Below are 115,343 nucleotides of genomic sequence, written 5' to 3'. Positions count from 1 at the left end.
GTTCAAGCAGGACTATTTTTTAAAGGCATGGGCGAAGGGTTTTCTCAAGTCGTTGTCCTGATTGTTGCTGCGGGTACTCTGGTTGCGGGTCTGAATGCCATTGGCATCATCGACATGATTTCCGGTGTTGTGAAGGACGTCAATAACGCAGGGGCTGGGTTAATGTTTATTTTCTCTGGCTTAACGGCATTGATCACCTTCATTAGCGGTAGTGGTAACGCAGTGTTCTATTCTTTCATTGAATTGATCCCATCTATTGCTAATCAGGCTAATGTTGACCCAATTATGGTTGCTCTACCAATGCAATTTACCTCTAACCTAGTTCGAGCAATTTCTCCAGTTTCTGCTGTCGTCATTATTGTCGCATCGGTTATCAAAGTGAGTCCTGTTGAAGTAGTGAAAAGAACCTCTGTACCTTTAGCGGTAGGCACGATAGCAACGTTAATTTATGCATATTTTCTGTATGCGTAGAATGGGTTATTAAAAGGAAAATCAAAATGACTACAATAGATAATGCATCATTAGTTGCGTGGCGGCGTCAGTTCCACTGTTACCCAGAAACGGGTTGGGGAGAGTTTTATACCACGGCGATCTTAATTAAAACACTTGAAGAAATGGGGCACCATGTATTAACAGGGGAGCAGATTATCAACCCTGATTTCATTCGTGGTCGAAATCCATCCATTGTTGAAAAAGCCAAGCGCGCAGCCAAGGAACGCGGAGTCGATGATGCGCTACTCGAAAGGATCGGTGACTACACTGGATGTGCGGCAATCTTTGATACAGGACGACCAGGGCCCACTGTCGCATTTCGTTTTGATATTGATTGCGTCAATGTACAAGAAACCGATACGGCAGAGCACATCCCAAATCAAGAAGGGTTTAGCTCAACGAATCAAGGCTATATGCATGCTTGCGGCCATGATGGACACATGGCTATCGGCCTCGGTGTGGCAAAATGGCTAATCGAGAATAAAGACCGTCCACTTAAGGGGGTTATTAAACTCATTTTCCAACCCGCAGAAGAAGGTGTACGGGGAGCAAAGCCTATTGCTGAAAGTGGCATTTTAGATGATGTTGATTACTTTGCCTGTGGCCACCTTGGCTGTGATATCCCGAGTGGAGTGGTCGTTGCTGCACCTGAACGTTACCTTTCCACCTTAAAAATGGATCTCCGTTTTAAAGGTAAAGCCGCTCACGCAGGAATGGAGCCCCATGCAGGGAAAAATGCCTTACTGGCTGCCTGTAATGCCACTATCCAGATCTTAAGCTTGCCAACCCACGGTGAGGGAATGACACGAGCCAACGTCGGGGTCTTAAATGCAGGTGAAGGCCGTAACGTGATCCCTTCATACGCACAGATGCAAATTGAAGTGCGTGGCGAAAACGAAAAAATTAATAATTACATGACCGAAGAAGCTTTAAGACGTGCACGCGGTGTAGCACTCAGTTTTGATGTTGAACTCGAAACTGAAGTGATGGGTGAAGCTGTCGATTTTATTTCTGATGATGAAATGACTGACTATATCATTGATGTTGCACAAACGATCCCTGCGGTACAAAAAGTTCAGCGAACTATGAATTTTAATGGCAGTGATGATGCCACGCTGTTGATTAAACGTGTACAAGCCCATGGCGGAAAGGCCGCTTATTTTGTGATTGGCTCTGACATCAAAGCGGGCCACCATCAAGCCAAATTTGATATCGATGAAGAACAGCTATTCACTGGTTTTTCAATCTTTACAGGGTTACTACAACGTTTATCCGTATAAAAACAGCAAATCAATATAAGCCAATTATGAAACCTTATAACGGATAATGTTATAAGGTTTTTTAAGGAAATATGATGAAAAAGACATTATTAAATACGCTACTTTCTAGCATAATCTTATATACCTCTGTTTCACTCGCAGCCGACGCCATTAAACCCAACGTAACCATTTTAGCCACTGGGGGCACCATCGCAGGAAGCTCCAAGTCCAACCTTGATACCACCGATTATAAAGCGGGCTCACTGGGTATTGATGTATTAATCAATGCCGTGCCAGAAATCAACGATGTTGCTATCGTCAAAGGCGAACAAGTTTCTAACACCATTAGCGGCAATATTAGCAGCGAGATCCTCTTAAACCTCAGTAAACGTGTTAATCATTTACTGAATGAAGGAAAACAACAAGGTATCGTTATCACCCATGGGACTGATACAATTGAAGAAACAGCCTTCTTCTTAGAGCTAACCACCCAAAATGAACAGCCTGTCGTTATTGTCGGAGCCATGAGACCAGCAACCGCTATCAGTGCAGATGGCCCAATGAATCTGCTCGAAGGCGTCGTACTTGCTGCGGATAAGAAAGCTGAAAATCGCGGGGTCATGGTGGTATTAAACGACCGCATTGGTTCTGCATTTTATACCACCAAATCAAACTCAACCACTCCTGATGCATTTAAATCCTATGAACCAGGCTATCTTGGCGTCTTTGTCAGTGGAAAACCCAAATTCTACTATACCCCTGCACAACCTGTTGACCGTACTTTTTTCGATGTTAGTAAGATAGATAAACTCCCTAGTGTCGAAATTATTTATGCTTACCAAGACCAGACCCCAGCGATGCTTCATGCCGCTATCAACAACGGTGCCAAAGGAATTATTGTCGCGGGAAGTGGTAATGGAAATGTCTCGAGTAACATGGAGGAGGCAATTAAGCAGCTCAGTGACAAAGGTATTCCTGTTGTGATGGCAACTCGAACAGGCTCTGGCTATGTGAGTAGTAAGTCATTTGCGATAGGATCTGGCTTTTTAAACCCACAAAAATCTCGCATTCTCTTACAACTCGCCCTTGCAACTGATGCTGACCTCAAGCAAATATCGAATTACTTTGATAGCCAACGTTAATTAAATACTTTCATTATTAAAGGCGTCTAGAATATAGACGCCTTTTTAATATTAATCATGCTTATTTTTAGTATAATAAATAAATTATAAAAATCAGTTTAATATTTATTATATAGATACTCGAAATTCAGATAACGTTAGTACCCCATTTAGTTAAATGGTTAATATTTAAATTATTAAAACCTAGATTTCTTTTATTGCTATTCTTAAATATTGGATTTCTTTGCTAGTAGATAATAAATAATAGCTGTAATCGGAAATGCAATAAAGAATGCAAAATTATAGCCTATCATACCCGAGATCAATCCAATCACTAGCGCAGTAATCCCTGGTTTTCGCCAGTTTGGAATATCATCACTGTACAGATTTTCTAAATTAAGATGACATTTACGGATAAGATAATAATGTACTAACATAATCGCCAATATGGGTGCGAGTATTGCAGAGAAAATCATTTGTACATAATCAAGGTAGCTTAATAATAACCATGGCATCATTAAAATACTAATCAACCCAACTAGCCATGTCGCTTTTGCAAAAGTTAATTTAGGGAAGAAATTAAGCATAATTAATGTTGCGGGGAAAATATTTGCACAAGTATTGACTGTCCATTGTGCAAATACAATGATGATACAGCTAATAATTAATATGGTTGCGTTATCAGCAAAAGCAATTTGTAGCATTCCAATAGGGTTATCGCTTTTCGTCAGGTAAGCACTAATCAATCCTGCAAGAGTGAGCAATAAGCCAGTACCAACAAACCCAAGCCCAAAACAAAAGATAGTGCGTTTATTACGAGCAAAGAAGCTACTTGATGCACTGTTTTCAGGTAATTTTAGCTTTCTGGTTAAGTCACTGCCATTTAGTGCTTCAGATAACCACCCCCCACTAAATATAGCGATAACAGTAATAAAGCTGAATCCAGTTCCTTCTAGTGGAGAAGCTGTCACAATATCAGGTAAAGAAATTTGGTGTTCTTGTAATAACCAAGCAACTAATGACACCAATCCGCATGCCAAAATAGGGACTGCCAATGTGCCAAACTTACTCATACTATCTACGTTACGGCTTGCATTGAATAACTGTAAAGATGCATAAGTGATGAATATCACCCAGAACATGGAAACCCCTGTGACTATTTCGATAATCGCATTAATCGCCTGTGTCCCTAAAAATAAAATCACACCACACCATGTTAAGCAGACGATAGCTCGACATATCGCCCCAATTTTCGCCCCTTGTTTTCCTAAGCAATCGCGAATAAAAATGGTGAAAGGAACACCGTAACGTGTACCAATATCGCCAGTTAAAGTAATTAACACGGTGACTAATAAGAAACCGAAAAAACAAGCAGCTAACACTTCAATCGGTGAATATCCACCTCTTAAAAGCACTTGAGCGGGTATCACCAACCCCACAACGTTGATCACCATCGATGAACAAAGCACCAGCAAGTCGCGCGTCTTTAACGTTCTGTCTTTTTCCTGTGTAGGTAGCAATTCCTGATTGGCTTTAGCAAGCAATTCCTGTGAAATATTTTGTCCATTATTCATGAGTCTAGCCTCATCTTTATTGTCGTTTTAGTTTAATTTCAAAGTACGTTTAATAAATTTTCCTTGCCCTTTACTTCCCATAAAGGTGTTGTTATCCATGATAATTTCGCCACGTAAAAAGGTTGTTTTTACCTTTCCTTTCGTTTTATATCCTTCATGTAGGCTATAACCAGCACCACTGTGTAAGTTATTAGCTGAAATAACCCATTCCTCATTCGGATCGAAAATGACAATGTCAGCATCCGCTCCAGGTAATAGCGTCCCTTTTTGTGGATAACATCCCATGGTTTTCGCGATGTTAGTGCTACATAGCGCAACCACTTGGTTCATGGTGATTTTTCCGCTTTCCACACCTTCGGTTACCATCAAATTAAAACGAATCTCTAAACCCGATAATCCATTCACCACCTTAGTAAAATCGGGAATAATTTTGCCACAGGCATCACGCTGTAAAGCCTTTTCTTTCTCCTCACGAGTGAAAGTGCAATCATCAGAACCAATCAAGGTGATTGTACCGTTCTTAATACCATCCCAAAGTTCATCTCGTTCTTTACGAGTGCGCAGTGGAGGCGAACAAATCGCTAGATGCCCATTTTCAATGTCATCATAGAGTTCATCAAAAAGCGTCAGATAATGAGGACCGGTTTCGATATACAGTCTTTGACCCCGCTCTTGCGCTTGCTGTGCAATATCTAGACAAGGACCATTCGTGGTATGAACAATAAGGAGAGGAACACCAACTGATTCAGCGAGTTTAGTCACTCGGCCAAAAGCTTCTGTTTCACAAATAACGGGTTTACTCTTGGCAAAATCACGCCAAGTCAGTGTGTTATTTTTGATGCACTCATCCACCGCCGTTTCTGCTATCGCATTGCTTTCCGCATGGATCAACGGCATACAATTATTTTCTTTAGCCCGTTTAAAAACTTGCATCAGCGTCATATCATCTGCCATCACCCCTTCCTTGCGGTAAGTCATAAACAATTTAAATGTTGGGCATCCTTTTTCTGCAAGAAGCGGAATTTCATCTAGTAACTGCTCATTGGCCTCAACAAACTTGCCATGAACACTAAAATCAATAGCAGACTCAGCCATTTCTTCGATACGATCTTCTAATGCTTGGAGAACGCTGGAACCTTTCCAAGTATTGGTAAAATCCATATAAGTGGTGACCCCACCAAACGCCGCACAAATGCTTTGTTGGTAAAAGGTAAGTTGAGGGGAAATACCTTGGAATGGGGCCTGTGTATGCATGTGAGCATCAATTAAACCTGGTAAAACCAATCGACCTTGCGCATCAATTTCTTTTTGGCATTCAACAGGTTCATCAGGGTCAAGTAAAGCCGCAATTTTGCCATTTTTAATTGCCAGATCGGCACGAACGGTGCCCTCTTCAAGGACCAAATACCCATTTCTAATAATTGTGTCAAACATAACTATCTCCAACGATTTTTATGTCACAACACAGCGGAAAGTAGGCTGTGTTGTTATTATTGATTAATCAACCCAGCATTCCTTTACGTAAAACGTGTCCACTACAGGCATAACTTTCAATATTGTTAAGAAGTGCAATTCGCCCATTTACCATCACCAGTTCAATACCAATAGGGTATTGATTTGGTTCAACAAACGTTCCTTTATCTGTCACTGTCAGTGGGTCTAACATCACAATGTCAGCTTGATAACCCTCTTTAAGTAACCCTCTATTCGTAAGCCCTAAAACCTCTGCGGGTTTGCCCGTCATTTTGCGAATCGCAGCTTCCCAAGTTAAACAAGATTCTTCGCGTACATACTTCCCGAGTACTCGAGGAAATGCCCCAAAAACACGTGGATGGGGCTTACCTGCCCCCATTAATCCGTCCGTACAAACATTTTGCTCTGGCCGACACAGGAATTTAATCACGTGCTCTTCAGTTCCATAAAAATCCACCATTCCAACTGCGTTATCTTCCTCATATAACAGGTCGAAAGTGGCGTTATAAGGGTCCTTACCACGTAATTCTCCAAGTTGAACTAAATTTAAACCCACTGCATCTTGGTTTTTCTGTTGCTTAACACTGGTGATGAATATTTGATCTAACCCTGCAAAATCAATGAAGTTATCCCACCCAGGAATTCCTGTTTCAATATCGTCAATCATGCGTTGGCGTAATTCAGGGGATTGCAAACGTTCGAGTAATTTTTCGGTTCCACCTGCATGTACCCATGGAGGTAATATCACCCCTAGCATGGTGCTACCAGCAACATAAGGGTATTGGTCGAAAGAAATACGAATCCCCTCTTGCTGAGCTTTTTCGAGCATCGATAGCATTTCATCGATCAGCGGCCAGTTTTTCTTACCACAGACCTTCATATGGGAAATATGTAGCCAAACTCCAGATGCATGGGCTATATCAATAAGTTCTTGAGTAGACTGAATGATGTCATCCGCTTCACTGCGCTGATGAACAACAAAAATGCCATTATATTTGGCTGCCACTTTGCAAAGTTCAGTGATTTCAGCGGTATCACCAAAAGCACAAGGCATATAGATAAGGCCTGTTGATAGTCCATAAGCCCCCACTTGTAACTCCCGCTCAAGAATCTGGCACATTTTGACGATATCTTCCTGCGTCGATGCCTTACCATCTAATCCCATGGCTTCCATACGAATATTACCGTGGGGAACAAGATAAGCGAGGTTCGTAGCACTTCCTCGCGTCTCTAACATGTTGAGATACCCCGCGGTATTCTTGAAGTGCCAGTCTATCTCATCAGAGTCACCGTCAAGACCGGCAATATTTTTACGCCATGCTGAAATATACTGTTCAGGCAAAGGTGCCAATGCGACGCCGTCTTGTCCCAATAGCTCAGTCGTGATCCCTTGACGAATTTTTGCTGAAACCGCTGGGTTAAGTAATACAGATAGGTCTGAGTGCGTGTGAGTATCAATAAAACCGGGGCAAATAATTTTCCCAGTAGCATCAATAAGTTGGTCCTGAGTGTTGGCGCTAATATCGCCGATTTGAATAATTTTACCTTCATTGACAAGCAAGTCTGCTTGATACTGACATTCCCCTGTACCGTCAATGATGGTGGCATTTTTAAATAGTGTTTTCATTATTCGCTTCCTTTATTAATGCCCCAGTTATCACTGAGGCACAAAAAGATAACTAATTGTTATTATTGTAAATACTAGAAATTATGCTGTAGTAGCCTTTGGCTGAGCCTGTTAATTGATCTATCTCGATATATTCATCAATGGTATGCGCCAAGTTCTCTCTCGAAGGCCCAAAACCAATCGTTGGAATATTCGCTTCCCCCGCATAATGGCTACCATTAGTGCAAAATGAATATTGAGTAATTGTTGGGTCGAGGCCGACTTTTTTGAGGCCGGATAATGCATGTTGAACAAAACTATCCGACTCGTCTAAAACCCAGCCTGGGAAGAAACGCTCTCCTTCAATCGTGCTGCCGGTATAACAAGATTCTGTTCCATAGGCATAAGATACTCGCGCCTTAAACTCAGGATCAGACTGTGCTATTTCATCTAACGCTTTTTGGATAGGTTGTAGCACACTCTCTTTGCTCTCACCGACTAATAACCTGCGGTCATATGTTGCACGGCAATATTCAGGAACAACTGATGCTCCAGGATATGGAGACGATTTAATATCTGTTAATTCAAGTATTCCTAACCCAAGAACTGGGTGAACTGTCGGGGGAAGCACTCTAATTTTTTCAATCAATGTAGCCATTTTATAGACCGCATTAATACCCGCTTGCGGGTTTGCAGAATGAGCAGGTTTCCCAAATGTTTCTACCACGACTTCCGCTCGCCCACGTTGGCCTATTTTTAAATTAAGCTCAGAAGCTTCACCGATAACCACATAATCAGGGTGGTACTTTTCAGTAACTAACCGTGCAGCAACACCTTCGAAGCACTCCTCATGTACGATACAAGAAACGTAAATTTTCCCTGCAAATTCACGTAAATGGTCTTGACCAAAAAAACCTACGGCGGAAATCATGGCAGCAACCGCACCCTTCATATCGGTCGTACCACGGCCATAAATTTTTCCGTCTTTAATTTCTCCACCAAATGGATTTTGCGTCCATTGGCTTTCATCGACTGGAACCGTATCAATATGTCCATCAAAAACCAGCGTTTTTCCAGGGTATTTCCCGACAATCCCACCAATAATATTGCCGTATCTATCAATATGAATGTCATCAAATTCAAAATCTTCCATCATGGATTTAATCACGTTGACGACATTGCCCTCTTCACCGGAGTAACTTTTTTCACGAACTAAAGCTTGGCAATTTATGATGACTTCGTTAAAACGATTTTCTGAAAACATATTTTTCACCCCAATTAAAATTGGCCAAAACTTGGAAACTCACCGTCCCAAACAATATCCCGATAACGTTGAATATCCGTATCGCCCTCTGTACTGATCACTAAAATGCGTGATTTCTCATTCAGCTCCAGCTCATTACGAACATCTTCATAATCTGGAGATTGCATTAGAATAGAAAGTAACCCCGTCGTAACGGCGCCTGATTCACCAGAAATAATCGCTGGATCATTCGGTAAAGGGTTACCTAATATCCGCATGCCTCGTGTTGCGACGAAATCAGGACAAGAGAAGAAGGCATCTGCGTAGTCTCGTAATAATTGCCAACCGGTAATATTGGCTTCACCACATGCCAACCCTGCCATCACCGTTTGTAAATCACCACCAACTGGAATAGCCTCTTCATTTTCAGCAACCGCTGAGCGGTAAAGGCAATCCGCAATTTGCGCTTCAGCAATAATCACTTTTGGTCTATCTTCACCATAAAACGCCGTTAGCATGCCTTGCACCATACCTGCAAATGAGCCAACACCAGCTTGGACAAAAACGTGGGTCGGTTTCACTTCATGCAACTGAGACAAAGCTTCAAACATTAACGTGCTGTAACCTTGCATAATCCACTGCGGGATCTTTTCATAACCCGCCCAAGCGGTATCCTGCACCACCACCCAGCCATATTTTTCTGCCATTTCGGCCGTCATACGTACCGCATCGTCATAGTTCATATCTACAATTTCTGCGCTCGCACCTTCATTCAAAATGGCATCTAAGCGTTCCTGGGAAGAACCTTTAGGCATATAAACGACTGATTTTTGTTTAAGTTGACGTGCCATCCACGCCACACCTCGCCCATGGTTGCCATCCGTCGTAGTGGCGAAAGTAATGCCATTTAATTGTTCTCTAACCTCATCGCTGACCATTACGTTATAAGGAAGCTCAGAGATATCTCTCCCCAGCTCTTCGGCAATATGACAGGCCATTGCATAGGCGCCACCTAATGCCTTAAATGCTTTTAAGCCAAAGCGTTGTGACTCATCTTTTAAGTAAATCTGCCCGACATTTAATGACCTAGCGAGCACAGGTAAATGATAGAGCGGTGTTGGTGCATATTCAGGAATTGAGCGGTGAAATTGCCACGCTTTATGTAATTCAACTTCCGAAAAAGAGTCAAGGTTCGCCGTAGGCTTTTGCTTAAAACGGCTGTGATTAATGTAGTACTTTAATTGCTCCTGCATGGAAAACCTCATGAACTTATTATTAATAAACAAGACAATTAAGTCTTAATAAAAAATAGGTTTACAGCTTAGGTAGCAATACACATGCCAAGATCGGCATTTACGTATAATTATAATGAAAAAATAATGTAGCCAATTGATAAAAAACAAAATTTAAAATAAAGCATGTAGAATTATTTTTAATAAATTCGATATATTGATTTACCTCATTGATAAATTATCAAATATGATAAATAGTGTGATGGCGATATATAAATAATTTAATACATTGATTTATAAATAAAATGATAATTATCGTTTCAATTAAATTTATTATTATTTATCAATCATGATAATAGGGGGAAAAATGACATCCATTCTGAGTACTATCCAAAATGAAATTTGCCATTACGCAGAAGCCATTTCTGGCATGACCGGAACCGATGTCGAAATTATTGATGAATATCTGATACGTATAGCAGGAACGGGTTATTACAAACACATGCTCAATCAAAATGTTTCACGTAACGGCTATATTTATCGTCATGTTTTACGAGTGCAAGAAACCGTATTAATTAAAGATCCTGGGGAAAATAACCTCTGTCACCTCTGTGAAAATAGAGAAACCTGTACGGAAGAATTAGACCTTAACGCACCCATTTTTTTAAATGGCAAAGTCATTGGTGTCATTGGCATTATTTGCTCGACTAAACAACAGCGAGCCGTATTACTTCAGCAACTCAATAAATTCATCACATTCATCGAGCAAATAGCCGAAATGATATCGAGTAAAGTATTTGAGTGTCTTGAACGCTTGAGAGCACAAGAATCTTTACATGCATTTCGGAGATTGATTGATGCCATGGATAGAGGCGTGATAGCCATTGATAGCCAACAAAAAATTTGGCATACCAACCGTTCGGCATTCCGCTTTTTTAATAAAGATATTATAGGCCTATCACTATCCTTTGAACTAACAGGGGATATTTTATATGGCGATGAAGAAGCATGGTTAGAATTAGAAGGCCAGCGCTATCATGTACTCTGCCGTAATGTCACTTTTACTTCACTGGAAAATGATACGTTAACCATGATCATTTTTCAGGATGCCCGTGATTATATTACTCATGTCAATCAATCATCCGTTGAAATCAGCGAAGCCCCTTCGCAGCTAATCGGTAATTCATCGACCATGATGAACCTAAAACAAACCATCAAGAAGATCGCTGTCAGTCATGCCAATGTACTGATCACGGGGGAAAGCGGCTCAGGAAAAGAGGTTGTCGCTTATGCTCTACATGCACAAAGTACTCGACATAATCAGCCCTTTGTCACCATAAACTGTGCAGCAATACCAGAGCAACTCCTTGAAAGTGAGCTATTTGGCTATATCAGAGGCGCATTTACTGGCGCGGATCCCAAAGGCCGTATAGGTAAATTTGAATTAGCCCATGGAGGAAGCCTATTCCTCGATGAAATTGGTGATATGCCTTTGTTATTACAGGCTAAGCTACTGCGTGTTTTACAAGATAAAACTATCACTCGAGTTGGATCAAATAACCAAATACCTACCGATGTCCGCATTATTGCAGCCACAAACAAAAATTTATTAGAGATGGTCGGACAAAAAACGTTTCGAGAAGACCTATATTACCGATTAAATGTTGTACCGATCCCAGTCCCCGCATTACGAGAGCATCGTGAGGATATTACTGATTTAGCGAAATACTTTTCTGACCAATTTGCAATGCAATATGATAGAGAAAAGCAAAAGATCCCTGATACAGTGATGAATTATTTATATGGCTATCATTGGCCAGGTAACATACGTGAATTGCGTAATGTCATTGAATATATTTATGTCATGCAAGGTGATCTACCTGAAATGAACCATAGCCATTTACCTGAATATATTACAAAAACAAATTCATTAGCAGAATCGATATATTCCATTACAAAAACCGCCGCACTACCTGCACACCATTATGAAAAAGAAACTATACAACGCGTACTTGAAAAAACGGGTTACTCCATGAACGGAAAGAAAGAAGCTGCACAAATACTAGGCTTAAGTATTGCAACACTGTATCGCCGATTAAAAAAATACGATATCGCTAGTTGATATTTATTTTGGGTACGTATGTTGTCTTCTTCACCTTTAAGCCAATCTTTGCCACTTATCTAAAAATAATCACAAAATGAATAGTCGTTTTGTGACATCCCTCTTACCCACTTTGGTTTTTACGCCATTTTTCAAAAATATCTGGCTAAAAAATACAATTAATCCTAATTCATTTTACTTAGATTGGGGGCGCCAGTTTCTTTTTAATCAATTGGTAGACAGGTTAATTATGCCACTAAGAATGGCATTATAAATAAATTATAGGTGCAAACATGAAAAGAATTAAAACCAAGTTTCTTTTGTTATTTTATATACTTATTTCAATAACCGCCACCAGTGCTTTTGCTATATCAGATAGCGACGCCCTTTATTTTTACCTTGTTAGACATGGGCAAACTTATTCTAACATTAAAGAAATGACTATTGGTGGAGGCGGTAATGCTCAACTCACAACCAAAGGACGCTATGATGCACGCAGCCTTGGTTTAGGTTTAGAAGATGTCGATTTTATCGCTGGATACAGCAGTACATTAGGTCGAGCTCATGAAACTGCCAGTAATATTTTAACTGGCCGTAATATGGATGTTATTGAGATTGAGAACCTCAAAGATATTTCTTGGGGTAACGCTGAAGGCGGTAGAATTGATGACTTAACGAGCCAATACGGCCATTCTGGTAATGAATTTGAATACTATTTTGGTAACTATAAAGATAAAAACTTCAAATCTGTCGTCAACACTGAAAACATGTATGACTTTTCTCAACGCTTCGAGTCTGCATTATTGGATATTGCTAACCGTCATAAAAATGAAAGTGGTAATATTTTAGCCGTTGGCCACTCATCAATGGCATTTTACTTACAAAAATATCGTCAAGATAAGCCATTATCAGGGTTAAGTAATACTGCCGTTTCGGTATTAAAATATAAAGATGGGCAATTTACTCTTATCGACTTTAATAATACGGATTATTTAAAATCAGGTTATGCAAAACAAGAGAAACTTCCACCTCTTGAAATCTCGATTGTTATCAACCCAATGACTATTTTAAATGATGCCAATATAATGGAAGGTACCTCAGACTCCGATCTCAGCAAGTCAGGTATTGCGGCAGTTAACCAATTGAAACAACACATTAATCCTACTGACTATTTTGCAGTTTATAGCAGCACATTGAATAGAGCTAAATATACAGCAAACCACTTATTTGAAAACAGCACCACGCCAATCCAAATTAACCGTAATTTAGATGAAATTTTTCTTGGTCTTTGGGAAGCGGAGAAAATCAGTACATTAGAAAAAGACCCTAAAGGCCAGTTTGACAAATTACATTCAGGGAAAAATGTATTGAGTTTTGTTTCCCCTGTCGATGGTGAAACAGGTGCTATTGCAGCCTACCGATTAGAAAGCTTACTTAGTGATATTGGTATCCAAAATGAATTTCATACTGGAAAAATCATGGTGATTACTCACCCTATTATTTTCAGTGCGTTTTTAAATAAAGTTCAGCCAGAGTACCAATTCACCCCTAAAAAAGACTTACAACTAATTACCCTGCAATATAAAAATGAAAAATTCAGTGTCAAAAATATTCAGTCTTTTAATGGTAAATAAGATAAATTAACACATTATCATCGCCAATAAAAACCTCGCCATCGCGAGGTTTTTATCTCTATTAAGAAGAATGCAAAACAAATTATATATTTTTCCTTTCGATAGTTTCTTCTCCCCAATATAGCCTATCCGCGGTAGTCTTCGAAAAGGCCAGAGGCAAAACTTCATCAGAGCCTTCTTCCCAAATTTGTTCGGCTAATACTTCGTCATTGTTCGCTAATTCAAAAATAGCTTGAGCAATTTCAATTGAGGTTTCTCTAACTTTAGCCCACTCAGCTATATGGTGAGGATCTTTCATTATTCGCTCCTGATTAAATGATTCGGATAAAAATACTCAGATATTTCAACTCTGTGAATAAGATCACTGCGACTTTAAATATATTGCCATTTTTCACTTTTAGTGGCGCTCCATTAAACGCGCTCACTGTTCACTCTCTCTAGTATATGACTATAAGTTAAGTAATAGAGATAAAAAAGTCATGAATATTCGCCATGTTGTTGCTATTGATTTAGGCGCATCTAGCGGTCGAGTCATGTTGGCTTGCTATGATGTGCATAATAAAAAATTATCATTAGATGAAATTCATCGTTTTACAAACCATTTGATCACTGAAGGTGAACACTGTTATTGGGATCTGGATGATCTTGAGGCTCAGATACTGATTGGATTACACCGTGTAGAGCAGTCTGGCATCAATATTGACAGCATTGGTATCGACACTTGGGGGGTTGATTATGTCCTCCTTGACAATGTTGGGAATACCGTTGGTCGTAATTTTTCCTACCGTGATAACCGTACCAAAGGTGTCATGGAACAAGTTCAAGCCGATCTCGGTGTGCAGAATATCTACCAAAAAACGGGGATCCAATTCCTTCCTTTCAATACGCTATATCAATTGAAGGCCTTGCAACAATCACACCCTCAATGGCTGGAACAAGCACATCATTTATTGTTGATCCCTGATTATTTGTCATACCGTTTGACTGGGGAAATAAACCATGAATATACCAATACCTCCACCAGCCAAATGATTAATCTGCAAACGGGCGATTGGGATGATGAATTAGTCGAATATTTACAGTTACCACGTCGTTTATTAGGTGAAATCAAGCAACCAGGTAATACCATTGGCTATTGGCACACGCCCAAAGGCCAAAAAATCCCCGTGATTGCTGTGGCAAGCCATGACACTGCCAGCGCTGTTATTGCAGCTCCGATAACCGATAGCCATGGTGCCTATTTAAGTTCAGGAACGTGGTCATTAATGGGCCTCGAACGAACATCCCCTTGTACTTGTGAAAACGCATTTGCTGCCAACATTACCAACGAAGGAGGTGTTAATGGCCACTACCGTGTTCTAAAAAATATTATGGGATTATGGTTATTCCAACGTATTTGCCTTGAGCACGATGTCCAAGACATTTGCAGCCTTATTGCCTCAGTAGAAGCTATCCCAGCATTCACGTATCTGATCAACCCGAACGATAACCGGTTCTTGAATCCGGAGTCGATGAGCCAAGCCATTAAAGAGGCTTGTCAGGAACACCAGCAACCCGTCCCAAATACTGTTAATGAGCTAACTCGCTGTATTTTCGATAGTTTAGCGCTGCTTTATCGCCAAGTATTTCTTGAATTGCAGCAGATTAATCATTCCCCATTACAGCAGCTGCATATCGTCGGCGGTGGCAGCCAAAATGCCCTACTTAACCAACTATGCGCCAACACTTGCGGGGTCCCTGTGAGCACAGGCCCGATTGAAGCCTCCACCTTAGGAAACATTGGGTATCAGTTAATCACTCTCAACACCATTCCAGATGTCCCCACTCTGCGCACCATTATTGCGCAAAATACTGAACTTTGTTGGTTTCAACCACAAAGTATTGCGCTGGATAACCCTTGGAAACGATTTAAAACCATTACGGGCTAACTCAGGTTATTAACCGTATATCGATAAATTATAAGGAAAATTTCATGTCTAATTACAAAGAAAGTTATCTTATTGCCAAACAACGTTTTGCTGACCTTGGTATCGATACTGAACTGGCGATGCAAGCCATGGCAGACTTGCCTGTATCGATGCATTGCTGGCAGGGAGATGACGTAGCTGGCTTTGAAAAATCCGCAACCGCTTTAAGCGGCGGTATTCAAGCTACTGGTAATTACCCTGGCAAAGCAACCAATGCGATTGAATTACGTGCAGACATGGATAAAGCGATGAGCTTAATTCCAGGTCCTAAACGCGTTAACCTGCATGCTCTTTATCTTGAAGCAGATACCGCCGTCGAACGTAATGAAATTGAACCACGCCATTTTGCTAATTGGGTGGATTGGGCGAAAAAAAATCATATCGCACTCGATTTTAACCCTTCTTATTTTTCCCATCCGCTCAGTGGCGAAGCAACACTCACCCATAGTAATAAAGAAATTAGAGACTATTGGATTGGCCACGGGCAAGCTTGCCGCCGTATTTCTGCTTATTTTGGTGAGTCATTAAATAGCGCTTCCGTGATGAATATTTGGATTCCCGACGGGATGAAAGATCTCCCCATTGACCGCTATGCTCCACGCCAACGCTTAGTCGAGTCATTGGATGAAATTATCAGTGAAAAAATTGATATTAAATATCATATCGATGCCGTCGAAAGTAAATTATTCGGTATTGGCGCAGAGTCTTACACCGCAGGCTCCAGTGAGTTTTATTTGGGCTATGCCATCACACGTAAAACCGCTTTATGTTTAGATGCCGGGCACTTCCATCCAACCGAAGTCATTTCGGATAAAATTTCAGCGGTCATTCCCTATGTTGAACGTCTACTACTACACGTCAGTCGCCCTGTACGTTGGGACAGTGACCACGTCATTTTGTTAGATGATGAAACTCAAGCCATTGCCAATGAAATCATTCGCCATAACTTAAAAAACCGTGTGCATATTGGTCTCGATTTCTTTGATGCATCAATTAACCGTATTGCCGCTTGGGTCATTGGGACTCGCAATATGAAAAAAGCATTGCTACGCGCTTTGCTTGAGCCAACAGCAAGACTACGCCAACTCGAAATTGAAGGGGACTTCACTGCTCGCCTTGCGCTATTAGAAGAACAAAAATGCCTGCCGTGGCAAGCCATTTGGGATGAATATTGCGAACGCAACAATGTTCCTGTCGGCGAAAAATGGTTAGATGAAGTTAAACAATACGAAAAATCAACATTATTAACACGTTAAGGTGAATTGTATGCAAGATATTCTGACATCTTGGTTTGTTCAAGGGATGATCAAAGCCACCAGCGATATGTGGCTCAAAGGCTGGGATGAACGCAATGGCGGTAATGTGAGCTTACGACTAACCGAAGACGATGTTGCACCGTTTAAGCATGCCTTTCACGCTGAACCGCGTTACATCGAAGCGACAGAGCCAGTTAAAGCGCTTGCAAACCAATATTTTATTGTTACAGGCTCTGGTAAGTTCTTCCGTAACGTTGCCTTAGACCCTGCAGATAACTTGGGTCTGGTTCGTATCGATAACGAAGGTCAGGGTTACCATATTATTTGGGGCTTTGTGAATGGTGCAATACCAACCTCTGAATTTGCTGCACACTTTCAATCGCATATCACACGTATGCAGGTCACTAATGGTACCAACCGTGTCATCATGCACTGTCATGCAACTAACATCATTGCATTAAGCTATGTTTTACCACTCGATAGTGCATCCATCACACGTCATTTATGGGAAATGAGTACCGAATGTTTGGTCGTTTTCCCTGATGGTATTGGTGTGCTGCCATGGATGGTACCTGGCACAGATGGTATCGGTTTAGAAACGGCGGAACAAATGAAACAACATGGCCTAGTACTTTGGCCCTTCCACGGTATTTTTGGCTCCGGCCCAACCTTAGATGATGCTTTTGGTTTAATTGATACCGCAGAAAAATCCGCGGAGATATTGGTAAAAGTTCTCTCCATGGGAGGGAAAAAACAAACTATTTCAACAGAAAATCTGATTGCGCTTGCCAAGCGATTTAATGTCACACCAATGCCTGATGCATTGAAATAAAACCTGTTTCTCTGTGGATAGGGCTCTTCTTCCACAGAGAAATTAAAACGATAATAAACAGTGAGGGATAGTTCATGGGCAGTGGAATTTTACTCGGTATTTTTTGGCATTTTGTCGGCGCAGCTTCAGCCGCATGCTTTTACGCACCATTAAAGAAAGTTAAAAACTGGTCATGGGAAACGATGTGGTCCATTGCCGGTATTTTTTCGTGGATTATTTTACCTTGGACCATCAGTTATATTTTACTTCCTGACTTTTGGGCCTATTACAGCTCTTTTAGTGCAAATATTCTGATCCCCGTATTTTTATTTGGCGCCATGTGGGGGGTGGGTAATATTGGCTATGGCTTGACCATGCGCTATTTAGGTATGTCAATGGGGATTGGGATTGCCATTGGTATTACACTCATCGTCGGTACCTTGATGACTCCTATTATTCAAGGCACATTTGGCGAGTTAATTGCTTCTACGGGTGGAAAATTAACGATTCTCGGTGTCTTAGTGGCTGTTCTAGGGGTCGCCATCGTCTCCTATGCAGGGTTACTGAAAGAAAAAGCGACTGGAGTACAAGCCGAAGAATTCAACCTGAAAAAAGGCTTATTACTGGCCGTGATGTGCGGTATTTTCTCTGCGGGTATGTCATTTGCTATGAGCGCTGCTGTTCCTATGCACGAAGCTTCCGCAGCACAAGGTGTCTCACCTCTCTATGTCGCACTACCAAGCTACGTCATCATCATGGGTGGCGGCGCATTAATCAACTTAGGCTATTGTTTTATTAGACTTATTTATCGCCAAGATATCTCTTTCAAATCAGATATCTCTGTCCCCAAAGCCCTGCTGATCAGCAATATTTTATTTGCCATTTTGGGTGGCGGTATGTGGTACTTCCAATTCTTCTTCTACGCATGGGGACACGCCAATATTCCATCACAATACGGCTTTATGAGCTGGATGCTACATATGAGTTTTTATGTACTGTGTGGCGGTATTGTGGGATTAGCCCTAAAAGAATGGAAAGGCACTGGCAGAAAACCTGTCCGAGTTTTATGTTTAGGCTGCTTAGTGATTATCTTAGCTGCAAATATTGTTGGCTTGGGAATGGCGGCATAACGTAACGACTTTTTATTTTAATCGATCGGGAGGTCAGCGATGACCCATAGAATGATACTCAATGAAACCTCATACTTTGGCGAGGGAGCCATTAACCACCTTGTAGAGGAAATTCAAAAACGCCAATTTAACAAAGCACTGATTGTTACGGATGCAGATCTGGTTAAATTTAATGTTGTCAGTAAAGTCACCCAATTATTAGATAATGCTAAATTGGACTACGCCATTTATGATGACGTTATTCCTAACCCAACCATTGATACCGTCCAACAAGGGCTAGAATACTTCAAACAATCTAATGCAGATTATCTTATCGCTATCGGTGGTGGTTCTCCGCAAGACACCGCCAAAGCAATTGGGATTATTATCAATAACCCACAGTACGAAGATGTGGTGAGTTTAGAAGGTGTCGTTCCGACTCAAAGCCCAGCGGTTCCGATTATCGCAATACCCACTACCGCGGGAACCGCAGCAGAAGTCACAATTAACTACGTCATCACAGACAACAAACTGTGCCGTAAATTTGTCTGCGTTGACCCCCACAGTATCCCTGTGGTTGCGATTATTGACCCGTCAATGATGGCATCCATGCCCGCTAGCCTGAAAGCCGCAACTGGGGTCGATGCCCTAACTCATGCGATTGAGGGCTATATCACGAAAGGGGCTTGGGCTCTAACTGATGCTCTGCATCTTAAATCTATTGAATTGATCAGCAACTCGTTACGGCAATCCGTAAAAGGTGCCCCGCAAGGCGTTGAAACAATGGCTCTTGCACAATATATGGCTGGAATGGGCTTCTCTAACGTTGGTTTAGGGTTGGTGCATGGTATGGCTCACCCACTTGGGGCGTTTTACAATACACCTCATGGCGTCGCCAATGCCATTTTATTGCCCCATATCATGGCGTATAACGCAAATTATACAGGGGAAAAATACCGCGATATCGCCCGTGCAATGGGAGTCAAAAATATAGACTCCCTATCACTTCAAGAAGCCAGAGGCAAAGCTATTGCCGCAGTCTTTGCACTGAATAAAGATGTTGGCATTCCTGAAAAACTTCGTGAAATCAGCATGAAACTGGAAGACATTCCCTCCCTTGCCCAGGCAGCCTTTGATGATGTGTGCACTGGGGGCAATCCACGCAATGCAACATTAGACGACATCATTGAATTATATCAAGCAATTTATTAGGGGATAATAGAATGATAAAAAAAGCATTTGTGATGCAAGTTGCTCCTGATGCACACCAAGAGTATCAGCGCCGACACGATGAAATTTGGCCTGAATTAGTGCTTACACTCAAGGAACATGGAGCACATCATTATTCTATCTTCCTAGATAACAAACGAGATTTATTGTTTGGCTATGTGGAAATTGAATCTCAGGAACGTTGGGATAGCGTTGCACAAACAGAAGTGTGCCAAAGGTGGTGGAAATATATGTCTGATATCATGCCATCAAACCCCGATAATAGCCCAACTAGCGATGAGCTAAATACCGTATTTTATTTAGAGTAATATTCTTCCCGAGACAGTGCTAGCCTATTGGCTAGCACTTATCTCAATTTATTTTTTTGTAAAAAGCAACGGCGATATGCACTTGCGGTCATATTCATTTTTTTATGGAAAACGCTCGAAAAATAATTACTGTCCTCATAACCACATTGCCCAGCGATTTCACTGATCGACAATGAAGTACTACGTAATAATAATGCCGCTTGGCACAGACGTAATTGTTGTAGATATTCCATTACCGTCATTCCTGTTTTCGACTTGAATAAACGCTGTAATGAACGAGCGGACAACTGGTGTTTTTGAGCAAACTTATCTAGTGAAAATGGCGTATTGATACTTAAATTTAAACAGTTTATTAGCTGATCCATTTGATGTAATAAGCTTATTGGCGCTTGATCAGGCTGATATCGTAAACGGTAAATATAAATTGCCAATTGTAAGAATAACCCTTCACAAAGATGAATCGAAGGAATATCAGGTTTTTGGCATTCTGATGCCATTTTGTCAATAATTGGCATTAATGTTGGTAAACTCGAAGGCGGTAACTTCCAATGCCTAGATATTTCTGGCTGATGGCTCAATGGCACATACTTTTCAATAGACTGTTGAATCAAAAATTCATTAGGCTTATATAAGACATTCACCAGTTTTAAATCATTTACAGAGTGATAGCCATGACTATCCTCTGCATTAATATAAAACAGATCACCACACGTAATCGGGTAATCATCACCATTCCAATGGTGTAAGCCATTCCCTGAAAAAACAATCACAAACTCATTAAAATCATGACGATGAATAATAAAATCTTCCTGAGAATTCCGTTTTTCTACCGTCACGGTGTTTTCAGTCCGAATAAAATAATCACTGCTGTTGAGAGATAGAATTTTTTGTATCATGACCACCTCAAAAAAGTGTAAGAATGATCATGTCGATCTTTGTTAATTGCTGCAATGACGCAAGTCACGAGGTGTGAAATTATATTCACTTTTAAAACGCGTTGAAAAATACGCACTATCATTAAAACCACTTTCCAGCGCAATATCCGTAATCGTTTTCTCTGAAAAACGGATTTGATAATATGCTTCAGATAGCCTCAGTTTTATTAAATAGTTTTGTGGTGATATACCTAAATTATTTTTCATATATCGATGAAAAGTACGCAGCGAAACCGAAAACTGAGAGGTTAAACTTTCCCAATCAATTTCCTCCATAAAGTTTGCATTCAACCACCGTAACATCTGAATAATACGCTGTTCATTATTCCCCTCACCTACGTGATTATAACGTCCCTCTTGCAGGTTCATAATTAACTGTAAGAACAAACTTTCAGTATAAGCAGGGTCAGAACCATCACTTTCATTAAGTTTATCAATGATCTGTTGCGATTTATTGCAATGCTCTTTATTTAATAACCAATGGGAAATGTTTTTTTCAGTATTGGCGGGGAAAAAATGACTGATATTGTTTAAATAAGTAAAGCCAGAGTCTGAACGATATAACACGTTAGTTAAATTGAGATTAGAGACATTATCAAATAAGTGATAATCGCTGGATTTAATGTAACACACCATACCTGAGCATAATGTATAAGGCCGCCCATTAAGTACATGCAGGCCAACGCCTTGAGTCACCAAAAAAATCTCGCTAAAATCATGTGTATGCTCAGGAAAAATAGGCTGAGGCACCCTTGGTTCAACCGCAATATGCTGCTGTGGTGTGATAAAAAAATCTTCGCTATAGAGTTTCATGAAAGATCTCCCAATAAGTACTCCTAACCTGTAATACTCACCGTTGGGTTTATGTCCCGATAATCCATTTACCGTAAATACCCTTATCTCCTCATTCTAGTGATCTTATCCAAAATCACCTTGAAATTACCGCCAAGCAATCACTTGTTATTGGCAATATTTTCAAGAGTTGATCGAATAAATGTGTGAAATGTGACGTTGAATACACCAAGGCTACTTCATCTAAGATAGCTGTTTTGCAAGAGAAGGTAATCTTCAGCTTTTTAACTCTCTGCCTTATTAAAATAGAATTGGTTATCAAAAGAAAGGTTAAAATCAGCTAATTCACTGAATTTCAGGCATAAAAAAAGACATCGGTTGATGTCCATTGACTTCGAAATGGTACGCCCTACAGGATTCGAACCTGTGACCTACGGCTTAGAAGGCCGTTGCTCTATCCAACTGAGCTAAGGGCGCATTGTTAATGCAGGCAGCCTATCTGGCTGATGGCGTTGAATTATACGGTTGCTGAGCGCTGAGTCAATGGCTTTTCGCTACTAAAATAGCTATATGCTCATTTTATGTAACAGTTTGAACTGACAATGGCGTTAACTTCTGACAAAATAGAGCCATCACCGTGTCTCATATATGGATTAAGTTACAGATGTTAGCAAAAATTATTGATGGGAAAACGATTGCGCAGACAATTCGGCAGGAAGTTGCTCAAAAAGTACAGTTACGTTTAGAACAAGGAAAACGGGCTCCGGGTCTCGCGGTCATTTTAGTGGGTGCGAACCCTGCATCTCAAATTTATGTCGGTAGCAAACGCCGTGCTTGCGAAGAAGTCGGTTTTATTTCTCGCTCTTATGATTTACCCGACACCACAACAGAAGCTGAACTTCTGAAACTGATTGACGATTTAAACCAAGATGCTGAAATTGACGGTATTTTAGTTCAGCTGCCATTACCTGCTGGTATTGATAACGTCAAAGTCATTGAACGAATTCACCCAGATAAAGACGTTGATGGTTTCCACCCCTATAACGTCGGTCGCCTGTGCCAACGTGCGCCTCGTTTGCGCCCTTGTACGCCTCGTGGAATTGTCACGTTGCTTGAACGCTACAACATCAATACTTATGGCCTCAATGCCGTTATTATTGGAGCGTCAAATATTGTCGGTCGTCCTATGAGCCTTGAGCTATTATTAGCAGGCTGTACAACAACTGTGACACATCGCTTTACCAAAGACTTAGAACAGCATGTCCGCAATGCTGATTTACTGGTTGTGGCTGTTGGCAAACCGAATTTCATCCCGGGAGAATGGATTAAACCTGATGCTATTGTGGTTGATGTGGGCATTAACCGCTTAGAAAATGGCAAGGTGACAGGTGATGTAGACTTTGATGAAGCATCAAAACGCGCAGCGTGGATCACCCCTGTTCCGGGTGGTGTAGGTCCAATGACTGTCGCAACACTGATTCAAAACACGCTGCAAGCGTGCGAAGAGTATCACGATATTTAATGTATTTTGGAGTTATTCATGGAAATTTTCAATCTTGAAGGGCACCCACATGTTGAACTGTGTGATTTGCTAAAAATTCAAGGATGGGCAGAAAGCGGTGCAATGGCAAAAGCCATGATCGCTGAAGGTTTAGTACAGGTTGACGGCGAAGTAGAAACCCGTAAACGCTGTAAAATTTTGGCAGGCAAAGTTGTCTCTATGGGCGACGAACAAGTCAAAATTGCAGAGTAAGATGTTGGGTAAATAGGTTAGCCTATTTACCCATCTTTCCATCAGGTTTACGTCCTTAATTGACCTAATTTATTCTCAACTCGAATACTCTCAAATACATTCATTGGAATTCTTTCCCCAAAAGCAAACTGAGCGATCCCACCAACTGCTTTGTCTGCCTGATTTTGGTCATTGTTTCTATTTGGATATGAACTCAATACAACCCGCTGATCCATTAATTCAAACATACGGTTAGTCAGACCTGTTTTTTCGTTTGGCTGCAATTTCATATCTTCAGACCAATTAGTTACATGCATGACAGGCACTGGGTATTGTTGATTATTATGGGTAATCGTTAAGTTATAACAATCCAGATTCAAATTCCCAATGCATTTCGTGACTGCAGTTTTAAATGAACGCATTTTCAAATCACCAAACTGCTGCTCTTTAACACCTTCTGAAAACAACATTTTCCCTTGCTTTTCTTGGTGCTCCGCTGATGACCAGACAATTATCACTTTGGGTTTATTTTGCATAATATGTGAGAGAAATTGTTCAACAGGTGGTGCTTTGGCCTTGATTGGTTCAATACCTGCCATTACCACCTTTTGTTCGCTTTTTATCAGTACTTGTTTTGTATCAATCGGCGCTTTTGTACTTTTGGATGGTATCGCACTTGGAATATACCAAGTTGCAGTGGGCATATTCGCTGGCTGCCTTTTAACCCCCTTAAGATTTTTTAAAAAGGTGATAAGACTTTTTTTAACGGATGTTGCAGGCCATAAACTTCTGATTGATGTGCTAATTGGTGATGCCATAATTATTACCCTTATTTCAAATAATAGCGCCATCATATTGTTCGCACTCTTGATGGCTACATTTTGTTCATTAATTGAGCTTATTATTTGATGGAAAAATAATTATTTCTTGCAAATTTAGCCACTAAATAGAAAACGGCCAGATATTGAATCAATACCTAGCCGTTTAATTTTATTAAATTCTGCACCCAATACGCTAAATAGTTCAAATTGCAGCTAGGCGTCAAGGGAAGTTATCCTTAGGAGCATACATAAGTATGTGACTAAGGTAACTGAGCGCAGACAACAACGCTGCGGTTTGAAATATGACGCGTAGGCGCTTACTTACGACGCCACGTCGTCCCCGCCGATGAATCCTCCAGCACAATGCCCATCGCCGTTAATGCATCACGTGCAGCGTCGGCTTGTGCCCAATCTTTATTTTGACGTGCATCTAACCTCTGTTGAATTAACGCTTCGATTTTTGCAACTTCCGCGTCATCTTCACCTTGAGCGCCGCCTTTTAAGAAGCTTTCTGGGTCTTGTTCCAGTAAGCCAAGCACACCTGCTAACTCACGTAGTTCTGCTGCCATACCGTTAGCCGCTGCCATATCTTCCGCTTTCAAACGGTTGATTTCACGCACCATGTCAAATAACACGGAATAGGCTTCTGGCGTATTGAAGTCGTCATTCATGGCTTCAACAAAGCGAGCTTTAAAGGCTTCACCACCCGCTGCTTTTGCTGATTTATCTGTGCCACGTAATGCTGTGTACATACGCTCTAACGCAGTACGTGCTTGTTTCAAGTTTTCTTCTGTGTAATTCAGTTGGCTACGATAATGGCCTGAAAGCAGGAAATAACGCACTGTTTCAGCATCGTAATACTCGAGCACGTCACGAATCGTGAAGAAGTTATTGAGAGATTTCGACATTTTCTCTCTATCAACCATCACCATCCCAGAGTGCATCCAATAATTCACGTATGGGCCATCATGAGCACAGGTCGATTGAGCAATTTCATTTTCATGATGCGGGAACATTAAGTCTGAACCGCCACCGTGAATATCAAAATGGTTACCCAGTGTTTTGCTGTTCATCGCAGAACACTCAATGTGCCAGCCTGGACGGCCTAAGCCCCATGGAGATTCCCAGCTTGGTTCACCTTCTTTGGACATTTTCCAAAGCACAAAATCCATTGGATTACGTTTAACATCAGCCACTTCAACGCGAGCACCTGCTTGAAGCTGTTCTAAATCTTGGCGAGATAACAGGCCATAATTTGGATCAGTTTTCACTTCAAACATCACATCGCCGTTATCCGCTACATAAGCATGACCGCGTTCAATTAAGCTTTCAGTTAACGTAATAATTTCGCCGATATGGCGCGTTGCACGCGGCTCGCTATCAGGGCGTAGAATATTCAACGCATCAAAATCTTTGTGCATTTCCGCTAACATGCGAGTGGTGAGTTCTTCAACACTTTCGTTATTTTCCGCGGCGCGTTTAATGATTTTATCGTCGATATCCGTAACGTTACGAACATAATTCAAATCATAGCCCAAATAGCGCAAATAGCGGCTAATTGCATCAAATGCCACAAATGTACGGCCATGGCCGATATGACACAAGTCGTAGATAGTGATGCCACACACATACATCCCAATCTTTCCTACGTGGATGGGCTTAAACTCTTCTTTTTGACGACTTAGTGTATTAAAAATTTGTAGCATCTGGACTTTTCCATGTAAGTGAAAAATGATTATCGATTTCTATCGGTAAAATACCATGTTATTGAACCCCGATCACCTTAAGAATGCAAGGGTTTGCCCCGCCTTTTCTTGTTGAATTCAACAGGCATTTAATACACACCTATTATGCTATAAAGCATCGGCAAAACGCACTGTCACTTCAAGTCGGGTTTTATCTGTGATATAAACGTGCAGATCTCAACGCTTTCGCAAGATAGCGCACAAAAAACAATTATTCAGGATAGCTATTATGGTTACATTTCATACCAATCACGGCGACATTGTTATCAAAACATTTGACGATAAAGCGCCAGTCACAGTCGAAAACTTTTTAACTTACTGCCGTGAAGGTTTCTACAATAATACCATTTTTCACCGTGTTATTAACGGCTTCATGATCCAAGGCGGTGGTTTTGAGCCGGGCATGGAACAAAAAAACACGAAAGCGCCTATTAAAAACGAAGCAAACAACGGTTTAAAAAATACCCGTGGCACGCTGGCAATGGCTCGTACTAACGACCCACACTCTGCCACTGCACAATTCTTTATCAACGTTGCCGATAATGACTTCTTAAACTTCCGTTCAGAGCGCCCAGACGGTTGGGGTTACTGCGTATTTGCTGAAGTCGTTGAAGGTATGGACGTGGTTGATAAAATCAAAGGCGTTTCTACTGGCCGCAGCGGTTTCCACCAAGACGTTCCTCGTGAAGATGTTGTGATCGAAAAAGTGACTGTCAGCGAGTAATCCTGCCTCTATGTCCACTTACATCATTGCAGATCTGCATTTGAGTGAAGATGAACCGGCGATCACCGCCGGTTTTATCAATTTTATTCAACAGCAAGCCATCCACGCCGATAGCCTGTATATTCTCGGTGATTTTTTCAATTATTGGGTGGGCGATGATGATAACACCCCGCTTCATCAACGCGTCGCAAACGAGCTAAAACAGCTCACAGCAAAAGGCATTCCTTGTTATTTCATTCATGGTAACCGTGACTTCTTAATCGGTAAACGCTATGCCGAGCAGTGTGGAATGACAATTTTACCCCAAGAAACCCTTCTCGATATTTATGATAAGCGCATTTTGATTTTACACGGTGATACCTTGTGCACCGATGATATGGCTTATCAAAACTACCGTAAAAAAGTTCACACGCCTTGGATCCAACGTATTTTTCTCACACTTCCGCTGTTTATTCGCCGTCGGATTGCGCAAAAAATGCGTCAAAACAGCCAATATGCCAGTAGCATGAAAGCGGAATCCATTATGGATGTTAATCCGCAAGCCGTTGTTGACGCACTACAAAGACACCAAGCCAAATGGATGATCCACGGCCATACCCACCGCCCTGCCATTCATGAAATCAATATTGGCGGAAAGCTACATTTTCGTGGAGTATTAGGCGCATGGCACCATGAAGGTTCTGCCTTTGTGATTAATGAACAAGGCATCGAGCTGATTTTCTTTCCCTTCGAATAACCACAGACAATTTCTTGGTCGTAAACGCGACCGTTTGCTTATTTATTAATCACGCAAACGTTTTCCTTGCTGCGTTGTCGTGATATGATCGGCTCAATTCAATTCTCCACCTTCGGGTGACGTTTTTTTCAATACAGGAAAGCACCAAATGACTGCCCAAGCTTCTGCTCAATCTGCGGCAAAAATCGCCATTGTTATGGGTTCGAAAAGTGATTGGACGACCATGCAGCACGCTGCTGATGTATTAACCGAACTCCAAATTCCTTTTCACGTCGAAATTGTCTCCGCACACCGCACACCCGATAAACTGTTTTCATTTGCCGAAACAGCCAAAGCAAACGGCTTTGATGTAATTATTGCAGGTGCTGGTGGTGCAGCACATCTACCGGGTATGTTAGCGGCCAAAACCTTAGTGCCTGTTTTTGGTGTTCCTGTACAAAGTGCCGCACTCAGTGGGGTTGATAGCTTATATTCCATCGTCCAAATGCCAAAAGGCATTCCTGTGGGCACTCTGGCGATTGGTAAAGCAGGTGCCGCAAATGCCGCATTGCTAGCGGCTCAAGTCTTAGCTATCGCTGATGAAGTTGTTTTCAAGCGCTTATCCACATGGCGTGAAACACAAACCAACGACGTACTCAATAATCCAGACCCGAGGGAAGCGTAATGAAACCCGTTTGCGTACTGGGTAACGGCCAACTGGGTCGTATGCTACGACAAGCTGGTGAGCCTCTAGGCATCGCTGTTTTCCCTGTTGGATTGGATGCTGAGCCTGAAGCGGTTCCTTATCAGCAAAGCGTGATCACCGCTGAAATCGAGCGTTGGCCTGAAACACCATTGACCAAAGAATTAGCTCGCCACAATGCCTTTATTAACCGTGATATTTTCCCGCGTTTAGCCGACCGATTTCCGCAAAAGAGCCTGTTTGATAGCTTAAATTTGTCAACCGCCCCTTGGGCACTGCTCGAATCCCCTGCACAGTGGCCTGAATTATTCGCCTCTCTGGGTGATTTTCTGATAGTCAAGCGCAGAACAGGTGGCTATGACGGGCGCGGCCAATGGCGTGTACGTCCTGGTGATGAAATCAATTTACCCGCTGAAATTTACGGTGAATGCATTGTCGAACAAGGCATCCCGTTTGACGCTGAAGTGTCTGTCATTGGTGCTCGCAATGCTGCGGGTGAATCCGTTTTTTACCCTATTACCCACAATTTGCACCAAGAAGGCATCTTACGCACCAGCGTTGCGTTTCCAAAATCCACAAATCCCCAGCAAGAAACCGCACAAGCTATGCTAAGTGCGGTGATGGATGAGCTTGATTATATTGGTGTGATGGCGATGGAATGCTTTGTTGTCGGCGATACACTGCTTATCAATGAAATTGCCCCTCGCGTTCATAATAGCGGGCACTGGACCCAAAACGGTGCCTCAATCAGCCAATTTGAGTTACATTTACGTGCCATATTGGGTCTGCCAATGCCATCTCCTGAAGTATTCAGCCCCGCGGTAATGGTGAACTTAATTGGCACTGATGTGAATATTGATTGGCTTAATTTGCCACTCGTCCACTTGCATTGGTATGAAAAAGAGGTGCGCCCAGCACGCAAGGTCGGCCACTTAAACCTCTCCCACAATGATTGCCAATTGTTAGCCGAAACACTTAGCGCATTGGTACCACTTTTACCAAATGAGTACAAAAGTGGCATTGAGTGGGCAAATGAAAAATTAGACTGGTACTCTCGTCAATAAATAGGGAAAATAGCCCTTAATCGATGCCCGAACTTGTTTTCGGGCATTCTGCTATTTTCGCCGTCATCCAGATGATAACTCTCCTGACTAAAGGTGTGCGGCATGACTGGAGTTACTATGTCCTCGCAGCATTTTAGTCCGTTTTACCAGTGGTGTATTTTAGTTCTGTTAGGACTAGTGTATTTTTTAGCCACTGCGATCACTTTCACCTCATTAGGCGTTGTTTTACCCGAAATGATCAGCGAATTAAAGTGGAGCTGGAGTGAAGCAGGTTTCGGCTTTACCTTATTAGGTCTAACTTGCGGGTTAGCAAGCTTCCTACCGTCCCTATTAATCCGTAAAGTCGGTGTGCGAGCCACATTATTGCTCGGCACCTTGGTGTTTGTTGCGGGGTTTTATAGTCTTTACTCCACCAACACCATCAGCACCTATTTCTTAGGTACGGCGTTGATTGGTATTGGTTTTACCTTATTAGCCACAGTGCCCGGCACTTACGTGCTTTCCCGTTTATTTGAAAAACAATCCCTCGCCTTTGGCTTGTATTTCACCATTGGTGGACTCGGGGGTGTTGCAGGGCCATGGATTTATTTCTACGCATCGAACCAATTGGGCTCGTGGCGTATGCACTGGGTTTTGTGCGCGCTCTACCTCAGCATTATCACATTAATCACTATCTTTATGCTGCGAGAAGGTAAACAAGAGCAAGAACACGCCAAAAAAGTAATGCAAAAACAGGTCAGTAATGCAAGCAAGCCTATTTACCGTACTGCCGAGGTGTGGACAGTTGGACGAGCACTGCGCACATGGCAATTTTATTTAATCGCTGCAACTTATACGTCATTTTTGTGGTGCGGGATTACCGTGAATAGCTTTGCGGTTGCCCATATTGAAGAACGGGGCTTCGGTATGACGGTAGCGGTTTCATTACTGAGCACAATGGCTTTTGTAAATGCATTCTCACGTTTTATTGGTGGTGCTGCTGGAGAATGGCTGGAGCCGAAAAAACTGCTCATTGGCAGCTTAATTATTATGGTGTTAGGCGTTATCTTCCTCAGTATCGCAAGCTCTTGGTTCTGGTTAATTTTATTTGTGCTGTTCGTCGGGATTGGTTACGGTATGACGTTCTTGGCATCAAGTGTGTTGTTATCAAATTACTTTGGCCGTGGCCCCTATTTAGAGCTGTTTTCTGTGGTTAACTTGATTTCAACTATTGCCTGTTTAGCGCCATTTATCGCCGGTGGGATCAAGGACTACACGGGTAGCTTCACCCCAGCATTTTTAGTAATTGCCGCCCCTGTTGTAGTGATCCTCGGTTTGACCTTAATGATGAAACCACCCTCCCTTAACGCCAAATAAAAAATCCCGAGCACAAGCTCGGGAAAATAATAACCAAGGGAAAATGATCAGAAAACCAGATATTGGATCAAAACATTCGTTTCATATTGTGCCACCATAAACCACAATGAGGTGGCACAAAGTCAATCAAGGCTTTAACAATTCAGGCACTTTCAACAAAATAAATTCATTGTCATCGGCTTTATTAGGCTCACGGCTCGATGAAAATGGGTAGTTATTGTCATTTCCAACAATAATATGTTCGCCGTCAACCACGTCCACGTTCTCAATCGTGAAGAATGGGAAAGTAAATACGCCATCATTCAGTGGCTTTCTTGCTTGACTATTTGGGTCTTTAATATTCATTAAATCAATGTACGCCTGCTTATCAACCGCGCCGCCAACGTTTTCGTCTGAAAAAGCAATGCGGTATACGCGTTTAAATTTCGCTAGGTTACTAAAGCAATTTTCCGTGCTTGTACTGCCCGCGGCGCAGGCTTTATCCGATGTCCCCTCACCATTATCACGTTCGATAATTAAGCCGTGGGTCTCATCGATTAAATTAAAATCTCCGATAGCATTTTGATTGTCTTCAAATACGTATAACCAACTTCTACCTGTCCAATCTTGTTTTTTCACATCAAACTCAAGAATACGTGCAGCTCGTTTGCCATCCACATTTTCATAATCTTGTTTTTCATCAACCCAAATTGCGCCTTCAAGCATTGGGTACAGTTTTGAACCGTCTGGCGAGGAAGCCATCCCTTCAAACCCTTTTGAGCGATTAACTTGAAAAGTCACTTTATCCGTTGGTTTACCCGGTGTGGTAACTTGGTAATGATCAGGGGAAACCACTTTTTTGCCATCGACTTGCGTTTCAAACAGGGCTAGCACTTTCCCATCCAAATCCATTTTTATCAGGTATGGGCCAAACTCATCCCCTACCCATAACGCACCATCAGCAAATTGAAAACTTTCTGGGTCGAAATCACTGCCCGTTAAATAACGTTCCTGTGTACTCTCATTAATAATATGAAAAGGAATGATTTTATCGGGATCATGGAAGAAAACCGTTTTGAGTGGTGTGGTTTTGCCTGATTTAAAATCGATATCGTATTGCGTTACATACAGCATCGAGTCTGGTGAATTCACTTTATTACCGAAGCCATTATCTGTTAACACCCAATAGGTGCCATCTGCCATGCGTTTAATCCCCGAATGGCCTTGTAATGGCTGCCCTTTAATTGGAATGTGTTTTCCTGTTGGGCGATCAGCGGATTTCCCTTCCACTTTGCCGAGGGTATCAACGCGTGTCCCCGTGGTGAATTTACCGCTAACTTGTAAGTCTGAAGGCGCATTTTGTGGCGCAGGAACAGTAGAATCAACGGGAAGAATAGAGTGCCCTGCTAATGTGGCAGGCACCTCTTGTTGAGCAAACCCTGAGAGGCTAAATGAAATCAAACTTGCCAATAAAGAAAATGAACCTACTTTCTGTTTAACTGAACGTTTAATTGAATTTTTATGCTGCATGGTTATGTTTCCACTTTAAGGCTATCAATAATCGACGGCAGAATCATAACTTGAGTGAATGAAGGTTTTGTGAAGGATTGAAGACAGTTATTTTAATTGGGCGTAAATAATTTCACGCCCAATTATTCATTATAAACTAATCACCCATTGGGTAATCTGCGGTGCTGGCTGCCTGTGCCTAATAAACGCAAGCCTAACCAGCCGCCACAAATAGACAGCAAAATAGCCGCACACAGAGGCAATAACACCCACATACGCCATTCAGGTTGCCATGGGAAATCAAACACTTTGCTCTGCAATAACCACAGGGCAATTTCAGCACCAAAGGCTGCTGCAAGGCCTGCCATTAAGCCAAGCAATGCAAACTCGCTCCATAGCGTTCTGCGCATCAGTTTTTTGCTTGCCCCTAAGGTTCGATAAACCACCAGCTCCCGTTCCCGTTGGCTCATTCCCACTTGAATTTGCGCCAGCAATAACAGTAATCCACAGAAAATAACCAAAACCACCATCACTTCAAGGGCTTGGCTGACTTGCTGAAGAATTTGCTGAATCTGTGTAATGATCGCCCCTGTATCCAACACATTAATTGTTGGGTAATGGCGGCTAAGTTGCGTCAATAACTGGCCATCACCTTCATAATGGAAGCTACTCAGCCATGTTGCTGGCATTTTCGATAAGCTTTCTTCCGAGAAAATAAAGTAGAAATTTGGTCGTAAACTTTCCCAATCCACCGTCCTAATACTGCTTACTGTCGCCGAAAAAACTTGTGCTCCCGCATTAAATGTCAGCTTATCACCCAGCTTTAACCCTAGCTCTTTGACCACGGTTTGTTCGATGGATACTTCACCCGCTTTCGGTGGCCATGTGCCTTCATCCACAATATTTGCTGGCGCCAATTGGGATTGCCACGTCAAACTGAGTTCACGCCTCACCGTGTTATTGTTCGGGTCGCGCTTATCAGCCCACTCAATTGCAGATTGGTCGTTAATATCCGTTAAACGTGCCAATACCACGGGGTTAAACTCGGTTGGTTTGACTTGGTACTGAGCTAATAGCTGTGTCACAGACTTAAGCTGTGACTCGTTCATATTAATGAGAAAATAGTTTGGGCTATCCGCGGGGAGTTGTTGCTGCCAACGATCGAGCAAATCCCCCCGCACTAAAATTAATAATGCCAACAACATAAACGAGAGCGAAAATGCACTCATTTGGGTGATAGTTTGTAACGGTTGGCGCAATAAACGGCTAACAGAAAGGCGCAAACTCAGTTGGCGAAACTTAATATGTCTCAGCCCCCAAAGCCCGAGCCAGCCAATCAACGCCAATAAAATCGCAACAACAACAATCCCCGCCAAAATCGACCATAACAGGGGGTTTACTCCCGCAAAAATAAATAACCCGCCCACGACAATTAATATAACCACAGGGAGATAATAATGCAGCGGCCATACTGGGGATTTTGCATCTTCACGTAATACCCGAGAAGGTTGGGTCGCCATCAATTGGTAATAAGGTCGGCTGCCTACAATAACGGCTATGATAAACAATGTTCCAACCGCCCAGACCCACGGCATTAGGCTAGCAGGAGGCAATTCTTTTGGCAGCATTGCCCCTAAAATTTGCATTAGAATGCCTTCAAAGGCTAACCCTAACAATGAACCTAATAACGCCGCTGCCACTAAAATGACTAGCCACTGGCCAATGATCCATTTACGTAGCGCACTACGCCCAGCGCCAAGGGTTTTCAGAACCGCAATCAGCTGGTGACGGCTGCGGCAGTAGTGAGTCATTGAAACCATAACGGCAGCAATCGCCAGCAACAGGGTTAACAAGACGGACAACAACAAAAATTGCTGAGCACGTTGGAAGGTTTTCCCCACCGCACCATTGTCTTCATTTAAGGTATACCAGCGCTGGTCATTGCGCAGGTCTTTATCAAATTTTTGCTTAAATGCATCGATAACCTGACTATCTCCCGCAAACATGTCGCGATAGGTTAAACGGCTACCGAGTTGAATTGCCCCTGTTAACGGCGCGTCTTCAATCGCAATTAATACCCTTGGTGCAATCTGGAACGGGTTAAAACCACTATCAGGTTCTTGGATTAACTTGCCAGAAACCTTTAATGTCGCATCACCGATATCAATATTATCTCCAATGTTCAGGTTCAATAACTCTAATAAGCGAGGCGCAACTAACACCTCCCCTTGGGTTGGTACTAACCCCTCAGGTTCTGTAACTAACCCACCATATAGCGGATAAGCCTTGTCGGCGGCTTTGACCAACACCAGTTGTGGGCGAGCATCTTCATCTTCCGTTGCATAGGCCATCGTCGAAAATGAAATCTGTTGGCTCAATTTTAACCCGTCTTTTTGTGCTTCTTGCAACCAAGCGGGCTCACTCGGGTGTGAGGAGCGCAGAACCAGATCCCCTGCGAGTAGCTCGCGGCTTTGGTAGCTCATGCTGTTTTCGATACGGTCACTAATGCGCCCTAACGCTAATACACACGCAACAGCGAGCGTGAGCGCTAACCAAACAATCAGTAATGAGGGCGTTTTCCATTCACGCCAGAACCAACGCCAAATCATGCTTCTTCCCTCAATTGCCCGTCAACTAAGCGCAAGCGGCGCTGGCAACGTGCAGCGAGTTCGTTATCGTGTGTGACTAAAATCAGCGTCGTGCCATGTTCTTTGTTCATGGCGAACAGCAAGTCAGCAATTTTATCCCCTGTTTGCCTATCAAGGTTCCCTGTCGGCTCATCGGCGAATAAAATTTGTGGTCGACCATTAAATGCACGAGCCAGCGCCACACGCTGTTGTTCGCCACCAGAAAGCTGCGGAGGCATGTGCTTCATGCGATCTTTCAAGCCTAAATCAGTCAGTAGCTCTGCTGCATGTTGGTAGCTCGATGACTCTGACTCTCCACGTAATAGCGAAGGTAACTGCACGTTTTCAATAGCATTTAATGTGGGGATCAACATAAATGATTGAAACACAAACCCTACACTTTGTGCACGCAAACGGGCGCGCTCTTCTTCATCCATACGTGTTAGGTCTTGGCCCAATAAATTCACTGTGCCGCTCGTGCCATCATCTAAACCCGCAATGATCCCAAGCAGGGTTGATTTTCCCGATCCCGACTCGCCAATTAAAGCAATTGTTTGACCAGACTCGACAATTAGCTCAACACCTTGCAATATAGTCAGTTCATGTTCACCTTGACCAACACGTTTAATGAGATGATGAACTTCAAGAATATTATTCGCCGACATATATTGGTTTTTCTCCTGTTACTGACTGCAAGTGGACACGCCCTTGCGTCAACTAAGCTATTAATCTTAGGTGATAGCCTAAGTGCAGGCTACCGTTTACCGGCTGAGCAGGCATGGGCCTCTTTGCTTGCCGACCGCTGGCAGAAACTGTCTCCGCCTATTGAGGTGGTCAATGGCAGCATTAGTGGCAATACATCAGCACAAGGGCTGGAACGCCTTTCTACCTTATTGGAACAAAATAAACCGAGCTGGGTGCTGATCGAATTAGGCGCTAACGATGGTCTGCAAGGCTTACCTGTCGAACAACTGGAAACTAATTTACAGCAAATTATCGACCAAATCGTGCAATCGGGTGCAAAACCGCTCTTAATGCAAATTCGTATTCCACCAAATTATGGAAAACGTTATACAACAAGCTTTGAAAAAGTGTACCCGAAACTGGCGGATAGCAATCAAATTCCGTTACTGCCTTTTTACATGGAGACTGTTATCACTAAGCCTGAATGGATACAACAAGATGGGATACACCCGACTGTTGAGGCTCAGCCATCCATTGCTGACTTTATGGAAAAACAACTTTCCGCACATATTTTACCCTCAAACAAGTAAAATAGACGGTAAACAAACGCGATAAAGGGCTCTTTATACGCGAAATAAATTCAGTTGCATGAAATGAAGGTAAAGTTATGCAAACATCAGCACGAAACGGAAAATCGGTTCTGATCACCGGTGCATCAAGCGGTATAGGCTTTTGTGCTGCTCAAACTCTGCGCCAACGTGGTTACCATGTGATTGTCGCCTGTCGCAAAGAAAGCGATATCTTACGCTTAAGAAATCTTGGCTTTGATGCTGTTGCTCTTGACCTCGATGATAAGAATAGCATAGAGACCGCAGCACAAGAGGTGCTAACACTCTGTAATCATCGACTTTTCGGATTATTCAACAATGCGGGGTTTGGGGTTTATGGGCCATTAAACAGTGTGAGTCGGGAACAGCTTGAAGCCCAGTTTTCCACCAACTTTTTCGGAGTACACCAATTGACCTTCCAACTGCTGCCCGCCATGCTAGCACACAACGAAGGGCGCATTGTGCAGACCAGTTCGGTGATGGGAATTATCTCTACGCCGGGTCGTGGGGCTTATGCCGCGAGCAAATATGCCTTGGAAGGTTGGTCGGATGCCTTGCGGTTAGAATTAAAAGGCAGCGGTGTTTTTGTGAGTTTAATTGAGCCGGGGCCAATTCACACGGCATTCACGCAAAATGTTGAACAAACTCAGAAAGATAAACCGGTTAAAAACCCGGGGATTGCCTCACGCTTTACCTTAACCCCAGAGCATGTGGTAGAAAAGCTTATCCATGCGTTAGAAAGCCCACGCCCACGTGTGCGTTATTCCGTCACGCTTTTAACGGTGGCTGTTCGAGTACTTAAACGTATTTTACCTGACAAACTGATGGATAAAATACTGGCAAATCAGGGAAAAAAGGCTTGAAAAAAGCAAAATAAGCCCCACTCTACTATTAATGCTAACTCATTCAAAAGAGATACCCTATGTTTGCAAATAACGCCCAAATTATTGATATTAACGAAACCAATCTTCATCAAGTCATTGAACAATCAATGAACTTACCCGTCATGTTCTACTTTTGGTCACCGCGTAGTCCTCATTGCCAAGAATTTGGCCCAATGTTGGAAAAAATTGCCAACGACTACGCAGGTTTATATATCTTAGCTAAAGTTAATTGTGACGAAGAGCAAATGATTGCTAGCCAGTTTGGTTTAAAAGCAATCCCAACCGTATATGTACTGCAAAATGGTCGCCCTGTTGATGGTTTTGAAGGGCCACAGCCAGAAGAGGTGGTGTTAGAAATTTTATCCCGTGTTCTGCCAAGCCCAGAAGAGCTGAAAGCAGCGCAAGCAGCGGAATTAATAGCTGAAGGTAAAACACAAGAAGCGTTGCCTCTGCTGAAAGAAGCTCATCAACTAAACCCGAAAAATAGTGATATCACGCTGTTATTGGCGGAAACGCAAATTAACCTAAAACTCGTCGATGATGCACAAACCACATTAGACGTAGTGCCATTACAGGATAAAGACAGCCGTTATCAAGGGCTGGTTGCGCAAATTGAGTTGTTAAAACAAGCGGCAGATACCCCTGAAATTCAGCAATTGCAGGATGAATTTAATCAAGATCCGCAAAATACCACATTAGCCGTTCAATTAGCGCTAAAATTACATGAAGTGAACCGTAACGAAGAAGCTCTTGAGATGTTATTTAGCTTCTTACGTAAAGACTTAGGCGCAGGTGACGGTGCAGTGAAAAAAACCATGATGGATATTATGTCTGCCATGGGAACGGGCGATGCGATTGCGAGTAAATATCGCCGCCAAATGTATTCATTACTTTATTAATTAAGGGTTAGATATGGACTTGTTCGCCTTTGGTGCCATCCCGATTATTATTTTTGTGGCCATCGTTATTGTTTTCACCTGCGTTAAAACAGTACCGCAGGGTTTCCAGTGGACAGTTGAACGTTTTGGGCGTTACACCCGCACATTGCAACCTGGGCTGCATATTATTGTGCCATTTATGGACAAAATCGGCCGTCGCATCAATATGATGGAACAAGTCCTCGATATCCCATCCCAAGAGGTTATCTCGCGGGATAATGCCAACGTCACTATTGATGCCGTGTGCTTTATTCAAGTGGTCGACCCGGTTCGCGCCGCTTACGAAGTCAGCAATTTAGAGCTCTCTGTGCTTAACCTAACGATGACCAATATTCGTACCGTGTTAGGGTCAATGGAGCTTGATGAAATGCTGTCTCAGCGTGATTCAATCAACTCCCGCTTATTACACGTCGTGGATGAAGCCACTAACCCGTGGGGCGTAAAAATCACCCGTATTGAAATTCGTGATGTGAAGCCGCCAAAAGAACTTATCAGCGCGATGAATGCGCAGATGAAAGCGGAACGAACAAAACGTGCCGATATTTTAGAAGCGGAAGGTATTCGCCAAGCGGCAATCTTGAAAGCTGAAGGTGAAAAACAATCACAAATTTTAAAAGCCGAAGGGGAAAGGCAGTCCGCTTTCTTACAAGCTGAAGCGCGCGAAAGAGCCGCAGAAGCGGAAGCAAGAGCCACGCAAATGGTGTCTGAGGCTATCGCCGCTGGTGATATGCAAGCCATTAACTACTTCGTGGCCCAAAAATACACGGACGCTTTAACCAGTATCGGCTCAGCGCAAAACAGCAAAGTGATTATGATGCCATTAGAAGCGAGCAATTTAATGGGTGCTATCGGCGGTATTACTGAACTCATTAGCGAAAGCAAGAAAACCACACAAAAGGCAAAAGAATGATAGAGCTTATCAGTGCTCAACCGGCATGGTTTTGGCTGTGCCTTGGTGGGTTGTTACTGATTGCTGAGTTACTTGGCACAGGCGGCTATTTGCTTTGGACAGGGATTGCCGCTGTTGTCGTCGGTTTATTGACTTGGGCTTTGCCCTTCCTAAGTTGGGAGTGGCAAGGGATTTTATTTGCCGTCTTTACCCTTGTTTCTGCCGTGTTATGGCGCAAATGGTTAAGCGGCCGTAAAAAAAGTAAAGCCGATGATGTTAACCAAATCAGCCACCAGCTTGTGGGCTTTAAAGCACGTTTATTAACGGATACCGAAGAAGGTTTTAGCCGTGTACGCCTTGCAGATGGAAGCTGGCGAGTTTACAGCGATGTCCCGCTGCTCGCCAATACAGAAGTGGTAGTCATCGCCGTTGATGGTATTACACTGCAAGTTAAGCCTTCTGGTGGTGGCAACAGCCACGCGCTAGATGGTCAATAATTGGGCAGTCCGCACCATCGTCCCCTGGGCACACATCCACCAACTCTTGTAATGTATCGCGAATAGCAGACAGTTTTAAAATTGTCTGCTCTATTTCATTTATCTTAGCAATGGTTGTGCTTTTTACATCGGCGCTATGTCTGGTTGGATTACGAAACAACCCCAATAACTCACCACATTCATCCAAGGTAAAACCGACATCTTTGGCTTGTTTAAGCAATACCAGCTCATTTAAGTGCCGTTCTTGATAATAGCGGTAACTATTCTCGCCTCTTTCCGGTGGTGTGATCAGCCCTTTGTCTTCATAAAAACGGATGGCTTTTGCAGTTAGGCCTGTTTTTTTAGCAATTTGACTAATATTCATAATAACCCCTTGACCTTAACCTTGCTGGAAGGTGTAACCTTTGCTCATTGTCGAATTATAGACCTAATTGTAGATAAAGTTACAGACCCAAATTCATCGAACGGGTTCGGAGGCTGCAAAATGAGTAACAAAATTATCCTAAAATTACAGGGACTAAGCTGCATGCACTGTGTCGGCTCTGTCACGAAAGCATTAGAAGCACGTGGGGATGTGACGAATTTAAACGTCACTATCGATTATGCGACATTAGAAAGTGATGCCAATGTTGCTGATATCATCAACACAATTACTGAAGCAGGTTATGAAGCCGAAGTCGCATCAGTACCAGATATCGAGTTGCAGCTTTCGGGTTTGAATTGCATGAAATGTGCGGGCAAAACCCAAAAAGCCCTTGAAGAGGTTGAAGGGGTTGCCGCTGCGGTTGTGAGCACAACTCAGGCAAAAGTGTATGGCTCAGCTGATGCACAAACCTTAATTGCGGCAGTTGAGCAAGCAGGCTTTAAAGCCCAGCTGCCACAATCCGATGTAGTGACCTTATCCCTTTCAGGTTTAAGTTGTATGAAATGTGCGGCAAAAACCCAGCAAGCACTTGAAGCCGTTGATGGCGTCACAAGTGCAAAAGTGGATACAACCTCTGCAGTCGTGCAAGGTTCTGCGCCAGTTTCGGCGTTGATTGCTGCGGTTGAAGCCGCAGGTTACCAAGCCACAGAAGGTGAATCTCACCCAAAAACTGAGCCGCTGACTACCCAAACTGAACAGCCGGATGCTGATTCAGCGGCAATTTGTGACATTCCGGCACAAGAGTCTGATTTAGGTGAGCAACCTGAAATCGACCCAACCGATGACAGCGTACAGCTATTGCTTGATGGCATGACCTGTGCGAGCTGTGTAAATAAAGTGCAAAAAGCACTCAGCAGTGTCCCCGGCGTGGAAAACGCGCGAGTGAATTTAGCCGAGCGCAGCGCATTGGTCACAGGAACGGCTAAGCCAGATGACCTGATCAATGCCGTGGTAAAAGCAGGTTATGGCGCTGAAATTATTCAAGATGAAGCCAAACGCCGCGAACGCCAACAAGAAGTGGCTCAAGCCAATATGCGCCGTTTTCGTTGGCAATCCGCCTTAGCCTTAGCCCTTGGTATCCCCGTGATGGTATGGGGGATGATGGGCGATAACATGGTGCTGACGGAGCAAAACCACACCACGTGGCTCACCATTGGGGTATTAACCTTCCTCGTGATGGTATTCGCAGGTGGGCATTTTTATCGCAGCGCATGGCAAAGTTTGAAAAACGGCAGTGCCACCATGGACACCTTGGTCGCACTCGGTACGGGGGCTGCATGGCTCTACTCTATCGTCGTCAATATTTGGCCTGAATGGTTCCCTGACCAAGCTCGTCACCTTTATTACGAAGCCAGTGCGATGATTATCGGTTTGATTAACCTTGGTCATGCGCTAGAGCAGCGAGCGCGACAACGTTCATCCAAAGCCCTTGAAAGATTGCTCGATTTAACCCCACCAACTGCACGTGTCGTCACGGAACAAGGCGAAGTTGATATGCCGTTGGAACAAGTGAAAAAAGGCATGATCCTTCGCTTAGCAACGGGTGACCGCGTCCCTGTCGATGGGGAAATCATTGAAGGGGAAGTTTGGTTAGACGAAGCGATGCTGACGGGCGAGCCTATCCCGCAGCAAAAAAGTAAAGGTGACCCTGTGCATGCTGGTACTGTTGTACAGGATGGTACGGTACTATTTCGTGCGGCAGCAGTTGGTAGCCAAACCACATTAGCACGGATTATCCACCTAGTTCGCCAAGCGCAAAGCAGTAAGCCGCAAATTGGCCAAATGGCGGATAAAATTTCAGCGGTATTTGTTCCTGTCGTTGTTGCTATTGCCTTGATTTCAGGCGCTATCTGGTACTTTGTTGGGCCTGCACCACAAATTACCTATGCGTTGGTTATCACCACGACGGTCTTAATTATCGCCTGTCCATGTGCTTTAGGATTGGCAACACCGATGTCGATAATTTCAGGCGTAGGTCGTGCGGCAGAGTTTGGGGTGTTAGTACGTGATGCGGATGCTCTTCAACAAGCCAGTGAATTGGACACTATCGTCTTTGATAAAACAGGTACATTGACTGAAGGTATGCCTCAGGTGACTGACATCCACGTGTTCAATGGGTTTGACCAAGACAATGCATTGCAGCTCGCAGCATCTTTGGAAAATGGTTCAAATCACCCATTAGCACGTGCAGTCTTAGCAAAAGCGAAAGGGTTAACCTTACCCGCTAATGAGCAATTTCGGACATTGGCAGGCCTAGGGGTAAGTGCCATTATTGATGGCAAAACCATTTTGTTAGGCAACCAAAAGCTGTTAGCGCAAAGCAATGTGGATACCGCAGATGTCGACGATATTCTGCATCAACAAGCCACTCAAGGGGTGACCCCTGTGCTGTTGGCGGTTGAGGGTAAAGTGGCGGCGTTATTATCCATCCGTGACCCGCTGCGTGAAGACAGCATCAGCGCCCTTGCTCGCTTACATAAACAAGGCTTCCGCTTAGTGATGTTAACGGGGGATAACCCTGTTACCGCCAATGCGATTGCCAAAGAAGCGGGCATTGATGAAGTGATTGCAGGCGTAATGCCAGATGGCAAATCTGCGGCAATTGAAGCCTTACAAGCAAAAGGCCACAAAGTGGCAATGGTCGGTGATGGGATCAATGACGCCCCTGCACTTGCCCGTGCTGATGTAGGTATTGCGATGGGAGGCGGTAGTGATATCGCCATTGAAACAGCGTCTATCACCTTGATGCGTCAAAGCTTACACGGTGTTGCCGATGCGGTTTCTATCTCAAAAGGGACATTACGTAATATGAAGCAAAATCTGTTCGGGGCCTTTGTGTACAACACACTGGGGATCCCAATTGCAGCGGGTATTTTATACCCACTAACAGGCACTTTGCTTAACCCTGTGGTTGCAGGAGCAGCAATGGCGCTCTCCTCTATCACTGTAGTCAGTAACGCAAACCGTCTATTACGTTTTAAGCCTGAAAAATAACCTTTAAAAAAGGGTGGGAGCCTATCTCACCCTTCCCCGTCTTATTTCAATCATCAAAATACGCTAAGTATTTGCCTTCCAAGATTTTATTGTTTAAATCGCACGATCTTTGATGCTATTTATCATCAGCTAGGTCTATACTATTAAATAATTAGCTACTTAATATTTGGAGCGCAAAATGCTTAATATTGATCGTGAAAAACTTGCCAAACTCGCTGGTGAAGAATTTAAAAAACAGCGAACATTTTTGTTAATTTTGTCTTTTTTACTGTTGGCTGGTGGTATTTTTTGTATCGTTAACCCGATGATTTCAGGCATTGCGGTCAGTACGGTGTTAGGTGTGTTGCTGATTATTGGTGGTGTTGGTGCCATTGTTAGCATACTGAGCACCGTGATTTATACTGGGTGGTCGCGCTTATTCGGCTTTGTGATTGGCTTAATCTATATTATTGTCGGCTATTCCTTTATTAAAGACCCACTGCAAAGCCTAATCGCCCTTGCCATTTTAGTCGCAGCATTATTTATTGTCGGCGGTGTCATTCGCTTATATGTCGGTTTTCAACAAATTAAATCCCCAAGTGGTTGGCTGCAAATTCTTATCGGTTTATTAGATTTCTTTATTGCCTTCCTGCTTGTCGGCAATGGGCCATTAACGTCCATTACGTTATTAACCACACTCATTGGTATCGAAATGGTGTTTAGCTCATTCAGCTTATTTACATTGCTCAGTGTGTTTAAAAACATCACTAAAAACAGCTAATTCAATTAGCCCCCTATTTGGGGGCAATTGTTTCATCGATAACGACGACTGGTGCTGGGTTGGTTTCTATCAAAATCGCGCCCACTATTTCCTGATCTTCTTGGAGGTTCAGGGGAAAATGGCCTTTTGATTCCCCTTCCTCTAGGTAGGTTTCCAAACACGCGTTCAAACTCACTCACATAAATTCCATAGAGCACTTTATCCGTACTACCCCAGAACCCACCCATTCCAACTTGAAACTCTATGCCTTTATAATCATACAGTTCTTTTCCATGTTCCCGCCTAGCAGAGCTAGAGAGATTTTTATAGTGGACTCTTTTTTGCCCATATTGTGTTACGGCTGGAGGTAGATCACCATCTCTGAGAGCAATTGTGGTGAATCGGTTTTTAGGCATTGATTGTCGAAAATCATACATGGCATGTTCGCAACTTGGACACAATTTTGCCTTTTGGGATAGATTTAAATTGCTTAGGTTAAAACTATCATGAGCCGTTAATGTTCTTATTAATACCTTCTCAGCATGATTAACGGCTTCCCAGCCGGACCGACGCGAGGAAGAAGTCTCTTGATAGCTTAATGTATTTGTAGCCCATGTTTTAAACTCTGCACTTTGCGGATCCATCTCCAAACTTTCATATAAATTAATAGCGTATGTAAATTTAGATGTTTTATTTCTATAATGTACCTGTGCCATGCTAATAACTCGATTACGAATTAATGATGGGTCGCGAGCAATTTGTTCAATTTTAGAGGACGCAGCAAGGAGTTTTGATATTGTTTGCCGGAAATCATCATACATATCTTCACGAGTATTAAAAAGTTTAGGCGCCAGTCCTTGTTCGTCCCGATAAACCAGTGGGTTGTTGCGTACCATTCGATACAGATTTAAACCGTCAATGGTTCCTGCAGGATCTGCGCTTAGCCAGCGCCCCACCCAAGGTTGATAATAACGACGACCATAATAATAAAGCCCTGTCATATCGCGCTCTTGTCCTGAATAACGCCGCGTTTTGTAGTGAGTTTCTACTGCGCTGCGCGCTGCCCAAACGGCCGTTCCACCAAATGGATAAAACTCTTCTTGGCTAATTAGGTTTCCATCTACATCCAACTCTAAACTGCTGTTGCTAGCAAGGCCACTAATCCTATAACGAACTGTATTATTTACCATTTTATCTGGTAGACCGAGTTCCCAATGCAATACTTGAGCTTGTAATTCATTGGCTTCACCGACGCAAATCACTTGGCATTTTTCTTTATTTTCAATTTGCCTAATTTCTAGGTTTGGTAAATAAATGACTTGGCTTTGCTTTTGATTTTCTTGGGTTACTTTTATTACTCTTTGGCTATTTGCATCGTAGCGATAAAATTCACTCACGCTCCCCCTTGTTGCACTTCGTAATTCCTGCCTAGGTGTCCATCTAAGTGCTTGACCTTGCATAAGCTGTTTTTGTTGGCCACTTGGCGTAAATAATGGCTCCACTTGATGGGGAAACTCGGCTAAATCTGCGAGCACTACACGGTTACTTCGATTGCTCACGGTCATTTTGATTGTATAAGCTTGCTGCATCGCAGGGGTACGGTGGTGAATTTGAATTAAATTTCCACCTTTATCATAAGAATATGCACGGAAATAACGTGTATATGTTGAGTTATCAATAGATGAAGTGTGAGTTAAACAATGGCTTTGTTGGCCTCTGTTAGCGATTTCTCGCCCAGTGGCATGGGTCAGTTGATACAGTGTGTCATATTGATATTGATGCTTAGGCTCTATCTTTTGATTACGCCAAAAAATACTTTTTACGGCACCATTATGAATTGCAACTACATTGCCAACGGGATCGTAGTCGTAATATAAGTCTTGAAATAATTTATAACCCAATAAATGGTTAGCAGGTCTATAGGTTCGTATATGGGATAAACGTTGTGTTTGTGCTTCATGTTCATACTCAGTCACGACACCATTGCCGTGGAGCTCTCGCACTTTTTGCCCAATAGCTGAATATTCAATGAGTTGAGCTATTGGTTGCGTATTGCTTCCTTTAATCGTTAATTTCGATTTGATTAATTGCCCCGCAATATCATATTTTCGGTGCTGTTTGTGGCCTTTTGCATCGAGAGTAGAAAGGCAAGCACCAGTGGCGTCGAAGGATGTTTGATGAGGAAATTCTTCGGGTGATAATGCCGTTAAATAGCTATCGCCTTGCCAATCAACATTATATTCTGCGTTATCAAACTGTTGAATAAACTGCCGTGTCAATAAGATAGGCTCCCCTCGCAATGATACCTCTTGAGTTTGCAATAACCCAACCGTATCAAAATGACGGATACATTGCCCCGCTAAATTTACCAACTGTTCTATAAGCGAATCACCTGCATATTCTAGGTACTCACTCACCCTCCAGTGCCCAGACTCAACTTTTTCGTTGATTGATTTGAGTCGGCCTAACGTATCACACCTCTCATAAATACATAATTTATATGTTTTATTTGCATCAATACAGATCACTAAACGCTCTTCAATATCATAGAGTTGGTAAACATCACCACAGTCAACTCCTTGGCTAGAAACAGGAAACCCCATTAAATCTGTTGCGTAATAAAAATTACATTGCCCACTTTCAGACAAACGAGCATCTGCATTTTTATCTAAAAAACCATAGATATTAAAGTGTTGAAACTCAATTCGCTCTTGCGCATTCTGTTGAATATTTGACTGCCGATGATATTGAATCATGCGAATATTTAAACCACGGTTATCCAAAACTGTGATTGTTGGTGTGCCTGCATGAATGTTTGAAGTTAGGGGAGCTATCATGTTATCTCCAATTAAGGCTAACAAAATGATAACGCCACCTTGTTAACATATTGCTTCACATCGTCAAACCATAGTTGAAACATTCCTAAATTGTCATTTCCAATTTTTATCAATAACGACGAAAAATGCGTAATTGACGAGCAATGTTCGCAAATTGGCGAAAGATTGTTTAACCTATTCAACCAAGAAAAATGCTGGGTAAAGAATGATGGGAAAACTGTTCGAAAACTTAAAAAATTGGCTCCATATGGAAACAGCGCCTGTATACCCTTATCCTGCAATTGATATCCGCTTATCAAAAGGCCTTAAATTGCATATTGTGGGCAGTATTCATATGGGAACGGAAAATATGTTTCCGTTGTCTGCCATATTACTCGATAAACTAAATAAGGCGGATGCATTAATTGTTGAAGCGGATATCACCCAAACGCAGTCCCCCTTTCCTCATGATATTGAAGAACAGCTTCCTGTTCAGCAGCGATTAGATGAAGAGCAATACGCGCTATTTTTGCAATGTTGCCAAGAAATTCACCAATCACCTGAAAAGTTTGATGTGCTACCTTCATGGCAGGTTGCCCTGATCCTGCAAGCCACTCAAGCACAAGGACTTGGCTTACGCGGACACTATGGCATCGATTATCAACTTATTCGCAACGCACAAACCCAACTTAAACCCATCATCGAACTCGAAGGCACTGCATCCCAAGTTGAATTACTGCTTTCCTTGCCTAATCATGGGTTAGCACTTTTACAAGACTCGCTAGTCCATTGGCGAGCAAACGCACGTTCACTGCAAACCATGATTGGTTGGTGGCTCGATTATCAGCCCAATAGCAGCATGACCTTGCCTAACACCTTCAGTAAAGATGTTTATCAAGTATTAATGGATAAACGAAATGCCGATTGGAGTGAACAACTAAAAGCGCTCCCAGACGGTAATTATGTGGTTGCTGTCGGTGCATTGCACCTTTTTGGTGAAGGTAGTCTTGTTGAGTATTTGCGCCATTGTGTCAAAGATAAATAAAAGGTAAAAAAATGACTCCTGCTGTTAAACTACTGGAAAAACAAAAAATTAGCTTCACACTGCACCCTTATGACCATGACCCAAATGAAAACAATTTTGGTGATGAGGCAGTGCGTAAATTAGGCTTAGATGCTAAACAAGTGTTCAAAACGTTATTAGTGGCATTAAATGGCGATCAAAAAACGCTCGCGGTTGCCGTCACCCCTGTTTCTGGTCAGCTCGATTTAAAACTGGTCGCAAAAGTGTTTAAAGTGAAAAAGGTGGAAATGGCGGACCCGCAAATCGCGCAAAAAACAACGGGCTACTTGTTGGGCGGCATCAGCCCGCTAGGGCAGAAAAAACGTTTACCGACGGTAATTGATGACCAAGCACAGCAATATGCAACGATGTTTATTTCAGGGGGAAAACGCGGATTGGATATTGAATTGGCGCCTGCTGATTTAGCGAGTGTGCTGAATGCCACTTTTGCTGAAATCCGCAAGTAAAAACACTGATAAAAAAGCCTCATTTTCATGAGGCTTTGAGGTTGTTGACAAAGCAGGATAAAAGCGTGGTTTTTCCTGCTTTGTGTTATCAGCCGAAAATCAAGGAATTGATTTTCCTAATCTATTTTAAAAACCTATCCAACCTGCAGCCAAACCTAATCGGTTTGTCAGCAGTCTGAAAGACTCATCTTCATTAGGCTTTCCATATACGGAATCAATTATTTATTGTTATAAATAATTTCACCTTTTGGTTCGTAGTCTGCGGCTTTCAACGGAGAATGTTTCTCGATGTAGCCTTTGAGTACTTCCGCATCAACAAAACCTGTATTTACATAGTTAGGATGATTATCAATTTTCGGATAACCATCACCACCAATTGCATTAAAGTTCAATGTCGCCATACGGTAAGTTTTTGATGTATCAACAGGTTTACCATCGATTTTTACATCGCTAATCGTGCCATCTTTATTCAACGTTAAATTCACATTGTAGAATTGGCCATACGCCCCCGCATCAGGTTTCATATTCGCAACCGCGGTCAGGTAAGGAATGACTTCATCCCCCTTAAAATCAACGTAAACTAATTCGTTCGCAAATGGTTGAACCTTGAGTACATCTTTATAGGTAATATCACCGCTTTCGATAGAATCACGGACACCACCACCGCTCATAATGGCAAAATCAGCACCCGCACGCTCTTTTTGAGCAGCTAACAGAAGATGACCCATATTTGTTTGTACGAAACGTACTTTGCTGCGGTCGCCTTCCAGTTTGCCTTCAACAGAGCCTACTTTGACGCTTAATTGTTTATCACCTTTCTCTTGGTATGGTGTCAGCAATTTCATCATATCTGGGTTGTGAGCAATTTCCTGCGTGTAATAAACGCGCTCACTGCTGCCATCTTCTTTAGTGACTTTTTTCTTCAAGTTAATTGGGATTAACTGGTAATGTTTTAAGGTAAATTTGCCGTTTTTGAATTCGAAATCAGCACGTCCAACATATTTACCCCACTCATGGGCCTGAACAATCCATGTACCATTTTGATTATCTGGCGCACACGGTGTACCTGGTACATAGTCTGCTTGTTTGTAGTCTTTATTTTCTTGGGACATACAAACAGGGTCTTGTGAGTGGCCACCCACTATCATATCTAAATAACCAGCTGGTAAACTGCGTGCCATTTCGACGTCACCCGGTGCGTTAGAACCGTGGTTGCCGTTATCATAGTGCCCCATATGGGTTGCTGCGATAATAATGTCAGGCTTTTCAGTCTGGCGCAGTTCTTCAACCACTTTTTTCGCTTCGTCTGCAGGAACACGGAATTCCACATCAGGGAAATTCGCTGGGTTACCAATACGCACGGTATCGTCCGTGGTCAGCCCCATCACTGCAATTTTTACACCTTGCTTATCAAATACTTGGTAAGGTTTAAATAAGCGTTTGCCCGTGCTGGTTTGGTAAATATTGGCAGATAAGAATGGGAAAGTAGCCCATTTTTCTTGCTGACGCAGCGTTTCAAGCGGGTTATCGAACTCATGGTTGCCCAATGCCATTGCATCGTAGCCCACTAAATTCATCCCTTTAAAATCAGGCTCTGCGTCTTGTAAATCAGATTCAGGCACACCTGTATTGATATCACCACCAGAGAGTAGCAATACACTGCCACCTTGCTTCGCCACTTCGTTGCGAATTTCATCAACAACGGTTTTTTGTGCTGCTAAACCGTATTCACCGTGGTCGTTATGCCAAAAATGGCCATGATGGTCATTTGTGTGCAAAATAGTGATATTGTAGGTTTTGTCTTTTTCCCACGCGTTTGCCATCGTTGCGGATATTAACGCTAACGATACAGTTAATGCACACGCGGATGCTTTAAATGCAAACTTCATACACTTCTCCCTGCTGGTATAGGAATTTTTATTCACTAATATTAGATTATAGTTTGTCACTGCCCGCAGATTTATAGCATAAAAATATGAGCAAGATTTGATACCTCTTGCAGAATAAGAAATTCGTTTCATAAAAATGAGATCGCCGTCAAATAATTCACTGCTGTTATTTTTTCACGTGACTTATTTATTCATTTCAATAAATTGTATTTCAGTTATATTGATAACAATTATGTAACACAGAAAGCTGATAATTATGAGTGAGCAAACCACAACCCCAAATAATGCAAGTCCATCAAAACCCGTGAATAAAACAGGAAAAACCGTTTTCAGTATTCTGACGGCGATCAGTGTCTCCCATTTATTAAACGATATGATTCAATCGCTAATCTTGGCGATTTATCCTTTATTGCAATCTGATTTCTCCCTGAGTTTCGCGCAAATCGGGATGATCACCTTAACGTATCAGATTACCGCGTCACTACTTCAGCCTGTTATTGGCTATTATACGGATAAACACCCGCAGCCATATTCCTTACCAATTGGTATGAGCTTTACCTTGACAGGGTTAATTTTATTGGCGATGGCAGAAACCTTCCCAATGATTTTATTTGCAGCCGCTTTAGTTGGGACAGGTTCTTCGGTCTTCCACCCAGAATCATCCCGTGTGGCACGTATGGCTTCAGGTGGTCGCCATGGTCTTGCTCAATCATTTTTCCAAGTTGGCGGTAATTTAGGGGCATCATTAGGGCCATTGCTTGCAGCGTTAATTATTGAACCTTATGGGAAAGGAAATTTAGGTTGGTTCTCCCTTGCCGCTTTATTAGCGATCGTGATTTTACTGCAAGTCAGTAATTGGTATAAGCAGCAACATCGCGCTGCCAGTAAAAAACCGATTTCTACTGGCGATATTAAAATCCTGCCTCGCAAGGCAGTTATTGGCTCATTAGCCGTGTTACTGGTTCTGATTTTTTCTAAATATTTCTATTTGGCGAGTATTAGCAGCTATTACACCTTTTATCTTATAGAGAAGTTTGGTGTTTCTGTGCAAAATGCCCAGATCCATCTATTTGTTTTCTTATTCGCAGTTGCCGCAGGGACAATGATTGGCGGCCCTATTGGGGACAAAATAGGCCGTAAGTACGTTATTTGGTTCTCAATCCTCGGTGTCGCACCTTTTACCCTTATTTTACCGTATGCCTCACTGTACTGGACAGGCGTGCTTACGGTGATCATTGGGATGATATTAGCTTCAGCGTTCTCCGCTATTCTAGTGTATGCACAGGAGCTGATCCCCGGCAAAACAGGCATGGTATCAGGGTTGTTCTTCGGTCTAGCATTCGGAATGGGTGGTGTTGGCGCGGCGGTTTTAGGCCATATTGCTGACCAAACGAGTATTGAGCAAGTTTATCATTATTGTGCTTTCTTGCCATTACTTGGAATTTTTACAGTATTGTTACCAAATATCGGCCATAAATAGATTTATTTTCTTATTTTACCCATACTTACTTAAAAATAAGTGTGGGTCTTTCCCGCCATATTTTAGAGAAATTTCAGCTAAAAATCCCCTAATCCTAAAGCTTGTAACGATTTAGCACCTTTAGCCTGTCTTTTTTTTAAAAACATTTCATTTTTTTAAGGAAATATTTCTCAAAAAAAGTTAAAATAGAAAAACATGCAAATTGGCATTTTAAAATGAAGGCCTCATTTTAAAAGTCAACGGCATGTACCCACCTTATATTTTCATACTAACCAGAGGAGACTAAATGGAGCATTCAACGCCCTTAATCACAACCATTGTTGGTGGTCTCGCCCTTGCATATTTGTTAGGTATGATCGCGCAGCGATTAAAAATCTCCCCACTTGTGGGCTACCTTGCAGCAGGTGTCCTTGCAGGTCCATTTACCCCCGGGTTTGTGGCAGATGCAGCACTTGCACCTGAATTAGCTGAAATCGGTGTTATCTTGCTGATGTTCGGCGTGGGTTTACACTTTTCACTCAAAGATTTATTGGCTGTTAAAGCCATCGCTATCCCCGGCGCAATTGCGCAAATTGCAGTAGCCACCCTATTAGGCCTTGGCCTGTCGATGTTATTCGGCTGGGGCATTTTTACTGGTATTGTCTTTGGCTTGTGTCTTTCAACTGCCAGTACCGTTGTTTTATTACGTGCATTAGAAGAACGACAACTGATTGAAAGCCAACGCGGCCAAATTGCCATCGGCTGGCTGATTGTGGAAGACTTAGCCATGGTTCTTACCTTGGTACTGCTTCCTGCTGCTGCCGCGATTATGAATACGGATGATGCAAGCTTCAGTGAACTCGCACTTGGCCTTGTATGGACAATTGGTAAAGTTGTTCTATTCATATTCATTATGATTGTGGTCGGTCGTAAGGTCATTCCATGGATTTTGTCACGTACCGCCTCAACGGGTTCTCGTGAACTATTCACCTTGGCTGTCCTTGCCCTTGCGTTAGGTATCGCGTATGCAGCAGTGGCTATCTTTGATGCTTCATTTGCACTGGGCGCGTTCTTCGCGGGTATGGTATTGAATGAGTCTGAGCTAAGCCACCGTGCAGCACAAGACACCTTACCACTACGCGATGCGTTTGCGGTTCTGTTCTTTGTTTCCGTCGGTATGCTTTTCGACCCGATGGTTCTAATCCAGCAACCTCTCGGTATCTTGGCTGTTCTGGCTATTATTATTATTGGTAAGTCTGCCGCCGCCTTAGTGCTTGTCAGGATGTTCGGGCACTCACGGCGAACTGCACTCACTATTTCCGTCAGCCTTGCACAAATCGGTGAGTTCGCATTTATCTTAGCCGGTATGGGTCTAACCCTCGGTGTAATGGATAAAGATGCACAGAACTTGGTGTTAGCCGGTGCCATCGTTTCGATTATGCTTAACCCAGTATTATTTAGTCTGTTAGATAAATACCTTGAAAGAACTGAAACGATTGAAGAGCAGCTTCTGGAAGAAACGCTGGAAGAAGAAACGCAAGTGCCTGTGGATATCTGCGGCCACGCCATTATCGTCGGTTACGGCCGTGTGGGTGGCATGTTAGCGGACAAACTGCGTAGACGTGAAATCCCTGTCGTCGTTGTGGAGGACACGCGTGCTCGCTTTGAAGAACTCGCGGAAAATGGCTTCAGTGCTATCCTCGGTAATGGTGCGAATAAAGAAACCATCAGCCTTGCCCGCATTGAGTGCGCCAAAACGTTATTATTAACGATTCCAAATGGTTATGAAGCAGGCGAAATAGTCGCGACCGCGAAAGAGATGAACCCGGACGTGACCGTTATTGTTCGTGCCCACTATGATGACGAAGTCAGCTTTATTAAAGAGCGCGGCGCCGATCACATCATCATTGGTGAACATGAAATTGCCAAATCCATGGCAACACTCATGTGTAATGATGTGGAGGAGTTCGGTTGTTCTATCGATGATATGCTTGATGGTGACAACGATAAAAAAGGTGAAGGCAAAAGTTTAGATGATTATCTAAAACCCGCTCACTAACCTAGTATCCCAAAATACAAAAAGGAAGCCATTGGCTTCCTTTTTTATCTTTGATCTTACCTCATCAAAGTGAATTATGATTAGTAAACTCATCATAAGTCCACACAGGTAAACCACGCTCTTTGAAGAATTGGATCTCTGCTGCCACTCCACCACTTTTCTCCCAGCCCGGTAACGTCAACACTATCAACCCATCGCAGCGCTTTAAGAATTCCATGTCGATAGATGACCATGCGACTTTTTTCCCTTCAGCGGCCAAATATTGATTAATGGGGTGTGTCATAGTGATTTGGCTATAAGTGGCTATTCCTTTAAGTGCAAGTTCTGCAGCGACTTTTGTACTTTCTTGGAAGCGCATTTCAACCACGTTGCTGTCTGGGTCTGAATAAGGGCAAGCAATAAAATAAAGGCTCATAATAATTCCTGATGTTGGTATATTCAAATTTTGGGTACAGTTATCCCATGAAAAATAAGTAATTATTTTCCAAGGGATAGGTTTAAATTGGTACTACACTAAAAGCTTATTCAATATCAGCGACAATAATTTTGGTTTTTGGCCGCTTGTTATTTTCGGGTAATTTAAATTCTTTACTGGTTGTCACCAGATAATCGATATTGTCCCAATTCGTGACAAAATTAATTGCGTGCTTATTGGCCTTCGTACCATCCGCCAGCACAATCAGTTTGTCACTGTTTTCCATCATTTTTTGTGCGATGGCCGCTTCATCCACATGCTGATCCATCACGCCATGTAGTGCATGAATAGCCCCTGCACCAATCACCGCATAATCGGCAAAAAACTCAGCAATATTTTTTAGCGCAATAGCCCCTAAACAGGCATTTTGTGCCGCATTAAACTGCCCACCAATTAAAATAGTTTCAATGGATGGGTTTTCTTGTAGCGTCGTTGCTAAGAGCGGTGAATTGGTGATAACGGTTAAATTATCAATTAGCTTAATACGTTGGCTAAATTCAAACGTGGTCGTACCAAAATCAATAAATAAGGTATCGCCAGGTTTAATTAATTCAGCCGCTTTGGTGGCAATTGCTTTTTTCTCGTCCACAGCGGCTTGAGCGCGTTCAGTAAAATTCCGTTCAAATTTTGACTGAATATTCACGGCTCCACCGTGGACTTTCTTTAATAACTTTTGTGATTCTAATTTACTGAGATCTCGACGGATTGTTTCCTGCGCGACATTAAAATGCTTTGCGAGCTCCTGCACGTACACCTGACCTTGAGTCGACAATAACTCAATGATGGTTTGATGCCGTACTTTTGAAGAGCGCCCTTCACACATAGTTTAATCCTTCTTGACCATTTAACATTTCCAGCACTATACAACAGTGATACGAATTTCAGTAGCGTCCGGTTGTATTTTTGTTAAATCGATATTTTTCAATAAAATGCGTCTTGTTGGTAAACAGCGATGTTTTTTCTCATACAACACCGTATTTCCCGCCATCACTTTGATTGTTCCTTGTACTGCTTGCTCGACTTTAATATTAAAATCCATACGGCCTTGAGCAACTGAATCCATATCAATACACGCTGGAACGCTAAAGCTGACGTTTGGGTCTCTGTTCACTGGGATGCGCTGCACAGGCTGAATTTGGGATTGATGATGATTCGCTAATAAATCATTCGCAATATATTCACCTGTTAATAGGCCTTTTTGGTAGCACTGATCGCCCATATCCGCAGGGTGCAACATATTACCTGCTGCGTAATACGCCCCATCTGAGCAACGACTAAATTGGTCTGTCACAGGCTTCCCTGTGCTCGCGTCAAATTCAAGGTGGCTTTTGCGAATTAATGTATTTTCCCCCACAAATTGCCCCGTAAAAATGACCGAATCACACTCAATTTTGTGGTTTTTACCGTTGGTTTCCACCATCACATACTCAACACGGTCAAGACCACCAATTTCGGTAATTTTACTGTTTAAATAAACGGGCGTCCCCATCGCTTTAGCGAATAAGGTCGCTGGTTTGAATGCCAGAATGCGCTCCCCACTTTCCACCATTGCTTTCGCTTTTACGCCTGCGTTTTTTAACGTCCACAGGGCGGAAAAACTGACTAACTCACTGCCCACAATGACAGGGTTGCGGCACGGTTTTTTACCATTAAGGTAAACAAACTGCTGCAATGCCCCTGCGGTTAAAATACCTTGAGGACGAAGACCCGATACCAAACGTGGGTGGCGTGGTGTTTCACGAACACCTGTCGCTATGAGGATGCGCTTAGCATGCATCTCAACTAACCCATCTGCGGTAGAAACGGTCAGTTTTCCATTTGGATGAAGCTGTGTCACAGTGCTACGGGTAAAAATTGGGGTATCGCCGAGGCTTTCCACAATTTTTGCGGCAAATTGGTTGCCTTTCATTGGCCGTTTAAATACCAACAAGCCAAATGTTGGGTGCTGGCAATGGCGAGGAACACCGCCTGCATGAGCTTCACGCTCAAGAATAGCGATATTTTTAATACCATGACGGCGTAGGGTGTAAGCCGCGGCAACACCGGTTGGCCCTGAGCCAATGATAATCACATCATAATGTAAACTCATTTCACGGCCTCCACTGCCAGTGTATGGTCAAAACGGCCATTAATAATTTCTGCCACTTGGCTACTACAATAAAACCCATTACAACGCCCCATCATAACTCGTGTTCTGCGGCGCAAGGCCCCCAAACACTCAGGGGGAATATCGGAGTCAAATGTCGCTTCGATTTCACGTTGGGTGACCAACTCACAATGGCACACAATGCCACCGTTACTTTTACATTGGTAATCACGTTGATGGTATTCTGAAATCGAAGGCATGGTCGGCCAAATAAGTTCTTCTGGCGGCGTCAATTCAAACAATGGTGTAAAGTTTTCTTGGTACAGTTTGCCCAAGTAGTTCGCCACACCCAGCGCCGATGTTAAGCCTGTTGAGCGTATCCCTCCGGCACAAATCCATTGTTTTTCAGGGTAATCATTAATGCGATAATATTTTTCTTCTGTTGCAGGGCGTAAGCCCGCATAAGTCGCGGTCACACTGTAATTGTGCAAAGAAGGCAACATACGTGAACCTTGGGCGATCAAATCTTCCATCACCTCTTGTTTGACTTCAGCTTTCCAACGGTCATCTTGCTCTTCTGCGGTTGGTCCTAGCAATAAATTACCGAAAATGGTTTTTGATAACAAAACGCCCTTCGTGATAGCGGTAGGCACAGGTAAAATAATCGCATTGATATCCGCAGCCGCCGCTTTGTCATACACCAAAAACTGCCCTTTACGGGGTTTTATTTGGAATGGTGATGGATGGCAAATTGACTCAACAATATCCCCATTAATCCCTGCACAGTTAATCACTAATCGGGCAGAAAACTCACCTTTTGTTGTGGTTAAATGCCACAACCCCTCATTCAGCTCACCGCCTTTAACTTCACAGTGAAAATGGTATTGCGCACCGTGTTTTACAGCTTGAGTTAAATAAGATAGCGGCGTGCTCCACGGGTCAATCACCGCTTCATCAGGAACCGATACTGCTGCGAGTGCTCCATCTGCTAAGTGAGGTTCACGGCGATATAACTCATCTTTATCGATAATTGCCACATCTAGTACGTTATTTGTGTGGGCTTGTTCAACAATGCTTGGCAACTTACTCAGCTGCTCTTCATTCCATGCAACAACTAATGCCCCCGTTTCGAGGATCGGCAAATTCATTTTTTCTCTAATTTCAAGGAATTCGCGATACCCATCTTGCATGCATGCCAGTTCAAGACTCCCTGGTGTGGCGTCAAAACCAGTATGTAATAGTGCGCTGTTGGCCTTACTTGCCCCTGATAAGATGTCGCCACCTCGCTCAAGCAGCAATGTTTTTGCCCCCATCAACGTGAATTTACGTGTCACTGCACAGCCAATGACACCACCGCCTATAACAATGACATCCCAAATTTTTTTATTATTAATATCCATGGCTGAGATCCTTTACTTGAAACTTGCACACATAAAACCACATAATTCCCACAATCACAATAATTAAAACAACACAAAGTACAACAACAACCCAAAAACTACTCACATTGTTACTTTATTGTGAGTTTTGTCACATCGGTGAAACTTATTGTGAGTTTTTTGTGGACTTTCTTTCCGTTTAAACGATAGTAGGCAAAAAAACAGACCTATTTACAACATTTATAACACTGGGAATACTGTGATGCTCAATCAACGTTATGCCGCAATCGATCAGGGAACAACGGGAACCCGGGTCGTGGTCTTCGAAGAAGGCGGGCACTATTACTCCCCGATGAGTATTCCTCATAAACAAATCACCTTAAACAGTGGTTGGGTCGAGCACGATCCCGAGGAAATACTCGCAAATATTATCAAGTGCTTGAATAGCTGCGAGGTTGTTGATGCCATTGGTTTATGCCACCAAGGTGAAAGCATTGTGGCATGGGATGCGGACAGCAAACGCCCGCTTTACAATGCAATTGTTTGGCAGGATTTACGCACTGAAAAAATGATCTCTCAGCTCAAAGAAGCAGGGTTAGAACCTCTAGTTCAATCCAAATCGGGATTACCCCTCGACCCTTATTTCTCCGCCAGCAAGATGGGGTGGATCATGGAAAATGTGGTGGGAGCCAAAACGTTAGCAGACAAAAATAAACTGCGTATTGGCACGATGGACGCGTTTTTCCTTGACCGACTTTGTGGCGTGTTTGTGACAGATTATAACTCAGCCTCTCGCACCTCGTTACTCAACATCCACACATTAGAGTGGGACAAAGAACTGTGTGACATTTTTGGTGTGCCCATGCATTGCCTTCCGCCAATTAAAGACAACATTGGCGATTTTGGGGCTATCAACCTCGATGGCCACTTAACCCCTGTTACGGCAGTTATCGTCGACCAATTTGCAGGTACATTCGGTCACGGTTGTCGTGAAAAAGGCGATGCCAAAATCACCTTTGGTACAGGGGCCTTTTTGCAAGCACTCACGGGTGCTGAAATCCCACAAACTCACGAAAGTGGCTTATTACCCACTTTGTGTTGGAAATTCCCGAATGAAGCCCCTGTTTTTGGCTTGGATGGCGGTGTGTATAACGCGGCATCCGCGATTAACTGGGCAAGAAAAATTGGGCTATTTGATCAATTCGATGAATTAAGTGATTTCAGAGCAGAGCCTGCCATTAAACGCGGTTTAGCGTTTGTTCCCGCGTTATCAGGCTTAGGCTGCCCATATTGGGATCGCAGTGCAGCTGGCCTATGGGCAGGGCTTTCATTAGATACCGACAAAAAAGACATGATGCAGTCGGTACTTGAGGGCATTGCAGCCCGCTCTGCCGAAGTCATTTTTGCAATGGAAAAAATTTCACCACTGGGACAATCAATCTCTGTCGATGGAGGGCTTTCTTCAAATCAGTACTTTAAGCAATTTTTAGCCAATTTATTACAAAAAAACATTGAAGCACCAGCAAACCGTGAAGTGACTGCACTTGGCGCTGCCTTATTGGCGCGCAAAGGGTTAGGGCTGACTCACGATATGGCAGTTAGGCGCAATGCAACCATAACACGCCCCGATGGCACCAACATGCAAGGTGTGATGGAACAGTACCGCGACATCATTGCCCGTTCTCGCCAATTAAGACACTAAAATAATAAAAGGAAACCCTACCATGGCTGAATTCGGAAATTACATTATCTATTTAATCATGTGCGGTGCCATTATTGGCGCTGTCGCTTCTATCGTTAAACCTGCCAGTGATTTGGGCAAAGAGTTTGTTAACGGTATATTCTCTATTGGCCCTGTATTCCTTGCTCAGGCGGGGATCATGGCTGCTGTACCGCTGCTTTCTCAATTAATTTCTTATGTTTTAGGGCCTATTTTCTCGTCTGTGGGCTCCGATGTCTCTATCGCCGCATTGTCGATCATTGCCGTTGATATGGGCGGCTACCAGCTTGCAGATGCATTAACTACTAACCGTGATATGTGGATCACTGCGATGTTGATCGGCTATACCTCAGGGGCGACGATTGTATATCTGATCCCTGTGGGGTTAACGATGCTAAATCGTAAAGATCACAAATACCTCGCGCTGGGTGCAATGGCAGGGTTGATCTCTATCCCATTTGGCGTACTGGCTTCGCTGTTATTAATCACATTCAATAATATTCCAGTTCGCGATATTATTTCGACCAATTCCCCCGCAGCACACCAGCTCACCTTAGATTTTATGACGATGCTGCAATATTTGATGCCGCTGTTTGTATTTTGTTTCTTATTGGCCGCGGGTTTGAAATACCGCCCGATGCTGATGGTTACAGGTTTTTTAATCTTCGGTAAGATCATGGATGCCTTTGTCAAACTGGTTCTGGCTTTCTCAATTGTTGAGCACTTTACTGGCGTATTCACCAAAGTCTTCGGCGCGTGGGGCTTTGACCCGCTCTTTGCAGACCAAAACGAGCTATTCCGAGCCATTGAAATAGCGGGTTATATTGGCATCATGTTGGCAGGGACATTCCCAATTTGCTACCTGTTCCAACGTTATTGCAAACCATTGGTACGTGCATTAAGCAACCGTTTGAAACTGAGTGACACCGGGTCATTAGGTTTTATCATGGTAATGGCAAACATTATTGCAACTTATCATTTATTCAAAGACATGCGTGCAAGGGATAAAGTACTGTGTGTCGCATTCGGTGTCTGTGCCCAAGCCACTATCGGCGATCACTTAGCCTTTACCGCCAACTTCCAGCCAACGCTCGTTCTGCCTATTTTATTAGGAAAACTGGTTGGGGGCTTCTTAGCGGTATTTATCGCCATTAAAATTTCAGTTCCTCAGGCATTACGTTATGAAGAGGAAGACCAAAAAGCAGTTGATGCCGTTAAAGGTGATGCTGAGCTAGCGGTTGCAAAACAAAGTTAAATATAATTAATATTAAATTATAAAATAACTGCATTTGAAATATTCAAATTGAATAATATCGAATGCAGTTTTTTATTATTCGTCATCATTAGTGATATTATTTGCGTCCAATTTTGATAATTAATATCTATTTATCTACATTTTCACTATCGATATGAATCATTAATTTACTTACAAATTAAGTTTTATTCTTTAATTAACTTATTAATCAAAATACCCATAATGGAGTATACAAAAAACACGTTAATACCCTTTATGATATTAACGTGTTCTTATATTAAACATATCTAAATTGGACAACCTATAACCTAATCATTAACGTTCCCAATAAGACTCTTCTAAGCTGTCTTCTTTTTCAGGAAGCCCACGCGTTAACCGTGGGGAATGCTGAGTTAATACTTGATAACTAACCCGATTTGCATATTTACAAACCTGAGCCAATGACGAATAGGTTAAATATTGACGCTCATGTTTACTAGAATTAGGTACATTAGAACGATGGTAGGAATTTGCAGTAATATCATGTAGTAACGCAGATAATGCGCCGTCACCCGCCCCATTTGTGTTCATAATTTTCTCAGGGCCACCCATATAAGGTTCAATATGCGAAAATATACGCAGCGGTACTTGGCAATCTTGCTGGCGCATGGCTCGGCTAAATTCATATAAGTTGAATTCAGCAATCGCCCCTGGCAATAATGGGTGCTGAGTTGTGCGTTTGTAGCTCTCTTCTGTATACCCCGCCATATACAGCCCTGATGGGCCCGCTGTGCAGAGCACCAAATCAACCCAATCTAATGCCATATTAGTGGCTAACAACGGGTCACTCAACCCTGTCAGCTCTTGTGCTTCGTCTTCATTCATCGCGACAACTGAAATATGCTCAGCAAGGAAATCACGCCAAAATTGCGGATCTTGGGCAATCACATATTTGGTTCCAAGAGTAAGCACCACAGGAACATTGTGTTTTTTCGCGTAGGCAATGGCCTGCATTGTGGCGTCAGGCATCGTTTCGCCTGGTTTGCACCGCACTAAATATGCCGTTAAAACTAGCGCAGATGCCCCGGCGATAATCTCTTCGGGAATACTCATTGGGTGCAGGCGATTCATATGACCAGGACTAATCGCAAATGTCCGCTCACCATTTTCGGTAATCAATGTGAAGCAGCGACCAATTGGCCCATCAACGCCCTGTAGATAGTTAAGATCCATACGGCTTGACGTGTGACACAGGTAGCGATATGCATAGCTGCCAATTTGGATGTTATTGCACATCGTCCCCAATAACACCGATCTATCATCCGCTAACACCGAGTAATTATGCAGTGTGTTACCGATAGTACCACCCGCAAATTCGTGCGTAATCAACGCATTGTCAGTTAGCTCTTTATACAATGCCTCCGCGGTATCATCTTCAATTACTAATGAATGGCCTTTGCTGAGCTGATAACGTTGGATGAAATCATCATCCACTTTGGCTTCAATATCCACGAGAGTTTGGTCTATCCCAACAATATAGGATTTACAATTCTCATCATCAGCCAATGTCTCTTTTAATGGCTGTAAAAGGGGATCTCTGAGACTAACAGGGAAATAGTGTTTTGACTTGCGTTGGCCGGGGAATTTCATAATAAGAAGATTAACAATGGAACATCGCACTATTCTAGCACGATAAAATAAAGCCAGCACCTTCAAAGAAAGCACTGGCTTCATCGTTTGTCTTTTGTATAGCTAGTTTACTGATTTTGCAGTTTATAATCGCGATAAAGCTCGCGGCTTAATACAAATGCACAGCTCAAAATTAACCCAAGAATGGCGCTTAATGCCACAATTAACGCTGATTTTGGTGATTCTTTGTTCAACGGTAAATCAGGTTGCAGAATAAATGTTACTGGCGTAAAAGCCAATTCTTTGCTTTTAAGCTCATTGATTTCATTGATATAAATCTGGCGATTTTGCAGGTTTTCACTCATCAAAGCTAAGTCACGATTTTGCGTCTCGATCAACAATTTTTTCTCTAACGCCTCAGCCCCCAATGCGATTGGGTAGTCAGGGTCATCATTAATCGCCTGTGAGTCGCTAGCAATAGGCTTCTCAACCCCTGCCGCTTTAGCAATATCAACTGCACGTTTTAGCCTTTCAACCTTAACGTCGTATTCGGTTTGAATCTTACTCACTTCACGTTTAAGTGACTCAGTGGCAAAAATAAGCTGCTGTGAAATTGTGTTATCAATTTCGTTTTTAATCTGGCTTCTCACCTTGGAGGCGCTATAGCGGATATAACCATCCAATAAATCTTGCGCTTCCGTTGGCAATGGTGCCGTAAATTTCAAGACGATATCGCTCGAAGAACTATTTTTTTCTTTAGATTGGTCTTGGATTTGAATATCGTTATTGATGATTTGATTCACTAAACGCTGCTGTGCCATCACATCATCTTTAGGATCAACATTTTGTGCAAGCTTATGATAATACTCTGTACTTTTGACATAATCGCTTTGATTAACTTTAGAGCGATATTGGTCAATAAAGGTATTAAAGATACGTTGAGAGGTTAAATCGATAGGAATTTCAAGCACATCCAATTGGGCTTTTAGTGCATTAACTTCCTTCATGTTTTCAGAAATAGGTGGAATAACGATCGCCGTACTAGTCCACTTTTGCGGAAGAAATTTAACAACCCCCGCACTTAATGCAATACAAAAAGCCGTAAAAATAATAATCAATACTTTATTTTTTAATAAAACACTCAATAACGCCATAAGATCAATTTCATCATTCTGCTGAATATGAAACTGATGAGCAGAGTTTGACTTCTGCTCAATGTTCTTTCGTGGCGGTTGCTCGTTGCTCATATTAATTCCAAAAGACATAACATTTCTTTAATAATTTATAATTTAAGATAAGTTATTATAGTCTATATTTGAAATTTTGATATATCGATTACCGAACTTTTTAATGCTAATTTAAGCGATAACCTAAATTAGCTCATCCTGAATAATTAAATTAATCATACGAATACTATTTGGATTATCATTTAACGCCGCTATATAATTATATTTACTGCCCCCACTACTGATAAAGAACTCTTTATTCTGTTCGCTAATTTCTTCTAATGTTTCTAAACAATCAACAGAAAAACCAGGGCAAATAACCTGAACAGAGTTTACGCCTTGTGAGGGTAATTCATGCATGGTTTTATCCATATATGGCATCAACCAAGGTTCGCGGCCAAAACGTGACTGGTAAGTGAGTAACACTTTTTCACTTGGGTAATTTAGCGCCTCACGTAACGCCTGAGCCGTTTGTTCACATTCTTGTTGGTAGATATCCCCTGTATCACAATAACGCTGTGGGATACCGTGGAACGACAATATTAGCCTATCGGGTTCACCATGTTCCGCAAAGCTTTCTTCAATTGATGATACTAATGCTTGAATATAAGCGGGATGCGTTGCATAGCTGCGAATAAAACGCACTGACGGAATGGTGCGCCTACCTTGAAACGCTCTTGTTACTGCATCATACACCGCCGCTGTTGTTGTGCAGGAGTATTGCGGATAGAGCGGTAAAACCACTAAATCATTAACACCTTGATCCATTAATTTATCAACGGCACTTTTCACAGAAGGCGAGCCATAACTCATTCCAATTTTTACTGGAGTATTTGGCATCAATTCTGCGAGTTTTTGCTTTTGGCGCAATGAGTACACCAATAAAGGCGAACCATCATCAAGCCAAATTGATTGGTAGAGTTTGGCTACTTTCGATGAGCGCAAAGGTAGAATTGCCCCGTGCAAAATGGGTTTCCAAATCAAGCGAGGGACATCAATAACGCGCTTGTCACTAAGAAACTCGGCTAAATAGCGTCTCACTGCGGAAGTCGTTGGGGCATCAGGGGTTCCTAAGTTAACTAACAGAATGCCGGTTTTTTTTTCTGACATGAAACAGCTCCTAATTGATAATCATTCCCAACTTTATCACAGTTAAATAACGATTTTTGTCACCAAGTGGTATAAAAAAGAAAGGCAGCGATATTCGCTGCCTTTACATAATACATTCATACTCTAAATAATTCGAATTGCAGTTATCAATACTGCAATTTAGCGCATGATACGTATAAATATTAACCTAAAATTTTCGCTAACTCTGCGCTAACTTCTGCGACTTTACGAGTACCGTCTAATTTAAAGTATTTGGTGTTACCCGCTTTCGCTTCGTTTTGGTAATAAGCAATCAATGGCGCTGTTAACGCATGGTATTCAACCAGACGCTTACGAACCGTGTCTTCTTGGTCATCTTTACGAATAGTCAGTTCTTCACCCGTCACATCATCTTTACCTTCCACTTTTGGTGGATTGAAGTTGACGTGGTAAACACGGCCTGATGGAGCGTGAACACGGCGACCGATAATACGCTCAATAATGATTTCGTCTGGTACGTCGAACTCAAGTACGTTATCAACGGTGATACCCGCTTCTTTCATCGCATCCGCTTGTGGAATTGTGCGAGGGAACCCATCCAACAAGAAGCCGTTACGGCAGTCATCTTGTTTGATGCGCTCATTAACCAGTGCGATAACAAGTTCATCAGTCACTAATTTGCCGTTATCCATCAGCTCTTTAGCTTGTAAACCTAACTCGCTCCCTGATTTAACAGCTGCACGTAACATGTCACCTGTTGAAATTTGTGGGATCCCAAACTTCTCCATAATAAATTGAGCTTGAGTGCCCTTACCAGCGCCCGGAGCGCCCAGCAGAATGATACGCATTGCGTAAACCCCTTGCTATTTAGTTTTTTATAATTTGAAAAGAAAACACGCTACCATACCATTAGCATGGCGCATTACTCAAGAACACACGTAAACGTTTTCGCATTTATCTTTTTTCGCAAAAGAAAAAAACCACGCTAAAGCATAAGCAAAAGCGCGGTTTATGTTCAAAAACGAAAATACAAGTTCACGTTACTTTAAAAGTAATTCATTGATTTTTCGTATAAATAGGTTTGGATCTTCTAATGTACCGCGTTCTGCCAGTAAGGCTTGATCCAGCAGGACATCCACCCAGTCAGCAAAGACAGACTCATCTGAGACCTCAGATGCTTTTTTCACCAATGGGTGCGCGGGGTTTAGCTCAAAGTTATATTTCACTTCTGGCGCTGCTTGCCCCGCTGCCGCAAATAACTTCGCCATTTGCGTACTCATCTCATCGGCGTTGGTGGTGACAATCGCAGGTGTATCGGTTAAACGGTGCGTTAATTTCACCTCTTTAACACGCTCACCTAAGAAGGTTTTTACGCGCTCAACAAATGGCTCAAGCTGTTTGTCTGCTTCTTCTTGTTCTGCTTTGTTTTCATCGGCGAGTTTATCCAGTGATTCATCTGCCTTACTGACAGATTGGAATTGTTTGCCGTCAAACTCAGACAAGTAGTTCATCATCCATTCGTCAATGCGGTCAGATAACAGCAGGACTTCAATGCCTTTTTTGCGAAATAATTCAAGGTGCGGGCTACCTTTCGCCGCGGCGTAGCTGTCTGCAGTGATATAGTAAATTTTATCCTGACCTTCAACCATACGGCCCACATACTCTTCCAACGACACGTTTTGTACGTTGCTGTCGGTATGTGTTGTAGCAAAGCGCAACAGTTTTGCGATAGTTTCGCTGTTCGCCATATCTTCTGCAGGGCCTTCTTTCATCACCAAGCCAAATTGCTGCCAGAAGGTTTGGTATTTCTCTGCGTCTGATTTAGCCAGTTTTTCGAGCATTTGCAGAACGCGTTTTGTTAGCGCGCTACGTAAGCTACGGGTCAGCGCGCTATCTTGTAAAATTTCACGAGACACGTTCAGTGGCAAATCATTAGAATCCAAGACACCGCGAACAAAACGCAGGTAATTTGGCATAAACTGTTCTGCGTCATCCATGATGAATACACGCTGAACGTACAGTTTTAAGCCGTGTTGTTGATCGCGATTCCACAAGTCAAATGGTGCTTGGGAAGGCACATACAGCAAACTGGTATATTCTTGTTTACCTTCGACGCGGTTGTGCGTCCACGTTAGTGGGTCAGCATAGTCGTGGGAGATATGTTTATAGAATTCAACATATTCCTCGTCTGAAATTTCAGATTTACTGCGTGTCCATAGGGCTTTTGCTTGGTTGATTTTTTCCCAAGTGACCGTGCCGTCTTCTTCGTTTTTATCTTCGATTTCAACAGGCAGCGCAATATGGTCCGAATATTTGCTGATAACGGAACGCAAGCGCCAGTTATCAAGGAATTCTTTTTCGTCATCACGAAGATGTAAGGTAATTTCAGTCCCGCGCTCCGCTTTTTCGATATCTGCGATGGTGTATTCGCCCTCACCCGCAGATTCCCAGAAAACGCCTTCGTCAACAGGTGCACCCGCTGCACGGCTACGCACGGTAACTTTGTCAGCCACAATAAATGCGGAGTAGAATCCCACACCGAACTGGCCAATCATTTGGCTGTCTTTAGCTTGGTCGCTGCCGAGGGTTTCTAAGAAGGCTTTTGTACCTGATTTTGCGATTGTCCCAAGGTTGTCAATCACCTCGTCACGGCTCATCCCGATACCGTTATCGCTAATCGTTAGCGTGCCTTTGTCTTTATCTGCGCTGATGCGTACACGTAACTCACCATCATTTTCATACAATTCTGGTTTAGACAGCGCACGAAAACGCAGTTTATCTGCCGCATCAGATGCGTTAGAGATAAGCTCACGCAGGAAAATTTCTTTATTGGAATAAAGAGAATGGATCATTAATTGGAGGAGTTGTTTAACTTCTGATTGGAAACCACGTGTTTCCTGTCCTTTCATACTCATTAATCGCCTCTATTTCATCAATCTAATTGGATAGGTTTGACTTACCGATGCAGATTAGTTGGGGGCAAAAAACAGAAATTCAAGCGACAAAGGCAAAAATTTTTATCAAATAAAAACCTAAAACCAATGATTAGAAAGGAAATAATAACAATACAAATTATTTTAAAGGGATCTTTTTACAACCTCCCAGTATATCCTCTAAATAGTTCAAGCTGTAGGTAGGCGGCAAATGAGGAGATCTCGGGGAGCATACATGAGTATGTGACCCGAGTCGCCGAGTGCAGCCAACACCCCTACAGATTGAAATATGACGAGGATATCAAAGTTTAAGGCGGCCGGAGAGCGAATGGGACAAAGTCGTACTATCGACAAGCTCCAACTCCCCCCCCACAGGCACCCCGTGGGCGATACGGCTCGCCGTCACCCCATATTGCGCACACATTTGCCCAATATAGTTTGCCGTCGCTTCGCCTTCGACCGTCGGATTGGTGGCTAAAATCACCTCGACAATCGTTTCGGCAACTAAGCGCTCTTCAAGCCTATCTAACCCGATATCCATCGGGCCAATACCATCTAGTGGTGACAAGTGCCCCATCAGAACGAAATAACGCCCTGAAAATTGACCTGTTTGCTCAATGGCATAGATATCCGCAGGACTTTCCACCACACAAATCAAACCGTTTTGTTGACGACGAGGGTTATCGCAAATATTGCACACATCTTGTTCAGTAAATGTTCTGCAATCACGGCAATGGCCAATTTCAGACATTGCACGTGTGAGCGACTGCGCTAAACGCATCCCGCCACTACGGTCGCGCTGTAGCAGTTGGAAAGCCATTCGCTGCGCTGACTTGGGCCCGACACCGGGAAGGCAGCGCAGAGCTTCCATTAATGATTCAAGAAGCGGACTGGTTTGCATTAGAATGGCATCTTAAAGCCTGGTGGTAATTGCATACCACTGGAAACGCTCGCCATTTTTTCTTTTTGGGTTTCTTCGATACGACGCGCTGCATCGTTAAATGCCGCAGCAATTAAATCTTCCAGCATTTCTTTGTCGTCTTCGAGCAAGCTTGGGTCGATTTCTACGCGACGGCAGTTGTGTGAGCCATTGATAGTGACTTTGACCAGACCAGCGCCTGATTCACCCGTTGCTTCTAAGTTGGCGATTTCTTCCTGAACTTTCTGCATTTTGTCTTGCATTTGCTGGGCCTGTTTCATCAGGTTACCCAATCCACCTTTACCAAACATAGTTTTCTCTCACAACTGAGGCTACAGCTAAACATAAGACTGTAGCGTTAAACGGGGCGAATACTCTCTTCATCCAACTGCGCATCAAACATAGAACGCAGTTTTTGAATCGTTTTATCCGCAATAATAGACTGACGAGCTTGCGCCAGTTTCTCTTCATAAATCGCCTGTCGCCATTCTAGCGGGGTTTTCACCTCGCTATTATCATCGTGAACGATTTTCAGTTCAACAGTACGACCATACAGTTCGCTCAGGGCCTCTTCCAGTGCTTTGTGTGCAGCGGGTTTATCAAGGTGTTTCTGAGCTGAGCGCAAATGCAACACAATTTGCGACTCACTTAATTCTTCTATATATGAATTCAAAGCTAATTGTTCAACTAGCTTAGGAATATTTAATTGTGCAATTTTACCTGACCAGCTATCTCGTTCACGCCCTTCTTCGACAATTTTCACTGCTAATTCAGGGGTTTTCTCGTATTCGAGTGCCTCTTTAATCTCCGTTGGTGTGGTGACCGCCTCTTTCGGGTTCATGGCCGCTTCATTTTGCGGCTTCCACTGGTACTGCTTCGGTTTTTCCGGCTTCGCAGACCCAGACGCTCTATTTTCCACATTTTGTTGATGTTTGCTGGTCACGGCGGCCAGCCTTTCAAGTGCTGATACCGCCGGCTTTGCCCTTTCAGACATCACCGGTTTAGCCTTTTTTGGGCTAGGATCCTCACTTTGTAGCGCCTGCCTTGCTTTGAGCAATTGCGCTGTCGGGCTATTTTCAGGCAAATTTTCTGAACGCGGCATCGAAGGTGCAACACGTTGCTGAGCGACAGGCTGATTTACAACTGGCGCTTGCTGCACAATTCTTGGGGGCGGTTCAATCTCTTCAATCACGCTCTTTGGGTGAAAAGCTAACGCTCGCAGTAGCGTCATTTCAACCCCCATACGCCGCTCAGGGGCATACGGAAGTTCTTTTCTGCCCACCAGCAGTGTTTGGTAAAAAAGTTGCAGATCCGCAGGGGAAACCACTCTCGCCACTTGGCGTAAACGCCCTTCGGTTGAAGATGGGTCAGTTTCTTGTTCCGCAGGCAGTAGCTGGATCATCGCAATACGGTGGAGTTGCGATAAAATTTCGACCAATAAGTTTTCCCAATCAGCACCGCGACTTGCCGCGTGTTCCACTTGGGTCATAACCGCAATGCTATCGGCTCTAACGAGGGCTTCGATAATGGCTAAAGGTTGCTCATCATCCAGCGTCCCTAACATTTGACTGACAATGTCTGCGGTGACTTTACCTTGCCCCATGGCAATGGCTTGGTCAGTTAAGCTTAATGCATCACGCAAACTGCCATCGGCAGCACGAGCAATTAACTGGCGTGCACGCAGGTCATGTTCAATATTTTCAGCATTGAGAATAACCTCCAGCTGTTCACTGATTTGCGTCACATCCAACGCTTTAAGATGAAACTGTAAGCAACGCGATAAAATCGTCACTGGCAGTTTTTGTGGATCTGTCGTTGCCAATAAAAACTTGACGTGCTCAGGCGGTTCTTCAAGGGTTTTTAACAGCGCATTGAAACTGTGCCGTGAAAGCATATGGACTTCATCGATAAGGTACACTTTAAAGCGCCCTCTCGCGGGTGCATATTGCACGTTATCCAGCAATTCACGGGTGTCTTCGACTTTAGTTCGCGAAGCCGCATCGATTTCAATCAAATCAACAAAGCGACCTTGCTCAATTTCGAGGCAGTTTGCACATTGGCCACAAGGTGTTGCTGTAATCCCTGTTTCGCAATTGAGCCCTTTAGCAAAAAGGCGTGCAATCGTCGTTTTCCCAACGCCGCGGGTACCCGAAAAAAGATAGGCGTGATGAAGCCGCTGGTGCGCCAGCCCATTAGCAAGTGCAGTCAAGACATGTTGTTGGCCAACAACGTCTGAAAATTTTTGAGGTCGCCACTTACGGGCAAGTACCTGATAGCTCATGGATCCCACAGTAATTTAATAATGATGTGTGAATAAAGGTAATCATAGTACATGCTACCACAGCCTCAACCTCTACGGCGAGACTGTGATAAAAATAGAGGGAAAATAAAGATTAATGGCCTGGGAATTCAACCAAGCTGTATGAAGAAACGCCTTCTTTTTGTAAGCGTTCAACACCACCTAAGTCAGGCAGGCTAATGATAAATGCAGCATCGACAACATTTGCACCAAGCTGTTTGATCATTTTCACGGTCGCTTCAACCGTTCCGCCTGTTGCCAGCAGATCGTCAACTACCAGCACGTTATCTTCTGGGCGAATGCTGTCTTTGTGGATCTCAAGGGTATCGGTACCGTATTCGAGATCATAAGTCATACTTAATACTTCACGCGGTAATTTCCCTTTTTTACGAACAGGAACAAAACCCACGCCTAAACGTAATGCAACTGGTGCGCCGAATAGAAAACCACGCGCTTCAGTTCCTACAATTTTAGTGACGCCTTTGTTTTGGTAATGTTCAACTAACATATCAATCGTTGCTTGATATGCAGCAGGGTTATTTAACAAAGTCGTAATGTCACGGAAGATCACACCCTCGATTGGATAATCTTGAATGGATGCGATACTTTCTTTAATCAATTGCAGTTGTTGCTCTTTAGCGGTCATAATAAAAGCCATGTAGTAAACACGAAAGTGTAGAATCTATGTAAAGTACCATAAAAATGCAATAAGCAGCCGCCTATTTGCAGCGAGTTTTGTTGCTGAATATCAATTTTCCGCGATTTTTCACATTTAATGAGAACAAAAAATGAAAATACAGGCTCTGTTGGATGCGTTAAAAAAGCAAATTGACGAGTTAGAAACCCGTGTCGCCCCCATTAAAGATAACGAGTTTTCCCACTCCCGTTTTGATATGCAGCTGTTTAGCCATAAATCGACGCGCTTAGGGGACTGCCAAAAAGAGTTAAATAACCTTTACCAGCAGTTATGCAACAGTGTCACACTGAACCACACTGAACAAGTGAATTTTCTCACTGAAAAAATTGTGCATCAAATGCAGGCCATTTCCCGCGAAATTTCAACGCAATCGTTGCGTGAAAAGGAATCATCCTTTACCAAGAAAAAGGAACAGGTTGATTTATATGAACGTTTATCACAACATCAGGACTATGAGCGCCGCTTACAAGCGATGGTCAGTGAAAAAGAGCTCCAACTATCAGGGCTAATAGACCACCGTTTACAGCACCAATGCCAAAAAGAGCTCGCAACATTAGCAGGCCGTTTGTACCGTTGCCGCCAAGCCCTTTTGCGTATTGAAAAAGCCATAGAGCATCAAGAAAATCAATATTTTGAATAATTCGACACACTGCGATATAAGGAACACGAATGGAATCACTCAAAGACGCCCCCCTCGAAACACAGCTTGCCGTTGATTTGATTTACTTATTAGAAACCTCGGATATCGAACCCGATATTGTTCTTAAAGCCCTTGATATTGTTAAAAATGATTATATTTTAAAACAAAAAAGACAAGCGGAAGAAACCGTCTGCCTTGAATAACCCTAATTATTTTTCGTTATCATGACCGTTTTCTTTTGGGGAACGCTGCACTTCCTGTACTTCCTCCCCTTTATTATTGTGCAGATGCACTTCCAGCTGGTTAAAGGCGATATCAATGTCGTTTTCTCTGCACAGTTTATCAATCGCTCGATTCACTTCATCACTGGTCACGCTGCGATCGCCAATTTGGCGGACGTAGAAGCGCAGTTCATGGTCTAACGTGCTCGCTCCAAACGTGGTGAAATAGACGCTCGGTGCAGGCTCTGTCATCACTTTGGCATTACCGGTGGCCGCAGATAGTAATACACGCTTCACTTTGTCCAGATCCGATCCGTACGCTACGCCGAGTGAAATCGTGATCCGCGTAACCGTATCTGACAACGACCAGTTGATCAGCCGTTCTGTGACAAACGCTTTATTGGGAATGATCACTTCTTTGCGATCGAAATCAACAATGGTGGTTGCACGGATACGAATTTTGCTCACCGTGCCCGAATAGGTCCCGATGGTGACGGTGTCGCCAATACGGATCGGTCTTTCGAATAAGAGGATGATCCCCGAAACAAAGTTCGCAAAAATTTCTTGTAAACCAAACCCTAACCCAACGGTTAAAGCGGCAGCTAACCATTGCAGTTTGTTCCATGTCACACCAATCATGCCGAGTGACGCAATCGCACCGATACCCACGATGATATAAGTCAGTATTGTGGTGATGGCATAAGTTGACCCTTGCCTCAATTTTAAGCGTGATAAAACAAGTACTTCTAACAAGCCCGGTAAGTTACGCGTCATCACCCACGCCACAATAATAATCACCACCGCTAAAATCAGATTAGCGAGTGTCACCGACTTAAGAATATTCGTACCTTCAGGGGAAACATCGGTATAGCGCCACAATTCTACGCTATCAAAAAATGAGAAAATCGTAATAAAATCAGACCAAATACCGTAAAATGCCAACGCAAAAATGATAAACAGCACCATGGTTGTTAAACGCAAAGATTGCTGGCTGATCAGTTCAATGGTCATCGGCGGCTCTTTAATTGGTTCATTTTCCGCATCTTCCTGTGGCTCCTGCCTTTCTAGCCTTAATGCTTCACGGCGTTCGACCGCACGTTGATAAGCCAACTTGCGGGCCACCAGTGTTAAGCCCCTTAAACAGGCGTTATAAGTGATGTACCAAAGCAACAACAAATACAAACTATCAAGCCAGCGGTTTGCCAAACGCAGTGTGGTGTAATAGTAGCCCGCCATCATCAGCCCCACTAAAATAAGCGGGGAAAACGTCAATAATGTGATAACAATCGTCCGCGTTAAATGGCTGCCTTTCTCTTGCCAAACTTGTTTGCAAAATGGCACAGTAAAAATACACAACAACAATAGCGAAACGAAAACAATCAATTGCCCAATCACATCTTCTGAAACTCTTAATGGGTTGATAACCCCATAAGTTGAAAAGAAAATTAATGGGATCAACGGGATAGATAAGCGCGACATACGGCGACGCGTTCGTGCGATAGTTTCTGGCTCTATCCCAAAATGCTTCTGTGCAATGCCTTGGGGCTTCAAGATGCGAAATGTAAGTTCAAACAACGCCCAAAAAACGGCAAGTTGTTGGCAAAACTGCCAAAAAAACGGCCCTTGGACATTACCTGTTTTTAAGAACCAATAACCTACTGCCAATAATAATAAAGAGATAGGCAGGGTTTGCATCAATGTCAGTAAGAGCGCTATTGGCGTGCTCAAAACACTGTCATTCCGTAGGCTCGATAAGCGTTGGTCAATCGCTTGTAAACGTCGGTTAATTTTGCGATGAAACCAAATAAAAATCACCGCAATCAATACCAGTGGGATCACGACTAACAACGAGTTTGTTATCCCGCGCTGAATACTGCGAGACGATAAACTGAAATCAAAGCTACTGATTTGGGCTGCCGCGGCTTCAGGGAAGGTTTTAATCCACTCCACATCCATCGGTTTATTGCTGTTCACCCAAAATATTTGCTGAGCTAATGTACTTTCAAGGGAGCTTACCACACTCAATAATTGGTTTTGGTCGAGTTGCAAGTTAATCGCTTGGGAGATTTGCCCGCCCAGTTGCTGGTTTAGCTCATCTAACAAGCCACGCCTGACATCTAAAAGCTTGGTCAATGCTGCCTTATCATCTGTTGATAGCAATGAACCGCTACCCTGCTCTTCACCTGTTTTGACAGCCAGTTGGCTCTCTATGCCAGAGATGTAGTCATTAGGTTGATATAACGCATCACGCTGCTGATTAATATCAAACTGTTCGAGACGTAAATCCGCAATCGTCACTGGCAAGTTTTTGGTTAAAATATCTGGCGGTAAATCAATTTGCTGTTGGAATAAGATACGAGATAGCAATAAGCTCCCACGTAAAACGTTAATTTGCTCTTTCAAATTACGTTCTGACTGTGTCGCCCTTTCTAGCCACGCTTTAACACGAATGCCATTTTGCACCAGCTTATTGCTATCTTCTGTCACTTGGATCAACCGATCGCTGAGCGCATTATTGATAGCGATTTCTTTTTGGATGACTGGGTTTTGCTGCGCTTGAATATCCGCTTCAGAGGTATCTAATGCTTCACGCACCGTTGATTGGGAATCATCTAGACGGCGATTGCTGATAGCGGCTTGTAACTGTTGAACATGATCCTCAAGCTGAGCAATATATGCAGCGGTATAGTCACGTTGCTTTTGCAGAACATCTTGCAATTGCGTATTGGTTTGCAAAATACGTTTTTGGTATTCATTTTGTTGCTGTAAGAGATACTGCTCAACTTGCAGCATATCAACTTGAGATGGTCGCAAGCTCACTGAATCATTAAGTGTGCTATTAAGTTCATTACGAATTTCTTGTAACCGCCGAGCATTATCCAACATCAACGCCTGTGCGCGTTCTGGCTGGGTTTGTAAACCGATTAGTTGGCTATTATAGGTTGCGAGGTCGTTTTGTTCCGACTGTAAGTTTTCTAAATAGGTCGCTTGTAGGGCTTCTAATTGGGAAAGTGAGCTATTTTTTATCTTTTCAGCAAATTGCGAAGCCTGTTGTTGGCTTTCATTTCTAACTTGTTGTAAACCTTGAACGGCAATTCTTGATTCTTCACTGGTTCGATTAAGTTTTTTTTGCAGTTCTTCTGTTCGCTGTTCGAGTTTATCTAATTCATTATAAAAATCGGATGTTTTTTCTAAGTCCCCACGCACCAATTTTTCTTCTTCACTTAAGCTACTTTTTTTACTTAATGCGGTGAGCGAACTTTTAATGTCGTTTTTGCTAGGCAGGTTATTTGGAGTTAAAGCAGATGCAGAGTAAGAAAAAAATATCATTGCGAGTAACAACGCAGCGCTAATAAAATACCGCTCTATTCTATGTTGTTTTATCATCGTAATATCCTTATACCCACTCATACTCTTTCTTTGCTCAGTATGTTATTCAAAAAAGCAAAGTGCCAGTAACACATTACCAGCACATACAATTAGAGCAACATTTTAAACTAACAAATTAGAATGTTAAGACTTTCTCTGATGTTAATGTCCAGCTAGCCAATTCAACTAATGTACCAACTTCAACACCATCTGCTAAAGTTAACTCACTGATACCACGAGCATCGGTACATGTTTTACATAATTTAACAGGCACACCTTGGGCCGTTAAAATTTCTAACATTTGCTGAAGATTGTATCCTTCTTTCGGTTTTTGAGCTGCTAAACCTGCACAAACTGCATCTGACATTAAAAAGATTTTTAAATCTAAATCTGAATTTTGCTCTTTTAGCGTGATAGCAAGGCGCAGTGAGTTAAATAAAGTTTCGCTGCCATAAGGTGCGCCGTTAGCGATAATCAGAATAGATGCCATCTGTTACTCCAGTTTATTATATTTGAGTGGGTTTAAGCCGTATGGCTGGGTTACATTTTAACGTCTCTAATAGTGTCTCAACCAACGTTAACGTGTGTTGATTTATATTAAAGTTCTCAGGTTGTAATAACCAGTTTTCTAATAAACCCGACATTAATGAACGGATCATGATGGCGGCGCATTCAATATCAAGGTCAGCTGGTAATTGCCCTGCATCGATACAATCTTGCAAATTATCGACAATACGACACTGACTAGCCACATAATTAGCCCGTTTAAAATCGACTAATTCCGCCATTTCGCCCACTAATTCACATTTTAAAAAGAAAATTTCCATCAACGCACGGTTTTTAGGGTTGTCGATGAAGTCGGTCAAAATAAAAATCAATAATTCTCTTAGTATTGAAAGTGGATCATTGGTATATTTAGAACGATAATATTCTTCGGCTTGGATTATTTGGTTATCACCAAACTCGCAGGCCTGATAAAAGAGATCAACTTTATTTTTAAAATGCCAATATATTGCACCTCGGGTTACCCCCGCTGCTTTTGCAATGTCGGCTAATGATGTGGCTGAAACTCCTCGCTCAGAGAATGTTTTGATGGCAGCATCTAATATTTCCTGACGGGTTTCTTCAGCCTGTTGTTTAGTTTTTCGTGCCATTGTGACCCGTTTCTATCGAAAGCTGATTTACATACATTCGTGTATGTTTGTACTATAGCACAGTGATAAATCATATTGTTTACCATTTTTCTTATTTTTGTTTTGAACTCATATTGATTAATTGAGGTTAACTTATGCGAAAAAACAGAGGGGTGTTACCTCTGGCTCTGTTGGTTCTTTCAGGTGGCTTAGCTTTATCAGGTTGTAACGATGAACAACAAGGTGGCGGAGAACGCCCGGCGCCTGAAGTAGGAATTGTTACGCTGAAAGCCGAACCTCTGACTCTCAAGACCGAGTTACCAGGCCGTACATCTGCATTCCGTGTTGCCGAGGTTCGCCCACAAGTGAGCGGCATCATTTTAAAACGTAATTATAAAGAAGGTAGCGACGTAGAAGCAGGAACATCTTTGTATCAAATTGATCCCGCTCCTTTCCAAGCGACCTATGACAGTGCAAAAGCAGAACTTGCAAAAGCGCAAGCGAATGCAAATATCGCGGCGCTGACGGTTAAGCGTTATAAACCATTGTTAGGGACGAATTACATTAGTCAGCAAGAATACGACCAAGCGACTTCAACCTATGCTCAAGCGCTTGCTGCCGTCAAAGCAGCGGAAGCAGCTGTTGAAACTGCACGTATCAACCTGAACTATACCAAAGTAACCGCACCAATCAGTGGCCGTACTGGCAAATCGAATGTGACTGAAGGGGCGTTGGTTTCTACAGGCCAAGCGACTGAATTAATGCGTGTTCAGCAACTTGACCCTATCTATGTTGACGTAACGCAATCGAGCGATGATTTCCTACGTCTAAAAAATGAGATAGCACAAGGCGCTGTGCAGAAAGAATCTGGTCAGGCACCTGTTAGTTTAATTAATAACAATGGCCAAGAATACGCACAAAAAGGTGTTCTCGAGTTCTCTGATGTCACCGTTGATGAAACCACAGGTTCCATCACAATGAGAGCCGTTTTCCCTAACCCGAATAAAGAGTTACTTCCGGGAATGTTTGTCCGTGCAATTTTAGAAGATGGCGTTGTTGAAAATGCAATTCTGGTTCCTCAACAAGGCTTATCGCGTACTGCTCAAGGCACCTCTCAAGTCATGGTTGTTGGCGCAGAGAACAAAATTGAAGTCAGAACGGTTAAAGCAGGACAAGCGGTTGGCAACAAATGGCTGATTAAAGATGGCTTAAAAGCAGGTGATCGCGTTGTCGTCATTGGCTTACAAAAAATCAAACCAGGAATTGTTGTGAATCCTAAGGAAGCAAACTTAGAAACGCAATCCATAGACAATCAGGCTAAACCTGAAGAAAAGTCTAAATAAGGGAGCGGCTGATTAATGCCTAAGTTTTTTATAGAAAGACCAATTTTTGCGTGGGTAATTGCGATTATCACCATGCTTGCTGGTCTGTTGGCAATTATCCAGTTACCTGTTTCTCAGTACCCGACTATCGCACCGCCGGCTGTTTCTATTTCAGCTAACTATCCGGGAGCGGATGCCGAGACGGTACAAAACACAGTAACTCAGGTTATCGAACAGAATATGAACGGTATCGATAACTTGGTATATATGTCATCGAGCAGTGACTCATCAGGTTCTGCAAGCATTACGCTTACTTTCGAAGCAGGAACTGATGGTGATATCGCGCAAGTACAGGTGCAAAATAAATTGCAACTGGCGATGCCATTGCTGCCACAAGAAGTTCAGCAGCAAGGTATTAGTGTCGATAAATCAACAAGTTCGTTCTTAATGGTTGCAGGTTTCGTGTCTAATGATGGCTCAATGGGCCAATATGACATTGCCGACTATGTAGGTTCGAATATTAAAGACCCATTAAGCCGTGTAAATGGTGTGGGTGAAACACAGCTGTTTGGTACCCAATATGCGATGCGTATTTGGTTAAAACCTGAACAGCTTGTTAAATACAACATGACGACAACCGATGTCATTAATGCTATCAAGGTTCAAAATAACCAAGTCGCAGCAGGACAACTCGGTGGTTCACCGTCAATTGCAAACCAACGTTTAAACGTCTCAATCATTGCACAGACACGTTTAAATAATGCAGAAGAGTTTTCCAATATCTTACTGCGTGTTAACCAAGACGGTTCTCAAGTTCGTATTAAAGATGTTGCTGACGTTCAGTTAGGTGCAGAAAACTACAGTACGATCGCACGCTTTAACGGGAAACCAGCAGCAGGTATTGGTATCAAACTGGCGACAGGTGCAAATGCGTTAGATACGTCTAACAACGTACGTGCTGCGCTGGAAGACATGAAACCTTTCTTCCCTCAAGGGTTAGAAATCGTTTATCCATACGATACAACGCCATTTGTTAAAATCTCAATTAACGAGGTTGTTAAAACGTTAGTTGAAGCAATCATGTTGGTTGTTGTGGTTATGTATTTGTTCCTCCAGAACATTCGTGCCACATTAATTCCAACGATTGCCGTTCCAGTTGTCTTGTTGGGGACATTTGCCATCCTATCGGCGTTTGGTTACTCAATAAACACCTTGACCATGTTCGCGATGGTACTCGCCATCGGTCTACTCGTCGATGATGCCATCGTTGTTGTAGAGAACGTTGAACGTGTTATGCAAGAAGAAGGCTTATCACCGAAAGAAGCGACCAAAAAATCAATGGGTCAAATCCAAGGTGCGTTAGTCGGTATTGCAATGGTTCTGTCTGCGGTATTCATCCCAATGGCCTTCTTTGGTGGTTCAACAGGGGCAATTTACCGTCAGTTCTCAATTACCATTGTTTCGTCCATGATCCTGTCAGTTCTGGTGGCCATGATTTTAACACCGGCACTGTGTGCGACGATGTTGAAGCCTATTGAGAAAGGCAGCCATGGTAGCCAAAAAGGGTTCTTTGGGTGGTTTAACAGAACGTTTGAAAAGCAAGCTCACCACTACACAGACAGCGTAAGCCGCATGCTTAACGGCACAGGTCGTTACCTTGTTATTTACCTGATTTTAGTGGCAGGCATGGCATTTATGTTTGTTCGTTTGCCGTCGTCCTTCTTACCTGCAGAAGACCAAGGTGTATTCCTGTCAATGGTTCAATTACCGCCAGGATCAACACAAGAACAAACCCAAGCCGTGTTGGATGAAGTAAATAACTACTACCACACTGACGAAAAAGACAATGTTGAATCTGTCTTTACCGTTGGGGGCTTTAGCTTTGCTGGTCAAGGTCAAAATATGGGTCTCGCCTTCGTCGTTCTGAAAAACTGGAGCGAACGTAAAGGTGATGAAAACCATGTTGATGCGATTGTACAACGCGCAAATATCGCGATGTCCAAGAAACAGGAAGCGCTAATTTACGCCTTTAACCTACCTGCAATTGTTGAATTAGGTACCGCAGACGGTTTTGACTTCGAATTAGTTGATAAAGGTAACTTAGGGCATGACAAACTGATGCAAGCACGTAACCAATTACTTGGTTTAGCGGCCCAACATCCAGAAATGCTCCAAGGTGTTCGTCCAAATGGACAAGATGATACGTCACAATACCGTATCTACATTGACCAACAAAAAGCACAGGCACAAGGCGTCGCAATCAGCGATATTAACGCAACACTCAGCTCCGTCTTTGGTGGAAGCTATGTGAACGACTTTATCGACCGTGGTCGTGTTAAGAAAGTTTACGTACAAGGTGATGCAGAAAGTCGTATGTTGCCATCGGATATTAGCAACCTGTATGTTCGTAATAACCAAGGTAAAATGGTTCCATTCTCTGCATTCTTAGATGAATCCAAAGACCCTTGGAAGTTTGGTTCACCACGTTTAGAGCGTTATAACGGTGTACCTGCGATGAATATTCAAGGCCAAGCAGCACCAGGTCAAAGTACCGGTGATGCGATGCTATTGATGGAAAAACTAACAACTGAAAACCTACCGGAAGGTATTGGTTATGAGTGGACGGGTATGTCCTATCAGGAACGCTTAGCAGGTAACCAAGCCCCTGCTCTGTATGCGATTTCCTTGATAGTGGTATTCCTCTGTCTGGCTGCACTTTATGAAAGCTGGTCAGTGCCATTCTCCGTTATGTTAGTGGTTCCACTGGGTATTATCGGTGCATTACTCTTTACCAGCGTCCGTGGTTTAGATAATGACGTTTACTTTAAGGTAGGCCTGTTAACAACCATTGGGCTCTCGGCGAAAAACGCAATCTTGATTGTTGAATTCGCCAAAGACTTGATGGAAAAAGAAGGTAAAGGGTTAGTTGAAGCAACGCTAGAGGCCGTTAAGATGCGTTTACGACCAATCCTGATGACATCATTGGCATTTATGTTAGGTGTTATCCCGCTAGTGTTTAGTAATGGTGCAGGTTCTGCATCTCAGAACTCAGTAGGTACGGGCGTTCTGGGAGGTATGTTCGCTGCAACCTCACTGGCTATCTTCTTTGTTCCCGTCTTCTTTGTGGTGATCCGTCGCCGCTTCTCTAAGAAGTCTGAAGATATTGAACACAGCCATCCACCAACAGCGCACTAATTGCTGATAAGTGACCTAAAATAGGAGCCGCAGAAATGTGGCTCTTTTTTTATTCTTAATCCAATACAGTTACCCTATTTTGATTGTTTCTATCAATCCCATACTATTTTTTGATTGCTTTGAAAAATGCATTACCCCTTATACTCGTTAGCGATGAAGGAATTTTTTAATAGCAGGGAGCTGATAAATGAAATCAATAGCGGCACAAACAATTACGGCCATTTTCTTATTTTCACCGCTTATCACTAATGCAAATGAAATCAGCATTGATAAAGCCAAAATCATCAATATCAATGCACCACTAAAAAACCATATTTCATTCAATACATTTGAAACGTTATCTTCAAATGAACACGGTTTGGTTTTTAATAATGATATAGCCAGTAATAACAACTTGAATGATAAGGCAGCCAAGTTAATACTCGCAGAAGTGACGGGCACCGAAGAAACGCAAATTCAAGGGATCTTGGGTATCAAGGGTCAACGTGCAAACTTGGTTATTGCAAACCCAAATGGTATCTCGTGGAAAAAAGGCGCGATAAATAATATCAATAGTCTGTCTTTAATTGCAGGGAAACTAGAACAACAATACAGTAGAAACAAAGAAAATAAGAAACAACTCAACCCTAAAAAACAGGAGGACTATAGTAACCTTAAGTTTTCAACCCAACCGGCTGGGCTCGTCAGCATAAGCCAACAACAAGGCAATCCAATTCAGCTATCTAAAATGAATGTTTTTGCCGATCAAATAAAACTGCAAAATAACCTCAATATCAATGCTGCCTTGCAAAACTACATCAGTGCATCAGGCAGTGGAACACTTTCTCCCAGTGAAGGTGTGGTAAAACACAGCACTAAATTCAAAACAGATGTCCCTTATTTTCAGGGGAATATCTTTGAATTAAGTGAACAAGCAAAATTAACAGGGCACACCATAATGCTAGAAAGTCATCAATATCAATGTACTAATGATTTTCTTTGCCCTCAAAATAAAATCGATATACAGGGAATAATTAAAGCGATGAATTTTTCGTTGCGTGGTAACAGTGAAATTACATTTACAAATACAGGAGTTATTCAGATAGGGAAAAATCAACAAGCACTTGTCGCACGCCCCCTTCAATAATATCGAAATGCAGCACAACAATGTAAAACGGCCTCAAAAGAAGAGGCCGTAAGGTATATTTTTCTAACTACATCCAGAAGAACCAAGCAAATAATGAAATCACAATGATACAAGCGACATTCAATACAGCCCCGACTCTCACCATTTCTATTTGACGAATATAACCCGAACCAAACACTATCGCATTTGGCGGTGTTGCGACTGGCAACATGAAGGCACACGATGCGCCAATACCGATAATCATTGTCAGTACAATCACTGGCATCCCTAACGCTTCAGCCACTGTTGCAAAAATAGGCACTAATAATGCAGCACTCGCAGTATTACTGGTGAATTCTGTCAAAATAATGATAAACGTCGTGACTGCTAAAATGATAACAAACCAATGGCTTTGACCAAATGTCAGCTGCATCCAATCAGCCATAATTTTACTTGCGCCAGAAGAGCTTAAAATTGCACTCAGTGTTAGACCACCACCGAATAACATCAATACGCCCCACTCTGTGTTTTTTTGAATCTGAGACCAACTTGCAACACCTGTAATACAAATGAGAATTGCGGCGCTCATCGCAATGATGGTATCTAAATCTTTTACACCACCGAACGCGTCACTTATGAAAGTACTGGTGATCCAACAGACTACAGCTAACAAGAATATGACCATTGCAGTAATACGCTTGCTGTTCCATTGAACATGCTCTAATTCAATTTCAAAGCGATGTTTAAGATTTGGTCGCAGCATCATATACATCAAAACAAACATCATTGGCAATAAGACAACCATAATTGGAATGCCATATTTCATCCAAGACAGAAAATCTAAACCTAAAGCAGAAGCTGCAATGGCATTTGGAGGACTACCAACAATCGTTCCTAATCCACCAATACTTGCACTATAAGCAACACCAAGTAATACAAACACAAAGGTATTACGTTCATGGCGCACATCAAGATTGGACAAAATACCGAGCACAAGCGGTAACATCATTGCCGCTGTTGCTGTGTTACTGATCCACATTGATAAGCCTGCTGTGACACCGAATAACAATAATACGGCAATAGAAAGACGCCCTCGCGCTGCCATTAATAAGCGATTGGCTATAAGCCTATCTAGGCCTTGAATGTGTAAAGCCGTTGCTAACGCAAATCCCCCAAAAAATAAGAAAATGATTGGGTTTGCAAAGGATTTAAGTGCATCCCCTGTATTCATTAGCCCTAGGACTACTGCTAAAATAGGAATACAGAGCGCTGTCACTGTGACGTGTATAGCTTCAGTTAACCAAAGCACACCAATGAAGACCATCATTGCTAAACCTGCATTCGCTTTTTCATCAAAGGGCAGGTATTTCAAGAGTACAATTAGCAGCACAATATCAATTGCTAAAATAATCCAACCACGCTTATTTGCGGGAGTAGGACTTACTGCCGGCGTCAAAGATTCAGAAGCATCCATGTAAAACTCCATAGCTCGGAAGCAAATTGTTTTCGAGTATTATTGTTAATATTTATTTACGAGGTCTGAAATATAGAGTTAATTGAATGGAATGAAAATGTGGAGTAGCCAAAAGTGCGATCTACACCGTGTAATTTAACGACAATTATCATTAACTCCAAAAAACCTACCAATTAACTCGTAAATAACGAAATGTTATATTCGAAATATATGACACTTAACTTAAATATTATTTTCATGCTATTCTAGTAAAAAATAATTTACTGGCGTTTAAATCAAGAATAGATATTTACTGAATAAAACCACCCTAAAATATAATCACCAGTAAGATTATATTAATATTTTGACACCCTATTCGTTAATAAACGAGAGTGACTATATGCTGTATTTGTTGAAAGTAATAAATCATTTCCCCCTTGTAGATGAGCTCTATCATCAACATTAAATGACGTTATTTTATCTACAATAAGTTGTGTATAGTGTTCACTACTCGCCATTGCTTCATCACTTGTTTTTTTATCTATCTTAAAAAGAGACTCAACATGAATAGCTTCCTCAGAAAACGCTTCCAAACTCATCGTATTCGGTTGATTATTCATCTGTATTCTTAAATGATGGCGTCCTTTTGATTCTTCATCGAATACCTGCCTTAATATTAATGTTGTAGATGAATGCATATCAAAAACCACTAAATCGTCATCTCTACGCATTACTATTAATGATTTCACATCCACCACAGGCAAAATAATAAGATCCTCTATCTCATCATAGCTGTCATTATCAATAATGATGGTTTGATAATTTTTCCATGTCTCCATCGAAATTAAATACCTGTCCTGCCCTTCCCCACCACTGAGTACAATATTTTTAACATCATCAATAACAGTAGGGCTTAAAATATCATCACCTTTTCCACCATGAATAATCAATGAAGAACTTAAATGATTAAATTGACTATTTGATTGGCTACTTAAGAGATCAACATAAAAAATCTCACCACTTTCAGCCGACATTAATAGCCCCCCAGAAACGACTTCAATATTATTAAACTCAAAACTAGGATACAGATTTTTAATAGGTGGCAATAATATATTGTTGATTAATTTAGCATCATCATTGAAAGCAACTAACAGTTCTTTTTCAGTAACGAAAGGTTGTTCGTATAATTTCTTTTGCTTTTTATCAAAAATTAATGCCCCAGAGTTATTGATATTCGCCCCTAAAAACTGCAGCTCATTTTCCGAAGACAGCTGATGTGCAATAACGATATTTCCATGATCAAACCAGGCTGGTAGCACATTTTCATTATTTTCATTTTTAATTCCAAGTAATGCTAAAGCAGATTTATCTCGATATTTGTTTTCTAAATCTCTCCACCAGTAAGGATGACCTTGAAACCACTTATCATTTAATGCAACGACAGAGAGATCACCTTTCGCATTAATTTGACTGACTACACCATATGTGTCGACAGTCATAATATGACCTTTCCATGTAAAAGCTCGCTCAAGATTAGGGGTATACATAAACCAAGCAGAGGGTTTTATTGCATTTAAAATATCTTGTCCAGCACCTTTTTGTTGATAAATTACTTTCTCTTTATCACTATAGAAATAAAAAATTTCAGTACCTTCACTATCAAATAATGAACCTGCTAAATTTAAATCTTCTGGAATTGCCCAGTGGCTTTGTAACCGTTCTCTTTCTCTAGGAAATACTCCATAATCCAGAGATGGCGATAAATTGGGCTTAATCAATGTATCGTCTTTCTTTCGTAGCCAATATCGATGGTATATTTGCTGATCCGCTTGTCCTGAAATCATAACCATATCAGCGATATTCTGATAATCAATGCTCTCATATTGAACATTATTTTCATTGTGAATCAGATAATTTTGTAATATCTCTTCCGACTTATGCCCCGCTAAATTTGTTGGCGTTTTTGCCAAACGGATCAGTACATCTGGTGAAGCCGTTAGGCTGACTATTTCTATTTTACTATCAATGATTTGGTAGTTAGCGGTTTCATTAGTATCTTTATAGCGACACGAAAAATAAATAATATCTTTATTTTTCCATGAGTTTAGTATTTCAAACGGCCTTGACTGGTTATTTTTTAAACGATACTCTGCAAATATGTTACCGCTTTCTATCTCTGTAACCCATATCAATGGCAACTCTAATGAATAAAATATGGCAGTATTCTCTAATACCGCCCCTAAAATTCCTTTACTTTTTTCTTGTTCTATTGAATGAGTGAAGATGAACCGCTCATTTTTAACCTCAAAATAAGCTCTACCAACATTATTCCCATGATATTGATAGTTTTCAATAATTACATATTGTTGGTTAAATCTATGTTCTTTTACTAATTCATGAAGATAGCGCTCAAAGCCTGGAATATCATCCTTCCAGCTATTCTCATTTTCACTAATAACATTTATTCTTTTGTTTAAAAAGTCTATTTCATTAGTTTCATTTTTTTTTGTTACAATGAAATATTTTCCACTTCTATTTTTTTCTTCAATATAAATATCAACACCACCTACTTTAATTCTATTTTCAAATATTTCTATTTTATCATTTTTCAATACTGTAGCATTAATCAACCAATGAGAAGGATGCCACTCATCTGAGTTTTCGATTAATGTAATTTTAGCACCTTCGTTCAAGGTAAGTTTATATTCCCCCCCATTCCCATAAATTTTATAGTTCATAAAGTTTCGCCATTCTATAGGGATACTAGGAATGACTAAATTTCTTTTATTCGCATCTAGCTTAACGGCCACGGGTGTTTCCACATACTCATGATAAATATGTGTAATCGTATTTTCGCTAGGGAAAATATAAAAATCATAATCAAAGTGGTTTGTTTCCTCCAAACGGCGAATGACATCAAACCCACTATCATGCCGAGTTGTTGCTCCTGGCCATAAATTATAATCATATTTTAAGAATGACTTAGGTGTAATAGGTAAAAAGAGTATCTCTCTGTCTGAAAAATTAACATGATGTGTTTTATCTTGATAACCTATACCTTCTCTAATATTAATAGCTTGTTGTCTATCGCGCACTATTGTCGGAAAATTACCCGCCCAAAAAATATAATTTCTCCGGCCTCCACCTGATGACTTATCACTCGTCCGATAAATATATTGGCTATCAAACTCAACTAAATTATTTTGTAAATCCAATGTCTTAAAAATTGCACCAAAGCGAGGAATGAGTACATTCTCTTCTGATTTATATTCATATCCACCATTTTGATAGGCAATATCCAATGCATGAAAATAAAGCCCCACGGCTTTAGCACTTTCCCCGATTTCAGCAAAATTACGTGCCAATGCAGAAAAACCAATGCCTAACCCTGCGACAATAACCCCCATCCCCCCGAATGAAGCAGAAGCAGTTGTATAACCTAGTGCATTTGCACCTATAGCAGCTGTGCTAGCAATTAGGCTAGCAGAATCAAATGCTAGTTGAGTTCCAAATACAACTGTTTGTGACTCATTTTCAGCTTGGCTCAATTCATAAATATCAAAACCAATTAACGCGCCATTAAACACTGACATTAGGCCTTCATTCGCCACTCGTGCTAGTGACGAATTAAAAAAACCGATACTTGTTGAGGTGATTTGTGTGTTTCTTCTCATTGCTGTACCCACTAGCTGGGTAACGTGAATCCCGTCTTTCGCTATACTGTGAGTCATTAATGCATAATTAACATAGCTATGAATTTTTAATGCTGCGGATAAATTCGTTTTGCTATTCACTTTTGTATTTTCATTACGATTTCTATCTTCAGACCATTGAATTATTGCCTGAATAGCTATTCCAGCATTTAGCCCATCAATGGAACATCCTTCTATACTTTGTTCTTTTAATTCGAATTCGTCACCTTGCAAATGATAATACTGTGTAAACTCCTTCATTCTTTCGATGTTATACTGGTGAAATTCAGCGAATGTCCTATCTGTCGTTTCAACCCAGCGGGTTAAACTGGGATCGTCAACATGAATAAACTGAATACGATATTGCCCCTCCGATTTTCTTTCAATATTATAAAAAAGCGGTAACCATTTTCCTTCTAATTGATTTTCTGATGAAATTTTATAGGTTGCTTCACTAATTTTATCAGCCCACTGTTGAGCATCTAAAATAATCAATGATTGTTTAAGTTGTAAGTCACTATAAATTTCATTTTGACTTTTTACAATTTCATTCGCTTTATTTTGCCTAACCTCAATAACGGTTAAATCTTCCTCCTCACTCAAATCACCAACAGTTAAATTATTGCCTATAGAAACTAAATCCATTTTTTCGGTATCAATATACACTGTATTAAATGCGGGTTTTTTATCAATTTCATACGCAGAATAATAGGATGAAAATTGCTTATCAATAAAAAACTTTTTCACTGCAGAAAACATTGTTGTACTGTCGTCAAATGAAAAAACACCAAAATTGGGGTCATAAAAATAAAAAGTTTTTTTATTTGAGTTAATCATCTTTCCTATTAACATAGAATGGTTTTGACTATTAACTGCTAACATCATCGTTTCATCACGTATATCTAGTAAATTTTTAATACTTTTTAACGTTAGCCTTCCATAATTATCCGAAGACTCAATTGCGTCTGTATTGGAATGTAAATTCTTCAAACCTTCTTTTAATAGGTAGGAGTTTCTTTCTTCAGGGTTTGCTGCAGATATAAATAGTTTATCAATTAATTTATTAGCTCCGATTTCCCCCTCTTTAACAAGTGCAACCGACATGGCTCTGACCAATGGATAACACCGTCCACCTGAATCGCTTTTAATTGCCGATAAATAGAAATCTTGAGGTATCAATCGATTAACCTTACTGCCATTATCATAGAAGAACTCACTAATCTTACCTGTATCTAGTAATACTTTATCTATGTATTCAGCATAGCTGGCATCCTGAACATGACGATATAATGCGCCTCGCTCCTTAGCAGTAAAATCAGCAGTCAGATAGAGTTTTTTTAACTCCAGTGATGTCATCGAATTATCAAACCCGTCTATAACCTCTTTCTGATAGTTTTTTGTTCCCTCAAAAAAATTTTCTCTAAAATTTTTATTTCTTGTTATCTTATGTAGATATAATAAATTTTCGTATCGCTCCGATACCAATATATTATCTTGAAACTCCGAACTCTGTGAACTCTTTGCTTTAACAACCGAATCCATACCTTTTTTTCGTTTTATTCCTTGCCAAAAATAGGCATATTCTACATCAAAGATATTGGAATAAACTTCATTGAATTGTTTAATCTCTACTGAATTTAACACCCGATTAATTTCGATAAGATCTTTTGTTTTAGCAATGACCTCACTATTTCTTTCCACCTTCAATAATTCATTTATTTCTTTAGCTTTAATTTCAAACTCATTTGATTTTACTTTTAATTTCTTTTTTATTTTATGAGATAAATCGTTCCAATCAATACTTGTTTTTTTATCTTTATCACTCCCATAAATATCAACATCTAATTTATTAGCAAACATTTTCAATTTTTCATGAACAGATATTCTATATTCCAAAAACTTACTATTATTTGACTCAAATGAATATTCACCTGGTGATAAATGCATTATTTTATTTGGTTCATAGATTAGTTTATCATTCTCACTCGATTTCTGATGTATTAATTTCCATTGTTCACCATTAAAATACATAAACATATTAGCACCAGTTTTTCTTTCATTAAAATAATCCATTTCATCTACTGCCATGACAACATTGTCGTATAATAGTGAGCTATGATATCTATTATCATAGTAGACCCGATACGATTCCGAATCAAAATCAGTAACAATAACTGAACCTTTCATTATTTCCCCAATAAATATAAATTTATTTATCGGATTTTTTTTTGATACATTGACATATTCAGGTACTTCACTTTCTTTTTCTTTCAAATCTGTATTTAAAAAATAACAATCTAAAGCATAAGGGATACCTGCTTCATAGCTATTATCAACAAAATTGACATCATACCCGTGATTATTTCTATAGAATATCACCTTGCCTATTTCAGGTATATTCTTGATTTTATTTAAACTACTTTCATTAAGTTTATAACCATAACAAAACACTTCAGGATTCAACGTAAAATTCTGAATATCTCGACTTGGAGTTTCTATTTCATGCTCTATTTCAGGATGATACAGGCTTGTTTTTAAAAATCCATCTTTAATTGCTAAAGATATAAATGCAGGATCTTTACTGTCATAACCATAATGCTGTAGCATTCTAGGTAGAACTATTTTTAATTTCTCATCTGTTAATAATGACTCAGTAATCGCCTTTGCCATTATCACTGCTCTTGATTCTCCGTGGCTAGTGGATTGCCCACCCATTGTTTCCGAATATGATATCCCTTTCATAAGTTGCGTCATGCCAATAGGCGTATGGTCAACTAGCGCATCCGGTGGTAGTAAGTCTATCAATTGCTGACTAACTTCTTGTGCTTTTTCGAGATCAGCTTCGGCCAGATAAATAACTGCTTGATCGGTTAATCTGCCTAATTTTCTAGGTCCCATTATTTTTGCTTGGATAATGTTCTTATTTAAGTCATGATCGTATATTTCAATCAATGCCTTTGCGAGGTTTTCATAATTTTTTTTATTAACATTAATCGTTAGCCTAGCCATTAAATGAGAGCGAGTTAAATACCTTTTACGATAATCTTTAGGCAAAATACGATATGCACTACCATTAAGTAACTGTTCTTTTGTTAACTCAAAAAAAGGTCTTTCATTTTGACCTTGAACCTTAATTTCAACTTTTTCTCTAACACCTTCAGTTAATAGCGATTCAAAACTTTCTAAGAAACGTTCTTTTTCTTCTTTATTTAAACTTTCAGAATTATCCGGCTTATCATTACTATATAAATGGTAAATAACATCCGTTATTTTACCCTCTATTTCTTTTTTATTCCCCCTTAACAAATCATTCCAGGAATTATTATTTAGCTTGAAATCTATTTTTATCTTTTTAATTAACTCATTATATTTATCATCGTTTTCTATTATATATCGCCCAGATCTAGCCAGCCAAAGCATTGAGTTATAACTATCTTTCCCCATAATTTATCCTTTAATTTAATGATTAAAAAATTGAGCATTTACTTTTATCATGAAAAATAAATAACTCTCACCAAATTAAATTTTTTAAATTACATTTAAGATAAACTTTTAATTAATAAGATTAATAGTGTTATAATTAATTTATGACATAATTTAATTCATATAAAAAAAGGAAGCTTTCGCTTCCCTTTCTAATCAATGTGCTAAGCAACTTTAATTATGCTTGGCCTTTAACTTCTTTTAAACCGTTGAATGGTGCGCTGTTACCGAGAGCTTCTTCAATACGGATTAACTGGTTGTATTTAGCAACACGGTCAGAACGGCTCATAGAACCTGTTTTGATTTGACCTGCTGCAGTACCAACCGCTAAGTCAGCGATAGTTGCATCTTCAGTTTCACCTGAACGGTGAGAGATAACCGCTGTATAGCCAGCATCTTTCGCCATTTTAATTGCAGCCAGAGTTTCAGTTAAAGAACCGATCTGGTTGAATTTAATCAGGATAGAGTTAGCGATGCCTTTATCGATACCTTCTTTCAGGATCTTAGTGTTAGTTACAAACAGGTCGTCACCAACCAGTTGGATTTTGTCACCAAGAACTTTAGTTTGGTATGCGAAACCATCCCAATCAGACTCATTCAGGCCATCTTCGATAGACACGATTGGGTACTGTTTAGTCAGTTCTTCTAAGTAGTGGGTGAACTCTTCTGAAGTAAAGGTTTTGCCTTCGCCTTTCAGTTCATAGTTACCTGTTTCTGCGTTGAAGAACTCAGATGCTGCACAGTCCATCGCTAAAGTCACGTCTTTACCTAATACGTAACCCGCTTGCTCAACCGCTTCTTTGATAGCGGCTAACGCTGCTGCGTTAGATTCTAAGTTAGGTGCATAACCACCTTCATCACCAACAGCGGTGTTCATACCTTTAGATTTCAGTACTTTCGCTAAGTGATGGAAAATTTCAGAACCCATGCGAACTGCTTCTTTCAGCGTTGGTGCGCCAACAGGTTGGATCATGAACTCTTGGATATCAACGTTGTTATCTGCGTGCTCACCACCGTTGATGATATTCATCATTGGCAGAGGCATAGAATATTGGCCGTGAGTTCCGTTCAGGTCAGAAATATGCTCATACAGAGGCATACCTTTTGCCGCTGCTGCTGCTTTTGCGTTTGCTAAAGAAACAGCCAGAATTGCGTTCGCACCAAATTTAGATTTGTTTTCAGTGCCATCAAGGTCAATCATGATTTTATCGATGTTTGCTTGATCTTTTGCATCTTTACCGATTAGGGCGTCTGCGATTGGGCCATTAACTGCACCAACAGCTTTCAGAACACCTTTACCCAGGAAACGTGCTTTATCACCGTCACGCAGTTCCAGAGCTTCACGAGAACCTGTAGATGCACCTGATGGTGCAGCTGCTAAACCAACAAATCCACCTTCTAAGTGAACTTCAGCTTCAACAGTTGGGTTACCACGAGAATCAATGATTTCACGGCCGATCACTTTAACAATTTTGGACATTAGGTTTTCCTCAGTACAAGTTAAATTTCGGGAAGTTGGTGCCATTGCGCCGACTTCCCCATATCTTATTTCAACTCACCTTTCTGGTACTTACCAGCGGCTTTAACAAAACCTGCAAATAACGGGTGACCATCTCTTGGGGTCGAAGTGAACTCTGGGTGGAATTGGCAAGCCACAAACCAAGGGTGATTTGGGTTTTCAATAATTTCCACCAGCTTGTTATCTACTGAACGACCCGCAATTTTCAGGCCCGCATCTTCAATGCGTTTCAGTAATAAATTATTCACTTCATAACGGTGACGGTGACGTTCAACGATGGTATCAGAACCATACATATCACGGACTAAGCTGCCATTCACTAAATGACACTGCTGGCCACCAACACGCATTGTACCGCCAAGGTCGCTCTCTTCAGAACGCACTTCAACGTTACCCTCTTCGTCACGCCATTCTGTAATCAGCGCAACAACTGGGAATTTACAATCTGCTTTGAATTCTGTTGAGTTTGCATCTGCCATGTTGGCAACATTACGTGCAAATTCAATCAGAGCAACTTGCATACCCAAACAAATACCTAAATAAGGAATTTTGTTCTCACGTGCATATTGTGCCGTCAGAATTTTCCCTTCTACACCACGTTCACCAAAACCGCCTGGTACTAAAATTGCGTCCAGACCTTTCAGTAATTCAACACCACGCGTTTCGATATCTTGCGAGTCGATTAACTTGATATTCACCGTTAAACGGTTTTTCAAGCCACCGTGTTTCAGTGCTTCGATAACAGATTTATATGCATCTGGTAGCTCAACGTATTTACCTACCATCCCAATGGTGACTTCACCCGCTGGATTAGCTTCTTCGTAAATAACTTGTTCCCACTCGGACAGATTCGCTTCAGGCACATCGATATGGAAACGGCTACAGATGTATTCATCCAAACCTTGAGATTTTAACAAAGCTGGGATTTTATAAATAGAATCAACGTCTTTTAGTGAGATAACCGCTTTTTCTGGAACATTACAGAATAACGCGATTTTCGCACGTTCATTTGCAGGGATCACACGGTCTGAACGGCAAATTAATACGTCAGGTTGAATACCAATGGACAGCAATTCTTTCACAGAATGTTGTGTTGGCTTGGTTTTTACTTCACCCGCAGCTGCAAGGTATGGCACTAAGGTTAAGTGCAAGTATAGTGTGCGTTCACGGCCCACTTCCGCCGCCATTTGACGAATAGCTTCTAAGAATGGCAGGGATTCGATATCACCTACAGTTCCGCCAACTTCAACGAGAACAACATCATGACCTTCACCACCGCGGATGATACGGTCTTTGATTTCATTAGTGATATGAGGGATTACTTGGATAGTAGCGCCTAAATAGTCGCCACGGCGCTCTTTGCGCAGAACTTCAGAGTAGACACGGCCTGTCGTAAAGTTGTTACGACGTGTCATTTTAGTACGGATGAAACGCTCATAATGACCCAAATCCAAGTCAGTTTCAGCGCCGTCTTCTGTAACGAAAACTTCCCCGTGTTGGGTTGGGCTCATTGTACCTGGGTCTACGTTGATGTAGGGATCCAGTTTCATAATCGTTACATTGAGTCCACGGGCTTCGAGTATAGCCGCCAACGAGGCTGCGGCAATGCCTTTACCCAGAGAGGATACGACCCCGCCGGTCACAAAAATATAGTTAGTTTTCATGCTGAACCTGAAAGTTTAGGTTTAAAAGATGATGGATATAACAGGACGGGAAAACAGTATACCCGAACCTTAATTTCGCTACAAATGTTCTAAGCATAATAAGGCTAAATTTCATCAATACTCTAATATTATCAGCAAGTTAAAAACGAAAATTATTTATCGCTTCAAAAATAGTCATCTGTGTCTGTTTTTATACATTAACACAGTTTAAAAGCAAAAGCTAAATCCTTTCAGCTCATTCTGTGGCGTAAAAAATGCGATTCTGCACTAAGTTTGATTTTGAATAACTATTTACTCTATCACCCGCTATTTAACGCCCAAAAATGCCACGTTATTGATTGTTTTTGAAGCTTTGTTTGGGAATGTTGAATAAATTACTTTTAGAATAAACCAACAATATCCAAATCTTAAAACAACAAATAGTTTCAATACTTACATGTAATGGCTCTAAATAGTTCGCATTACAGCTAGGCAGCAAGAGAGGATATCTCGGGGAGCATACATAATAAGTATGTGACCCATGTAGCCGAACGCAACCAACAACGCTGTAGTGCGAAATATGACGAGACATTTTATTCTTGGCTTTTAACCTGCAGCCAGAGCGCCTCCATCTCCTCAAGTGTAGCACTTTCTACAGAATTACCACTTTCGGATAAGCTTTTCTCGATTTTCCTAAAACGTCGCTCAAATTTATTACAAGCTTTTTGCAGCGCTATTTCAGGCTTATGGCCTAGATGACGAGACAAATTTACCGTCGCAAACAGTAAATCCCCAATTTCCTCTTCTAGGCGGTCTTGGTCTACAACCACCTGAGTGGCTTCTTCCATGACTTCTTCGAGTTCTTCATGGACTTTCCCAACCACTGGGCCAAGCGTATTCCAATCAAAACCAACAGAAGCGCAACGTTTTTGAATTTTATAGGCTTTCATCAATGCAGGTAGTGAGTTGGGAATGTCATCGAGTACAGAAAATTGTGATTTTTCAGCGCGTTCTTTTGCTTTACGCTTTTCCCATCCCTCAATCACTTCAGAACTTGAAAGTTGATTATTCGTATCAAAAATATGTGGGTGACGATGCTCCAATTTGTCACTTACTGCTTGGCAGATATCATTGAAATCAAAGAGTGACTTTTCATTCGCCATTTGTGCATAAAAAACGACTTGGAATAATAAGTCACCCAGTTCACCTTTTAGGTCAGAAAAATCCTCACGTTCTATTGCATCAAGTACTTCGTAAGTTTCTTCAAGTGTGTAAGGCGCAATCGTTTTAAATGTTTGTACTTTATCCCATGGGCATCCCGTTTTCGGGTCGCGAAGCTGTGCCATAATGGATAGTAAGCGTTCGATTTGGCGATTTTCCTGACTCATTGTATTACCCTTTGATTTTCTTTTGTTTCTACATTGCTATCTTTATCTCAAACTTACCAGATATAAAGGTCAATCAACAAAGAAAACTTGAAAAGGATCATTTCAAAATAGTTTGAGTTGTCGCGTGGAGAGCGCGCAGCCAACAACGCTGCGGCTCAAAATATGAAAATGGCGATTTATAAAAATATCGATTTTCAAAATAGTTTGTGTTGTAGGTAGACGGCAAGATTAGCTATCTTGGGGAGCATACATAAGTATGTGACCCAAGTAGCTAAACGCAGCCAACACCCCTACAACGCAAAATATGAAGAAAATACAGGAGCATACATAAGTATGTGACTAAAGTGAGAGCGCGCAGCCAACAACACTGCGGCTCAAAATATGAAAATGGCGATTTATAAAAATATCGATTTTCAAAATAGTTTGAGTTGTAGGTAGGCGGCAAGATTAGCTATCTTGGGGAGCATACATAAGTATGTGACCCAAGTAGCTAAACGCAGCCAACACCCCTACAACGCAAAATATGAAGAAAATACAGTAGCATACATAAGTATGTGACTAAGGTGAGAGCGCGCAGCCAACAACGCTGCGGCTCAAAATATGACGAAAATCACTGAGAATGACGTTTGGCCTCAATAACATCGGCTAACTGATTCAACTTCGCTAACACCCTGCCTAGCACCTCGATATTATAAATCTCTACTGTCATATCGATAGTTGCTAGCTGCTGCTTAACGTCACTACGGCTACTGACACCTAGCACGTTCACTTTCTCGTTGGCGAGGATTGTTGTGATATCACGCAGTAATCCACTACGGTCATTTGCGACTACCCTGACCACAAGAGAATAACCACTGGAGTAGTTTTCACCCCATACTGCATCTATTACACGTTCTGGGGCATGGCTCTGTAACTCCGCCAGTTGTTCACAATCGACACTGTGGATTGAGATCCCGCGCCCTTTGGTGATAAAACCGACAATTTCATCCCCTGGAATAGGTTGGCAGCACCTTGCAATATGGTGCATCAAATTACCCACACCTTCGACAACAACACGGCCACTACTGTGAGATGGTGCTCTTGGTACTGAAGATTTGTTTTCTAATGTCTTCAGTGCTGCGCGGTCTTCTTCTTCCGCAGTAGCTTTATTAAATTTACTTTGTAAGAAATTCACCAACTGGTTAATTCGAATATCACCACCACCAATACCTGCTAGTACTTCATCCAGTGAATGAACGTTATAACGAGCAATAAGCAGTTTTTCCGCTTCACGCAGACTAATATCCAGTTGAGATAGTTCGCTATCTAAAATTTGGCGCCCTGCAAGTATGTTTTTATCTCTGTCTTGTTTACGGAACCAGTTTTGAATTTTTGCACGCCCACGGCTTGTTGTGACATAACCTAGGTTTGGATTTAACCAGTCACGGCTAGGGTTAGGGTGTTTCTGAGTGATAATTTCAATTTGATCCCCCATTTGCAACTGATAGCTAAATGGCACGATCCGACCACTAATTTTTGCACCAATACATCGATGTCCTACATCGCTATGAATATGGTAGGCAAAATCAAGTGGTGTTGAACCCGCAGGTAAATCAACAACATCGCCTTTCGGTGTGAAAACATACACACGGTCATCAAACACTTGGCTACGAACTTCATCAAGCATTTCACCTGAGTCAGCCATTTCTTCTTGCCATGCGATTAATTTACGCAGCCATGCAATACGGTTCTCGTAACTGCTTCCCTTACCAATTCCCGTTGCGCCTTCTTTATATTTCCAGTGCGCTGCTACTCCCAGTTCAGCATCCTCATGCATCTGGCGAGTACGTATTTGAATTTCAAGAGTTTTACCATTAGGGCCTAACACGACGGTATGAATTGATTGATAACCATTCGGTTTCGGGTTTGCTACATAGTCATCAAACTCATCAGGAAGATGGCGAAAATGCGTATGTACTATTCCCAGCGCTGCATAGCAATCTTGCAAACGTTCAACCACAATCCGCACAGCCCGTACATCGAACAACTCATCAAACGCCAATGATTTTTTCTTCATTTTGCGCCAGATACTGTAGATATGCTTGGGGCGACCGTAAATATCTGCCTGAATGTTTTCTTTTAACATGTATTTACGCAACGTACCGACAAAGTTATCAATATAATCTTCACGGTCAATACGTCGCTCATGGAGCAACTTAGCGATTTTTTTGTATTCATCAGGGTGCAAATAGCGGAAACAGAAGTCCTCTAGTTCCCATTTTAATTGCCCTATTCCTAAGCGATTCGCTAATGGTGCGTAAATATTGGAACATTCTTTTGCGGCTAATACGCGTTCATCTTCCGTAGCATCTTTGACTTCACGTAAATGCGCGATACGCTCTGCTAACTTGATGACGACACAGCGAAAATCTTCCACCATCGACAATAACATGCGACGGATATTATCGACTTGGACGGAGCTGGTTTCACTTGATTGAGTCGCTTTTAATTGGCGAATGGCATCCATTTCAAGCACGCCCTTAACCAATTCGTGAATCGAATTCCCGAACTCATCAATGACTTCTTGCTCTTCCAGTTTGCCTTCTTCAACTAATGGAAATAATAATGCTGCTTGTAAGCTGCCGATATCCATGCTGAGCGTAGATAAAATTTCGGTCATCTCAATGCCACGCCACAGCAATAAAGGCCCAATTTCTTGGCCTGCTAATTTATCGTGACAAAACTGCCAGGTATGGATGAGCTTTTCTTCTGATTGTTTATTGCTCAAACCCAGACCGCCTACCCATTTTTCCGGGGCAAACTCACCTGCTGGGGTAAGATGTGCACTTCTTACTGCAACCATATATTCTCCCTACCTGTTAATGCTCTGGTCGACGGATAAATAGTGCCATTGATTCTAAATGGCTAGTGTGCGGAAACATGTCTAACATCCGCAAATGTAATAATTGATACCCCGTATCAAGCAAAACTTTACTGTCCCTTGCTAAGGTCGTGGGGTTACAAGAAACATAGACAATTTTTTCGGGCATCAGTTTAATTAAATGTTCCATCACGCCCGCCGCTCCTGCTCGCGCAGGGTCTAATAAGACTTTATTGAACCCTTGAGCTGCCCACGGTTGCGTATGAATTTCGGCTTCTAGGTTTTCATTATAGAAGGTCGCATTAGAAATAGTATTGAGCTGAGCGTTGTTTCGTGCCTGTTCGACTAAATTTTCGACACCTTCAACCCCAACAACCGATTTAGCTAATCGCGCTATTGGCAGCGTAAAATTACCCATTCCGCAAAAAAGGTCTAATACCCTATCTTCATCGGTTAGATCTAACCATGCTAACGCTTGTGCCACCATCAGTTGATTTACTTGCCCATTGACTTGGATAAAGTTCAATGGGTTAAATTTAAGCACTTCACCTGCAACTTGGTATTCAGGCATTGGTGAGTTCGCCGTCAAAGTCTCTAGTGCGTTATCATTCCCTGCCAACCAAATAGACACACCATATTGGTTTTCAAAATCACTAAGTTTCTGTTTATCTGCATGAGAAAAAGGCACTAAATGACGTATCATGATGATATTGCTGTTATCTGCATGAATAAGCTCAACATGGCCTAATTTTGGCTTAATACTCAGTTGGTTAAGGCATTCAGAAAGCGGCTTAAGTAAGGCATCCAGCTCTGGTGCTAACACAGGGCAATTTTTAATATCAACGAGTGTGTTCGATTGTGTTTGGCGAAAACCCATCACTAGCCGTTGATTTTTAGGCTGATATTGCAGTCCTAAACGCGCACGACGTCGATAACCATAAGATTCACCACTCATCACTGGCGCTGCGCTTTTATCAACCCCTGTTTCTCTCATCATTAAATATTGTAAAGCTTCAGCCTTACTTTTTCTTTGTAATTCAATATCAATATGTTGCTGTTGGCAGCCACCACACTGTTCAAAATAACGGCATTGAGGTTTTACCCGCTGCGGGCTTGTTGATAAGCGTTTAACCACTTTTGCTTTTGCAAAACTGCGTTTATCTTCCGTTAGCTCAATTTGCGCCTCTTCCCCAGGCAATAAATCCGCAACAAAAATTGTTTTTCCATCAAGACGTGCAACACCTTGCCCTGCGGCATCTAAGCTATCAGCAACAACCGTAAGTTGACGGCGTGGAGTGGTGCGGCGGTTCGGAGAGTAAAATTGAGCCATAAGTAATCACAACAAAGTATTAGTTACAAAAAAGGGTCCTTGCTTGCTTCCATTCCAGGCATTTTTTATACCTGAAGAAGGAAAAACAGACATGTCTAGTATACCTGTTTTTCCTTTTATTTTATTGCCTACTTTGTGACTTTATTGCTTAGCGAATTAATATTATTAATTACTCACCATAAATTTTCTATATTCTTCATAGGCGTAGTGATCTGTCATCCCGCTAATATAGTCTTGGATCAAACGAGCTCGGTAATAAAATTCAAGAATAGATTTATCCACTTCATTCGTTGCAGACACTTTCTCAAGCGCCTCATTGTAGGATAAACGGTGCTTGTTGGATAACTTATGGAATAACCGCGTTTCAATAAAAAAGTGTTTGTGGTAATTTTTTTCGACTAAATCTGCAAAGTCAGTTCGACTCATCATCAATAAGGGGCTATAAAAATCGAGTAACCCACTGATAATCTTATAACCTTGTAACTCTAGTTGTTCGACTTCGTGATGATTAAACACATGTTTAAAAGCAACGGTTTTCAACACTTTCAGCAAGCGGTGCTCTGGGCTTTTGTCTTCTAATAGCGCGCTATTGAAATTACCATGGTAGATCTCAGGGAGATTTTTAATAAAACGTTGAGCGCTATAGTGTGCTAATTTGCCAGTAATATTAACGCGTAAGTACATAAAGAACTGGTCTTGCTGAATACGCCTTGTGTGATTATCACTAATATTGTTATAAGCACGCATAATGGTTTGGTCGAATAAATCATTCTGTTCAACCTCCCCCCACTCTGTGCGCAAATAATCAATCAATTGTTCAACGGTAAATATTCCTTTCTCTGCAGCATCATCCAAATCGGCGATGCAATAAGAGATATCATCAGCCGCCTCCATAATATACGAAAGTGGAAAGCGACAGTATTTCTCCATATCGAGTTTTTTTGTGAGCTCACTGACAAAATCTGCTTCAGACCAGTAATACCCAGGCTTTTTCATCAAATAGTCGAATTCTGCGGGAATGGGTTCTAAATCATAAGCGCCACGCGTATATTTCAAGATAGCGCCAATTTGTGCATAGGTTAGGTTAAGTTTCAGCAAGCGGTGAGCCATTCGCAAACCTTGCGCATTCCCTTCGAATGAACATAAATCCTTTTTTAATTGGCGGCGAAAAAGATCTTGTTTCTCATTCCCCGTTAATTGCAATGCTTGAATTTGGCAAGGGTCAGGCGTGTCAGGTGAATAAACGTAATCAGGGGAAAGTAGCTTACTAAACCAACGTTGAATAGCAGCTTCACCAAAGTGCCCGAAAGGTGGATTGCCTATATCGTGCATTAAGCAGGACATTTCCACTAGGCTTTCAAAAGCATCACAACGCTCATCTAAGCCATAGGTTTCTAACAACTTTTTCTTTTTCAACTCACCAAGTACAGTTTTACTAATGTAGCGCCCAACCTGCTGAACCTCGAGCGAATGCGTTAGACGGCTGCGCACAGCTGCATTTTGTTCTAATGGAAAAACTTGTGTTTTTTGTTGTAAACGACGAATAGCGGCGGAGTTAATAATACGCCCGCGGTCACTTTCAAATAAGCGGTTTACGGCGTCTTCATCCTGCGGTGAGACTTTCTGGTTTTTAGCACTGCTCATGTAGTTACGTTGAAAGCTCAGTTTCTTTAGAAAATTAATCTCACCCACGCTGCCACCTTCCCTATCTCGATTGATGATTCATTATATAGCCTAAAAACAGGAAAAATACTTCATGACTCACCTTTCAATGTTACACTTCGTGCATCTTTGTAATTTCGTTGTCGAAATTCGAGCTGTTACAAAAAAATTTGCGAACCCGCTCGAAGAATACAGCACTAACACAATAAAACATTATCTTCCCTAGTCAAAACATTGACACTAATAGTGCGCATTAGGCAGGGAAAAGGAGACAAAATGAAAGTTGGGATCATTGGTGCGATGGAGCAAGAAGTTGCCATTTTGCGCTCACAAATTGAAGGCTGCCAAACCATTAGCCGTGCAGGCTGTGAAATTTACACGGGCAAAATTAATGGTGTTGATGTCGCACTATTAAAATCAGGTATCGGTAAAGTTGCTGCCGCCATTGGTACAACGTTATTGTTAGAGCATTGCCAGCCTGATGTGGTGATTAACACAGGCTCTGCGGGCGGGTTAGACCCTCGCTTAAATGTGGGGGATATCGTCGTATCTACCGAAGTGCGTTATCACGATGCCGATGTCACCGCATTTGGCTATGAACCGGGTCAGATGGCGCAGTGCCCACCAGCATTTGTTGCTGATAGCAAACTGATTGACATTGCTGAACAATGCATTCAGTTACTCGATATGAATGCAGTTCGTGGCTTAGTGTGCAGTGGTGATGCTTTTATCAATGGCGCAGAGCCGTTGGCACGCATCAAAGCGACCTTCCCGCAAGTTGCGGCCGTTGAAATGGAAGCCACTGCGATTGGTCAGGTTTGCCATCAATTCGGCGTACCCTTTGTTGTGGTTCGCGCAATTTCCGATGTCGCAGATAAAGAATCGCACACCAGCTTTGACGAATTTCTTCCTGTTGCAGCTCGACAGTCTTCACTGATGATCAATGCAATTTTAGCCAAGCTGGCTTAAATTCAACAAAAAAAGGCATAACCAATTGTTAGGTATGCCTTTTATTTTCAATATGATGATAGCGATGAAAAAATTAACCGTCTATTTATCTCAACTTATTACTTTATTACTGGCTTGTTTTATCTCATTTTCTGCTTTGTCTGAGCCAAAACAGCGCGTAATTAGCCTATCCCCTGCAAATACAGAGCTTGCCTATGCCGCTGGGTTAGGTGACAACTTGATTGCGGTCAGTGCTTATTCAGATCACCCTGAGCAGGCAAAAAAACTGGAGCAAGTTTCTGATTGGCAAGGGGTTAATGTCGAACGTATTATCGCGCTTAAACCTGACTTGATTTTGGCATGGCGAGGAGGAAATCCACAGCGGCCACTTGATCAGCTAGCGTCCTTTGGTATTCCCATTGTCTATTTTGACCCACAAACCATTGATGAAGTCATTGATGCAGTCAATGAATTATCCCAATATAGCCCTAAACCTGAATTGGCTCAGCAAAATGTTGATGCTATGCGAGCTAGGCTGACACCTTATCAGCCCCCCCAAAAAACAAACGTCAAAACCAAGAAGGTCTTTATTCAGCTAGGAACTCAACCTTTATTCAGTGCAGGTAATCATACTTTGCAAAATGATGTCGTGAAATTTTGTGGTGGGGAAAACATTTTTGCTAACAGCGCCGTACAATGGCCACAAGTTAGCCGTGAGCAAGTGCTCACCCGCAATCCTGATGTGATTATAATGACGGGTTCAGCTGAACAGGAAAACGTTGTCAGAGATTTTTGGCATTCACAATTGGATGTGCCAATCATTCGTTTAAATGAAGACTGGTTCCACCGCGCAGGCCCACGAATTATCGACGCCACCGAACAACTCTGCGGACAGTTAAATGCCTTATCCAATTGATAAGTAAGGATTAATAATTACGAGTTACAAAAATCTTCAAAATAGTTTGAGTTGCAGCTAGGCGGCAAGTAAGCAAATCCCTAGGAGCATACACAAGTATGTGACTAGGGTGAGCGCGCGCAGCTAACAACGCTGCGGCTCAAAATATGACAAAATTAGACGCTAAAAGACGAACCACATCCACAAGTCGACTTAGCATTTGGATTCGTAACAATAAAACGAGAACCTTCTAAGCCTTCTGTATAGTCAACACTTCCACCCACCAAATATTGCAGGCTCATTGGGTCGACTACTAATGCAACGCCTTGTTTTTCAATGGTCATATCGCCGTCGTTGATTTGGTCATCGAAGGTGAAGCCATACTGGAAACCGCTACATCCGCCACCAGTGATATAAACACGCAGACGCAGATTTGGGTTGTTCTCATCAGAGACTAAATCTTTAACTTTAATTGCTGCCGCATCAGTAAATTGCAATGGCAGAGCTGCATCATCACTCATTTTTTACTCCAAACCGGTGACTGGTAAATTCATGTGTGGGCTAAAACCCACTCAGATCAATTAACCTAATTATCCGCCACTTGCCTAAATCGTTCAAGTGTTGTTACACAATTAGACACATTGTGCATATCTTGATAGCAACATTTGGTTTAATTGATGCAGTGCTTTAGAATGGTAGCAAATTTTTATTTCGCCCTTTTCTGGAGCCCTGCCATGTCGCAATCTGAAATTCTGTATGAGCAAGCAAAACAACAAATTCCCGGTGGTGTAAACTCGCCTGTTCGCGCCTTTAATGGTGTCGGTGGTACCCCTTTATTTATCGAAAAAGCAGATGGCGCTTATATTTATGATGTTGATGGTAAAGCGTATGTTGATTACGTTGGCTCATGGGGACCAATGGTATTAGGCCATAATCACCCAGAAATTCGTGATGCTGTCATTAAAGCCGTCCATAAAGGGTTGAGTTTCGGTGCCCCAACCGCTGCCGAAGTTGAAATGGCTGAATTAGTTTGTGAATTGGTTCCTTCTATGGACCTAGTACGCATGGTGAACTCGGGTACTGAAGCCACCATGAGCGCCATTCGTCTCGCTCGTGGCTATACAGGCCGTGATAAAATCATCAAATTCGAAGGTTGCTACCATGGCCACGCAGATTGCTTATTAGTCAAAGCAGGTTCTGGCGCACTGACCATGGGTGAACCAAACTCACCGGGTGTGCCTGAAGATTTTGTCAAACATACGCTCACTTGTACCTACAATGACCTTGCTTCTGTACGTCAAGCATTTGAAAACTATCCTGAAGATATCGCTTGTGTCATTGTAGAGCCTGTTGCAGGGAATATGAACTGTGTACCACCAACCGCAGAATTCCTCCCCGGCTTACGTGCGCTATGTGATGAATTCAACGCTGTTCTAATCATTGATGAAGTGATGACAGGCTTTCGTGTTGCATTAGGTGGCGCACAAGATTATTACGGTGTTGAGCCAGATTTGACCTGCTTAGGCAAGATTATTGGTGGTGGTATGCCTGTGGGTGCATTTGGTGGGCGTCTTGAAATCATGGAAAAATTAGCGCCTATCGGCCCCGTTTACCAAGCAGGTACTCTCTCTGGTAACCCCGTTGCAATGGCCGCAGGACTTGCTTGCTTAAAAGAAGTCTCTCAGCCTGGTGTTCATTCACGTTTAAATGAGTTAACCGAAAAATTAGCGCGCGGGTTAAAACGTGTTTCCCAAGAACAAGGGATTCCGATGGTCATTAACCATGTCGGCGGGATGTTTGGTATTTTCTTCACAGATGCGCCAACGGTAACTTGCTACCAAGACGTAATGAAATGTGATGTAGAGCGCTTCAAAAAATTCTTCCATTACATGTTAGAACAAGGTATTTACCTCGCCCCGTCTGCCTTTGAAGCAGGCTTTATGTCTATCGCCCACAGCGATGAAGATATTGAGAAAACCATCAAAGCTGCTGAAACAGCACTGGCGAAGATTAAAGCAAATTAATTCGCATTGAAAACAAATAGGTGAAGCAATTTCGCTTCACCGCTCTCTTATCTATCAGTATTCCCCGCTAACCCACCCAATTAGGTTATTAAATCTAGAACAGATCATCTCTATTAGTTATTTAAATAGCTTGAACTGTAACGAGTCTAGATACATGAACAATGAAAAGAATCAGCTAGCAGAGAATCAAAAAACTACATATACCGTTAATTCTCTAAATAGTTCGAGTTGTGGCAAGGCGGCAAGTGAAACTATCTCGGGGAGCATACACTAGTATGTGACCCGAGTAGTTGAATGTAGCCAACACCGCCACAGCTCGAAATATGACGAGAATTTATGGGTTATCGCCAAACATATCCTTCACCCAGTCCGGCGCATCACTTTTCTGCTCGTCATTATTGCCATTTAAATTCCACGCTGGTGCTTGGTTTTCTGAGGCTTGGCACAGACTGTCTGGGTTATCTGTCCATATTGGTAACATTCTACCGCCACCAAAGTTTGAACAACTTAACTGCCCATCTGCCGTAACTTGCATATCGACAATACCTTCTGGTGCACGGTTAATCAGTGCTAAAGGCGCTTGGTTATCAAGGTAGCGTTGGTAGACCCGTAGAGCCCCGGTAGAGCCTGTTAATTGCGTTGGGCCATTGTTATCACGCCCTACCCAGACAATTGCCACCTCTTTACCATCAATACCCGCATACCAGCTATCACGTAAATCATTGGTTGTTCCCGTTTTACCTGCCAAATTGTATTTACCGTATTTGGATAATAAAACGCGCCCCGTTCCTTGATTCACCACTTGCTGCATACCATAAAGCGTTAAATAAGCAGCTTGTGAAGGTACAGCACGCTCTGCAGATGGGTAGCTTTGGTAAATTTCGTTACCATCACCATCAATAACAGAACGTAGGGAGGATAATTTCGCCCGATTCCCTTCACCACCAATAGTTTGGTATACCTGAGCAACTTCCGCTGGCGTTAAGTTAACAGCACCGAGGAACATTGCTGGCACTTTTTCCATCGCTGCGGCAGGCGCCCCTAGACGAACAAAGGTATTAAACACTTGATCGAGACCAATATCTAACCCTAAATTTACGGTTGGGATATTTTGTGATTTAGCCAATGCATCAACTAGCATCATACGGCCATTGAAGTTACGGCTGTAGTTTCTTGGGCTCCAATTTTGGTTGCCAACTTTAACCGTCAATGGTTCGTCTTTTAACCATGTATTTAAACGGTAACGGTCTGGTTCGCTCAGTGCGGCAAGATACACAGGCGGTTTTGCCAGTGAGCCAATGCTGCGGCGTGCGTTCAATGCACGATTAAAACCAGAGAACTGCGGTTGAGAACCACCAACCATGGCACGAACTTCGCCATTAACACGGTCAACCACCACCATTGCACCTTCAATATCATCTAATTTACGGGTTTTGCGTAAATCTGCGACACCATTTTCCACTGCATTTTCTGCCGCAGTTTGTGCGACAGGGTCTAAGGTTGTGAAAATTTTCGCACCTGAAAGTTCTTTGACTTTATCACCCAATTTTTCATTGAGTTCTAACCGTACCATTTGCATAAAGGCAGGTTGAGAGGCCACCAGACCTTCTTTATTTTTCACACCTAGCGGCCTTGCGCTAAGAACTTGGTACATTTCTTGGTCAATCACACCGCGTGTTTCAAGAATTTTTAACACAATATTACGGCGCTTAATGGCATTTTGTGGTTTCGTCCATGGGTTATAAGTTGACGCCCCTTGCACCATGCCCACTAACAATGCTTGCTGATCAAAACTCAGCTCATTAATTGGACGGCCAAAATAATACAGGCTCGCTAATGGAAAACCTCGAATTTCGTCATTACCGTTTTGACCTAAGAAGACTTCGTTTAAATACAGCTCTAAAATACGTTCTTTACCGTAGTTATAATCCAATAAAATCGCCATGTAGGCTTCATTGGCTTTACGTTTCAGGGTTCGTTCATTGGTTAAAAATAGGTTTTTGACCAATTGTTGTGTCAGGGTACTTCCCCCTTGAACAGAACGCCCAGCGGTTAAGTTAGCGACAACAGCACGGCCGATAGAGTACAAACTGACGCCATCATGCTCGTAGAAGTTTCTATCTTCGGTTTCAAGTAAGATTTTCACCAATGATTCAGGAAAGTCAGCAAGAGGCAGAACTAAGCGCTGCTCGTTATTTGCTGATTGCATCATAGTGATAAGTTTTGGATCTAAACGGAAAAAGCCAAATGAGCGGCCATTTTCCATATTTTCAATCTTACTTAATGAATTGTTTTCAAACACCATACGCGCCAAAATCTGCCCTTCTTTTTGATCAGGGAAGTTAAATGGACGGCGTAAAATTTCAATGGTATTGCCACGCACAACAAACTCACCCGATGTGGTGATTTTGCTGACTTTGCGATATTGCATGCCTTCAAGCAAGCGAGTCATTTCTGCTTGGCTGTAATCCATCCCCGGTTCAAGGTTGACCATGCGGCCGTAAACCGCGGCGGGGAGATCCCAGACCTTGCCATCGAGGCGTTCTTTAATTTGTTGATTTAAATAAAAACCATACGCAGCCAATAGCACCGCAAATACAATCATCAGTTTGACAAGTAGCCAGAACCAACGCCATTTGCTTTTTACTTTGCGTTGTTTTTTATTTTTTGAGCCTTTTTTAGCCATGTGCTCTTCTTCATCTTCATCGTCGAGATATTGTTCTTCAATATCATCATCTTGGTATAAATCTTCATCATCATAATCATCGCGATCTCTACGGCGGCGTGATGACGATTGTTTTTTGTCAGCCGTTTTTTTACTACGTCGGCCAATTGGTTCAAAATCTTTACCGGACATGGTCGCTCCATATCACCTTACAAAATTACTTAACAACTTAATTATTCACTGATTGCTTAACGCATAGTGGTTAATTTTGGCCCATAACCCTTGAGATTTCACCAAAGAAAGCTCTTAATTACATTTCCTTACTCTGCCTCGCCCATTCAAGCCAGCTTTGGAAACCCGCTATTAGAGCATAAAAATCGGTTATTTCGTACTCATCATCGCTTTTTTTGTTTGCCTTGTGGGTGCAGTATTCGCAGGGTCATCGGGCCACAAATGCTTTGGATAACGCCCTTTCATCTCTTTTTGGATCTCTTTGTAGCTGCCTTGCCAAAAAGCACCAAGATCTTGCGTAATTTGCAGTGGTCGCATGGCAGGCGATAACAAAGACACCGTTAACGTCAGTTTTCCCTGAGCAACGGTGGGGTTCGTTTTTTCACCGTACATTTCCTGCATACGGATCTCAATAAAGGGAGGCTTGTCTAAAGCGTAGTGAATACTCACATCGTGGGAAGATGGCGCGTGATAATTTTCTGGAAACTGACTATGCAGCCACTGCTGCTGTTGCCAATCCAAACGATTGATTAATAACTTAGCCAAATCAATTTGTTGCAATTTTTGCTTGTTTGTCACGCCATCCAAATAAGGCTCAAGCCACTCATCCAGAGAATCCAATAGTGCATTTTCATCAAAGTCAGGGAAATCGACCTCAGGAAACAATTGCTTTGCCAATGTGCAACGAATACACAGTTGCAGTGCATCTTCCTGCCAATTTAGCTGTTGTAACCCATTTTGCTTTAACCAGTAAACCAATGCTTGGCGAATTTCTGCTTTATCTGGATTTGTGAGCCGCTCTGATTTCACCACCAATTGCCCACATTGTAAGCGCTTCCATGCTAGCAAGGTACCTTTTTGCTCATCCCATTCAACGGTTTCTTGTGTGCTAAATAAAAAAGGGCAATCTGCTTGTAACCTTTCAATTTGAATAGGATAGGCTAATGAGACTCGCGCATCCGCTGAGTTTTCAGGCTGCCATAGAGAGACAACCATTAACCAAGGCGTACCAACTAGCGGATCCGATTCAGTCAGGGATACGCCCAACCCGCTGGCGAGTTGGTAGCGAAGTTGGTTATCGCGGGATTTGGCGATGCGGTCTGGGAAAGCCGCGGCTAATAATGTTGGTAACCACTCACTTATTAATTCAGCTTGCGTCCCAATTTCCCTTGATACTTTTTGTTCACTCAGCACTGATGCACGTTTGCACCAATTGTCTGTCGGCCTTTCGATAAAATTGCGTAAGTCACATCCCCCATTACGTGGGGGTTCTTCAATGATTGCCGTGAGCAATGCGGCGAGCTGAATCACATTTTTATTTTGGCTTTCTTGCGCTTTACAGAGCATCGCCGCTGTTCGCACCTCGCTGCCAAAAGCCGCCATTTTTTGCCCCAAGGCAGTCAACTTGCCTTGGTTATCCACTGCCCCTAATTTTGTTAATAAACCCTTCGCAGCGGCAATGGCAGGTTGTGGCGGTAGCGATAACCAACTTAATTGTGCCGTATCATGGCATCCCCATTGTAATAAGGAGAGCCATAATCCACTGAGATCACTTTGGTTAATTTCTGCTTCGCTAAACTGTGCAGCACGTTCAGCTTGTTCTTCGCTAAATAAGTGCCAGCAAATCCCTACCTCCAAACGACCTGCCCGTCCTGCTCGCTGAGCCATTGAGGCTTGGCTAACTCGCTGTTTAACCAGTTTTGTCAGCCCTGAGCGTGGGTTAAATTGCCCAACACGTTCAAAGCCGCTATCGATCACTAAACGAATACCTTCAATCGTTAAACTGGTTTCGGCAATATTGGTTGCCAGTACCACTTTGCGTTTTCCTTCAGGGGCAACTTGAATGGCTTGTTGTTGAGCTTGCAGTGAAAGTGAGCCATATAATGGGCACAAAAGTATGTCCTCACTTACCATGGAGGAGAGCTCTAGTCTCACTTTCTCTATTTCCCCCACTCCTGGTAGGAATAAAAGTAACGAGCCTAATTCTTGTTGCAGTAATTGCCATACCTGTGAGGCAACTTCTTTATGGAATAACTTATTAGGGTTAATTGGATGGTACTCACGCACAACAGGGAAAGTTCGCCCTTGAGAGGTGATGACTGGCGCTTCAGGGAATAGTTGCGTGAGCCCTTGGTTATCCAATGTCGCTGACATCAATAAGATACGTAAGTCATCTCGCAGTGCCTGTTGGGTATCTAATAATAGTGCAAGGCCGAGGTCAGCCTGTAAATTTCGCTCGTGAAATTCATCTAAAATAACCAGCCCAACGCCTTCGAGCATCGGGTCATTTTGCAACTGCCGTACCAGTACCCCTTCAGTCACCACTTCGAGACGCGTATGGCGGCTAACGTTGGTTTCTGAGCGCATACGTAACCCTATTGTGTTACCGACCTCTTCCCCGAGTTGCTGTGCAAGGCGAGCAGCAACTGAGCGCGCGGCAAGGCGACGCGGCTCTAACATAATAATTCGACCATCAATCACGCCGCTTTTTAGTATTTCAAGAGGCAATACGGTTGATTTACCCGCACCTGTAGGCGCATTCAATAAAACTTGTGGGGACGATTTTAAGGCAGCCAGTAACGATTCACTAACTTCTAATATGGGTAACACGAAAGTAACCACTCCCTGCATTTAACTTTTGCTATCAGACATTGTAGCATTAGCCACTTTCATCAGTCAGCTTATCACTGGTTAGCAGCACGGAGACCTTATGGAATTTCATCCCCCTTTACAACCCGCCACATTAATTAAGCGTTACAAACGGTTTTTAGCGGATGTCACCCTGCCAAATGGTGAAGAGATAACAATTCACTGCGCCAATACGGGTGCGATGACGGGGTGTGCAACTCCCGGTGATACGGTTTGGTATTCCACATCTGACAATTCAAAGCGTAAATACCCCCACAGTTGGGAGTTAACCCAAACAGCGAAAGAACACTTTATTTGTATCAATACCCTTCGAGCGAACCAACTTGTTGCTGAAGCTTTGACCAAAAAATGCATTCCAGAATTATCCGAATACAGTGAAATAAAACCTGAAGTGAAGTATGGAACAGAAAATAGCCGAATTGACTTTTTTCTTTCTCATAATGGGTTACCTGACTGCTTTATTGAAGTAAAATCAGTCACTTTACTCGAAGATAACCAAGGTTTCTTTCCTGATGCAGTAACACTCAGAGGACAAAAACACCTAAGAGAGCTAATGCACATTGCGAAAGAAGGAAAAAGAGCCATACTATTGTTTGTTGCTTTACATACAGGTATTCACGTAGCATCAGCAGCTGCACATATTGATAAGAAATATGCGCAATTATTAGAGGAAGCAAGGCAAAGTGGAGTTGAAATACTTTGTTATCAGGCAGATATAACCGTTCAACAAATGTCGCTAAGTAAACAGATTAGTTTTACATCTATTAAATAATATTTTTTTAATAGATTTTTATACGAGGCCGCTGAGTTCTGGGCGCTAAAAGGGAATAAACACGCTCACCCTCACAGCATTACAAAACTCATTGCATGAACGATTGCCAAGAGAGCTCTCTTCTGCTATTTATAGCGACCTTAAATTTTCCCCCTTGGGGTTTTTGTAAAATTTGCGTGTGTAGGAGAAGCATTATGCAAGAAGGGCAAAAACGTAAGACATCGTCCTTAAGCATTCTCGCCATTGCTGGGGTTGAGCCCTATCATGAAAAAGCTGGCGAAGAGTACATGAACGAAGCCCAATTGGCGCATTTTAAGCTCATTCTCGAAGCATGGCGCAATCAACTCAGAGATGAAGTGGACCGGACTGTTACTCATATGCAAGATGAGGCAGCTAACTTTCCAGACCCCGTTGATAGAGCCGCTCAGGAAGAAGAATTCAGCCTTGAATTACGTAACCGGGACCGTGAACGTAAATTGATTAAGAAAATCGAGAAAACGCTGAAAAAAGTTGAAGATGACGACTTTGGCTATTGTGAATCATGTGGTGTAGAAATTGGTATCCGCCGTTTGGAAGCCCGTCCTACCGCTGATTTATGTATCGACTGTAAAACATTAGCTGAAATTCGCGAAAAGCAAATGGCAGGCTAATTGATCAGATGGAGTCCTGAACGGCGCATATTGCGTGCGCCGTTATAAGGGTTACGCTTCGCAAAAATCCCTCATATTCTCATACCACCTTATCAGCATCTTTATTAATCACTTATTTTTGCTATCATTTTTGATAAAATTAATGGTTAGCAAACGAATACGTTGTTAGGCATTCGACAAAAACATAACTTTTTAGTAAATTTTTTTTATTGGATTTTACTGTGCATTTTTCAGGTTATAATTTAAATAAAGTGCAATATCATCGCGGAAAGTCCCTTTAATATAAGGCATTCCAAGCTATAGCTCGCAAGTTTTAGAACAATATTTTTTATTTTTCGAATGATTTTTATTGATAAAAAAAATGATTAGACATGACTTTTATTCGTTTAACCATTCTCAAAGAAACTTCAGTGAGCTATGATTAGCCGCTTATTTTGTTTATTGAATATTGGTAATGACATCGAGGTGTACTATTTTTAACCGAGTAGCAAATTTCTGCCGTAACATTTTATCTCGCAATACAACTGCATCGAATGGTGAAGATGCATTGCAGCACACGCATACTCAGCGAGATACCTCGGCAGCCGGTAAAAGGCCAGTCACTCATTCCGATAAGGAGCAAATGTCTCCTCGTCGTCGGAACACTAAACAAACGCAAAAAACAGCGTCTATTAAAAAAACGGTTCGTCAATCTCAACGTGCCGATTCTTCGCCTGAGAAACAGCCTACAATGACAACCGAAAATAGCGAAAATATTACTGTTATTCCGCGTTCTGAACATACAATTTCCCGCAGTGACATCAGCGATAATGCGCTGAAAGTTCTCTACCGTTTAAATAAAAGTGGCTATGAAGCCTACTTAGTTGGTGGCGGTGTTCGCGATTTATTATTAGGCCAAAAGCCAAAAGACTTTGATATCACGACAAATGCAACGCCAGAGCAAATTCGTAAGCTATTTCGCAATTGCCGCCTTGTTGGCCGTCGATTCCGCTTAGCACACATTATGTTCGGTCCTGAAATTATTGAAGTTGCAACATTCCGTGGTCATCACGACCAGAATGTTTCAGATGATAAAAACCTGTCATCACAGGCGCAAAATGGCATGTTGCTGCGCGATAATATTTTTGGTTCTATCGAAGACGATGCTATTCGCCGCGATTTCACCGTTAACAGCCTGTATTACAACATTGATGATTTCACTTTACGTGACTACGTCAATGGCTTGGCCGATCTTAAAGCAGGTATTATTCGCCTGATTGGCGATCCTGAAACCCGTTACCGTGAAGATCCCGTTAGAATGTTAAGAGCGGTACGCTTTGCGTGTAAGCTGAATATGACTATTGAGCCAAAAACCGCAGACCCTATTCATCATCTAGCTCCATTGTTAAGGGAAATCCCTTCTGCAAGGTTATTTGAAGAATCGTTAAAATTACTGCAAGCAGGACAAGGCTACTCAACGTACAAGATGCTCAAGAAGTTTGGTTTATTTGAGCAGTTATTCCCTGTTATTTCGAGCCGTTCCAGTGAAAATGGTGACTCGCCAATGGAAAAAATCATTGAGCAAGTCCTTAAAAACACAGACTTTAGGCTTAAGAATGATAAGCGTGTAAACCCTGCGTTTTTATTTGCAGCCATGTTATGGTACCCCGTTACTGAGCATGCAGAAAAGCTATCTCAAGAAGGTGGCCTCGCCTATTATGATGCCTTTGCCCTTGCGATGAATGATATTTTAGATGAGCAATGCCGTTCAATTGCTATCCCTAAACGTATCACGACAACAATGCGTGATATTTGGTTGTTGCAATTACGTTTGCCGCGCCGTCAAGGTCGCCGTGCCAATAAATTAATGGAGCACCCAAAATTCCGTGCTGCCTTTGATTTATTAGAGCTTAGAGCCAATGTAGAGCATCGAAATGAGCTGCAAGAGCTGGCATTATGGTGGGCAGATTTTCAGCAAGCCAACAATATTAAACAGCGTGAAATGATTTCTGAGCTAGGTAATGCGCCGACTCGCCGCCGCCCTCGCCCACAACGCTCCTCTCATTCTGGGGCGCGTAAACCGAACAAATCGTCATAAATAGAGAGTGCGTTATGGAACAAGTCTATATTGCTATAGGAAGTAACCTTGGTGAGCCACTTAAGCAGGCGCAGCAAGCTATTGCAGCCTTAGACGCTATTCCTGATAGCCGTGTTATTGCCACCTCACCTATTTACCGTACGAAGCCTTTGGGGCCTCAAGATCAGCCAGATTTTTTAAATCTGGCTGTGTGCCTTGAAACAAGCCTTGAGCCCGAAGTATTGCTCAACTACACCCAACAGATTGAGCTTGACCTTGGGCGCGTACGCAAAGACGAACGCTGGGGGCCTAGAACCCTCGATCTCGATATCATGCTTTTTGGTAATCGTGTTATTAATACGCCACGATTAACGGTTCCGCATTATGGGCTGAAAGAGCGTGAATTTATGTTATATCCGCTCAGCGATATCGCCCCTACCTTTGTTTTTCCAGATGGCGAGTTGCTATCTGAAAGACTCACACACGTCCCGCGTAACGGCTTACTATTTTGGGATATCAACGCCTAAAATAATCAACCTCTTCTGAGGTGTGGTCGTTGGGAGATCATTTCCGGAGGTTATTATAATGAAACCAATTTCTCTGGCTGATTTATGTCAGTTTAAAAAAGACAAACGCAAATTTGCAACCATGACAGCCTACGATGCAAGCTTCGCTCAATTATTTTATGAGCAAGGAATTCAAGTGATGCTTGTTGGCGACTCATTAGGTATGACTATTCAAGGTGAAACCAGCACCTTACCTGTTACCATCGAACAAATTGCCTACCATACTCGCTGCGTCCGTAAAGGGGCACCCAATGCCTTTATCATCGCAGACATGCCATTTATGAGCTACGCCACCCCAGAACAAGCTTGCGCTAATGCCGCTATTCTTATGCAGGCAGGAGCGAACATGGTCAAAATCGAAGGTGGTAGTTGGTTATGCGATACAGTCAAAATGCTAACTGAGCGTTCAGTGCCAGTTTGTGGTCATTTAGGGTTAACACCCCAAGCCGTTAATGTATTGGGTGGGTACAAAGTACAAGGTCGTGACGAAGTGACGGCTAATCAGCTAGTAAAAGATGCGATTGCCCTCGAAAATTCAGGAATACAGTTATTAGTACTTGAATGTGTGCCAACCTCTTTAGCTAACCATGTCACTGAAGAGCTGTTATTACCTGTTATTGGTATTGGTGCAGGGAATGGAACTGATGGGCAAATTCTG

The 115,343-nt window shown here is 42.1% G+C and carries 87 protein-coding genes and 1 tRNA gene (2 of these 88 only partly in view); 44 read left to right on the top strand and 44 right to left on the bottom strand.

All coding sequences use genetic code 11. The features are described 5' to 3' along the window. The 3 genes from dcuC to J6836_RS01615 form a co-directional block, all read left to right on the top strand. A protein-coding gene (gene dcuC / locus J6836_RS01625; RefSeq protein ID WP_219246187.1) for a C4-dicarboxylate transporter DcuC crosses the window boundary here: on the top strand, nt 1–471 show its final stretch. 894 nt of this gene lie to the left of the window's left edge; the window shows 471 of its 1,365 coding nt (coding positions 895–1,365); its start codon lies off the left edge, out of view; the stop codon is at nt 469–471. Nucleotides 472–497: 26 nt separating this feature from the next. After that, complete coding sequence (locus tag J6836_RS01620) at nt 498–1,772, top strand: amidohydrolase (protein ID WP_219246186.1); 1,275 nt, start codon at nt 498–500, stop codon at nt 1,770–1,772. Nucleotides 1,773–1,843: 71 nt separating this feature from the next. Beyond that, nucleotides 1,844–2,893, top strand: a complete 1,050-nt coding sequence (locus J6836_RS01615; protein WP_219246185.1) for an asparaginase — start codon at nt 1,844–1,846, stop codon at nt 2,891–2,893. Between the two features lie 206 nt (nt 2,894–3,099). Here the strand turns inward: J6836_RS01615 and J6836_RS01610 are convergent, their stop codons facing one another. The 5 genes from J6836_RS01610 to dpaL all read right to left on the bottom strand — a co-directional run bounded on the left by J6836_RS01610 (nt 3,100) and on the right by dpaL (nt 10,021). After that, nucleotides 3,100–4,446, bottom strand: coding sequence for a cytosine permease (locus tag J6836_RS01610; protein WP_219246184.1), 1,347 nt, complete (start codon nt 4,444–4,446; stop codon nt 3,100–3,102). A gap of 27 nt (nt 4,447–4,473) precedes the next feature. Then, entirely contained in the window at nt 4,474–5,880 is a 1,407-nt protein-coding gene (gene hydA, locus J6836_RS01605) for a dihydropyrimidinase (protein ID WP_219246183.1), read from the bottom strand. Between the two features lie 67 nt (nt 5,881–5,947). Next, nucleotides 5,948–7,546 carry an N-acyl-D-amino-acid deacylase family protein gene (locus J6836_RS01600; RefSeq protein WP_219246182.1) on the bottom strand — a complete coding sequence of 533 codons (1,599 nt, stop codon included), beginning with the start codon at nt 7,544–7,546 and terminating at the stop codon, nt 5,948–5,950. 52 nt (nt 7,547–7,598) lie between these two features. Then, complete coding sequence (locus J6836_RS01595) at nt 7,599–8,789, bottom strand: YgeY family selenium metabolism-linked hydrolase (protein ID WP_219246181.1); 1,191 nt, start codon at nt 8,787–8,789, stop codon at nt 7,599–7,601. A gap of 14 nt (nt 8,790–8,803) precedes the next feature. After that, nucleotides 8,804–10,021 carry a diaminopropionate ammonia-lyase gene (gene dpaL / locus J6836_RS01590; RefSeq protein WP_219246180.1) on the bottom strand — a complete coding sequence of 406 codons (1,218 nt, stop codon included), beginning with the start codon at nt 10,019–10,021 and terminating at the stop codon, nt 8,804–8,806. A 346-nt stretch (nt 10,022–10,367) separates the two neighbouring features. On the opposite strand from dpaL, the gene J6836_RS01585 reads away from it, so the two are divergent. Beyond that, nucleotides 10,368–12,122 carry a sigma 54-interacting transcriptional regulator gene (locus tag J6836_RS01585; protein WP_219246179.1) on the top strand — a complete coding sequence of 585 codons (1,755 nt, stop codon included), beginning with the start codon at nt 10,368–10,370 and terminating at the stop codon, nt 12,120–12,122. 272 nt (nt 12,123–12,394) lie between these two features. Next, nucleotides 12,395–13,735, top strand: a complete 1,341-nt coding sequence (locus J6836_RS01580) for a 2-carboxy-D-arabinitol-1-phosphatase (protein ID WP_219246178.1) — start codon at nt 12,395–12,397, stop codon at nt 13,733–13,735. Nucleotides 13,736–13,817: 82 nt separating this feature from the next. Here J6836_RS01580 and J6836_RS01575 read toward each other — a convergent pair whose 3' ends face one another. Next, nucleotides 13,818–14,033 carry a YccJ family protein gene (locus J6836_RS01575; RefSeq protein WP_219246177.1) on the bottom strand — a complete coding sequence of 72 codons (216 nt, stop codon included), beginning with the start codon at nt 14,031–14,033 and terminating at the stop codon, nt 13,818–13,820. A gap of 181 nt (nt 14,034–14,214) precedes the next feature. Between J6836_RS01575 and rhaB the strand changes: the two genes are divergently transcribed. The 6 genes from rhaB to rhaM all read left to right on the top strand — a co-directional run bounded on the left by rhaB (nt 14,215) and on the right by rhaM (nt 20,416). Continuing rightward, on the top strand, nt 14,215–15,663 hold the full coding sequence (rhaB, locus tag J6836_RS01570) for a rhamnulokinase (protein ID WP_219246176.1): 1,449 nt from the start codon (nt 14,215–14,217) through the stop codon (nt 15,661–15,663). Between the two features lie 44 nt (nt 15,664–15,707). Next, the gene (locus J6836_RS01565; protein WP_219246175.1) at nt 15,708–16,958 is read left to right on the top strand and encodes an L-rhamnose isomerase; all 1,251 of its coding nucleotides are present in this window, start codon (nt 15,708–15,710) and stop codon (nt 16,956–16,958) included. 10 nt (nt 16,959–16,968) lie between these two features. After that, nucleotides 16,969–17,790, top strand: coding sequence for a rhamnulose-1-phosphate aldolase (rhaD, locus tag J6836_RS01560; protein WP_219246174.1), 822 nt, complete (start codon nt 16,969–16,971; stop codon nt 17,788–17,790). Nucleotides 17,791–17,864: 74 nt separating this feature from the next. Then, nucleotides 17,865–18,899 (top strand): L-rhamnose/proton symporter RhaT, encoded by a 1,035-nt coding sequence (rhaT, locus tag J6836_RS01555; protein ID WP_219246173.1) that lies wholly within the window; start codon nt 17,865–17,867, stop codon nt 18,897–18,899. A 39-nt stretch (nt 18,900–18,938) separates the two neighbouring features. Then, on the top strand, nt 18,939–20,090 hold the full coding sequence (gene fucO, locus J6836_RS01550) for a lactaldehyde reductase (RefSeq protein ID WP_219246172.1): 1,152 nt from the start codon (nt 18,939–18,941) through the stop codon (nt 20,088–20,090). Nucleotides 20,091–20,101: 11 nt separating this feature from the next. Then, nucleotides 20,102–20,416 carry an L-rhamnose mutarotase gene (gene rhaM / locus J6836_RS01545; RefSeq protein WP_219246171.1) on the top strand — a complete coding sequence of 105 codons (315 nt, stop codon included), beginning with the start codon at nt 20,102–20,104 and terminating at the stop codon, nt 20,414–20,416. Nucleotides 20,417–20,454: 38 nt separating this feature from the next. On the opposite strand, the gene J6836_RS01540 is transcribed toward rhaM, so the two are convergent. From J6836_RS01540 to J6836_RS01530, 3 genes are all read right to left on the bottom strand, one after another. Then, nucleotides 20,455–21,312 (bottom strand): helix-turn-helix domain-containing protein, encoded by an 858-nt coding sequence (locus J6836_RS01540; RefSeq protein WP_219246170.1) that lies wholly within the window; start codon nt 21,310–21,312, stop codon nt 20,455–20,457. 42 nt (nt 21,313–21,354) lie between these two features. After that, nucleotides 21,355–22,164 carry an HTH-type transcriptional activator RhaS gene (rhaS, locus tag J6836_RS01535; RefSeq protein WP_219246169.1) on the bottom strand — a complete coding sequence of 270 codons (810 nt, stop codon included), beginning with the start codon at nt 22,162–22,164 and terminating at the stop codon, nt 21,355–21,357. A 379-nt stretch (nt 22,165–22,543) separates the two neighbouring features. Continuing rightward, nucleotides 22,544–22,620 (bottom strand) — tRNA-Arg (locus J6836_RS01530). A 187-nt stretch (nt 22,621–22,807) separates the two neighbouring features. Here J6836_RS01530 and folD point away from each other — a divergent pair. Together folD and ybcJ are read left to right on the top strand one after the other, a co-directional pair. Then, nucleotides 22,808–23,665 (top strand): bifunctional methylenetetrahydrofolate dehydrogenase/methenyltetrahydrofolate cyclohydrolase FolD, encoded by an 858-nt coding sequence (gene folD, locus J6836_RS01525; RefSeq protein WP_219246168.1) that lies wholly within the window; start codon nt 22,808–22,810, stop codon nt 23,663–23,665. Between the two features lie 18 nt (nt 23,666–23,683). Beyond that, nucleotides 23,684–23,896 carry a ribosome-associated protein YbcJ gene (gene ybcJ, locus J6836_RS01520; RefSeq protein ID WP_219246167.1) on the top strand — a complete coding sequence of 71 codons (213 nt, stop codon included), beginning with the start codon at nt 23,684–23,686 and terminating at the stop codon, nt 23,894–23,896. Between the two features lie 47 nt (nt 23,897–23,943). Here ybcJ and J6836_RS01515 read toward each other — a convergent pair whose 3' ends face one another. Continuing rightward, on the bottom strand, nt 23,944–24,693 hold the full coding sequence (locus J6836_RS01515) for a hypothetical protein (RefSeq protein ID WP_219246166.1): 750 nt from the start codon (nt 24,691–24,693) through the stop codon (nt 23,944–23,946). A 320-nt stretch (nt 24,694–25,013) separates the two neighbouring features. After that, the gene (gene cysS / locus J6836_RS01510; protein ID WP_219246165.1) at nt 25,014–26,402 is read right to left on the bottom strand and encodes a cysteine--tRNA ligase; all 1,389 of its coding nucleotides are present in this window, start codon (nt 26,400–26,402) and stop codon (nt 25,014–25,016) included. A gap of 268 nt (nt 26,403–26,670) precedes the next feature. On the opposite strand from cysS, the gene ppiB reads away from it, so the two are divergent. The 5 genes from ppiB (at nt 26,671) to J6836_RS01485 (ending at nt 31,003) form a co-directional block, all read left to right on the top strand. Then, nucleotides 26,671–27,165 carry a peptidylprolyl isomerase B gene (gene ppiB, locus J6836_RS01505; RefSeq protein ID WP_219246164.1) on the top strand — a complete coding sequence of 165 codons (495 nt, stop codon included), beginning with the start codon at nt 26,671–26,673 and terminating at the stop codon, nt 27,163–27,165. A 10-nt stretch (nt 27,166–27,175) separates the two neighbouring features. After that, entirely contained in the window at nt 27,176–27,901 is a 726-nt protein-coding gene (locus J6836_RS01500) for a UDP-2,3-diacylglucosamine diphosphatase (RefSeq protein WP_219246163.1), read from the top strand. Between the two features lie 148 nt (nt 27,902–28,049). Continuing rightward, nucleotides 28,050–28,565: a 5-(carboxyamino)imidazole ribonucleotide mutase gene (gene purE, locus J6836_RS01495; protein ID WP_219246162.1), complete on the top strand. Its 516-nt coding sequence runs from the start codon at nt 28,050–28,052 to the stop codon at nt 28,563–28,565. Further along, nucleotides 28,565–29,647: a 5-(carboxyamino)imidazole ribonucleotide synthase gene (purK, locus tag J6836_RS01490; protein WP_219246161.1), complete on the top strand. Its 1,083-nt coding sequence runs from the start codon at nt 28,565–28,567 to the stop codon at nt 29,645–29,647. Before purE ends, purK begins: the two co-directional genes overlap by 1 nt. A gap of 102 nt (nt 29,648–29,749) precedes the next feature. After that, nucleotides 29,750–31,003 carry an MFS transporter gene (locus tag J6836_RS01485; protein ID WP_255586301.1) on the top strand — a complete coding sequence of 418 codons (1,254 nt, stop codon included), beginning with the start codon at nt 29,750–29,752 and terminating at the stop codon, nt 31,001–31,003. 126 nt (nt 31,004–31,129) lie between these two features. Here J6836_RS01485 and J6836_RS01480 read toward each other — a convergent pair whose 3' ends face one another. The 3 genes from J6836_RS01480 to ybbA form a co-directional block, all read right to left on the bottom strand. After that, complete coding sequence (locus tag J6836_RS01480) at nt 31,130–32,512, bottom strand: esterase-like activity of phytase family protein (RefSeq protein ID WP_219246160.1); 1,383 nt, start codon at nt 32,510–32,512, stop codon at nt 31,130–31,132. A gap of 140 nt (nt 32,513–32,652) precedes the next feature. Beyond that, nucleotides 32,653–35,100 carry a putative ABC transporter permease subunit YbbP gene (ybbP, locus tag J6836_RS01475; RefSeq protein ID WP_219246159.1) on the bottom strand — a complete coding sequence of 816 codons (2,448 nt, stop codon included), beginning with the start codon at nt 35,098–35,100 and terminating at the stop codon, nt 32,653–32,655. Next, a complete protein-coding gene (ybbA, locus tag J6836_RS01470; RefSeq protein ID WP_219246158.1) occupies nt 35,097–35,783 on the bottom strand; it encodes a putative ABC transporter ATP-binding protein YbbA in 687 nt (228 codons plus the stop codon). Before ybbA ends, ybbP begins: the two co-directional genes overlap by 4 nt. On the opposite strand from ybbA, the gene tesA reads away from it, so the two are divergent. The 5 genes from tesA (at nt 35,751) to J6836_RS01445 (ending at nt 39,618) form a co-directional block, all read left to right on the top strand. Continuing rightward, the gene (tesA, locus tag J6836_RS01465) at nt 35,751–36,392 is read left to right on the top strand and encodes a multifunctional acyl-CoA thioesterase I/protease I/lysophospholipase L1 (protein ID WP_219246157.1); all 642 of its coding nucleotides are present in this window, start codon (nt 35,751–35,753) and stop codon (nt 36,390–36,392) included. The genes ybbA and tesA overlap by 33 nt on opposite strands. A gap of 77 nt (nt 36,393–36,469) precedes the next feature. Further along, entirely contained in the window at nt 36,470–37,273 is an 804-nt protein-coding gene (locus tag J6836_RS01460) for an SDR family oxidoreductase (RefSeq protein ID WP_219246156.1), read from the top strand. A gap of 59 nt (nt 37,274–37,332) precedes the next feature. Further along, entirely contained in the window at nt 37,333–38,193 is an 861-nt protein-coding gene (locus J6836_RS01455) for a co-chaperone YbbN (RefSeq protein WP_219246155.1), read from the top strand. A gap of 13 nt (nt 38,194–38,206) precedes the next feature. Then, nucleotides 38,207–39,142 carry an SPFH domain-containing protein gene (locus tag J6836_RS01450; protein ID WP_206082909.1) on the top strand — a complete coding sequence of 312 codons (936 nt, stop codon included), beginning with the start codon at nt 38,207–38,209 and terminating at the stop codon, nt 39,140–39,142. Then, nucleotides 39,139–39,618 (top strand): NfeD family protein, encoded by a 480-nt coding sequence (locus J6836_RS01445; protein ID WP_219246154.1) that lies wholly within the window; start codon nt 39,139–39,141, stop codon nt 39,616–39,618. Before J6836_RS01450 ends, J6836_RS01445 begins: the two co-directional genes overlap by 4 nt. Here the strand turns inward: J6836_RS01445 and cueR are convergent. Continuing rightward, the gene (cueR, locus tag J6836_RS01440; RefSeq protein ID WP_219246153.1) at nt 39,572–39,982 is read right to left on the bottom strand and encodes a Cu(I)-responsive transcriptional regulator; all 411 of its coding nucleotides are present in this window, start codon (nt 39,980–39,982) and stop codon (nt 39,572–39,574) included. The genes J6836_RS01445 and cueR overlap by 47 nt on opposite strands. Before the next feature lie 120 nt (nt 39,983–40,102). Between cueR and copA the strand changes: the two genes are divergently transcribed. Both copA and J6836_RS01430 read left to right on the top strand, forming a co-directional pair. After that, nucleotides 40,103–43,036, top strand: coding sequence for a copper-exporting P-type ATPase CopA (copA, locus tag J6836_RS01435; RefSeq protein ID WP_219246152.1), 2,934 nt, complete (start codon nt 40,103–40,105; stop codon nt 43,034–43,036). Nucleotides 43,037–43,214: 178 nt separating this feature from the next. Further along, complete coding sequence (locus tag J6836_RS01430) at nt 43,215–43,796, top strand: HdeD family acid-resistance protein (protein WP_219246151.1); 582 nt, start codon at nt 43,215–43,217, stop codon at nt 43,794–43,796. A gap of 32 nt (nt 43,797–43,828) precedes the next feature. Here J6836_RS01430 and J6836_RS23035 read toward each other — a convergent pair whose 3' ends face one another. After that, nucleotides 43,829–46,612 carry an RHS repeat-associated core domain-containing protein gene (locus tag J6836_RS23035; RefSeq protein ID WP_219246150.1) on the bottom strand — a complete coding sequence of 928 codons (2,784 nt, stop codon included), beginning with the start codon at nt 46,610–46,612 and terminating at the stop codon, nt 43,829–43,831. Nucleotides 46,613–46,820: 208 nt separating this feature from the next. On the opposite strand from J6836_RS23035, the gene J6836_RS01420 reads away from it, so the two are divergent. Together J6836_RS01420 and ybaK are read left to right on the top strand one after the other, a co-directional pair. Beyond that, nucleotides 46,821–47,636: a TraB/GumN family protein gene (locus J6836_RS01420; protein ID WP_219249330.1), complete on the top strand. Its 816-nt coding sequence runs from the start codon at nt 46,821–46,823 to the stop codon at nt 47,634–47,636. Between the two features lie 11 nt (nt 47,637–47,647). Then, a complete protein-coding gene (gene ybaK, locus J6836_RS01415) occupies nt 47,648–48,121 on the top strand; it encodes a Cys-tRNA(Pro)/Cys-tRNA(Cys) deacylase YbaK (protein WP_219246149.1) in 474 nt (157 codons plus the stop codon). A 218-nt stretch (nt 48,122–48,339) separates the two neighbouring features. Here the strand turns inward: ybaK and ushA are convergent, their stop codons facing one another. Continuing rightward, nucleotides 48,340–50,010 carry a bifunctional UDP-sugar hydrolase/5'-nucleotidase UshA gene (gene ushA, locus J6836_RS01410; RefSeq protein WP_219246148.1) on the bottom strand — a complete coding sequence of 557 codons (1,671 nt, stop codon included), beginning with the start codon at nt 50,008–50,010 and terminating at the stop codon, nt 48,340–48,342. Nucleotides 50,011–50,266: 256 nt separating this feature from the next. On the opposite strand from ushA, the gene J6836_RS01405 reads away from it, so the two are divergent. Next, nucleotides 50,267–51,490, top strand: coding sequence for an MFS transporter (locus tag J6836_RS01405; protein ID WP_255586300.1), 1,224 nt, complete (start codon nt 50,267–50,269; stop codon nt 51,488–51,490). Between the two features lie 286 nt (nt 51,491–51,776). Beyond that, nucleotides 51,777–53,528, top strand: a complete 1,752-nt coding sequence (gene ybaL, locus J6836_RS01400; RefSeq protein ID WP_219246147.1) for a YbaL family putative K(+) efflux transporter — start codon at nt 51,777–51,779, stop codon at nt 53,526–53,528. A gap of 64 nt (nt 53,529–53,592) precedes the next feature. Here the strand turns inward: ybaL and J6836_RS01395 are convergent, their stop codons facing one another. The 4 genes from J6836_RS01395 to J6836_RS01380 form a co-directional block, all read right to left on the bottom strand. Further along, nucleotides 53,593–53,943, bottom strand: coding sequence for a DUF1937 family protein (locus J6836_RS01395; protein ID WP_219246146.1), 351 nt, complete (start codon nt 53,941–53,943; stop codon nt 53,593–53,595). Between the two features lie 106 nt (nt 53,944–54,049). Further along, nucleotides 54,050–54,826, bottom strand: a complete 777-nt coding sequence (locus J6836_RS01390; RefSeq protein ID WP_219246145.1) for a DeoR/GlpR family DNA-binding transcription regulator — start codon at nt 54,824–54,826, stop codon at nt 54,050–54,052. Nucleotides 54,827–54,862: 36 nt separating this feature from the next. Further along, entirely contained in the window at nt 54,863–56,092 is a 1,230-nt protein-coding gene (locus J6836_RS01385) for an NAD(P)/FAD-dependent oxidoreductase (protein WP_219246144.1), read from the bottom strand. Beyond that, nucleotides 56,089–57,489, bottom strand: a complete 1,401-nt coding sequence (locus J6836_RS01380; RefSeq protein WP_219246143.1) for an NAD(P)/FAD-dependent oxidoreductase — start codon at nt 57,487–57,489, stop codon at nt 56,089–56,091. The genes J6836_RS01385 and J6836_RS01380 overlap by 4 nt, the downstream gene beginning before the upstream one ends. A gap of 241 nt (nt 57,490–57,730) precedes the next feature. On the opposite strand from J6836_RS01380, the gene J6836_RS01375 reads away from it, so the two are divergent. Further along, nucleotides 57,731–59,170 (top strand): FGGY family carbohydrate kinase, encoded by a 1,440-nt coding sequence (locus J6836_RS01375; protein WP_219246142.1) that lies wholly within the window; start codon nt 57,731–57,733, stop codon nt 59,168–59,170. 22 nt (nt 59,171–59,192) lie between these two features. Next, nucleotides 59,193–60,443, top strand: a complete 1,251-nt coding sequence (eutH, locus tag J6836_RS01370) for an ethanolamine utilization protein EutH (RefSeq protein ID WP_219246141.1) — start codon at nt 59,193–59,195, stop codon at nt 60,441–60,443. A 315-nt stretch (nt 60,444–60,758) separates the two neighbouring features. Here the strand turns inward: eutH and J6836_RS01365 are convergent, their stop codons facing one another. The 9 genes from J6836_RS01365 to apt all read right to left on the bottom strand — a co-directional run bounded on the left by J6836_RS01365 (nt 60,759) and on the right by apt (nt 71,163). Then, the gene (locus J6836_RS01365; protein ID WP_219246140.1) at nt 60,759–62,072 is read right to left on the bottom strand and encodes an inosine/guanosine kinase; all 1,314 of its coding nucleotides are present in this window, start codon (nt 62,070–62,072) and stop codon (nt 60,759–60,761) included. Between the two features lie 107 nt (nt 62,073–62,179). Further along, a complete protein-coding gene (gene wzz(fepE), locus J6836_RS01360; RefSeq protein ID WP_255586299.1) occupies nt 62,180–63,298 on the bottom strand; it encodes an LPS O-antigen length regulator Wzz(fepE) in 1,119 nt (372 codons plus the stop codon). 123 nt (nt 63,299–63,421) lie between these two features. Beyond that, nucleotides 63,422–64,387: a ferrochelatase gene (gene hemH, locus J6836_RS01355; RefSeq protein WP_219246138.1), complete on the bottom strand. Its 966-nt coding sequence runs from the start codon at nt 64,385–64,387 to the stop codon at nt 63,422–63,424. A gap of 182 nt (nt 64,388–64,569) precedes the next feature. Further along, on the bottom strand, nt 64,570–65,214 hold the full coding sequence (gene adk / locus J6836_RS01350; RefSeq protein ID WP_219246137.1) for an adenylate kinase: 645 nt from the start codon (nt 65,212–65,214) through the stop codon (nt 64,570–64,572). Nucleotides 65,215–65,406: 192 nt separating this feature from the next. Next, nucleotides 65,407–67,281 (bottom strand): molecular chaperone HtpG, encoded by a 1,875-nt coding sequence (gene htpG / locus J6836_RS01345; RefSeq protein ID WP_219246136.1) that lies wholly within the window; start codon nt 67,279–67,281, stop codon nt 65,407–65,409. 319 nt (nt 67,282–67,600) lie between these two features. Further along, nucleotides 67,601–68,200 carry a recombination mediator RecR gene (recR, locus tag J6836_RS01340; RefSeq protein ID WP_219246135.1) on the bottom strand — a complete coding sequence of 200 codons (600 nt, stop codon included), beginning with the start codon at nt 68,198–68,200 and terminating at the stop codon, nt 67,601–67,603. Next, complete coding sequence (locus tag J6836_RS01335; protein WP_219246134.1) at nt 68,200–68,529, bottom strand: YbaB/EbfC family nucleoid-associated protein; 330 nt, start codon at nt 68,527–68,529, stop codon at nt 68,200–68,202. Before J6836_RS01335 ends, recR begins: the two co-directional genes overlap by 1 nt. A 47-nt stretch (nt 68,530–68,576) precedes the next feature. Beyond that, nucleotides 68,577–70,499, bottom strand: coding sequence for a DNA polymerase III subunit gamma/tau (gene dnaX / locus J6836_RS01330; RefSeq protein ID WP_219246133.1), 1,923 nt, complete (start codon nt 70,497–70,499; stop codon nt 68,577–68,579). Between the two features lie 112 nt (nt 70,500–70,611). Then, nucleotides 70,612–71,163 (bottom strand): adenine phosphoribosyltransferase, encoded by a 552-nt coding sequence (apt, locus tag J6836_RS01325; RefSeq protein ID WP_219246132.1) that lies wholly within the window; start codon nt 71,161–71,163, stop codon nt 70,612–70,614. Nucleotides 71,164–71,305: 142 nt separating this feature from the next. On the opposite strand from apt, the gene priC reads away from it, so the two are divergent. Both priC and J6836_RS01315 read left to right on the top strand, forming a co-directional pair. After that, nucleotides 71,306–71,854 (top strand): primosomal replication protein PriC, encoded by a 549-nt coding sequence (gene priC, locus J6836_RS01320; RefSeq protein ID WP_219246131.1) that lies wholly within the window; start codon nt 71,306–71,308, stop codon nt 71,852–71,854. 29 nt (nt 71,855–71,883) lie between these two features. Further along, on the top strand, nt 71,884–72,057 hold the full coding sequence (locus J6836_RS01315) for a DUF2496 domain-containing protein (RefSeq protein ID WP_219246130.1): 174 nt from the start codon (nt 71,884–71,886) through the stop codon (nt 72,055–72,057). Between the two features lie 6 nt (nt 72,058–72,063). Here J6836_RS01315 and mscK read toward each other — a convergent pair whose 3' ends face one another. From mscK to acrR, 3 genes are all read right to left on the bottom strand, one after another. Then, nucleotides 72,064–75,462: a mechanosensitive channel MscK gene (gene mscK / locus J6836_RS01310; protein ID WP_219246129.1), complete on the bottom strand. Its 3,399-nt coding sequence runs from the start codon at nt 75,460–75,462 to the stop codon at nt 72,064–72,066. Nucleotides 75,463–75,580: 118 nt separating this feature from the next. After that, entirely contained in the window at nt 75,581–75,934 is a 354-nt protein-coding gene (locus J6836_RS01305; RefSeq protein ID WP_219246128.1) for a DsrE/DsrF/TusD sulfur relay family protein, read from the bottom strand. A gap of 16 nt (nt 75,935–75,950) precedes the next feature. Next, nucleotides 75,951–76,598: a multidrug efflux transporter transcriptional repressor AcrR gene (gene acrR / locus J6836_RS01300; RefSeq protein ID WP_219246127.1), complete on the bottom strand. Its 648-nt coding sequence runs from the start codon at nt 76,596–76,598 to the stop codon at nt 75,951–75,953. A 134-nt stretch (nt 76,599–76,732) separates the two neighbouring features. On the opposite strand from acrR, the gene J6836_RS01295 reads away from it, so the two are divergent. The 3 genes from J6836_RS01295 to J6836_RS01285 all read left to right on the top strand — a co-directional run bounded on the left by J6836_RS01295 (nt 76,733) and on the right by J6836_RS01285 (nt 82,220). After that, on the top strand, nt 76,733–77,920 hold the full coding sequence (locus tag J6836_RS01295; protein ID WP_219246126.1) for an efflux RND transporter periplasmic adaptor subunit: 1,188 nt from the start codon (nt 76,733–76,735) through the stop codon (nt 77,918–77,920). Between the two features lie 15 nt (nt 77,921–77,935). After that, nucleotides 77,936–81,094 (top strand): efflux RND transporter permease subunit, encoded by a 3,159-nt coding sequence (locus tag J6836_RS01290; RefSeq protein WP_219246125.1) that lies wholly within the window; start codon nt 77,936–77,938, stop codon nt 81,092–81,094. A 187-nt stretch (nt 81,095–81,281) separates the two neighbouring features. Beyond that, nucleotides 81,282–82,220: a two-partner secretion domain-containing protein gene (locus J6836_RS01285; protein WP_219246124.1), complete on the top strand. Its 939-nt coding sequence runs from the start codon at nt 81,282–81,284 to the stop codon at nt 82,218–82,220. A 67-nt stretch (nt 82,221–82,287) separates the two neighbouring features. On the opposite strand, the gene J6836_RS01280 is transcribed toward J6836_RS01285, so the two are convergent. From J6836_RS01280 to dgt, 8 genes are all read right to left on the bottom strand, one after another. Further along, entirely contained in the window at nt 82,288–83,673 is a 1,386-nt protein-coding gene (locus J6836_RS01280; RefSeq protein WP_219246123.1) for a DASS family sodium-coupled anion symporter, read from the bottom strand. A 335-nt stretch (nt 83,674–84,008) separates the two neighbouring features. Further along, a complete protein-coding gene (locus J6836_RS01275; protein WP_219246122.1) occupies nt 84,009–90,788 on the bottom strand; it encodes a TcdA/TcdB pore-forming domain-containing protein in 6,780 nt (2,259 codons plus the stop codon). A gap of 217 nt (nt 90,789–91,005) precedes the next feature. Next, the gene (eno, locus tag J6836_RS01270; protein WP_219246121.1) at nt 91,006–92,307 is read right to left on the bottom strand and encodes a phosphopyruvate hydratase; all 1,302 of its coding nucleotides are present in this window, start codon (nt 92,305–92,307) and stop codon (nt 91,006–91,008) included. 65 nt (nt 92,308–92,372) lie between these two features. Then, the gene (gene pyrG / locus J6836_RS01265; protein WP_219246120.1) at nt 92,373–94,010 is read right to left on the bottom strand and encodes a glutamine hydrolyzing CTP synthase; all 1,638 of its coding nucleotides are present in this window, start codon (nt 94,008–94,010) and stop codon (nt 92,373–92,375) included. 572 nt (nt 94,011–94,582) lie between these two features. After that, nucleotides 94,583–95,377, bottom strand: coding sequence for a nucleoside triphosphate pyrophosphohydrolase (gene mazG, locus J6836_RS01260; protein ID WP_219246119.1), 795 nt, complete (start codon nt 95,375–95,377; stop codon nt 94,583–94,585). Between the two features lie 610 nt (nt 95,378–95,987). Continuing rightward, nucleotides 95,988–98,219, bottom strand: coding sequence for a GTP diphosphokinase (gene relA / locus J6836_RS01255; protein WP_219246118.1), 2,232 nt, complete (start codon nt 98,217–98,219; stop codon nt 95,988–95,990). A 16-nt stretch (nt 98,220–98,235) separates the two neighbouring features. Beyond that, nucleotides 98,236–99,567, bottom strand: a complete 1,332-nt coding sequence (gene rlmD / locus J6836_RS01250) for a 23S rRNA (uracil(1939)-C(5))-methyltransferase RlmD (RefSeq protein ID WP_219246117.1) — start codon at nt 99,565–99,567, stop codon at nt 98,236–98,238. A 165-nt stretch (nt 99,568–99,732) separates the two neighbouring features. After that, nucleotides 99,733–101,259 (bottom strand): dGTPase, encoded by a 1,527-nt coding sequence (gene dgt / locus J6836_RS01245; RefSeq protein ID WP_219246116.1) that lies wholly within the window; start codon nt 101,257–101,259, stop codon nt 99,733–99,735. A 246-nt stretch (nt 101,260–101,505) separates the two neighbouring features. Here dgt and mtnN point away from each other — a divergent pair, with 246 nt between their 5' ends. Together mtnN and btuF are read left to right on the top strand one after the other, a co-directional pair. Further along, entirely contained in the window at nt 101,506–102,198 is a 693-nt protein-coding gene (mtnN, locus tag J6836_RS01240) for a 5'-methylthioadenosine/S-adenosylhomocysteine nucleosidase (protein WP_219246115.1), read from the top strand. A 64-nt stretch (nt 102,199–102,262) separates the two neighbouring features. Continuing rightward, entirely contained in the window at nt 102,263–103,093 is an 831-nt protein-coding gene (gene btuF, locus J6836_RS01235) for a vitamin B12 ABC transporter substrate-binding protein BtuF (protein WP_255586298.1), read from the top strand. A gap of 155 nt (nt 103,094–103,248) precedes the next feature. On the opposite strand, the gene erpA is transcribed toward btuF, so the two are convergent. Further along, a complete protein-coding gene (gene erpA, locus J6836_RS01230; RefSeq protein WP_219246114.1) occupies nt 103,249–103,593 on the bottom strand; it encodes an iron-sulfur cluster insertion protein ErpA in 345 nt (114 codons plus the stop codon). 213 nt (nt 103,594–103,806) lie between these two features. On the opposite strand from erpA, the gene hemL reads away from it, so the two are divergent. Continuing rightward, entirely contained in the window at nt 103,807–105,096 is a 1,290-nt protein-coding gene (hemL, locus tag J6836_RS01225) for a glutamate-1-semialdehyde 2,1-aminomutase (RefSeq protein WP_219246113.1), read from the top strand. Nucleotides 105,097–105,430: 334 nt separating this feature from the next. On the opposite strand, the gene mrcB is transcribed toward hemL, so the two are convergent. After that, nucleotides 105,431–107,953, bottom strand: coding sequence for a bifunctional glycosyl transferase/transpeptidase (gene mrcB / locus J6836_RS01220; protein ID WP_219246112.1), 2,523 nt, complete (start codon nt 107,951–107,953; stop codon nt 105,431–105,433). Nucleotides 107,954–108,142: 189 nt separating this feature from the next. Beyond that, a complete protein-coding gene (gene hrpB, locus J6836_RS01215; RefSeq protein WP_219246111.1) occupies nt 108,143–110,602 on the bottom strand; it encodes an ATP-dependent helicase HrpB in 2,460 nt (819 codons plus the stop codon). A 100-nt stretch (nt 110,603–110,702) separates the two neighbouring features. On the opposite strand from hrpB, the gene sfsA reads away from it, so the two are divergent. The 5 genes from sfsA to panB all read left to right on the top strand — a co-directional run. After that, nucleotides 110,703–111,413 (top strand): DNA/RNA nuclease SfsA, encoded by a 711-nt coding sequence (gene sfsA / locus J6836_RS01210; RefSeq protein ID WP_219246110.1) that lies wholly within the window; start codon nt 110,703–110,705, stop codon nt 111,411–111,413. 194 nt (nt 111,414–111,607) lie between these two features. Further along, nucleotides 111,608–112,063 carry an RNA polymerase-binding protein DksA gene (gene dksA / locus J6836_RS01205; protein ID WP_004260494.1) on the top strand — a complete coding sequence of 152 codons (456 nt, stop codon included), beginning with the start codon at nt 111,608–111,610 and terminating at the stop codon, nt 112,061–112,063. Between the two features lie 730 nt (nt 112,064–112,793). Continuing rightward, the gene (pcnB, locus tag J6836_RS01200) at nt 112,794–114,140 is read left to right on the top strand and encodes a polynucleotide adenylyltransferase PcnB (protein ID WP_255586391.1); all 1,347 of its coding nucleotides are present in this window, start codon (nt 112,794–112,796) and stop codon (nt 114,138–114,140) included. A gap of 14 nt (nt 114,141–114,154) precedes the next feature. After that, nucleotides 114,155–114,646 (top strand): 2-amino-4-hydroxy-6-hydroxymethyldihydropteridine diphosphokinase, encoded by a 492-nt coding sequence (gene folK / locus J6836_RS01195; protein WP_219246109.1) that lies wholly within the window; start codon nt 114,155–114,157, stop codon nt 114,644–114,646. A gap of 58 nt (nt 114,647–114,704) precedes the next feature. Next, nucleotides 114,705–115,343, top strand: the 5' portion of a protein-coding gene (panB, locus tag J6836_RS01190; RefSeq protein ID WP_219246108.1) for a 3-methyl-2-oxobutanoate hydroxymethyltransferase. Its footprint extends 153 nt past the window's final position; the window shows 639 of its 792 coding nt (coding positions 1–639); its start codon is at nt 114,705–114,707; the stop codon falls past the right edge of the window.

This window comes from Providencia sp. R33 (assembly GCF_019343475.1).
In the GTDB taxonomy this organism is placed as follows: Bacteria; Pseudomonadota; Gammaproteobacteria; order Enterobacterales; family Enterobacteriaceae; genus Providencia.
The sequence above is the reverse complement of the archived record's forward strand: the minus strand, read 5'-3'. Positions and strand labels throughout refer to the sequence as shown.

Bases quoted from the DNA above. Each gene is read 5' to 3' on its own strand.
- J6836_RS01620 (WP_219246186.1), top strand. From the start codon at position 498: ATGACTACAATAGATAATGCATCATTAGTTGCGTGGCGGCGTCAGTTC.
- J6836_RS01615 (WP_219246185.1), top strand. From the start codon at position 1,844: ATGATGAAAAAGACATTATTAAATACGCTACTTTCTAGCATAATCTTA.
- J6836_RS01610 (WP_219246184.1), bottom strand. From the start codon at position 4,446: ATGAATAATGGACAAAATATTTCACAGGAATTGCTTGCTAAAGCCAAT.
- hydA (WP_219246183.1), bottom strand. From the start codon at position 5,880: ATGTTTGACACAATTATTAGAAATGGGTATTTGGTCCTTGAAGAGGGC.
- J6836_RS01600 (WP_219246182.1), bottom strand. From the start codon at position 7,546: ATGAAAACACTATTTAAAAATGCCACCATCATTGACGGTACAGGGGAA.
- J6836_RS01595 (WP_219246181.1), bottom strand. From the start codon at position 8,789: ATGTTTTCAGAAAATCGTTTTAACGAAGTCATCATAAATTGCCAAGCT.
- dpaL (WP_219246180.1), bottom strand. From the start codon at position 10,021: ATGCAGGAGCAATTAAAGTACTACATTAATCACAGCCGTTTTAAGCAA.
- J6836_RS01585 (WP_219246179.1), top strand. From the start codon at position 10,368: ATGACATCCATTCTGAGTACTATCCAAAATGAAATTTGCCATTACGCA.
- J6836_RS01580 (WP_219246178.1), top strand. From the start codon at position 12,395: ATGAAAAGAATTAAAACCAAGTTTCTTTTGTTATTTTATATACTTATT.
- J6836_RS01575 (WP_219246177.1), bottom strand. From the start codon at position 14,033: ATGAAAGATCCTCACCATATAGCTGAGTGGGCTAAAGTTAGAGAAACC.
- rhaB (WP_219246176.1), top strand. From the start codon at position 14,215: ATGAATATTCGCCATGTTGTTGCTATTGATTTAGGCGCATCTAGCGGT.
- J6836_RS01565 (WP_219246175.1), top strand. From the start codon at position 15,708: ATGTCTAATTACAAAGAAAGTTATCTTATTGCCAAACAACGTTTTGCT.
- rhaD (WP_219246174.1), top strand. From the start codon at position 16,969: ATGCAAGATATTCTGACATCTTGGTTTGTTCAAGGGATGATCAAAGCC.
- rhaT (WP_219246173.1), top strand. From the start codon at position 17,865: ATGGGCAGTGGAATTTTACTCGGTATTTTTTGGCATTTTGTCGGCGCA.
- fucO (WP_219246172.1), top strand. From the start codon at position 18,939: ATGACCCATAGAATGATACTCAATGAAACCTCATACTTTGGCGAGGGA.
- rhaM (WP_219246171.1), top strand. From the start codon at position 20,102: ATGATAAAAAAAGCATTTGTGATGCAAGTTGCTCCTGATGCACACCAA.
- J6836_RS01540 (WP_219246170.1), bottom strand. From the start codon at position 21,312: ATGATACAAAAAATTCTATCTCTCAACAGCAGTGATTATTTTATTCGG.
- rhaS (WP_219246169.1), bottom strand. From the start codon at position 22,164: ATGAAACTCTATAGCGAAGATTTTTTTATCACACCACAGCAGCATATT.
- folD (WP_219246168.1), top strand. From the start codon at position 22,808: ATGTTAGCAAAAATTATTGATGGGAAAACGATTGCGCAGACAATTCGG.
- ybcJ (WP_219246167.1), top strand. From the start codon at position 23,684: ATGGAAATTTTCAATCTTGAAGGGCACCCACATGTTGAACTGTGTGAT.
- J6836_RS01515 (WP_219246166.1), bottom strand. From the start codon at position 24,693: ATGGCATCACCAATTAGCACATCAATCAGAAGTTTATGGCCTGCAACA.
- cysS (WP_219246165.1), bottom strand. From the start codon at position 26,402: ATGCTACAAATTTTTAATACACTAAGTCGTCAAAAAGAAGAGTTTAAG.
- ppiB (WP_219246164.1), top strand. From the start codon at position 26,671: ATGGTTACATTTCATACCAATCACGGCGACATTGTTATCAAAACATTT.
- J6836_RS01500 (WP_219246163.1), top strand. From the start codon at position 27,176: ATGTCCACTTACATCATTGCAGATCTGCATTTGAGTGAAGATGAACCG.
- purE (WP_219246162.1), top strand. From the start codon at position 28,050: ATGACTGCCCAAGCTTCTGCTCAATCTGCGGCAAAAATCGCCATTGTT.
- purK (WP_219246161.1), top strand. From the start codon at position 28,565: ATGAAACCCGTTTGCGTACTGGGTAACGGCCAACTGGGTCGTATGCTA.
- J6836_RS01485 (WP_255586301.1), top strand. From the start codon at position 29,750: ATGACTGGAGTTACTATGTCCTCGCAGCATTTTAGTCCGTTTTACCAG.
- J6836_RS01480 (WP_219246160.1), bottom strand. From the start codon at position 32,512: ATGCAGCATAAAAATTCAATTAAACGTTCAGTTAAACAGAAAGTAGGT.
- ybbP (WP_219246159.1), bottom strand. From the start codon at position 35,100: ATGATTTGGCGTTGGTTCTGGCGTGAATGGAAAACGCCCTCATTACTG.
- tesA (WP_219246157.1), top strand. From the start codon at position 35,751: ATGATGAACTTCAAGAATATTATTCGCCGACATATATTGGTTTTTCTC.
- ybbA (WP_219246158.1), bottom strand. From the start codon at position 35,783: ATGTCGGCGAATAATATTCTTGAAGTTCATCATCTCATTAAACGTGTT.
- J6836_RS01460 (WP_219246156.1), top strand. From the start codon at position 36,470: ATGCAAACATCAGCACGAAACGGAAAATCGGTTCTGATCACCGGTGCA.
- J6836_RS01455 (WP_219246155.1), top strand. From the start codon at position 37,333: ATGTTTGCAAATAACGCCCAAATTATTGATATTAACGAAACCAATCTT.
- J6836_RS01450 (WP_206082909.1), top strand. From the start codon at position 38,207: ATGGACTTGTTCGCCTTTGGTGCCATCCCGATTATTATTTTTGTGGCC.
- J6836_RS01445 (WP_219246154.1), top strand. From the start codon at position 39,139: ATGATAGAGCTTATCAGTGCTCAACCGGCATGGTTTTGGCTGTGCCTT.
- cueR (WP_219246153.1), bottom strand. From the start codon at position 39,982: ATGAATATTAGTCAAATTGCTAAAAAAACAGGCCTAACTGCAAAAGCC.
- copA (WP_219246152.1), top strand. From the start codon at position 40,103: ATGAGTAACAAAATTATCCTAAAATTACAGGGACTAAGCTGCATGCAC.
- J6836_RS01430 (WP_219246151.1), top strand. From the start codon at position 43,215: ATGCTTAATATTGATCGTGAAAAACTTGCCAAACTCGCTGGTGAAGAA.
- J6836_RS23035 (WP_219246150.1), bottom strand. From the start codon at position 46,612: ATGATAGCTCCCCTAACTTCAAACATTCATGCAGGCACACCAACAATC.
- J6836_RS01420 (WP_219249330.1), top strand. From the start codon at position 46,821: ATGGGAAAACTGTTCGAAAACTTAAAAAATTGGCTCCATATGGAAACA.
- ybaK (WP_219246149.1), top strand. From the start codon at position 47,648: ATGACTCCTGCTGTTAAACTACTGGAAAAACAAAAAATTAGCTTCACA.
- ushA (WP_219246148.1), bottom strand. From the start codon at position 50,010: ATGAAGTTTGCATTTAAAGCATCCGCGTGTGCATTAACTGTATCGTTA.
- J6836_RS01405 (WP_255586300.1), top strand. From the start codon at position 50,267: ATGAGTGAGCAAACCACAACCCCAAATAATGCAAGTCCATCAAAACCC.
- ybaL (WP_219246147.1), top strand. From the start codon at position 51,777: ATGGAGCATTCAACGCCCTTAATCACAACCATTGTTGGTGGTCTCGCC.
- J6836_RS01395 (WP_219246146.1), bottom strand. From the start codon at position 53,943: ATGAGCCTTTATTTTATTGCTTGCCCTTATTCAGACCCAGACAGCAAC.
- J6836_RS01390 (WP_219246145.1), bottom strand. From the start codon at position 54,826: ATGTGTGAAGGGCGCTCTTCAAAAGTACGGCATCAAACCATCATTGAG.
- J6836_RS01385 (WP_219246144.1), bottom strand. From the start codon at position 56,092: ATGAGTTTACATTATGATGTGATTATCATTGGCTCAGGGCCAACCGGT.
- J6836_RS01380 (WP_219246143.1), bottom strand. From the start codon at position 57,489: ATGGATATTAATAATAAAAAAATTTGGGATGTCATTGTTATAGGCGGT.
- J6836_RS01375 (WP_219246142.1), top strand. From the start codon at position 57,731: ATGCTCAATCAACGTTATGCCGCAATCGATCAGGGAACAACGGGAACC.
- eutH (WP_219246141.1), top strand. From the start codon at position 59,193: ATGGCTGAATTCGGAAATTACATTATCTATTTAATCATGTGCGGTGCC.
- J6836_RS01365 (WP_219246140.1), bottom strand. From the start codon at position 62,072: ATGAAATTCCCCGGCCAACGCAAGTCAAAACACTATTTCCCTGTTAGT.
- hemH (WP_219246138.1), bottom strand. From the start codon at position 64,387: ATGTCAGAAAAAAAAACCGGCATTCTGTTAGTTAACTTAGGAACCCCT.
- adk (WP_219246137.1), bottom strand. From the start codon at position 65,214: ATGCGTATCATTCTGCTGGGCGCTCCGGGCGCTGGTAAGGGCACTCAA.
- htpG (WP_219246136.1), bottom strand. From the start codon at position 67,281: ATGAGTATGAAAGGACAGGAAACACGTGGTTTCCAATCAGAAGTTAAA.
- recR (WP_219246135.1), bottom strand. From the start codon at position 68,200: ATGCAAACCAGTCCGCTTCTTGAATCATTAATGGAAGCTCTGCGCTGC.
- J6836_RS01335 (WP_219246134.1), bottom strand. From the start codon at position 68,529: ATGTTTGGTAAAGGTGGATTGGGTAACCTGATGAAACAGGCCCAGCAA.
- dnaX (WP_219246133.1), bottom strand. From the start codon at position 70,499: ATGAGCTATCAGGTACTTGCCCGTAAGTGGCGACCTCAAAAATTTTCA.
- apt (WP_219246132.1), bottom strand. From the start codon at position 71,163: ATGACCGCTAAAGAGCAACAACTGCAATTGATTAAAGAAAGTATCGCA.
- priC (WP_219246131.1), top strand. From the start codon at position 71,306: ATGAAAATACAGGCTCTGTTGGATGCGTTAAAAAAGCAAATTGACGAG.
- J6836_RS01315 (WP_219246130.1), top strand. From the start codon at position 71,884: ATGGAATCACTCAAAGACGCCCCCCTCGAAACACAGCTTGCCGTTGAT.
- mscK (WP_219246129.1), bottom strand. From the start codon at position 75,462: ATGATAAAACAACATAGAATAGAGCGGTATTTTATTAGCGCTGCGTTG.
- J6836_RS01305 (WP_219246128.1), bottom strand. From the start codon at position 75,934: ATGGCATCTATTCTGATTATCGCTAACGGCGCACCTTATGGCAGCGAA.
- acrR (WP_219246127.1), bottom strand. From the start codon at position 76,598: ATGGCACGAAAAACTAAACAACAGGCTGAAGAAACCCGTCAGGAAATA.
- J6836_RS01295 (WP_219246126.1), top strand. From the start codon at position 76,733: ATGCGAAAAAACAGAGGGGTGTTACCTCTGGCTCTGTTGGTTCTTTCA.
- J6836_RS01290 (WP_219246125.1), top strand. From the start codon at position 77,936: ATGCCTAAGTTTTTTATAGAAAGACCAATTTTTGCGTGGGTAATTGCG.
- J6836_RS01285 (WP_219246124.1), top strand. From the start codon at position 81,282: ATGAAATCAATAGCGGCACAAACAATTACGGCCATTTTCTTATTTTCA.
- J6836_RS01280 (WP_219246123.1), bottom strand. From the start codon at position 83,673: ATGGATGCTTCTGAATCTTTGACGCCGGCAGTAAGTCCTACTCCCGCA.
- J6836_RS01275 (WP_219246122.1), bottom strand. From the start codon at position 90,788: ATGGGGAAAGATAGTTATAACTCAATGCTTTGGCTGGCTAGATCTGGG.
- eno (WP_219246121.1), bottom strand. From the start codon at position 92,307: ATGTCCAAAATTGTTAAAGTGATCGGCCGTGAAATCATTGATTCTCGT.
- pyrG (WP_219246120.1), bottom strand. From the start codon at position 94,010: ATGAAAACTAACTATATTTTTGTGACCGGCGGGGTCGTATCCTCTCTG.
- mazG (WP_219246119.1), bottom strand. From the start codon at position 95,377: ATGAGTCAGGAAAATCGCCAAATCGAACGCTTACTATCCATTATGGCA.
- relA (WP_219246118.1), bottom strand. From the start codon at position 98,219: ATGGTTGCAGTAAGAAGTGCACATCTTACCCCAGCAGGTGAGTTTGCC.
- rlmD (WP_219246117.1), bottom strand. From the start codon at position 99,567: ATGGCTCAATTTTACTCTCCGAACCGCCGCACCACTCCACGCCGTCAA.
- mtnN (WP_219246115.1), top strand. From the start codon at position 101,506: ATGAAAGTTGGGATCATTGGTGCGATGGAGCAAGAAGTTGCCATTTTG.
- btuF (WP_255586298.1), top strand. From the start codon at position 102,263: ATGAAAAAATTAACCGTCTATTTATCTCAACTTATTACTTTATTACTG.
- erpA (WP_219246114.1), bottom strand. From the start codon at position 103,593: ATGAGTGATGATGCAGCTCTGCCATTGCAATTTACTGATGCGGCAGCA.
- hemL (WP_219246113.1), top strand. From the start codon at position 103,807: ATGTCGCAATCTGAAATTCTGTATGAGCAAGCAAAACAACAAATTCCC.
- mrcB (WP_219246112.1), bottom strand. From the start codon at position 107,953: ATGTCCGGTAAAGATTTTGAACCAATTGGCCGACGTAGTAAAAAAACG.
- sfsA (WP_219246110.1), top strand. From the start codon at position 110,703: ATGGAATTTCATCCCCCTTTACAACCCGCCACATTAATTAAGCGTTAC.
- dksA (WP_004260494.1), top strand. From the start codon at position 111,608: ATGCAAGAAGGGCAAAAACGTAAGACATCGTCCTTAAGCATTCTCGCC.
- pcnB (WP_255586391.1), top strand. From the start codon at position 112,794: ATGACAACCGAAAATAGCGAAAATATTACTGTTATTCCGCGTTCTGAA.
- folK (WP_219246109.1), top strand. From the start codon at position 114,155: ATGGAACAAGTCTATATTGCTATAGGAAGTAACCTTGGTGAGCCACTT.